The 115,343-nt window shown below is 59.3% G+C and carries 108 protein-coding genes, 1 tRNA gene, 3 pseudogenes, 1 riboswitch and 1 other annotated feature (2 of these 114 only partly in view); of the genes and pseudogenes, 71 read left to right on the top strand and 41 right to left on the bottom strand.

Going from position 1 to position 115,343, the window contains the following annotated elements; genetic code table 11:
* From M516_RS0100865 to M516_RS0100855, 3 genes are all read left to right on the top strand, one after another.
* Positions 1-726, top strand: partial view of a DeoR/GlpR family DNA-binding transcription regulator gene (locus M516_RS0100865; RefSeq protein ID WP_029097427.1) — the 3' portion only. The gene continues 60 nt to the left of window position 1, outside the view; only the last 726 of its 786 coding nucleotides appear in the window; its start codon lies beyond the left edge, outside the window; its stop codon occupies positions 724-726.
* Positions 723-1,766, top strand: a complete 1,044-nt coding sequence (locus tag M516_RS0100860; protein WP_035288551.1) for an oxidoreductase — start codon at positions 723-725, stop codon at positions 1,764-1,766. Before M516_RS0100865 ends, M516_RS0100860 begins: the two co-directional genes overlap by 4 nt.
* A 155-nt stretch (positions 1,767-1,921) precedes the next feature.
* The gene (locus tag M516_RS0100855) at positions 1,922-3,250 is read left to right on the top strand and encodes an AAA family ATPase (RefSeq protein WP_029097425.1); all 1,329 of its coding nucleotides are present in this window, start codon (positions 1,922-1,924) and stop codon (positions 3,248-3,250) included.
* 31 nt (positions 3,251-3,281) lie between these two features.
* Here M516_RS0100855 and M516_RS25370 read toward each other — a convergent pair whose 3' ends face one another.
* Positions 3,282-3,455: a hypothetical protein gene (locus M516_RS25370; RefSeq protein ID WP_162836713.1), complete on the bottom strand. Its 174-nt coding sequence runs from the start codon at positions 3,453-3,455 to the stop codon at positions 3,282-3,284.
* A gap of 111 nt (positions 3,456-3,566) precedes the next feature.
* On the opposite strand from M516_RS25370, the gene cymR reads away from it, so the two are divergent.
* The 6 genes from cymR to M516_RS0100820 all read left to right on the top strand — a co-directional run bounded on the left by cymR (position 3,567) and on the right by M516_RS0100820 (position 8,678).
* Positions 3,567-3,986, top strand: coding sequence for a cysteine metabolism transcriptional regulator CymR (gene cymR, locus M516_RS0100845; RefSeq protein WP_029097424.1), 420 nt, complete (start codon positions 3,567-3,569; stop codon positions 3,984-3,986).
* Positions 3,987-4,019: 33 nt separating this feature from the next.
* The gene (locus M516_RS0100840; RefSeq protein ID WP_029097423.1) at positions 4,020-5,153 is read left to right on the top strand and encodes a cysteine desulfurase family protein; all 1,134 of its coding nucleotides are present in this window, start codon (positions 4,020-4,022) and stop codon (positions 5,151-5,153) included.
* A gap of 242 nt (positions 5,154-5,395) precedes the next feature.
* On the top strand, positions 5,396-7,654 hold the full coding sequence (gene recD2, locus M516_RS0100835) for an SF1B family DNA helicase RecD2 (protein WP_029097422.1): 2,259 nt from the start codon (positions 5,396-5,398) through the stop codon (positions 7,652-7,654).
* 76 nt (positions 7,655-7,730) lie between these two features.
* A complete protein-coding gene (locus M516_RS0100830; RefSeq protein WP_029097421.1) occupies positions 7,731-8,228 on the top strand; it encodes a PRC-barrel domain-containing protein in 498 nt (165 codons plus the stop codon).
* Positions 8,229-8,247: 19 nt separating this feature from the next.
* Positions 8,248-8,454, top strand: a complete 207-nt coding sequence (locus M516_RS0100825; RefSeq protein ID WP_029097420.1) for a hypothetical protein — start codon at positions 8,248-8,250, stop codon at positions 8,452-8,454.
* Between the two features lie 35 nt (positions 8,455-8,489).
* Positions 8,490-8,678 carry a hypothetical protein gene (locus M516_RS0100820; protein WP_029097419.1) on the top strand — a complete coding sequence of 63 codons (189 nt, stop codon included), beginning with the start codon at positions 8,490-8,492 and terminating at the stop codon, positions 8,676-8,678.
* Between the two features lie 78 nt (positions 8,679-8,756).
* Here M516_RS0100820 and M516_RS0100815 read toward each other — a convergent pair whose 3' ends face one another.
* Positions 8,757-9,443, bottom strand: a complete 687-nt coding sequence (locus tag M516_RS0100815) for a TerC family protein (protein WP_029097418.1) — start codon at positions 9,441-9,443, stop codon at positions 8,757-8,759.
* Between the two features lie 374 nt (positions 9,444-9,817).
* Between M516_RS0100815 and M516_RS0100810 the strand changes: the two genes are divergently transcribed.
* From M516_RS0100810 to M516_RS0100790, 5 genes are all read left to right on the top strand, one after another.
* Positions 9,818-10,882: an AI-2E family transporter gene (locus M516_RS0100810; RefSeq protein WP_029097417.1), complete on the top strand. Its 1,065-nt coding sequence runs from the start codon at positions 9,818-9,820 to the stop codon at positions 10,880-10,882.
* Positions 10,883-11,261: 379 nt separating this feature from the next.
* Positions 11,262-13,910, top strand: coding sequence for an alanine--tRNA ligase (gene alaS / locus M516_RS0100805; protein WP_029097416.1), 2,649 nt, complete (start codon positions 11,262-11,264; stop codon positions 13,908-13,910).
* A 136-nt stretch (positions 13,911-14,046) separates the two neighbouring features.
* The gene (locus tag M516_RS0100800) at positions 14,047-14,310 is read left to right on the top strand and encodes an IreB family regulatory phosphoprotein (protein WP_029097415.1); all 264 of its coding nucleotides are present in this window, start codon (positions 14,047-14,049) and stop codon (positions 14,308-14,310) included.
* A 13-nt stretch (positions 14,311-14,323) separates the two neighbouring features.
* Positions 14,324-14,740 carry a Holliday junction resolvase RuvX gene (ruvX, locus tag M516_RS0100795; protein WP_029097414.1) on the top strand — a complete coding sequence of 139 codons (417 nt, stop codon included), beginning with the start codon at positions 14,324-14,326 and terminating at the stop codon, positions 14,738-14,740.
* Positions 14,741-14,745: 5 nt separating this feature from the next.
* Positions 14,746-15,036 carry a DUF1292 domain-containing protein gene (locus M516_RS0100790; protein ID WP_029097413.1) on the top strand — a complete coding sequence of 97 codons (291 nt, stop codon included), beginning with the start codon at positions 14,746-14,748 and terminating at the stop codon, positions 15,034-15,036.
* A 120-nt stretch (positions 15,037-15,156) separates the two neighbouring features.
* Here the strand turns inward: M516_RS0100790 and M516_RS0100785 are convergent, their stop codons facing one another.
* A complete protein-coding gene (locus M516_RS0100785; protein WP_029097412.1) occupies positions 15,157-15,450 on the bottom strand; it encodes a hypothetical protein in 294 nt (97 codons plus the stop codon).
* Positions 15,451-15,822: 372 nt separating this feature from the next.
* Here M516_RS0100785 and mltG point away from each other — a divergent pair, with 372 nt between their 5' ends.
* From mltG to M516_RS0100760, 4 genes are all read left to right on the top strand, one after another.
* Complete coding sequence (gene mltG / locus M516_RS0100775; protein ID WP_029097411.1) at positions 15,823-16,917, top strand: endolytic transglycosylase MltG; 1,095 nt, start codon at positions 15,823-15,825, stop codon at positions 16,915-16,917.
* Positions 16,918-16,989: 72 nt separating this feature from the next.
* Complete coding sequence (locus M516_RS0100770) at positions 16,990-17,658, top strand: O-methyltransferase (RefSeq protein WP_029097410.1); 669 nt, start codon at positions 16,990-16,992, stop codon at positions 17,656-17,658.
* A complete protein-coding gene (gene udk, locus M516_RS0100765; RefSeq protein WP_255433419.1) occupies positions 17,634-18,335 on the top strand; it encodes a uridine kinase in 702 nt (233 codons plus the stop codon). The genes M516_RS0100770 and udk overlap by 25 nt, the downstream gene beginning before the upstream one ends.
* 237 nt (positions 18,336-18,572) lie before the next feature.
* The gene (locus tag M516_RS0100760; protein WP_029097408.1) at positions 18,573-20,399 is read left to right on the top strand and encodes a peptidoglycan D,D-transpeptidase FtsI family protein; all 1,827 of its coding nucleotides are present in this window, start codon (positions 18,573-18,575) and stop codon (positions 20,397-20,399) included.
* On the opposite strand, the gene M516_RS0100755 is transcribed toward M516_RS0100760, so the two are convergent.
* Positions 20,311-20,802: a Mov34/MPN/PAD-1 family protein gene (locus M516_RS0100755; protein ID WP_029097407.1), complete on the bottom strand. Its 492-nt coding sequence runs from the start codon at positions 20,800-20,802 to the stop codon at positions 20,311-20,313. The genes M516_RS0100760 and M516_RS0100755 overlap by 89 nt on opposite strands.
* 178 nt (positions 20,803-20,980) lie before the next feature.
* Here M516_RS0100755 and M516_RS0100750 point away from each other — a divergent pair, with 178 nt between their 5' ends.
* The 9 genes from M516_RS0100750 (at position 20,981) to M516_RS0100710 (ending at position 31,281) form a co-directional block, all read left to right on the top strand.
* Positions 20,981-22,045 (top strand): HD-GYP domain-containing protein, encoded by a 1,065-nt coding sequence (locus M516_RS0100750; RefSeq protein ID WP_029097406.1) that lies wholly within the window; start codon positions 20,981-20,983, stop codon positions 22,043-22,045.
* Positions 22,046-22,294: 249 nt separating this feature from the next.
* Positions 22,295-22,861: a GNAT family N-acetyltransferase gene (locus M516_RS0100745; RefSeq protein WP_029097405.1), complete on the top strand. Its 567-nt coding sequence runs from the start codon at positions 22,295-22,297 to the stop codon at positions 22,859-22,861.
* Between the two features lie 234 nt (positions 22,862-23,095).
* Entirely contained in the window at positions 23,096-23,860 is a 765-nt protein-coding gene (locus tag M516_RS0100740) for a DeoR/GlpR family DNA-binding transcription regulator (RefSeq protein WP_029097404.1), read from the top strand.
* Positions 23,861-24,034: 174 nt separating this feature from the next.
* Entirely contained in the window at positions 24,035-25,708 is a 1,674-nt protein-coding gene (locus M516_RS0100735) for a ribulokinase (RefSeq protein WP_029097403.1), read from the top strand.
* 1 nt (position 25,709) lies between these two features.
* Positions 25,710-26,663, top strand: coding sequence for a ribokinase (rbsK, locus tag M516_RS22470; protein ID WP_044897566.1), 954 nt, complete (start codon positions 25,710-25,712; stop codon positions 26,661-26,663).
* A 14-nt stretch (positions 26,664-26,677) separates the two neighbouring features.
* Entirely contained in the window at positions 26,678-28,207 is a 1,530-nt protein-coding gene (locus M516_RS22465) for a sugar ABC transporter ATP-binding protein (RefSeq protein WP_051188052.1), read from the top strand.
* Positions 28,204-29,187 carry an ABC transporter permease gene (locus tag M516_RS0100720; protein WP_029097402.1) on the top strand — a complete coding sequence of 328 codons (984 nt, stop codon included), beginning with the start codon at positions 28,204-28,206 and terminating at the stop codon, positions 29,185-29,187. The genes M516_RS22465 and M516_RS0100720 overlap by 4 nt, the downstream gene beginning before the upstream one ends.
* 15 nt (positions 29,188-29,202) lie before the next feature.
* Positions 29,203-30,144 carry an ABC transporter permease gene (locus tag M516_RS0100715; RefSeq protein ID WP_029097401.1) on the top strand — a complete coding sequence of 314 codons (942 nt, stop codon included), beginning with the start codon at positions 29,203-29,205 and terminating at the stop codon, positions 30,142-30,144.
* 93 nt (positions 30,145-30,237) lie between these two features.
* Positions 30,238-31,281, top strand: coding sequence for an autoinducer 2 ABC transporter substrate-binding protein (locus M516_RS0100710; protein WP_051188051.1), 1,044 nt, complete (start codon positions 30,238-30,240; stop codon positions 31,279-31,281).
* A 118-nt stretch (positions 31,282-31,399) separates the two neighbouring features.
* Here M516_RS0100710 and M516_RS22460 read toward each other — a convergent pair whose 3' ends face one another.
* Positions 31,400-31,693, bottom strand: a complete 294-nt coding sequence (locus tag M516_RS22460; RefSeq protein WP_081656415.1) for a sigma-70 family RNA polymerase sigma factor — start codon at positions 31,691-31,693, stop codon at positions 31,400-31,402.
* 24 nt (positions 31,694-31,717) lie between these two features.
* The gene (locus tag M516_RS0100700) at positions 31,718-33,265 is read right to left on the bottom strand and encodes a recombinase family protein (RefSeq protein ID WP_029097399.1); all 1,548 of its coding nucleotides are present in this window, start codon (positions 33,263-33,265) and stop codon (positions 31,718-31,720) included.
* 216 nt (positions 33,266-33,481) lie between these two features.
* On the opposite strand from M516_RS0100700, the gene M516_RS25365 reads away from it, so the two are divergent.
* Entirely contained in the window at positions 33,482-33,640 is a 159-nt protein-coding gene (locus M516_RS25365) for a hypothetical protein (RefSeq protein ID WP_162484667.1), read from the top strand.
* A gap of 80 nt (positions 33,641-33,720) precedes the next feature.
* On the opposite strand, the gene M516_RS22455 is transcribed toward M516_RS25365, so the two are convergent.
* Both M516_RS22455 and M516_RS26260 read right to left on the bottom strand, forming a co-directional pair.
* A complete protein-coding gene (locus M516_RS22455; RefSeq protein WP_035288547.1) occupies positions 33,721-34,923 on the bottom strand; it encodes an oxalate decarboxylase family bicupin in 1,203 nt (400 codons plus the stop codon).
* A 369-nt stretch (positions 34,924-35,292) separates the two neighbouring features.
* Positions 35,293-35,376 (bottom strand): putative holin-like toxin, encoded by an 84-nt coding sequence (locus M516_RS26260; protein ID WP_416358675.1) that lies wholly within the window; start codon positions 35,374-35,376, stop codon positions 35,293-35,295.
* Between the two features lie 261 nt (positions 35,377-35,637).
* On the opposite strand from M516_RS26260, the gene M516_RS22450 reads away from it, so the two are divergent.
* Both M516_RS22450 and M516_RS0100675 read left to right on the top strand, forming a co-directional pair.
* The gene (locus tag M516_RS22450) at positions 35,638-36,087 is read left to right on the top strand and encodes an immunoglobulin-like domain-containing protein (RefSeq protein ID WP_152523322.1); all 450 of its coding nucleotides are present in this window, start codon (positions 35,638-35,640) and stop codon (positions 36,085-36,087) included.
* 157 nt (positions 36,088-36,244) lie between these two features.
* Complete coding sequence (locus M516_RS0100675) at positions 36,245-36,814, top strand: hypothetical protein (RefSeq protein WP_029097397.1); 570 nt, start codon at positions 36,245-36,247, stop codon at positions 36,812-36,814.
* Between the two features lie 276 nt (positions 36,815-37,090).
* Here M516_RS0100675 and M516_RS25825 read toward each other — a convergent pair.
* The 11 genes and pseudogenes from M516_RS25825 to M516_RS0100620 all read right to left on the bottom strand — a co-directional run.
* Positions 37,091-37,189 (bottom strand): annotated as a pseudogene (locus tag M516_RS25825) (RNA polymerase subunit sigma-70); the annotation flags it as partial.
* 138 nt (positions 37,190-37,327) lie between these two features.
* Positions 37,328-38,230, bottom strand: a complete 903-nt coding sequence (locus M516_RS0100665) for a metal ABC transporter permease (RefSeq protein ID WP_029097395.1) — start codon at positions 38,228-38,230, stop codon at positions 37,328-37,330.
* Entirely contained in the window at positions 38,227-39,579 is a 1,353-nt protein-coding gene (locus M516_RS0100660) for a metal ABC transporter permease (protein WP_029097394.1), read from the bottom strand. Before M516_RS0100660 ends, M516_RS0100665 begins: the two co-directional genes overlap by 4 nt.
* A complete protein-coding gene (locus tag M516_RS0100655; protein WP_029097393.1) occupies positions 39,576-40,367 on the bottom strand; it encodes a metal ABC transporter ATP-binding protein in 792 nt (263 codons plus the stop codon). The genes M516_RS0100660 and M516_RS0100655 overlap by 4 nt, the downstream gene beginning before the upstream one ends.
* A gap of 23 nt (positions 40,368-40,390) precedes the next feature.
* Positions 40,391-41,290 (bottom strand): metal ABC transporter solute-binding protein, Zn/Mn family, encoded by a 900-nt coding sequence (locus M516_RS0100650; RefSeq protein ID WP_420796311.1) that lies wholly within the window; start codon positions 41,288-41,290, stop codon positions 40,391-40,393.
* Between the two features lie 383 nt (positions 41,291-41,673).
* Positions 41,674-42,651 carry a bile acid:sodium symporter family protein gene (locus M516_RS0100645; RefSeq protein ID WP_029097391.1) on the bottom strand — a complete coding sequence of 326 codons (978 nt, stop codon included), beginning with the start codon at positions 42,649-42,651 and terminating at the stop codon, positions 41,674-41,676.
* Positions 42,652-42,692: 41 nt separating this feature from the next.
* Positions 42,693-43,340: a pyroglutamyl-peptidase I gene (gene pcp / locus M516_RS0100640; RefSeq protein ID WP_029097390.1), complete on the bottom strand. Its 648-nt coding sequence runs from the start codon at positions 43,338-43,340 to the stop codon at positions 42,693-42,695.
* Positions 43,341-43,356: 16 nt separating this feature from the next.
* Positions 43,357-44,130, bottom strand: coding sequence for an IclR family transcriptional regulator (locus tag M516_RS0100635; protein ID WP_029097389.1), 774 nt, complete (start codon positions 44,128-44,130; stop codon positions 43,357-43,359).
* Positions 44,131-44,233: 103 nt separating this feature from the next.
* On the bottom strand, positions 44,234-45,187 hold the full coding sequence (locus M516_RS0100630; RefSeq protein ID WP_029097388.1) for a DUF979 domain-containing protein: 954 nt from the start codon (positions 45,185-45,187) through the stop codon (positions 44,234-44,236).
* Positions 45,188-45,190: 3 nt separating this feature from the next.
* Positions 45,191-45,889 (bottom strand): DUF969 domain-containing protein, encoded by a 699-nt coding sequence (locus M516_RS0100625; protein ID WP_029097387.1) that lies wholly within the window; start codon positions 45,887-45,889, stop codon positions 45,191-45,193.
* Positions 45,890-45,908: 19 nt separating this feature from the next.
* Complete coding sequence (locus M516_RS0100620) at positions 45,909-49,376, bottom strand: M14 family metallopeptidase (RefSeq protein WP_029097386.1); 3,468 nt, start codon at positions 49,374-49,376, stop codon at positions 45,909-45,911.
* 499 nt (positions 49,377-49,875) lie between these two features.
* On the opposite strand from M516_RS0100620, the gene M516_RS0100615 reads away from it, so the two are divergent.
* Entirely contained in the window at positions 49,876-51,375 is a 1,500-nt protein-coding gene (locus M516_RS0100615) for a recombinase family protein (RefSeq protein WP_029097385.1), read from the top strand.
* 8 nt (positions 51,376-51,383) lie between these two features.
* Here M516_RS0100615 and M516_RS22445 read toward each other — a convergent pair.
* The 3 genes and pseudogenes from M516_RS22445 to M516_RS0100600 all read right to left on the bottom strand — a co-directional run.
* Positions 51,384-51,737: pseudogene (locus M516_RS22445) on the bottom strand (sigma-70 family RNA polymerase sigma factor); the annotation flags it as partial.
* 193 nt (positions 51,738-51,930) lie between these two features.
* Positions 51,931-52,113 (bottom strand): hypothetical protein, encoded by a 183-nt coding sequence (locus M516_RS0100605; protein WP_029097384.1) that lies wholly within the window; start codon positions 52,111-52,113, stop codon positions 51,931-51,933.
* A gap of 204 nt (positions 52,114-52,317) precedes the next feature.
* The gene (locus M516_RS0100600) at positions 52,318-52,899 is read right to left on the bottom strand and encodes an LOG family protein (protein ID WP_029097383.1); all 582 of its coding nucleotides are present in this window, start codon (positions 52,897-52,899) and stop codon (positions 52,318-52,320) included.
* Positions 52,900-53,119: 220 nt separating this feature from the next.
* Between M516_RS0100600 and M516_RS24205 the strand changes: the two genes are divergently transcribed.
* Positions 53,120-53,752 carry an NUDIX hydrolase gene (locus M516_RS24205; RefSeq protein ID WP_029097382.1) on the top strand — a complete coding sequence of 211 codons (633 nt, stop codon included), beginning with the start codon at positions 53,120-53,122 and terminating at the stop codon, positions 53,750-53,752.
* Between the two features lie 95 nt (positions 53,753-53,847).
* Here M516_RS24205 and M516_RS0100590 read toward each other — a convergent pair whose 3' ends face one another.
* Entirely contained in the window at positions 53,848-55,338 is a 1,491-nt protein-coding gene (locus M516_RS0100590; protein ID WP_029097381.1) for a potassium/proton antiporter, read from the bottom strand.
* A 301-nt stretch (positions 55,339-55,639) separates the two neighbouring features.
* On the opposite strand from M516_RS0100590, the gene M516_RS22435 reads away from it, so the two are divergent.
* The gene (locus M516_RS22435; protein WP_051188049.1) at positions 55,640-57,262 is read left to right on the top strand and encodes an alkaline phosphatase family protein; all 1,623 of its coding nucleotides are present in this window, start codon (positions 55,640-55,642) and stop codon (positions 57,260-57,262) included.
* A gap of 115 nt (positions 57,263-57,377) precedes the next feature.
* On the opposite strand, the gene M516_RS0100580 is transcribed toward M516_RS22435, so the two are convergent.
* The 5 genes from M516_RS0100580 to M516_RS0100550 form a co-directional block, all read right to left on the bottom strand.
* Positions 57,378-57,815, bottom strand: coding sequence for a GreA/GreB family elongation factor (locus tag M516_RS0100580; protein WP_029097380.1), 438 nt, complete (start codon positions 57,813-57,815; stop codon positions 57,378-57,380).
* 340 nt (positions 57,816-58,155) lie between these two features.
* Positions 58,156-59,406, bottom strand: a complete 1,251-nt coding sequence (locus tag M516_RS0100565) for a stalk domain-containing protein (protein ID WP_029097379.1) — start codon at positions 59,404-59,406, stop codon at positions 58,156-58,158.
* Between the two features lie 164 nt (positions 59,407-59,570).
* Positions 59,571-60,374, bottom strand: coding sequence for a FixH family protein (locus M516_RS0100560; RefSeq protein ID WP_029097378.1), 804 nt, complete (start codon positions 60,372-60,374; stop codon positions 59,571-59,573).
* Positions 60,375-60,616: 242 nt separating this feature from the next.
* Positions 60,617-61,084, bottom strand: coding sequence for a thioredoxin family protein (locus tag M516_RS0100555; RefSeq protein ID WP_029097377.1), 468 nt, complete (start codon positions 61,082-61,084; stop codon positions 60,617-60,619).
* A gap of 3 nt (positions 61,085-61,087) precedes the next feature.
* Positions 61,088-61,516, bottom strand: coding sequence for a disulfide oxidoreductase (locus M516_RS0100550; RefSeq protein ID WP_029097376.1), 429 nt, complete (start codon positions 61,514-61,516; stop codon positions 61,088-61,090).
* A gap of 159 nt (positions 61,517-61,675) precedes the next feature.
* Between M516_RS0100550 and M516_RS0100545 the strand changes: the two genes are divergently transcribed.
* Positions 61,676-62,860, top strand: coding sequence for a NupC/NupG family nucleoside CNT transporter (locus M516_RS0100545; protein WP_029097375.1), 1,185 nt, complete (start codon positions 61,676-61,678; stop codon positions 62,858-62,860).
* 380 nt (positions 62,861-63,240) lie between these two features.
* On the opposite strand, the gene M516_RS0100540 is transcribed toward M516_RS0100545, so the two are convergent.
* Entirely contained in the window at positions 63,241-64,029 is a 789-nt protein-coding gene (locus M516_RS0100540) for a metallophosphoesterase family protein (RefSeq protein WP_029097374.1), read from the bottom strand.
* 86 nt (positions 64,030-64,115) lie between these two features.
* Between M516_RS0100540 and M516_RS0100535 the strand changes: the two genes are divergently transcribed.
* Both M516_RS0100535 and M516_RS0100530 read left to right on the top strand, forming a co-directional pair.
* Positions 64,116-64,844, top strand: coding sequence for an NAD-dependent deacylase (locus M516_RS0100535; RefSeq protein WP_029097373.1), 729 nt, complete (start codon positions 64,116-64,118; stop codon positions 64,842-64,844).
* Between the two features lie 128 nt (positions 64,845-64,972).
* Positions 64,973-65,047, top strand: a tRNA-Thr gene (locus M516_RS0100530).
* 82 nt (positions 65,048-65,129) lie between these two features.
* Here the strand turns inward: M516_RS0100530 and M516_RS0100525 are convergent.
* On the bottom strand, positions 65,130-65,942 hold the full coding sequence (locus M516_RS0100525) for an alpha/beta fold hydrolase (protein WP_029097372.1): 813 nt from the start codon (positions 65,940-65,942) through the stop codon (positions 65,130-65,132).
* A gap of 345 nt (positions 65,943-66,287) precedes the next feature.
* Between M516_RS0100525 and M516_RS0100520 the strand changes: the two genes are divergently transcribed.
* The 4 genes from M516_RS0100520 to M516_RS0100505 all read left to right on the top strand — a co-directional run bounded on the left by M516_RS0100520 (position 66,288) and on the right by M516_RS0100505 (position 71,365).
* Complete coding sequence (locus M516_RS0100520; protein WP_338010423.1) at positions 66,288-67,040, top strand: arginase family protein; 753 nt, start codon at positions 66,288-66,290, stop codon at positions 67,038-67,040.
* Positions 67,041-67,329: 289 nt separating this feature from the next.
* A complete protein-coding gene (locus M516_RS0100515; RefSeq protein WP_029097370.1) occupies positions 67,330-67,812 on the top strand; it encodes a hypothetical protein in 483 nt (160 codons plus the stop codon).
* 307 nt (positions 67,813-68,119) lie between these two features.
* The gene (locus tag M516_RS0100510) at positions 68,120-70,057 is read left to right on the top strand and encodes an ABC-F family ATP-binding cassette domain-containing protein (RefSeq protein WP_029097369.1); all 1,938 of its coding nucleotides are present in this window, start codon (positions 68,120-68,122) and stop codon (positions 70,055-70,057) included.
* A 237-nt stretch (positions 70,058-70,294) separates the two neighbouring features.
* Positions 70,295-71,365: a branched-chain amino acid aminotransferase gene (locus M516_RS0100505; RefSeq protein WP_029097368.1), complete on the top strand. Its 1,071-nt coding sequence runs from the start codon at positions 70,295-70,297 to the stop codon at positions 71,363-71,365.
* Positions 71,366-71,520: 155 nt separating this feature from the next.
* Here M516_RS0100505 and M516_RS0100500 read toward each other — a convergent pair whose 3' ends face one another.
* The 3 genes from M516_RS0100500 to M516_RS0100490 form a co-directional block, all read right to left on the bottom strand.
* Positions 71,521-72,507 (bottom strand): P1 family peptidase, encoded by a 987-nt coding sequence (locus tag M516_RS0100500; RefSeq protein ID WP_029097367.1) that lies wholly within the window; start codon positions 72,505-72,507, stop codon positions 71,521-71,523.
* Between the two features lie 304 nt (positions 72,508-72,811).
* Entirely contained in the window at positions 72,812-73,036 is a 225-nt protein-coding gene (locus tag M516_RS0100495; RefSeq protein WP_029097366.1) for a hypothetical protein, read from the bottom strand.
* A gap of 135 nt (positions 73,037-73,171) precedes the next feature.
* Positions 73,172-73,873 (bottom strand): pirin family protein, encoded by a 702-nt coding sequence (locus tag M516_RS0100490; protein WP_029097365.1) that lies wholly within the window; start codon positions 73,871-73,873, stop codon positions 73,172-73,174.
* 161 nt (positions 73,874-74,034) lie between these two features.
* On the opposite strand from M516_RS0100490, the gene M516_RS0100485 reads away from it, so the two are divergent.
* The 3 genes from M516_RS0100485 (at position 74,035) to M516_RS0100475 (ending at position 77,174) form a co-directional block, all read left to right on the top strand.
* Positions 74,035-74,796: a DUF4931 domain-containing protein gene (locus M516_RS0100485; protein WP_029097364.1), complete on the top strand. Its 762-nt coding sequence runs from the start codon at positions 74,035-74,037 to the stop codon at positions 74,794-74,796.
* A 63-nt stretch (positions 74,797-74,859) separates the two neighbouring features.
* Positions 74,860-75,726, top strand: coding sequence for a GNAT family N-acetyltransferase (locus M516_RS0100480; RefSeq protein ID WP_035288540.1), 867 nt, complete (start codon positions 74,860-74,862; stop codon positions 75,724-75,726).
* Positions 75,727-76,028: 302 nt separating this feature from the next.
* Positions 76,029-77,174, top strand: a complete 1,146-nt coding sequence (locus M516_RS0100475; RefSeq protein ID WP_029097362.1) for a virulence factor — start codon at positions 76,029-76,031, stop codon at positions 77,172-77,174.
* Here M516_RS0100475 and M516_RS0100470 read toward each other — a convergent pair.
* A pseudogene (locus tag M516_RS0100470) lies at positions 77,171-77,872 on the bottom strand (phosphotransferase family protein); the annotation flags it as partial. The gene M516_RS0100475 and the pseudogene M516_RS0100470 sit on opposite strands and share 4 nt — an antisense overlap.
* 329 nt (positions 77,873-78,201) lie before the next feature.
* On the opposite strand from M516_RS0100470, the gene M516_RS0100465 reads away from it, so the two are divergent.
* Positions 78,202-79,494 (top strand): phytoene desaturase family protein, encoded by a 1,293-nt coding sequence (locus tag M516_RS0100465; protein ID WP_029097360.1) that lies wholly within the window; start codon positions 78,202-78,204, stop codon positions 79,492-79,494.
* A 175-nt stretch (positions 79,495-79,669) separates the two neighbouring features.
* Here the strand turns inward: M516_RS0100465 and M516_RS0100460 are convergent, their stop codons facing one another.
* Entirely contained in the window at positions 79,670-80,491 is an 822-nt protein-coding gene (locus tag M516_RS0100460; RefSeq protein ID WP_231558779.1) for a serine hydrolase, read from the bottom strand.
* Positions 80,492-80,594: 103 nt separating this feature from the next.
* Between M516_RS0100460 and M516_RS0100455 the strand changes: the two genes are divergently transcribed.
* From M516_RS0100455 to leuS, 12 genes are all read left to right on the top strand, one after another.
* Positions 80,595-82,229: a peptide ABC transporter substrate-binding protein gene (locus M516_RS0100455; RefSeq protein ID WP_029097358.1), complete on the top strand. Its 1,635-nt coding sequence runs from the start codon at positions 80,595-80,597 to the stop codon at positions 82,227-82,229.
* 16 nt (positions 82,230-82,245) lie between these two features.
* Positions 82,246-82,980, top strand: a complete 735-nt coding sequence (locus M516_RS0100450; RefSeq protein ID WP_029097357.1) for a gamma-glutamyl-gamma-aminobutyrate hydrolase family protein — start codon at positions 82,246-82,248, stop codon at positions 82,978-82,980.
* A gap of 211 nt (positions 82,981-83,191) precedes the next feature.
* Positions 83,192-84,286 carry a DNA polymerase IV gene (locus M516_RS22430; protein WP_051188047.1) on the top strand — a complete coding sequence of 365 codons (1,095 nt, stop codon included), beginning with the start codon at positions 83,192-83,194 and terminating at the stop codon, positions 84,284-84,286.
* Positions 84,287-84,407: 121 nt separating this feature from the next.
* A complete protein-coding gene (locus M516_RS0100440) occupies positions 84,408-84,932 on the top strand; it encodes a YqeG family HAD IIIA-type phosphatase (RefSeq protein ID WP_029097356.1) in 525 nt (174 codons plus the stop codon).
* Positions 84,929-86,047 carry a ribosome biogenesis GTPase YqeH gene (gene yqeH / locus M516_RS0100435; protein WP_029097355.1) on the top strand — a complete coding sequence of 373 codons (1,119 nt, stop codon included), beginning with the start codon at positions 84,929-84,931 and terminating at the stop codon, positions 86,045-86,047. The genes M516_RS0100440 and yqeH overlap by 4 nt, the downstream gene beginning before the upstream one ends.
* A 76-nt stretch (positions 86,048-86,123) precedes the next feature.
* On the top strand, positions 86,124-86,978 hold the full coding sequence (locus tag M516_RS0100430; protein WP_029097354.1) for a shikimate dehydrogenase: 855 nt from the start codon (positions 86,124-86,126) through the stop codon (positions 86,976-86,978).
* A 29-nt stretch (positions 86,979-87,007) separates the two neighbouring features.
* The gene (gene yhbY, locus M516_RS0100425; protein WP_029097353.1) at positions 87,008-87,298 is read left to right on the top strand and encodes a ribosome assembly RNA-binding protein YhbY; all 291 of its coding nucleotides are present in this window, start codon (positions 87,008-87,010) and stop codon (positions 87,296-87,298) included.
* 3 nt (positions 87,299-87,301) lie between these two features.
* Positions 87,302-87,898 carry a nicotinate-nucleotide adenylyltransferase gene (locus M516_RS0100420; RefSeq protein ID WP_029097352.1) on the top strand — a complete coding sequence of 199 codons (597 nt, stop codon included), beginning with the start codon at positions 87,302-87,304 and terminating at the stop codon, positions 87,896-87,898.
* Positions 87,882-88,472 carry a bis(5'-nucleosyl)-tetraphosphatase (symmetrical) YqeK gene (yqeK, locus tag M516_RS0100415; protein WP_081656409.1) on the top strand — a complete coding sequence of 197 codons (591 nt, stop codon included), beginning with the start codon at positions 87,882-87,884 and terminating at the stop codon, positions 88,470-88,472. Before M516_RS0100420 ends, yqeK begins: the two co-directional genes overlap by 17 nt.
* A complete protein-coding gene (gene rsfS, locus M516_RS0100410) occupies positions 88,472-88,828 on the top strand; it encodes a ribosome silencing factor (protein WP_029097350.1) in 357 nt (118 codons plus the stop codon). The genes yqeK and rsfS overlap by 1 nt, the downstream gene beginning before the upstream one ends.
* Before the next feature lie 5 nt (positions 88,829-88,833).
* Entirely contained in the window at positions 88,834-89,577 is a 744-nt protein-coding gene (locus M516_RS0100405) for a class I SAM-dependent DNA methyltransferase (RefSeq protein WP_029097349.1), read from the top strand.
* Positions 89,578-89,623: 46 nt separating this feature from the next.
* Positions 89,624-89,864: a binding site (T-box leader), on the top strand.
* A gap of 66 nt (positions 89,865-89,930) precedes the next feature.
* Positions 89,931-92,348, top strand: coding sequence for a leucine--tRNA ligase (gene leuS, locus M516_RS0100400; protein ID WP_029097348.1), 2,418 nt, complete (start codon positions 89,931-89,933; stop codon positions 92,346-92,348).
* A gap of 137 nt (positions 92,349-92,485) precedes the next feature.
* On the opposite strand, the gene comER is transcribed toward leuS, so the two are convergent.
* The 5 genes from comER to M516_RS0100375 all read right to left on the bottom strand — a co-directional run bounded on the left by comER (position 92,486) and on the right by M516_RS0100375 (position 98,331).
* Entirely contained in the window at positions 92,486-93,319 is an 834-nt protein-coding gene (comER, locus tag M516_RS0100395) for a late competence protein ComER (RefSeq protein WP_029097347.1), read from the bottom strand.
* A gap of 65 nt (positions 93,320-93,384) precedes the next feature.
* Positions 93,385-94,182 (bottom strand): helix-hairpin-helix domain-containing protein, encoded by a 798-nt coding sequence (locus M516_RS0100390; RefSeq protein ID WP_029097346.1) that lies wholly within the window; start codon positions 94,180-94,182, stop codon positions 93,385-93,387.
* Positions 94,183-94,489: 307 nt separating this feature from the next.
* Positions 94,490-95,344: an AraC family transcriptional regulator gene (locus tag M516_RS0100385; RefSeq protein ID WP_029097345.1), complete on the bottom strand. Its 855-nt coding sequence runs from the start codon at positions 95,342-95,344 to the stop codon at positions 94,490-94,492.
* 422 nt (positions 95,345-95,766) lie between these two features.
* A complete protein-coding gene (gene asnB / locus M516_RS0100380) occupies positions 95,767-97,692 on the bottom strand; it encodes an asparagine synthase (glutamine-hydrolyzing) (protein WP_029097344.1) in 1,926 nt (641 codons plus the stop codon).
* Positions 97,693-97,899: 207 nt separating this feature from the next.
* Positions 97,900-98,331 carry a deoxycytidylate deaminase gene (locus M516_RS0100375; protein WP_029097343.1) on the bottom strand — a complete coding sequence of 144 codons (432 nt, stop codon included), beginning with the start codon at positions 98,329-98,331 and terminating at the stop codon, positions 97,900-97,902.
* 129 nt (positions 98,332-98,460) lie between these two features.
* Between M516_RS0100375 and M516_RS0100370 the strand changes: the two genes are divergently transcribed.
* The 4 genes from M516_RS0100370 to holA all read left to right on the top strand — a co-directional run bounded on the left by M516_RS0100370 (position 98,461) and on the right by holA (position 103,713).
* Positions 98,461-100,845 (top strand): DNA internalization-related competence protein ComEC/Rec2, encoded by a 2,385-nt coding sequence (locus M516_RS0100370; RefSeq protein ID WP_029097342.1) that lies wholly within the window; start codon positions 98,461-98,463, stop codon positions 100,843-100,845.
* Positions 100,846-100,897: 52 nt separating this feature from the next.
* A complete protein-coding gene (locus M516_RS0100365; protein WP_029097341.1) occupies positions 100,898-101,443 on the top strand; it encodes an RNA polymerase sigma factor in 546 nt (181 codons plus the stop codon).
* Complete coding sequence (locus M516_RS0100360) at positions 101,443-102,315, top strand: anti-sigma factor (protein WP_029097340.1); 873 nt, start codon at positions 101,443-101,445, stop codon at positions 102,313-102,315. The genes M516_RS0100365 and M516_RS0100360 overlap by 1 nt, the downstream gene beginning before the upstream one ends.
* A 351-nt stretch (positions 102,316-102,666) precedes the next feature.
* Positions 102,667-103,713: a DNA polymerase III subunit delta gene (holA, locus tag M516_RS0100355; RefSeq protein ID WP_029097339.1), complete on the top strand. Its 1,047-nt coding sequence runs from the start codon at positions 102,667-102,669 to the stop codon at positions 103,711-103,713.
* Positions 103,714-103,755: 42 nt separating this feature from the next.
* On the opposite strand, the gene rpsT is transcribed toward holA, so the two are convergent.
* Positions 103,756-104,031 carry a 30S ribosomal protein S20 gene (gene rpsT, locus M516_RS0100350; protein ID WP_029097338.1) on the bottom strand — a complete coding sequence of 92 codons (276 nt, stop codon included), beginning with the start codon at positions 104,029-104,031 and terminating at the stop codon, positions 103,756-103,758.
* A 157-nt stretch (positions 104,032-104,188) separates the two neighbouring features.
* On the opposite strand from rpsT, the gene gpr reads away from it, so the two are divergent.
* The 11 genes from gpr to M516_RS0100295 form a co-directional block, all read left to right on the top strand.
* Positions 104,189-105,295, top strand: a complete 1,107-nt coding sequence (gpr, locus tag M516_RS0100345; RefSeq protein WP_029097337.1) for a GPR endopeptidase — start codon at positions 104,189-104,191, stop codon at positions 105,293-105,295.
* A 188-nt stretch (positions 105,296-105,483) separates the two neighbouring features.
* Positions 105,484-106,665, top strand: coding sequence for a stage II sporulation protein P (gene spoIIP, locus M516_RS0100340; protein WP_029097336.1), 1,182 nt, complete (start codon positions 105,484-105,486; stop codon positions 106,663-106,665).
* 6 nt (positions 106,666-106,671) lie between these two features.
* Entirely contained in the window at positions 106,672-106,980 is a 309-nt protein-coding gene (locus M516_RS0100335) for a DUF3679 domain-containing protein (protein ID WP_029097335.1), read from the top strand.
* A 227-nt stretch (positions 106,981-107,207) separates the two neighbouring features.
* Positions 107,208-108,176: an ABC transporter ATP-binding protein gene (locus M516_RS0100330; RefSeq protein WP_029097334.1), complete on the top strand. Its 969-nt coding sequence runs from the start codon at positions 107,208-107,210 to the stop codon at positions 108,174-108,176.
* Positions 108,177-108,194: 18 nt separating this feature from the next.
* Positions 108,195-109,166, top strand: a complete 972-nt coding sequence (locus tag M516_RS0100325; protein WP_029097333.1) for an ABC transporter ATP-binding protein — start codon at positions 108,195-108,197, stop codon at positions 109,164-109,166.
* Between the two features lie 155 nt (positions 109,167-109,321).
* Complete coding sequence (locus M516_RS0100320) at positions 109,322-110,974, top strand: ABC transporter substrate-binding protein (RefSeq protein ID WP_029097332.1); 1,653 nt, start codon at positions 109,322-109,324, stop codon at positions 110,972-110,974.
* 79 nt (positions 110,975-111,053) lie between these two features.
* Positions 111,054-112,064, top strand: a complete 1,011-nt coding sequence (locus M516_RS0100315; RefSeq protein ID WP_035288531.1) for an ABC transporter permease — start codon at positions 111,054-111,056, stop codon at positions 112,062-112,064.
* A gap of 12 nt (positions 112,065-112,076) precedes the next feature.
* Positions 112,077-112,970, top strand: a complete 894-nt coding sequence (gene nikC / locus M516_RS0100310) for a nickel transporter permease (protein WP_029097330.1) — start codon at positions 112,077-112,079, stop codon at positions 112,968-112,970.
* Between the two features lie 106 nt (positions 112,971-113,076).
* Complete coding sequence (locus tag M516_RS0100305) at positions 113,077-113,424, top strand: hypothetical protein (protein WP_152523321.1); 348 nt, start codon at positions 113,077-113,079, stop codon at positions 113,422-113,424.
* A 27-nt stretch (positions 113,425-113,451) separates the two neighbouring features.
* Complete coding sequence (locus M516_RS0100300; protein WP_029097328.1) at positions 113,452-114,546, top strand: M24 family metallopeptidase; 1,095 nt, start codon at positions 113,452-113,454, stop codon at positions 114,544-114,546.
* Positions 114,547-114,562: 16 nt separating this feature from the next.
* A riboswitch (cobalamin riboswitch) is annotated at positions 114,563-114,766 on the top strand.
* A 238-nt stretch (positions 114,767-115,004) separates the two neighbouring features.
* On the top strand, positions 115,005-115,343 hold the beginning of the coding sequence (locus M516_RS0100295) for an ABC transporter substrate-binding protein (protein WP_029097327.1). 672 nt of this gene lie beyond the right edge of the window; only the first 339 of its 1,011 coding nucleotides appear in the window; its start codon is at positions 115,005-115,007; its stop codon lies off the right edge, out of view.

Raw genomic sequence — 115,343 nt, 5'->3', positions numbered from 1 at the left:
ACCGTGGAGCAGATGTGCGACTGGTTTGGCATTTCCCGCGACTCGGCCCGACGCGATCTGGTCAAATTGGAGGAGCGGGGGGAAATCATTCGCGTTCGCGGCGGAGCAGTGCTGCCCACCTTGACCAAGTATGTGCAAAGCTACGAAGAGCGATTGAACAACCCGGCCGGCAAACGGGAAATAGGCAGGGCGGCTGCGTCGTTGATCCGCAGCGGCGACTATCTGTTGCTGGATACGGCCACGACGGTGCAGTTCGCAGCGGAATGGATGTCAGCCGAACCGCACGTCGTCGTCACCAATTCCATTGACGTGGCCGACATTTTCAGCCGGAAGCGGTCGGCGGAAATCCATCTGCTCGGTGGTCAGCTAAACGTCTGGCATCGCGGCTTGTTCGGACCCAAGACCATCGCCGCGCTGCACGACATGCGCGTGGACAAACTGCTGCTCGGCGCTTGCGGCATCACGCCGGAAGGACTGACCGCCCACACGGTGGACGAAGCCTACGTGAAAATGGCGATGCTGGAGTGCGCCGATCAGGTCATCGTTCTCGCCGATTCCAGCAAGTTCGGCAAGCGGCTGTTTCACAAGGTGTGCGGACTGGATGAAATCGACATCGTCGTCACTGACGCGGAGCCGGCCGAAGAGGTTCGCGCCGCATTGGAGCAGGCGGGCGTGGAGCTGCTGGTCGCTTCCCGATCGACGGAGCAAGGGAGAGGAGAATCGTGAAACAGGTAAACGTCGGATTGATTGGGTATGGATTATCGGGCCAGGTCTTTCATGCGCCGGTGATCCGGTCGGTGCCGGGATTAAAACTGACGAAGGTCGTTTCATCCCGTCCGGAAAAGGTGCGTGCCGACCTGCCCGAGGCAGAGGTGGTCGCCAGCGTGGACGAACTCCTGTCTGACGATCAGATTGAGCTGGTGGTCGTTGCCGCGCCAAACACCTCGCACTTCCCGTACGCCAAGCAGGCGCTTTTGGCAGGCAAACATGTCGTGGTGGAAAAGCCGTTTGTGATCCGCTCTTCGGAAGCGGAAGAACTGATCCGGCTGGCCGAGTCGCGCGGACGCGTGCTCAGCGTCTACCACAACCGCAGATGGGACAACGATTTTTTAACGATAAAACACCTGCTTCAAACCGGCGCATTGGGCGAGGTATTCCTGTATGAAGCGCACTACGACCGTTACCGTCCCGAGGTGACCGACCGCTGGCGGGAGCGGGATTTGCCCGGTTCCGGCATTCTGTACGACCTGGGTTCCCATTTGATTGATCAGGCGCTTCATCTTTTCGGTCTGCCGCAGACGGTGATGGCCGACGTCGGCGCACAGCGCCCCGGAGCCAGGACGACGGACTACTTCCACATCGTGCTCGGGTACGGATCGCTGCGGGTGATTCTGCACGCCGGTTCGCTGGTCAGACAGCCCGGTCCCCGTTTCCAGATCCACGGCGACAAGGGCAGTTTCGTGAAGTACGGATTGGATCCGCAGGAAGACGCGCTGCGGGCGGGCCTGATACCGGGAGGACCGGAGTGGGGCAGGGATCGCGAAGAGACGTACGGACAGCTCACGCTGAGCGTGGGAGAACTGAACGTGAGCGGCAGCGTGGAAACCATTCCGGGCGCGTATCAGACGTACTATCAGCAGATGTACGAAGCGATTGTGTCCGCAACACCCGCGCCCGTTTCGCCTGCGGACGCGATGAACGTGATCCGGGTGATCGAGTGGGCGGAACAGAGCAGCCGGGAACAGCGCGTGATCACGGTGCGGTAGCGGGGAAACGGCGGTATGGAGAAAATGCTTTCGCCGCTGCGGACGGCTGACCGGCCGACTCGTCGGAGGGGCGATTGGTTGCTTGCCAATGCACGTTTGTTTCCAGTATGCTATGATATTGAGACAACCCCATTAAAATGGAAGGGTATGTAGCAATGGATCTCTTTTCGTTCGCATACGAACAGCACGATTCGGGCAAACTGCAGCCACTGGCGGCGCGGATGAGGCCGCGCACCGTGGATGAGGTGCTCGGACAATCACATATTTTGGCGCCGGGCAAGCTGCTCAGGCGGGCGATCGAGGCCGACCAGGTCTCGTCGCTCATCTTTTACGGTCCGCCAGGGGCGGGAAAGACGACATTGGCGAAAATCATCGCCAACACGACCAAATCCTACTTCGCCGAGCTGAACGCGGTGACGGCAGGGGTCGCCGACATCCGCCGCATCGTGGAGGAGGCGAAAGACCGTCTGGTGATGAACGGTCAGCGCACTACGCTGTTTATCGACGAGATTCACCGCTTCAACAAGGCGCAGCAGGACGCACTGCTCCCCTGTGTGGAGGACGGGACGATTATCCTGATCGGGGCGACCACGGAAAATCCGTTTTTTGAAGTGAACGCCGCCCTGCTCTCCCGTTCGCAGATTTTTCCGCTGCATCCGCTGAACGAAGAGGAACTGCGGCAGGTGCTGGAGCGGGCGATTACCGACCGCGAACGGGGACTGGGAGAATTGAACGTCACGGTCACCCCCGACGCCGCCGATCACCTGATCCGGTACGCCGAAGGAGATGCGCGGAGATTGCTGAACGCGCTGGAACTGGCCGTGAAAACGACGCCTCCGGATGAACGCGGCCGGATTTGCGTCACGCTGGAAGTGGCGGTGGAGTCCATCCAGCGGCGCGCTGTTCGCTACGACAAAAGCGGCGACAACCACTACGACACCATTTCCGCGTTTATCAAGTCGATTCGCGGCTCCGATCCGGACGCCGCGCTGTACTGGCTGGCGCGGATGATCGACGCGGGCGAGGATCCCCGGTTTATCGCCCGCCGGTTGGTGATTTCCGCCTCGGAGGACATCGGCAACGCTGATCCGCAGGCGATCACCATCGCCGTTTCCTGCTTCCAGGCGGTGGAGCTGGTCGGCATGCCGGAGGGGCGGATTCCCCTTGCCCAGGCGACCACGTACCTGGCGACGGCGCCCAAAAGCAACGCCGCCTACAACGGGATCAACCAGGCGCTGGCCGCGATCAGGAAGGACGGGCACAAACCGGTGCCGCTCCACCTGCGCGACGCCGCCTACAAGGGAGCGTCCCGGCTCGGTCACGGCGAAGGGTACCTCTATCCGCACGACTATCCCGGCGGATACGTCCCGCAGCGGTATTTGCCGGACGGGACCGACTACTCGTTTTATCAGCCGAAGCCGATCGGCTACGAGCAGGAGATTCGCCGTCGGCAGGCGGAGCGCCAGCAGACGCCCGGACCGTAAACGTTCCCCCGGGTGGCGGGGGAACGAGCGTTCAGGTGCGGACGGTTCCTCCCGGTTTGTTGGGAAGATCGCCGTTTTCGTTCGGCTGTTTGCTCTGCTCGCTGGCTCCGTAGCGCGCCTTGTGGGCGATCGTGCCGGCCGGCTGGTCGTACAGCGTCGCAGAGGGATGGTTTTTGCCGTCTACCGCTTTTTGATTGGTGGCCATGTGCATTCACCCCCTGCAACGTAGTGTGTCCCCAACCGCCCGTCTCATGTAGGTCAACCGTCATGGAGGAGGTGGGCAGGGAGCGAGAGGAAAAAAAGGAGAGTTGGTACAGTGAAAATTTCTACGAAAGGACGTTACGGCCTGACCATCATGATGGAACTGGCCAACCGCTTCGGCGAAGGCCCGATTTCGCTGCGGAGCATTGCCCAGCGGCACGATTTGTCCGAGCATTACCTGGAGCAGTTGATCGCGCCGCTCCGCAATGCCGGACTGGTGAAAAGCATCCGCGGCGCGTACGGCGGGTATGTATTGGCGAAAAAGCCGGATGAAATCTCCGCCGGCGACATCATCCGCGTGCTGGAAGGGCCGATCAGCCCGGTGGAGTTTACCGAGGAGGAAGACCCGGCCAAGCGCTACCTGTGGCTGCGCATCCGCGACAGCATATCCGCCGTCCTCGATTCCACGTCGCTGCAGGATTTGATCAGCTACAAGGACGAAGGACAGACGGACGGTTACATGTTTTACATTTGACGCAACAGCGTACGAAGCAAAGGAGAGCGCGAGATGATCTATCTGGACCACGCCGCCACGACCCCTGTCCATCCGCGCGTGGCGGAAGCGATGCACCCCTATCTGACGAACGTATACGGCAATCCCTCCAGTCTGCACGGCTTTGGCCGGGAGGCGCGCATGGCCCTGGAGCAGGCGCGCGACCGGATCGCTCACATTCTCGGCGCCGAACCGCAGACGCTCGTCTTTACCAGCGGCGGGACGGAGGCGGACAACATGGCGATCATCGGGGGAGCGATGGCCCAGCGGGAGCGGGGGCGGCACGTCATCACGTCCAGCGTCGAGCACCACGCCGTCCTGCATGCCTGCGCACATCTGGAGCAGATGGGTTTTGAGGTGACGTACCTGCCGGTGGACGAGACGGGCATGGTCAGCCTGGAGGAGCTGAAACAGGCGGTCCGGCCGGATACCGTGCTGGTCTCGATCATGTACGGCAACAATGAAGTGGGCACGATCCAGCCGATTGAAGAGATCGGCCGGTTCCTCCGCGAACGGAACATCGTGTTTCACACCGACGCGGTGCAGGCATTCGGCGTGATGCCCCTCAGCGTCAGCGAACTGCCGGTGGACATGCTCTCCGTCTCCGCCCACAAGATCAACGGCCCGAAAGGCGTAGGGGCCCTGTACCTGGGGCGGAAGGTGCCGTTTCTGCCGCATCTGCACGGCGGTAACCAGGAGCGGAAGCGGCGGGCCGGCACGGAAAACCTGGCCGGCGTCGTCGGCTTTGCAGAGGCGGCGGAGATCGCTGCCAGGGAGATGGAGGAGCGCGTCGCCAAGTACCGGCAGATGCGCGAAGCCATGCTTGCCGTCTGGCGGGAGTCGGGCATCGCGTTTCACGTAAACGGCCACCCCGAACGGCATCTGCCGCACATCCTCAACGTCAGCTTTCCCGGCGTCCATACCGAGACCATGCTGATGAACCTGGATCTGGCCGGAATCGCCGCCGCCAGCGGCTCCGCCTGCACCTCGGGTTCGCTGGAGCTGTCCCACGTCCTGCAGGCGATGTGTCTGGACGATCCGGTGATGCGTTCGGCTGTTCGCTTCAGCTTCGGCATCACCAACACGGTGGAAGAGGTGAAGCAGGCGGCGCAGACGGCGGCGGACATCGTCAAACGGGTGGCGCGGTAGCCCCGCAGACGGCCGCAGGAGACCGCGGCCGAGACGACGGGCGTGCGCCGTTCCATTGTCGGAAACGCAACCAAAAACCAGCAAGCGCAAGAGAACGCTGCTGGTTTTTTTCATGCCAACACGGCGTGCAGGACGACCCGTTCGCTGTCGGCGCGGTTGTCAGATCCGGCAAAACGATTTTATAATCGAACAAGAGTTTCGGGGGAATCCCGCGGGATTCTCCCATCCGGGAGGCGTGTGCGGTGTCGCAGCAGACACTTTCCTTGTTTGCCGAACCTTACATACGCGGCTATGTCGCGCAAGAAATTTTTTACAATGAAGAAACATGGTACGGTGTCATCCGTCTAACAGTGGAGGAGACTACAGAACCGGTGAAGGATGCGGAGGTCGTGGTCGTCGGCAACTTCCCCCGGCCGCATCCGGAGGAGCTGTACACGTTTTACGGCGAGTGGAAGACGCATCCGAAGTTTGGGCAGCAGTACGCGGTCAAAAGGTATGAACGGGAGACGCCCAAGACCCGGGCAGGGGTGGAGCGCTATCTGGCCAGTGGGCTGTTTCAAGGCATCGGCAAAACCATGGCCAAACGCATCGTGGAACATCTGGGCACAGAAGCGCTCACGGTCATCGCCGAGCAGCCGGAGCGGCTCGTGGAGGTGCCGGGCATCTCGGAAACGCGCGCGAGGCAGATCTACGAGTCGGTGATGGAACACCGCTCCCTGGAGCGGGCGATGGTGTTTCTCTACGAGTTCGGCATCGGCGTCCAGTTGGCGCTGCGGATTTATCAGACGTACAAGCTGGAGACCATGACCGTGCTGACGGAACAGCCGTATCGGCTGATCGAGGATGTCCAGGGCATCGGGTTCAAACGGGCGGACGACATCGCCCGGGCCACGGGAATTGCCGCTTCCTCGGAGGAGAGGGTCAAGGCGGCAGCCCTGTACGTGCTGCAGGAAGCCTGCTACTCCGAGGGACACGTGTTTCTGCCGGCGGACGAACTGTGCGCCAAAACGCTCCGCCTGCTGGACGAGTGCGGGGGACACCGCTTTCAGCCGGAGGAGATCACGCTCGCCGTGGAATCGCTCTTTGTCGAGAGCAAAGTGGTTTGGGACGAAGACCGGGTCTATCTGCCCTCGCTGTTTTTCGCCGAAATCGGGCTGGCCAAGCGGCTGCGCTACTTTGCCGAGCGGGACGAGTTTGGCGCCTTTCCCGCTTCGGAGTTTTACCGGGCGCTGGGCGTGGTGGAAGAAGAGCTGGGCATCACGTACGCCCAGACGCAGCGGGATGCGATCGAGCAGGCGATCAAATCCGGCTTGATGCTCTTGACCGGCGGGCCCGGCACGGGGAAAACGACGGTGATTCGCGGGATCTGCCGCGTGTTTGCCCAACTGCACGGCATTTCGCTCGACCTGAAAACCTACGACGAAGAAAATCCCTTCCCCATCCTGCTGGTCGCCCCCACCGGCCGGGCGGCCAAACGCATGTCGGAGACGACCGGTCTGCCGGCGATGACCATTCACCGCCTCCTGGGCTGGAAAGGGGAGAGCTTTGAGCACGACGCGGAGCATCCGATCCGGGGCCGGCTGTTGATCGTCGACGAGATGTCGATGGTGGACGTCTGGCTGGCCAATCAACTGTTTCGCGCCGTGCCGGACGAGATGCAGGTGATTCTGGTCGGCGACCCGGATCAGCTTCCGTCGGTCGGTCCCGGCAACGTGCTGCAGGACATGATCCGCTCCGGTCTATTGCCGCGCGTGCAGCTCAGCGAGATTTACCGGCAGGCGCAGGAGTCCTCGATCATCCGGCTGGCTCACGACGTCCGCAAGGGAATGGTTCCGTCCGACCTGTTGGCCACGACCCCCGACCGGCGATTTTTCACAAGTTCGCCACAAGATGTGGCGGAAGCGGTGAAACAAATTTGCGCCGGAGCCGTAAAGAAAGGGTATACGGCCAAAGATGTACAAGTCCTCGCTCCCATGTACAAGGGGAATGCCGGGGTGAACCGGCTGAACGAAGAACTGCAGGAACTGTTCAACCCCAAGACCGAGCAGAAGCGGGAGGTGACGTTCGGCGACACCGTCTTCCGCACCGGGGACAAGGTGCTGCAGTTGGTCAACAACGCCGAGGAACAGGTGTTCAACGGCGACATGGGAGAGATCGTCGCCATTTTTTACCCGAATGAAAACGCAGAGAACACCGAGATGATGGTCGTTTCCTTTGACGGCCGGGAAGTGGTGTACAGGCGTTCGGAGTATCACCAGCTCACACTGGCCTACTGCTGCTCCGTGCACAAGTCGCAGGGCAGCGAGTTTCCCATCGTGGTCATGCCGTTTGTCCGAAGCTACCACCGCATGCTGCGGCGCAAGCTGGTGTATACGGGAATCACCCGCAGCAAGTCGTTTTTGATCATGTGCGGGGAGCCGGATGCGTTTCGCCTCGCGGTGGAAACCGACGAGGAAGGCGTGCGCTACAGCTACCTGGAAGAGCGATTGAAGCAAGGGTGAGCCTTGGAACAAGTTGTTCCGCATGGATCGTCCCGCTCCGCTTGATACTAAAGAAGCGGAAGGGGGATGTCCCGACATGCGCAAGGCATTGGATGTAATCGGCTTGCCGATCGTCTGCCTGGAAACGGGTGAGGAGCTCGGCACGGTCCGTGACATTCTCTGCGACTCCGCCTGGCGTGTAAGGGGAGTCTTGCTGAGCGAACAGGGCTGGTTCCACCCTGGCACCTGCATTCCTTCCGAACGCATCCACGCGGTAGGCGAATCCTGCCTTACCGTGACGGGCAAAGACGCCATCACCTCCCTTGACCGTCTCGCCGACCTGCCGCTTACCGGCATCCTGACGGGAAGGACAAAGCTGAAGGGGAAAACGGTCATCACCGCTTCCGGGGAACTCCTGGGCAGGCTGGAAGATGTTTACTTCTCTGCGGATTGGGAGAAACTTGTAGGGTACGAATTATCGAACGGTTGGCTTGCGGACATCACCGAAGGGCGCAAACGCCTGTCCGCGCCACCTTCCGTCATCGTCGGGGAAGAAAACCTGATCGTGCCGGACTGGGTTCGCAGCCAGGCGTGAAAGGGAGGAAAAGCGTGTGATGCGTGTCATATGCCCGAACTGCGGTTCCAAAGATATCGGCAAGATTGGAACCACGCAGTATTACTGCTGGAACTGCTTCATCGAGATGAGCGTCGACGGCGACCAGATCGCTTCCGTCTACCAGGTGGAAGAGGATGGCTCGCTGCATTCGCTCAACGACCTGTTTATCGAAGACCAGAATGTTTCCGCCCCGTTGAACATGTGAACAGACGGCCCATTACCCGAGGAGGTGTCATCGGCATGTCCGGACGCAATCTGATTGGCGTAATTGCCGCCAGCGGTCTGATCGCGGCGATCGGGTTTATGGTCGCGCCGCGGCGGCGCAGGCGGCGGTTTGGGTTTCGTTTCAACCGTTTGCCCGTTTCGCTGCGCAACGTGATGAACGTGATCAACATGAGCCGCACGCTGCTTCGTGCCGTCGCCCGTTAGCCGGTGTCACATGGCAAGCGGAAAGGTCCATGAAAACAGCCCGAACGGTCCACTGCCGTCCGGGCTCTTTTTTTGCGGCTACGATTGTTCGGCCATACGTTTTTGCTGTTGATTCTTCATGCGGCCGATCAGCAGGACGCCGACGACCACCGCCGTGATGATGATCCATTTCAGGATCGGGTACGCGGCGAAGAAACCGGCCAGCAGTTTCTCGCCCGTGATCATGCTGCCCGCGGTGTAGGCCAATACGGCGGCCCCGATGTAGATGACGGCGGGGAAACGATCCATCAGCTTCAACACCAGGGTGCTGCCCCACACCATGACCGGCACGCTGATCAACAGGCCGACCACGACGAGCAGGAAGCTGCCGTGCGCGGCCCCTGCGACCGCGATCACGTTGTCCAGTCCCATCACGGCGTCCGCGACGATGATCGTCCAGATCGCCGAGGCCAGGCTCGATCCCGCTTTCACCGTCTCATGCCCCTCGTCCTGCACCAACAGCTTCAGGGCGATCCAGATCAGCATTAATCCGCCGACGAGCAGCAGGCCCGGGATTTTCAGCAGCCAGACAACCGCCAGCGTAGCGGCGGCCCGAATCACGATCGCCCCGATCGTTCCCCAGACGATCGCCTTCTTCTGCTGATGGGCCGGCAGGTTGCGCGCGGCCATCCCGATTACGATTGCGTTGTCGCCCGCCAGCACCAGATCAATCACGATGATCGCCAACAGTCCAGACCAAAACGCGGGGGTAAACAACACGTCCATTTGTCTCTCCAACCTCCTTTATTGCGGACATTTCTCGTAAAGGCCGGCGTCCTCCTTCAGACAGACATTCGTTATGTAGTCTGCGTCAAGGGGAGGAAAACAAAACGACCTTTACCTCAACGGGTAAAGGTCATGTGAACAGAAAAAGACCCTTACCCATACACGGCAAAGGTCTTGCTTACAACATTACGTTGCCAACAAAGCCGGGGATTTCTCCCGTAATGACGACTTTGCTGTAACAAGCTACTCCCCTTTGGAGAATATCCGTTTGTACTCCCATCGTACACCGGTGCGGCACGCATGTCAATACCGTACATGTTTTTCCGCGTCTTGCACACGCTAAATCATACGAATCAGAGGGAGGAGGGGGCAGGGTGGAGGAACTTCGCCGCAGCCGCCTGTTTGCCGCGGCCGTCTGGGCGATTGTGCTGCTGGCCATCGGCAATCTGCTCTGGCTGCTGCGCCCTGTAGTCGCCAAAACGTTTCACTTGCTGTCGGAGATCGTGATGCCCTTTCTCGTCGGCCTGCTGATCGCCTACGTGCTGCATCCGATCGTGCAGGCGCTGGAAAACAGACGGGTGCCGCGCATGGTGGCCGTGCTGCTGATCTACGCGGCGTTCATGCTGATCATCTCCATCGGGATCGTCAATGCCATCCCGATCTTCGCCAGCCAGCTCGCGGAGCTGTCCGACGATCTGCCGCGCCTGACGGAGTGGTACCACACGTGGATGCGGGAGTGGGAAGCGCACAAGTACTTTTTGCCGGACAGCATCTCGCTGGGGGTGGACCGGGTGATTGTCCAGTCCCAGGAACGGATGTCCCATTCAATTACGCTTTTGGTCGACAACGCGCGCAACACGCTGGGCAAGCTGCTCGCCTACGCGGTAGTCCCGTTCATCGCCTTTTACCTGCTCAAGGACATGAAAGACCTGCACCGTACAGGCATGTCCATCGTCCCGGCGAAGTACCGCAAGCAGGTGCTGGCCGTCCTGCGCGACGTCAACGAGTCGCTCAGCAATTACATACACGGCCAGATGATCGTGGCGCTGATTGTGGGCGCCTGCGCGTACGTCGGCTACTGGCTGATCGGCATGCCGTATCCGTTCGTGCTGGCCACGTTTGTCAGTCTGACCAACGTCATCCCCTACATCGGACCGATCATCGGCGCCGCTCCCGCCCTGGTCGTAGCCCTGACGATTTCCATGAAAATGACGCTCATGGTGCTGGCCGTCAACGCTGTCATCCAGGTACTGGAGGGAAACATCCTCTCGCCCAACATCGTCGGCCGCTCGCTTCATCTGCACCCGCTCCTGATCATCATGGCCCTGCTGGCCGGAGAGGCGGCGGGGGGCATCATCGGCCTGATCGTCGCCGTTCCGGTGCTGGCCGTCTGCAAAGTGGTGATCAGCCGGATCGCCCTGATGCTGCACGAAAGTTGACAGGCTTCGGCAAACAATTTTATAATACGGATAATGGAAAAGAGCATGGATCGATGAAGGAACGAGTACGCTGCAGCCCTTCTCCAGAGAGGACGCTCCAAAGGCTGGGAGAGCGGCCAGAAGAAGTGCAGCGGAAGGCTACTCCCAAGACCGGGCAAAAACCGGCGGCTTGACACCGTTACCCGTCCGCAAGCGAGCGACAGGCAGACGCATGTGATCAGGCTGCCTGTAAGCAGGGTGGTACCGCGAGACAAGTTCTCGTCCCTGAGGGGATGGGGACTTTTTTTTCGCGCAGGCCCGCCGCTCCGGCCGGGAGGGAGCAGCCCTTTTTCGGATCATGTACGCGTTGTTTCACACTCATCTACGGGAGGATTTTTCCATGAAGAAACTGACTGGCAGCCAAATCCGCCAAATGTACCTCGATTTCTTCAAAAGCAAGGGACACCATGTGGAGCCGAGCGCGCCGCTGATTCCGCACGACGACCCGTCGCTCTTGTGGATCAACTGCGGGATGGCACCGCTGAAAAAGTACTTTGACGGCCGCGTCGTGCCGGACAACCCGCGGATCACCAACTCGCAGAAATCGATTCGCACCAACGACATCGAAAACGTGGGACGCACGGCCCGTCACCACACCTTCTTCGAAATGCTGGGGAACTTCTCCATCGGCGACTACTTCAAGGAAGAGTCGATCACCTGGGCGTGGGAATTCCTCACCAGCCCGGAGTGGATCGGATTTGACCCGGAGCGCCTGTGGGTCACGATTCATCCCGAAGACGACGAGGCGTTCGAGATCTGGCACAAAAAAGTGGGCATTCCCGAAGAGCGGATCGTCCGTCTGGAAGCCAACTTCTGGGACATCGGCGAAGGCCCCTGCGGCCCCAACTCCGAGATTTTCTACGATCGCGGCGAGCGATTCGGCAACGACCCGAACGATCCGGAACTGTACCCGGGCGGCGAAAACGAGCGCTTCCTGGAAGTGTGGAACCTGGTCTTCTCGCAGTTTAACCACAACCCGGACGGCAGCTACACGCCGCTGCCGAAAAAGAACATCGACACCGGCATGGGGCTGGAGCGGATGGCGTCCATTATCCAGGAAGTGGACAACAACTTCGAAACGGACCTGCTGTTCCCGCTGATCGAGGCGACCAGCGCCATCTCCGGCGTCGCCTACAAGCAGGACCCGGACTTGGACGTGGCGCTGAAGGTGATCGCCGACCACGCCCGCACCGTCGTCTTCGCCATCAGCGACGGCGCGCTGCCGTCCAATGAAGGGCGCGGCTACGTGATTCGCCGCCTGCTGCGCCGCGCGGTGCGGATGGGCAAAAAGCTGGGCGTGGAGCAGCCGTTCCTCTACCGCCTGACGGAAACGGTCGGCAAGATGATGGGCGATTTCTACCCGGAAGTGGTGGAGAAGCGCGCCTTCATTGAAAAAGTGATCCGCGCCGAAGAGGAGCGCTTCCACGAAACGCTCAACGACGGCCTCGCCATTCTGGCCGAGATGGTGAAAGCGGCCAAGGCGGAAGGCAAGAGCCAACTGTCCGGCCAGGACGTCTTCAAAATGTACGACACCTACGGGTTCCCGGTGGACCTGACCGAAGACTTTGCCGGCGAACAAGGGCTGACGGTGGACCGCGAAGGGTTCGAGCGGGCGATGGAGGAACAGCGCGAGCGCGCCCGTGCCGCCCGTCAAGACGTGGACAGCATGCAGACGCAGGGCGGCCCGCTTGCCGATTTGACGGTTACGAGCGAGTTTGTTGGGTATACTGAATTGGTAGCGAATGGAAAAGTGGAGGCGATTATCGCCGACAACCGGCTGGCTGACGAGGCGGAAGAAGGCCAGACCGTCCAGGTGGTCTTGAGCCGCACCCCGTTCTACGCGGAAAGCGGCGGTCAAATCAACGACGAGGGCCTGCTCGTCTCCGACTCCGTCAAGGCGCGCGTCACCGACGTGCAAAAAGGGCCGATGGGCCAACACGTCCACACCGTCGTCGTGGAAGCGGGAACGCTGCGCGTCGGCGACGAGGTCCGCGCCGAAGTAAACCGGAACGCCCGTCTCGACATCACCAAAAACCACACGGCCACACACCTGCTGCACCAGGCGCTCAAAGACGTGCTGGGCACGCACGTCAACCAGGCCGGTTCGCTGGTGGCGCCGGATCGCCTGCGGTTTGACTTTACCCATATCAGTGCCGTCACCCCGGAAGAACTGGAGCGGATCGAAGCGATCGTCAACGAAAAAGTGTGGGCCAACCTGAACGTGGACATCTTCCACAAGTCCCTCGACGAAGCGAAGGCGATGGGAGCAATGGCGCTGTTCGGTGAAAAGTACGGCGAGATCGTCCGCGTGGTCAAAGTGGGTGACTACAGCCTGGAGCTGTGCGGCGGCTGCCACGTGTCCAACACGGCGGAAATCGGCCTGTTCAAGATCGTCAGCGAGAGCGGCATCGGGGCGGGCACGCGCCGGATCGAAGCAGTGACGGGACGCGGCGCCTACCAGTACCTCAACCAGCAGTTGAGCACGCTGAAAGAGGTGGCCCACGCGCTGAAGGCCCCGGTCCTGGCGGAAGCGCCGGCCCGTGTCGAAGCGCTCCAGCAGCAGTTGAAAGACGTGCAGCGCGAGAACGAATCGCTGCGCGCCAAACTGGGCAACATCGAAGCGGCTTCGCTGACCGACAAGCTGAAAGAGGTGGAGGGCGTCAAGGTGCTGGCTGCCCGCGTCTCCGCGACCGACATGGATAACCTGCGCGGCATGGTGGACGAGCTGAAAAACAAGCTGGGGTCGGCTGTCATCGTTCTCGGCGCGGTGGACGGCGAGAAGGTCAACCTGGTGGCCGGCGTGACCAAGGACCTGATGGACCAGGGCTTCCACGCGGGCAAACTGATCAAGGAAGTGGCGACCCGCTGCGGCGGAGGCGGCGGAGGCCGTCCCGACATGGCCCAGGCGGGCGGCAAGGACCCGGCCAAGCTGCAGGAAGCGCTGGAGCTGGTCTACGATCTGGTGAAAGGACAGGCGGTGGCGAAGTAACGCCGCCGTCTTTCCTCGCCATGTTTCGCCATCCAAGAAAAGTGCCCGATCGACAAGGAATCGGGCTGCTTGAGGCGAATACACTTGATAGGAAGAGCGAATGCGGAAGAGTCTCAGAGGAATCGAGGTGTTGATCGTGAGTTCGATGGATAATACCATGAAGTTCACGGTGCCCAAGGAAACAAATACGGTGGAAGTGCGGGAAACGCTGACAGAGGTCTACAAGGCCCTGCAGGAAAAAGGGTACAACCCGATCACGCAGATCGTTGGCTACCTGCTTTCCGGTGATCCGGCGTTCATTCCCCGCCACAACAATGCGCGCAGCCTGATCGGCAAAATTGAGCGGGACAGAATCATCGAAGAGCTGGTAACCGTCTACTTGTCGGAAGAACGCAAGTAGGTGCGTGCAGGCGATGGCACGGATTCTGGGATTGGATGTGGGCGAGAAGACCATCGGCGTGGCCGTCAGCGATGAGCTGGGCTGGACCGCCCAAGGGGTGGAGACGATCAGGCGCCAGTCAAAGGAAAAGGATCTCGCCCGCTTGGAAGAATGGATTGCGCATTACCAGGTCGGCGAAATTGTCGTGGGCCTGCCCAAAAATATGAACGGAACCATCGGACCGCGCGGGGAAAGCTGCCAGGCGTTTGCCCGTTTGCTCGAAGACCGGACGGGACTGCCCGTCCGTCTCTGGGACGAACGGCTGACCACCATGGCCGCCGAGCGGATGCTGATCGCAGCCGATGTCAGCCGGCAAAAACGCAAAAACGTGATTGACAAAATGGCGGCCACGTTAATCCTGCAGGGTTACTTGGACGCAAAATCGAGGTGACCGAGATGAGCGAGGAATTGTTTGAGGAGTTTGAAGTCGGGGATGTGATCGCGCTGACGGAAGAAGGCGACGAGAACCCGCGTGATTTCCGCATCATGTACATTTTTGACATCGAAGACCGCACGTATCTGGTGCTGGTTCCCGTCGATCAGGAAGAAGAGGAGGAGTACGAGGTTCACTTCCTGCGCTACGACGGCACCGACATGCTCCAGCCGATTGAGGACGACGCGGAGTGGGAACAGGTGGAGGCGACGTTCGAGACCCTGATTGCCGACCTGGAAAAAGAAGAGCTGTAAGACCAACGAGAGGGCGATGCGGCCCTCTCGTTTTTCTTGGCGTGGATTCACTCTCCGCCTGCGTGCCGCCTGATTACCGGATGGTCGCTGTCCAGACGGTAGAGAAGCGTGCCGCTGCGGTCATAGGCGTACAGCGCCGCCGCCCCGGTTTCTCCAGAGGAAGCCAAACGGGCGGTCCATGAAAAAATGATGGTAGATCCGGTGTTGTTCGTCATAAAACAGGACGGAGTACAGTCCTCCGGTGTCAATGACGGAGACCGCCCGGACCGTATCGGCGGGGATGGACATGCCTCTCAGCGCTTCGCTGACGGCTCCCTCGGGCGTCCACGGGTCAGGATAGCAGGCGGGAAACAACAACGCCAGGGAAGCGGCGATAATCAGCCAGCGGATGAACCGGTTCCGGTGTCCGCGCATCACGGCGTCCCTCCCTTTGCGAGCGGCACCGTAAACGAGAATGACTCGCCATAGCGTTCCTGGTGAATGCGGATGGCTTTGATGTCAGCCGATCGCGTCTCAAAGCGGTATTCCCCCACTCCGCGACGAGCAGCATTCGCTTCATTTCGATCCTCCCTGCACACAATTCCCTTCCTCTATCATTTTCCATTTTATTACACAAATTCCTCCCGAAGTGCCCAAAAACTGCATGGGTCGCGCGCTGGTGACAGCGGGACAGGCCTTGGGTATAATGGAAAAGATGCAGGGACGAGCCCTCTTTGGGGTCCCGGGTGCCGCGTGTCGAAATCAATGGTCGGCAGAGAGGCACCGCGAAAAAAGGAGGACTCTGTCGTGAATCTACTGTCACTGAAACAAGATCGCAGCGCCGAATGGCCGCCGCCGCAGCGGCGCAGGCGGGGCCGCTTTTTTCGGTTGGGGGTCGCGCTGTTCTGTCTGCTGATCGCGGCGGGAGGAGCGGCATTTTACGTCTATCAAGGGCTGCAGCCGCCGAATGGCGAGCACACCGTCAAAAAGGTAAGCATTCCGTCCGGTTCGTCGGTGCGGGAGATCGGCCGTCTGCTGGAAGAGCAGGGGCTGATTCGCAGCGCCGACCTGTTTGCCTACTATGCCATGTACCAGGGGATCGGCTCCCGCCTGCAGGCCGGGACCTACCAGTTCCAGACGGGCGCCACCGTCGATGAGATCCTGCAAACCATGGCGGAGGGCAAGACCGTGGTGGACACCGTGCGCTTCACCGTGCCGGAGGGCTGGAACGTGGAGCAGATCGCCGATCATTTGGCGCAAAAAGGGCTGGCCGACAAAGCGGCCTTTTTGCGGGAAGTCAATCAGGGGAGCTTTCCGGAGTTTCCGTTTGTCGCGGCCATTCCGAAAACGGAAGGGCGAAAATACCGCCTGGAGGGCTACCTGTTTCCCGAGACGTACGAAGTGAAAAAGGGGGCCAGCGCGCACGAGATCATCGCGAAGATGCTCGCCCAGTTCCAAAAGGAATGGCAGCCGGAGTGGACGGAAACGCTGAAACAGCGGGGCATGACGATGGACGAGGCGGTCCGCCTGGCGTCCATCGTGGAGCGGGAGGTCGTGGTGGACAAGGAGCGGCCGATCGTGGCCGGCGTCTACTACAACCGCCTGCGCGAAGGGTGGCTCCTGCAGGCGGACGCCACCGTCCAGTTTGTTCTCGGCAAGCAGCGCGACCGGCTGACGTACAACGATCTGAAGGTAAACAGTCCGTACAACACGTACATGCATCCGGGACTGCCGCCCGGGCCGATCGCCAACCCCGGCAGGGCGTCGCTGGCCGCCGCCGTCCATCCGGCCCAACACGATTATTTCTTTTACGTGACCAAAAAGGACGGTTCGTCCGAGCACTACTTCTCCCGCACGCTGGCGGAGCACGAGGCCAACGATGCGAAAAGCAGAGGGAACTGACGCGGTTTCCTCTGTTTTTTGCCCGCGGGTATGCTATAATGATGCGGTTGCTAGGTAAGGGGGCGTGATGTGATGATAACCAATCCGGCGATTGATGCTTATGTGACGGGGCTGATCCCGCCGCGTTCCCCGCTGCTGGCGCGATTGGAGCGGGAAGCGGCGGAAGAGGGCATTCCCATCGTCCAACTGCCGACAGCGCAGGTGATGCGGACGCTGCTCCAGCTTCACCGGCCGAAGTCGATTCTGGAAGTGGGGACCGCCATCGGCTATTCGACCATCTGGATGGCGGAGGCGGCACCGGAAGCCCGCATCGTCACGATGGACATCGACGAGCAGCGTCTGGAGCGGGCGCGTGCCAACATCGCGGAAGCCGGGTTGTCGGCGCGGATCGAGATCCTCGCCAGAGATGCCACGCTCGGTCTGCCGGACACGTACCGGTTCGACTGTCTGTTTATCGACGCCGCCAAAGGACAGTACCGCACGTTTCTCGATCTCTACCTGCCGCTGCTGCGCGAGGGGGGACTGGTGCTGTCCGACAACGTCCTGTTTCGCGGGCTGGTGGCGGCGCCGGAAGAAGCGGGGAAACGGCAGCGGCCGCTGGTGGACAAGCTGCGGCAGTTCAACGCCTACCTGGCGGAGCATCCCCAACTGGAAACCACGTTTGTTCCGGTGGGCGATGGCCTGGCCGTCAGCCTGAAGCGGACAGCCGATTACACATCAGAGAACGGGCCCCGGCTGTAAGGCCAGGGAGCAGCAAGAGGAAGGAGACATGGAGCATGGGTCACCCCGTATTGATTGGGGTCGCCGGGGGCAGCGGCTCCGGCAAAACTACCGTGGCGCGCGAACTGTTTCGCCAGTTTCAAAACGACAGCGTCGCCATGATTGAGCAGGATTCGTACTACAAGGACCAGAGCCACCTCAGTCTGGAAGAGCGCTCGATGACCAACTACGACCACCCGTTTGCGTTTGACAACGATCTGCTGCTGTTTCACCTGCAGGAGCTGATGCAGCGCCGGCCGATCCAGAAGCCGATTTACGACTTCAAGGTGCACAACCGGAAGCGGGAAACGGTGCTGGTGGAGCCGAAAGACGTGATCATTCTGGAAGGCATGCTGATCCTGGAAGATCCCCGCATCCGCGACATGATGGATATCAAGGTGTTTGTGGACACCGACGCCGACGTGCGGATCGTCCGGCGGATCATGCGTGACATCGAAGAGCGCGGCCGTTCGCTCGAATCGGTGGTCAACCAGTACCTCAACGTCGTAAGGCCGATGCACCTGCAGTTTATCGAGCCGACCAAGCGGTACGCCGACGTGATCATCCCGGAAGGCGGCTACAACCGGGTGGCGCTCGATCTTCTGTCGACCAAGATCCGCAACATCCTGCTGGAGAAACAGCAGCTTTCCAACGCGTAGGGACGTCAGCCGAGCCCGGGACAAGAGGGCCGCTGTCTTGTAGGGCCGATTCCATGCCCCGGGCAGCGCGACCGGCTCGGGGACATCCCCTCACACGTGAATATCCGAAACCACACGCGAGCGCGCCGCCCGAAAGCGGCGCGCTTTTTTTCATGCCTGTGCGCATGTTGGGCCAGATCGGGTTTTCCCGCCGCCCGTTCCGGCAATACTGGAAAAAAAAGGCGGGAGGTATGCGGCATGGACCTGGAACGCCGGGTGAAACGGCGCCACTTTCTCGTGCTGTTGTTCATGACGCTGGTGTGGGCCGGGCTGTTGGTCCGCCTCTGGTGGATTCAACTGTGGGCATCGCACCGCTTCTCCAGGCACGGTGTCGATTTGGTGAAAAATGCGGTTAAGCAGCGGCAGCAGAGCATCGTGCTGCACAGCGGCCGGGGCGACATCCTCGACCGAAACGGCTACCCCTTTACGGGGGAGGAACAGCTCGCCCTGCTCCTGTTCCCCCTGGCGCGGGGCAGCCTGCAGGAAAACGGCGGATGGAGACGGCTGGCGGAGATCGTGCGCGTGCCGGAAACGATGCTCGAAGACGTGATGACCAAAGCGAAAGCCCCGCTCATGCTGAGACAGACGGACGGCAGGCTGGTCCCCCTGAGCGAGCGGCAGGCGGATCAGGTAAACGCGCTGGGGATCCCCGGCGTCGTCGCCCTGAAAGTGACGGAGCGCTACCGCGCGGACGAGGTGGCCAAGCACGTGATCGGCTACATCCACCGCAATCCCGAACTGGTCCGCACGCTGTATCCGGACGAGTGGGCGGAAGGGAAGATGAACGCGGACAGCACGGTAGGGGCGTCCGGCTTGGAGCGCAGCTTCGACCGGTTTTTGCAGGGAGTGGAGCCGTCCGTGCTCTCCTACTACGTGGATGGCGAGGGAAAGCCGCTCAAGGGGCTGGACATCCGCTACACGCGGCAGGAGAACCAGTACTACCCGCTGTCTCTCGTCACCACGCTGGACGCCGACCTGCAGCGGCGCCTGGAGCGGGTGGCGGACAGCGCCGGCCTGCGGGAAGGGGCGATCGTCGTGCTGGACGCGACCCATGCAGACGTCCTGGCGATGGTCAGCCGCCCGCAGTACGACCAGACGAAAGTGGACGTGCAGCAGGGGGCGTGGCGAAACCGCGCCGTCAAGCAAATCACCCCCGGTTCCGTCTTCAAGACGGTCGTGGCCGCGGCCGCCCTGGCGGAGGGGCTGGTTTCCCCCACCGAGCGGTTCGTCTGCCGCGGCGATTACGGCAAATACGGCTTTTCCTGCTGGAAGCGGGACGGTCACGGCGCGCTGACGATGGAGGAGGCGTTTGCCCAGTCCTGCAACATCACCTTTGCCGAAATCGCCAAACGGATCGGCGGGGACAAGCTGGAGGCGTATGCCCGCCGTCTGGGCTTGTCCTCTCCGGTGGGATACGTCACGCCGCACCTGTTCAAATTGGACGGCTTCCGGCAGGTGGACGGCGAGGAGCAGGGACGGGTGTTCGCCGAGCAGGTTTCCCGCCAGGATGAAGGCGTCTTGATCCAGACGGCGATCGGCCAGCGGGACGTTCGCGTCACGCCAATGCAGGCCGCCAATCTGATGGTGACCATCCTGCGCGGGGGGCAGCCCGGCCAGGTGCGGTTGGTGAGCGAGATCGCGTATCGAAACGGCCAGACGTTTTTCCGTTTTCCGGAACACCGGCTGCCGGAGTCGGGGATCGACTATGTGACGGCCAAAAAAATGAGGCGCCTGCTGCGCCTCGTCGTAACCGAAGGAACCGGCCGGATGCTGCTGCAGGCGCCGTGGCCGGTCGCGGGCAAAAGCGGCACCGCGCAGACGGGGGCCGGCGACGGCAGCAACCACCTCTGGTTTGTCGGCTACACGCCGGTCGACACCCCCCGGTACGCCATTGCCGTCGTGGCGGCACACCAGCCGGCCGGGGAGACAACCCGGGCTATGGAGATTTTCCGCCGCGCTGTCGAAGCGATTGCCGAGTGGCCAGGTCAATCTTCCCCACTTCGCGCAGGGAGTTCTCCAGAATAAAGGCGCGAGCCTGCACCTTGTCTTGTCTGTTGAGACCGACAATCAGCATGATCGGCGAAGAGGACATGTAGAGGGACTGACTCGCCTTCGCCCAAATCGTGCGGCGGTCTCCCTTGCTGGGCGACAGCCTTTTGATCGTGTGGCTGTGCCAATCCCCGATGTACTGCCAGCGCTGCCGTCGGCTCAATTTGCGCACCAGCCTGCGCAGGTGGTCGTCGTCAAACAGGATGGCGTTGGGATGGCGAACGGCATTGGGACCGGGACCGCTGGCGTAGGTAACCAGCCACTCTTCATCATTCAACGAGTATCCCATCAATACCCCTCCCGTCTCCAGGGAGGGGTTTTTTCTGACGGATTGTTCGATCTGCTTCCACGCCTTGGGCGTGATATACAACGAGGTCATGGCCTTGTCTACCTCCTTGACTCAACCTCCACAGGGCTGCCTTTTATCCTATGCAGCGGCGCGCCAAAGTGATCCGTGACGTTTGTCGTGCGACAATTGTCGAAAAAAGGTTGTCAGCAAAAGTATTTCTTTTCTATAATTTTAGAAAAAATATGAATAGAAGGAAAGGTTTGATGCTATGCCAATGGCTTTTGTAAATCCCGCGCTGGTCGGCAAGGTGCTGGCCGAGGATCTCTACTCGGAAGCCGGTGTGCTGCTTCTGCCCCGGCGCACCGTGCTGACAGCCGCCCACGTCAACGCGCTGCGCAACCAGCGCATCACGCGCGTCAGCATCGCAGACGACCTGTCGGAGGGGAATGGCGAAAAGATTTCCGCCCAACTGCTGGACAAGGGAGGGGACCGGGAGAGCGCGTTCTGCTACCTGGATGCGATGGAACAGACGAGGCGGCTGTTTGAGCGCGTGGACCTTGGACAGGTGCCGAGCCTGCACGAGTTCTGCCAAGCGTTTCACGCGCTGGCGGAGCGGACGGAGGAGCGGCTCGGGCTGTTCCGGTCCCTGTACGTGCTGGAAGGGGCGGACAGCTACACGTATCGCCACTCGCTCAACGTGGGGATTCTCTGCACGCTAATCGCCCGCTTGCTGAAATGGGACGAGGAGCGCGTATGGTTGATGGGAGCGGCCGGATTTCTGCATGATATCGGCAAAACGCGCGTGCCCCGGGAGATCCTGCTCAAACCCGATAGGCTGACGGACGAGGAGTTTGCGGAAATGAAGCGGCACACCGTGTACGGGTACGAGATTCTGCAGCAGATGGAGGGCGGCCATGAGACGCTCGCCATTTGTGCCCTGCTGCACCACGAGCGGCTGGACGGCTCCGGCTATCCGGAAGGGCGGAAGGATGAGCAGATTCCGCTGGAGTGTCAGGTGGTGGCGGTTGCCGACATGTTTGACGCGATCTGCTCCGATCGCGTCTACAAGCAGCGGACGTCGCCGTTTGAAGCGGCCCGCGTGCTGTGGAAGGCGGCGTGCGACGGGCTGCTCAACATCGAAATCGTCTCCCTGTTCGTCCATTACATCGCCCAGCTTTACGTGGGAGCCAAGGCGCGTCTCAACAGCGGCGAGGAGGTGGAAGTGATCCTGATTCACCGGGATGAGCCGATGCGTCCGCTGATACGCCGGCACGGCCAGTTTGTCGACCTTCGCTGCCACCGCCAGTTAAGCATCGAAAAAATGCTCGGATAGCCGCCGCTCGCCGGCCGTGATGCGCCTTTGCCAGCGGCGGACGAGCCGAATCCCGGTGAAAGGCATCGATCGCCGCTCGGGACCTCTTCCCGGCGGCGGACGTTCCCATGCGGATGCCACATGTCACGGTTTTGTGGCAAAAAGGCCGGAGAACCTCGACACCCCCGTCCCGCTGTGCCAAAATAGAACAGATCGCACTAGGGACGGGGAGGGAACAGGCGAACCAGCATGATACGCAAACGAACCAGCATGATACGCAAAGCGACACCGGCAGACGCGGCATGCGTCGCGCCGCTGATTTACGAAGCGATTGGCAGCATTGCCCATACGCTGACCGGCGCTGTGGAAGCGGACGAGGCCATTCGCGTCATCGAGGCGTTTTTTCGGATGGAGAGAAACCGGCTCAGCTACGAGAATGCGGTCGTGGCCGAAGTGGGGGGAGAACCCGTCGGACTGGCGCTGTTCTACCACGGCAGCCGGACCGAAGAGCTGGACCGTCCGTTTGTTCAGCGGTTGGCCCGCTTGACGGGCATCGCTCCGGTCATTGTAAAGGAAGCCCGGTCCGATGAGTTTTACCTGGACACGCTGGCGGTCCGCGCCGACCAGCGCGGCAAAGGCATCGGCAGACGGCTGCTGGCCCGTTTTGAAGCAGAGGCTCGCGCGCGCGGACACGAGCGGATTGCGCTGCTCGTGGACCAGGAAAACCCCCAGGCGCGCAAGCTGTACGAATCGATCGGCTATCGGCCGGACGGCACGCTTCTGGTAAGCGGCCACCTGTACGACCATATGGTCAAGCAAATATCCGTGCTGATCTGACGACACCTCCCGTATGCCCGCGGCATCCGTTGCCATGCCCCGGCCAGGCGGGAGGTGTTTGTTCTCGTAAAAAACAAAAGCATTCGTGTCCGTTGTGGCAAGCGGAAGAAACGAATGGATGTTGATATGCCAAAATAGTGGGAGTAAAATAACAAAAGAAAGCAATAAAAATCGATTGATTTTTGTTGTAAATCAAACGGTTGACAAGTGAAACAAAAGGAGGAACTGCGTGTCATGTTGGCTTCAAAAAGGCAGCAGGAGATTCTCGAACTGCTGGAACAGAAGGGACACGTCTACGTCTCCAACTTGAGCAGGCAGTTTCAGGTGACGAAAGAGACGATACGCCGCGATCTGGAGGCGATGGAAAAACAGGGATTGATTCACCGCACGCACGGCGGCGCGGTGTTGAACCGGAAGGAAAAAGAAGCGTCGCCGCTCATCCAGCGCGAAGTCGCCCATCTGGAAGCGAAGCGGGAGATCGCCAAGGAAGCGGCCAAAGGCATCCAGGACGGGGACATCATCGCCCTCGACTCCAGCGACGTCTCCTTTCAGTTGGCCCGGCTCCTGGGCGAGCGGGAGATCACCGTGATCACCAATTCCATCGCCGTCACCCTGGAGTTTCTCCGTCAGGACAAGGTAAAGGTCATCACCGTCGGCGGCTATCTGAACAAGGACTGCACCTCGTTTTTCGGCACGATGACGGAAAAGTCCATCGAAGGCTACCACGTGGACAAGTTCTTCTTCTCCTGCCACGGGGTTCATCTGGAACACGGCATTTACGAGAACAACGAGATGGAAGCACAGGTCAAACAGAAGTTCATCTCCATCTCCGACCGCTTGATCCTGCTGGCCGACCACACGAAGTTCGGGCAGAAGTCGCTGACCAACCTGCTCTCCCTGGACAAGGTGGACCAGATCATCACGGATCACGGGCTGCCGCTCAACCAGTTGTCCGCTTTCAAAGCAGAGGGTTTGAATATACAACTCGCCCAGTCGTAACAGGTGGGTTCTTTTCTGTTTTCCAACCAAACATTTCAAATGGAAAAGAGAAACAATCCCGCAAAAACATGTGGGATTGTTTCTCTTTTGTTGGTTTCGGAATATTGAAAAAGCAGAAAAATGCGGATAATATGTGGGACAAACAAAGCATCAATCGATTCAGGAGGAGCCGAGATGCACGACAAGCTGGTGTTTGGAGTTGATTTTGGAACGGAATCGGCTCGCGCCGTTCTAGTGGATGCAGCAAACGGAGAAGTGAAAGCGATTGCAACCAAACCGTACGCCCACGGCGTGATCGTGGAGACGCTGCCGGGCACGTCGGTTCGGCTGAACAGCGAATGGGCGCTGCAGGATCCTCAGGATTACCTGGATGCGCTGGTGGATACGATCCGCGCCTGCATGAACGAGGCCGGGGCCAGACCGGATCAGGTGATCGGCATCGGGGTGGACTTTACCGCCTGCACGATTCTGCCGATCCGCGCCGACGGGGAACCGCTCTGCGCCGATCCCGCCTTTCGCGGCAACCCGCACAGTTGGGTGAAGCTGTGGAAGCACCACGCCGCGGAACCGGAAGCGAACGAGATCACCGAGCTGGCGCGGGCGCGAGGAGAAGCGTTTCTCCGCTATTACGGCGGCTCCCTCTCGTCCGAGTGGCTTCTGCCCAAAGTGCTGCAGATCCTGCGCGAAGCCCCTGAGGTCTACCATGCGGCTGACCGCTTCGTGGAGGCGGGCGACTGGATCGTCCTGCAGTTGACGGGCGAATTGAAGCGCAACTCCTGCGCGGCGGGGTACAAGGAAACCTGGAACAAACGGAACGGCTACCCGTCGTCCGATTTTTTGAAAGCCCTTCATCCGGACATGGAGCATTTTGTCCGCGACAAGATCGCCACCCCGATATACCCGGTCGGCACGTACGCCGGCCGTCTGACGGAAGAGATGGCCCGCCGGCTGGGCCTGACGGAACAGGTGGCCGTCGCCGTCGCCACGATCGACGCCCATGCGAGCGTGCCCGGGGCGGGGATCGTCGAACCCGGCCAGATGCTGATGGTGATGGGCACGTCCATCTGCCACATGGTGATGGCGGAAGAGGAGCTGTTTATCCCGGGAGTAAACGGCGTGGTGGAAGACGGGATTCTCCCCGGACTGTACGGATACGAAGCGGGGCAGGCGGCCGGGGGCGATACGCTGGCCTGGTTCGTCCGCAGCGGCGTGCCGGCCGCTTATCACCAGGAAGCGGAACAGCGGGGCATGTCCCTGTACGCCCTGCTGGAAGAGAAAGCGAGGGCGATCAAGCCGGGAGAGAGCGGTCTCATCGCGCTGGATTGGCTGAACGGCAACCGCTCCGTGCTCAACGACGCCTCCCTGTCCGGCCTGATCGTCGGCATCCGGCTGGAGACGAAGCCGGAAGAGATCTACCTCGCCCTGATGGAAAGCCTGGCGTTTGGCACGCGCACCATCATCGAAGCGTTTGAAGACGGCGGCCTCCCCATCCGCAAGCTGTACGCCTGCGGCGGCTTGTCCGTCAACAACCGCCTGCTGATGCAGATTTTCGCCAACGTGACGGGCAAACAGGTGGAAGCGGTTTCGAGTCCCAATGCTTCCGCGCTGGGCGCCGCCATGTTCGGCGCGGTTGCTGCAGGGGCAAAAGCCGGCGGATACGATTCGATCATGGAAGCGGCCAGCCGGATGAAAGACGGCCACTCCGTCGTCTACCGGCCGGATGAACAGGCGCGTCAGACGTACGACCGGCTCTACCGGCTGTACAAGGAGCTTCACGACACCTTCGGACGGGGCTCCCTGATGAAGGAATTGAAAGCGGTAAAAAAATGGACGGAAATGAGCGTATGACATGAAAATTTGCGTGGTTGGCAGTTTGAACACGGATATGGTGATCAGGACCAAGACGTATCCCCGCCGGGGAGAGACGCTGTTTGGCGAGACAATGGACATCCTCCCGGGCGGCAAGGGAGGCAACGCCGCGACCGCGATCGCCCGGCTGGGCAAAGAGGTGCTGCTGGTCGGATCGGTCGGGCAGGACCCGTTCGGGGATCGGCTGCTGGCAGAGCTCAGGGCCAACGGCGTCGACGTGTCGGGGGTGAAGCGGAGCGCGGCCGCCAAGACCGGAACGGCGATGATCACGATTGACGCCTACGCGGAAAATACCATGCTGGTGGTGCGCGGGGCCAATGCGGACCTGGCTCCGGAGGACGTCGACAAGGTGCTGCCCGAGCTCCAGTCCTGCCGCATCCTGCTGACGCAGATGGAAACGGGCGAGCGGGCGGTCGTCTACGCGATGCAGAAGGCCAAGGAGAACGGCAGTCTGGTGATTCTGGACCCGGCGCCGGCGGAAGGCATCACGATGCGGGCGCTGCAGTACGCCGACATCGTCATTCCGAACGAGCAGGAGACGAAGTACATGACCGGCATCGAGATCGAGGGCCCCGACGACGCCCGGCAAGCGGCCCTGTACTTCCAGTCGCTCGGCGTCTCCCAGTCGATCATCAAGATGGGGCAGCGGGGCTGCCTGGTCTTCACCCCGGAACGCTCGGAGTTTATTGAAGCGATTCCGGTTCAGGCGGTGGATACGGTCGTGGGCGACACGTTTTCCGGCGCGTTGGCCTGTGCGCTGGCCGACGGGAAAAACCTGTTTCAGGCGGCCCGGTTTGCAAGCGTTGTCAGCGCGCTGAAGGCAACCCGTTTCGGCGCCCAGGTGGGCATCCCCACACTGGCGGAGGTGCGGTCCTTCATCGCCGAACGCGGGCTGCGCGATTATCTGGACGGGACAGCCGCGGCACATGAATGACGGAGGTGTGGACGATGCAGCCGTATTTGTTGGAAATGAAACACATCAGCAAGACGTTTCCGGGGGTGAAGGCGCTCGACGACGTGCAGTTGGCGGTGCGTGCGGGCGAAGTGCACGCCTTGATTGGAGAGAACGGGGCGGGCAAATCGACGCTGATCAAAATCCTGGCGGGCGTGTATCACCCCGACCCCGGAAGCCGCTTCTTCTTTGACGGCAAAGAGGTGGAGATCAAAAAGCCGCTGGACGCGACCCTGCAGGGCATCTCCATCATTTATCAGGATTTGAGCCTTTTTCCCAACCTGAGCGTGGCGGAAAACATCTGTATGGGCCGCGATGCCGGAAAAGGACCGTTTCGCCTGGTCAAGCGGAAAGAAAAGAGGGAGCTGGCCGCCCGCATCCTGAACGAATGGGGGTTCGGCATCGATCCCGACGCCCGCCTGGACACGCTCAGCATCGCCAAGCAGCAGCTCGTCGCCATTGCCAGAGCGATCGCCTTCGAGGCCAAGCTGATCATCATGGACGAGCCCACCTCGTCGCTCTCGTCCGGCGAAGTGGAGCTGCTGTACAAGGTGATCGACGACTTGAAGCGAAAGGGAATCGCCATCCTGTTCGTCAGCCACAAGATGGAGGAGCTGTTCAAGGTGTCGGACCGGTTCACCGTGCTCCGGGACGGGAAGTACGTCGGCACGTATGACAGGGATGAGCTGAACGAAGAAAGGCTGATCGCACTGATGGTCGGACGAAAAGTGGAGGCGGTGTCGAGGCAGGAGACGCAGCCGGGCGAGCCAGTGTTGGAAGTCGTCTCGCTGTCCAAGCGGGGCCATTTCAAGGACGTCTCGTTTACCCTGCGAAAAGGGGAAGTGGTCGGCATCACCGGGCTGGTCGGCTCGGGCAGGACGGAGCTGGCGCACGCGCTGTTCGGCCTGCAAAAGCCGGACGCGGGCGAGATCAGGCTGAACGGAAAAGCGGTGAGCATTTCGTCCACGCAGGAGGCCGTGAAATACGGCATCGCCTACGTGCCGGAGAGCAGGCAGCGGGAAGGGCTGATCCTGCAGCAGTCGATCGTCCGCAACGTCTCCCTGCCGATCCTCAAGCAGTTGAAAAACCGCCTGGGGTGGATCGACGGAAAACAGGAGGCGAAACTGGCCGAGGGATACATCCGGTCGCTGGACATCCGCCCCGCCATCCCGGAGATGGCCACCGGCAACATGTCCGGCGGGAACCAGCAAAAAGTGGTCATTGCCAAATGGCTGTCGACAAACCCGCGCATCCTGATCGTCGATGAACCGACCAACGGGATCGACATCGGGGCGAAGACGGAAATTCACAGGCTGATCCGCTCCCTGGCCGCCGACGGGCTGGCGGTGATCGTCATCTCGTCCGATTTGCCGGAAGTGCTGGCCGTCAGCGACCGCGTGCTGGTCATGCGAAAAGGGACGATCAGCGGGGAACTGTCCATCAAGGAAGCGACCCAGGAGAAAATCATGAACCTGGCATTGATCGGATCACCTAAGGCGAAAGGAAATGAGGCGGTCGGTTTATGAGCAAAATCCTGAAATCAAGCGAGCTTGGAATCGGAGTCATCCTGCTGCTGCTGTCCACGGCGCTGGCCGTCACCAGTCCCGTCTTTTTGACGGGGGACAACATCCTCGACATCTTGAAGGGCAACGCCGTGCTGGGCATCCTCGCGATCGGGATGACACTGGTGATCATCACCGGCGGGATTGACGTCTCCGTCGCCGCGGTGACGGCCGCCATCACCGTCATCATCGGAAAACTGGCCGTCTCGCTGCACGACAGCGGATGGAGCCTGGTCGCCATTTTTCTCGCCGCGCCCCTCGTGGGAGCGCTGCTCGGCCTGATCAACGGGCTGCTCGTCGCCAAAACAAAGATACCGCCGATCGTGGCCACGCTGGGCACCAAAAGCATCTTGGCCGGGGCCACGCTGTACGTCACAAACGGGGCGTACATGAACAGCAGCGATCTGCCGGAAGCGTTTCTTCGCTTCGCCCAATGGAAACCCCTCGGGGTATCGGTTCTCATCCTCATCTTTTTTGCGGTCGCGCTGTTTACCTGGTTTCTGCTGAACCACACCGTCATCGGCCGCTCGGTCGTGGCGATGGGCGGGAATCCGGTTTCCGCGATGCGGGCGGGGATTCACCTGCAGTCCGTGCAGTTGTTTGTATACGCATACATGGGCTGCCTCGCGGGCATTGCCGCAATCGTGCAGACCGCGTACACCAAAGGGGTGGACCCGAACGGGTTCAACGGCTTCGAGCTGACCGTAATCGCCGCCGTCGTCCTGGGCGGGGCCAACATCATGGGCGGCTACGGTTCCATCCCGGGGACGATCCTGGGTGTGCTGCTGCTCGGCGTGATGCAGAACGGCCTGATCCTCGCCCATGTCGATACCTTCTGGCAGGATATCGTGACCGGCGCGATTATTTTGATCGCCGTCACCTATGACGTGATCAAGCGGAAGCGCGAGGAAGCCAACCGGGCGAAAATCGAGATCGAGGCGTAGGAGCGGGGTGAGGACATGAATTTTCTCTCGAAAGAATGGATTCTCGGCTACGTGTTTGCGGGACTGTTTCTCTTGATGACGCTGTTTGTCCCGGGGTTTTTTGAAGCGTACAACCTGATCAACATGCTGTTTCAGCTCCCCGAACTGGGAATTTTGTCGCTGGGGATGATGGTCGTGCTGCTGACGGCCGGGATCGATTTGTCGATCACCTTCCTGGCGGCGCTGGCCGGCGTGATCGTGGCCACGCTGCTGACCAACGGGTATTCCGTGCCGGTGTCGATCCTGGCGGGCGTCGCCACCGCGCTGGCCGGCGGTCTTCTCAACGGGTTTTTCATCGCCGTCGTCGGCGTTTCCCCCATCCTGGTCACGCTGGGCACGATGACCCTGTTTGAGGGGATTGTCCTGCTGCTGACAAAGGGCAACAGCATTTCCGGCTTTCCGGAGAGCTATTCGCTGATCGGCAACGGCCTCTTGGGAGCCGTTCCGATTCCGATCCTGATCTTTGCGGCGATTGCCGTGATCCTGTCCATCCTGCTGAACAAGACGGCGTGGGGCCGCAGCGTCTACATGTTCGGCAACAACCCGACGGCGACGCTGTTTTCCGGGATCAACACGACCCGGGTCGTCCTGTGGGTCTACCTGTTTGCCGCGTTGATGGCGGCGGTGGCGGCCATCATCATGACCAGCCGCTACAATTCGGCCAAGGTGGACATCGGCAGCTCGTACCTGCTGCAAAGCATCGCCGTCGCCGTCCTGGGCGGCACCAGCATCTCCGGCGGGTACGGCAAAGTGATCGGAGTCGTGCTGGCCGTGGGGATTTTCCAGATCATCTCCAACGGGCTGAATCTGCTGGGCGTCTCCAGCATGGTCATCGACATGCTGATGGGCACCATCCTGATTGGCGTCCTGCTGATCAACTATGTCTCGGCGAAGCGCAAGCAAAGCCAGACCGCGTGAAGGGAGGGATGCTGGCGAACCGACGATGTCACCCGCTTCTTTCCGCTTTTGTCCAAGACCAATGTCTGATCAACTGACACAGGGGGAGTTTCGATGAAAAAGATGAACAAAATGCTGTCTGTTTCCGTCTCCGTTTTGCTGGCACTGGGCCTGATGACGGGCTGTGCCGTACAGAAAAACACGGCCGCCCCGGCTGATGGTGCGGCAGGGGGCAAAAGCGACGGCAAGCTGACGATCGCCGTCGTTCCCAAACTGGTCGGCATCCCGTACTTCAACGCGTCCGAAAAAGGGGCGAAGCAGGCTGCCGACAAACTGGGCGTCGAGCTGATCTACACCGGCCCGACCCAACCGGACGCCGCGCAGCAGGTGAAGGTGATCGAGGACCTGATCTCCAAAAAGGTGGACGTAATCGCCGTCGCGCCGAACGATGCGGCCGCGCTGACGCCGGTGCTGAAAAAGGCGAAGGATCAAGGCATCAAGGTGATGGACTGGGACACGCCGGCCGACCCCTCGGTGGTTGAGCTGTCCGTCCACCAAATCGACGACGAAGTGTACGGACGTCACATGGTTGACCTGCTCGTCCAGGCGATGGGCACCGACAGCGGAAAAGTGGCCATCGTGACGGGCGGCCTGTCGGCGCAAAACCTGAACACCTGGATCGACTGGTCGAAGAAGCAGATTGCCGAGAAGTACCCCAACCTGCAGATCATCGGAGACAAGATCGGCACGGACGAGAAACAGCAGGTGGCCTACCAGAAGACGCTGGACCTGCTGAAGGCCAACCCCGACCTGAACGGCATCCTGGCCTACTCCACGGTGGCGCCGCTCGGTGCGGCCCAGGCGATCCAGGAAAAAGGCCTGCAGGACAAGGTGTCGCTCGTGGGCGTGGCGCTGCCGAAGGACTCCAAGCCGTTCCTGGAAGACGGATCGCTCGATACGGCGACGCTGTGGGACCCGGTGAAGCTGGGTTACTTGACCGTCACCCTGGCCAAAGACCTGGCGGAAGGCAAGAAGCCGACCGACGGCCAAGAGGTGGAGAACGTCGGCAAGATCGAAGTGAAGGCAGACGGCAAAACCGTCATCATGGGACCGCCGAGCGACTTCACCAAGGAAAACGCCGGCAACTACGATTTTTAATCAAAACCGAACCGCCGCATCGGCACACGACACGCCAAAAGGCTGCCTGAACACAGGCAGCCTTTTTCATTCGGCAAAACCCGATCGGAAGCAACGCTCAGTCCCACTCCGCGTCCTGTTATCTCCCCTGCGCCTGCTTCGTTCGGTAAAACTCGTTGAACAGCTTCATCAGGGCCCGCTTCTCGATCCGCGACACGTACGAGCGGGAGATGCCCAGCTCGCGGGCGATTTCCCGCTGGGTCTTCTCTTTGTCCTGATCCAGACCGAACCGGCCGATGATCACTTCTTTTTCCCGCTCGTCGAGGATGTGAATGTGCTGGTAGATCTTGTTGGACTCCAGCTTGAGCTGCACCGTGTCCACCACTTCGTCAATCTCCGTGCCCAGCACGTCGATCAGGGTGATTTCATTCACCTTTCCGGTTTATCCGTGGAGGGTTTATTGGGGGATTTTCGGGTAAAGCGTCAAGGTAAAATGGTCGCCGCGCTGCCATTTTTCCTTGCGGTACACGGCTTTTTCCAGGACGGACTTCAGCAGGTTGTTTTTTTTGGCGGGATCGTCAGTCCGATCATACAGGTCGAGGACTGATTCAACCTTGGGGATGACTTCCTTTTGCGCCTGCTCACGCATGAGCTCGGCGGCGATGTCGTCTTCGGCCTGTTTGATGGCGGCTTGCAGATGCTCCATTCGTTCTGCCAGTGCTGTAAACCGTTCCAGATACGTCTCCTCGTCGTAGATCCGGCGTTCCAGCAGGTCGTGAAGGCGGTCCTTTTGCCCCTCCAGTTCCTTGCGCTCCCGTTCCAACGAGCGGAGTGCTGCCCGCTTCGCTTCGATCAGGCGTTCGTTTCGCTCCGGCCGCTTCCGTTTGCCCCACTCGGCCTTGTACGCAGCCAGCCATGCTTTGAGGCCTCTCAGCAGATGCTTCTCCACGTAGGCGAAACGGCTGCTCCTGTTTTGACACAGGTGATTGCCGCACTTGAGATGGGGAAGCTGATTCGTGTAGGGGCGCATCACCATGGACGAACCGCACCGTTCACACTTGATCAGGCCGGCGAGCGGGTTGGTGATTCCGCGTTGCAGTTGGTAGGGGACGTGGTAGCTGCGGCCGAGAAGGTCCTGTGCTTTTTGAAACGTCTCCATCGTTACCAGCGGTTCATGCTTGCCCGGGACGTCGATCCATTCGTGCCGCGGGCGCGTTCGGGTATCTTTTCGCTTCCCCGGCTCAGCTGATTTTTTCTCTTCTTTCTTCTTCCACTGGACCCGGCCGGCATACACCGCATTCTTCAGGATCGCCAAAACGGAGGCGGAGGTCCAGTCCTTTCCGGTGTAGGAGCGGTATCCGCGCCGGTTTAACTCGTTGGCGATCTTGCTGCTGCCCATGCGCCTTCCGGGATCCTGGTGGGTGTACCAGTGAAAGATCATCTGCACGATCGGGGCCTGTTCAGGATGGGGGACAAGAGTCCGCTCCTGATCGGTCTTGTGAATCAGGTACCCATAGGGAGGGCGGGTGGCGATGTAGTTCCCCTCTTCGACAGAAGCGATGCGGCCGCGCTGCAGCCGGCGGTTGATCAGCTTCAACTCCCGCCGTGCCATGAACGATTCAAACTCCATGTATTCCTCGTCCCATTCGTCGTTGGGGTCGTAGATCTTCCGCGGCGTGATGATTTTTGTCCCGGACACGCGGAAAGCTCTCTCGATCAACCCCTGGTCAACCTTGTCCCCGCGACCAAGACGGTCGATGTCCATCACCAGGACGGCGTCGTATGTCCCTGCTTCCACCTCTTTCAGGAGTTCCAACATCTGCGGTCGATGGATCAGCGACTCCCCGGAAACCACTTCTTCCCGGATGGTAATGACCTGGAGCTCCTGCTGTTTGGCCAGCTTCAGCAGGGCTTTTTTGTGTTTGGCCAGCGTTTCGCCTTCCCCGCGCGCTTCCGCTTCCAGGTCCGCGCGGGATTTGCGGAGATACATGCAGACACGTTCCATACAGGGGACCTCTCGTCAAAATGAAGACTTATGTCACGCACGTGAAAAAACCATGCCGGTTTGTGCCGCCATACCCTATGCCCGTTTTCGCGAAACATGCCGATCGTCAAAAGCATCCTGCAGCCCGAATGGCCGCAAGACGGAAAGGGAGAGGATGATTTCCATGCCCGTCCCCGCCCCTTCATCGCATACCATTCCTGTAGGGAGGCGATGCCAGTGGAGCGCAAGTACGACGCCACTTACACGTTTGGGAACACCACGGTTCACGTCGTAGCACCTCCACCCATGACGGAAGAAGCGGTAGACCGGGTCCTCGACGAGTTGCACGCCGCCGGATGGGCGATCCTCGACGAGCTTGAGGAGAAGGCCGGGTAACCCCCGGCGGATCAGACAAGCCTGAAAAGAGATGCCCCGGTGTACTGCATCGGCATCCCCCAGTCGAGGCAGGCGGATTCTCACTCGCAATCGCCAAGGGAGTCGGCAGGATTCGGGTATTTGACGACCGGCCATTTCTCCTTGCGCAGTGCGTTCATCAGCTCGGGCCCCACGTGAAGGTTCTCCTGCACGAGCTCTCGAGGCGTCAGCGCCATCCACTGGTTCAGCGACACGTCGGCGAAGCGGTCACTCTTGAACATCTCCAGAAACCATAGGCTTTTGTCACCGGTGTTCTGGATGTAGTGACCAAAGGCAAACGGTACGTACCCCACGTCGCCCGCCCGGTAATTGAACGTGCGGGCCGTGCCGTTCGCCGCAAAGACCGTCATGCGTCCCATGCCGGCGAGGTAATATTGCCATTCATCATTGTTCGGGTGCCAGTGCATCTCCCTCATCCCGCCCGGTTTGATTTCGACCAGGGCGGCCGCGACGGTGGTCGAAATGGGGAAGTTGGTGGAATCGACGATGCGCACCGTTCCGCCCGGCGTTCGAATCGGCTCCTGCGCAAGCAGCCGGTGCGTGAAGCTTTTCGGCACGGTACCGTAAGGATCGGGCACTTTCTGGCTTTCCAATGGGCCGGGTACGTCTGCCTGGAAAATGTACACCTGTTCCGTTGGGATGTGGGCAAAGGCGTGTTCCGATACACCGAAATTGGCGGCCAATACGTCCTTCGGTGTGTGTGCGAACCAATCGGATATGGAGAAGGTGTCCAGGTCGGAGAAGCTGCCGTCGTCGAAAACGAGCAGAAATTCGCAGCCTTCCTCCAGCCCCTGAATCGAGTACGGAATCCCCGGGGGAAAGTACCACAGATCGCCGACGCCGACATCGGCGATAAAGTTCCGCCCGTCCTGGTCGACCGCGGTGATGCGTGCCCGGCCCGAAATCATGAAGGACCACTCCGCCTGCTTGTGCCAGTGCAGCTCACGCACACCGCCCTGCGTCAGCCGCATGTTCACCCCCGCAAGCGTGGTGGCGATCGGCAGCTCTCGTACCGTCACTTCCCGCGACCAGCCGCCGTGGTTTAACTGCATGTGGGTGTCGGAGAACGAGAACTTCAAATTGGGAATCAAGCCCGCATCGGTAATGGGCGGAACCAGCATGTCTGGGTTCTCCAAATCTCGCATGATGTCCCGCGGACCCGTATCGGTCGCACCGGCGCCGTCTGCCCTTATCGGTTGCGGCACATTTCCGTATGCAGGATGACTCCGAGGACGGTTTTCCATCGAACATGCTCCTCTCCATCAGATGATGACAGGGGGAATGCTGATCTTTCATTTTCGTAATGTATGTCGCAGCTAGGGGGTGTATGTCAGATGTACGGTAACTAACACCTCGAAAGACGCTCTCCGCATGACGAGCGTCTATCATTTTCGCTCCAAACCTATTTTTATCGGTTATGATCTGGACCAGGTTGTGGTATGATAGAAGACAGAGAAAAGTGTTCGTGATCGCTCCACGAATAGGGGAATATACTAAGAAAGACCGCAGGTGTTGCAGCACCTACGGCCTTGCACAATAGACGTTCCCCACAAGGGGGCGGCTCATAACGCTGGTTGCGAAATAGACCGCCGAGCTACCGACTCAAGGGCGGTCTATTTCCTTTTGTGAAATGACAGCATGGCGATGATGAACATGCCAAACGCAACCATCAACGAAAGTGCTTCGTACACGGTCATGCCCTCACCCCCTTTCGACAGGGGATGAGCCGACCACCCGTGCGGAGCCGATTCTATTGTGTATGGAAGATTATAACATGGGTACATCCGGATCGGGTGTGTTTTTTTCATGCAGGCGGGTGAGGAACCTTTCAGGGAACGGCCATGGGGAGGAACACGGGGAGATACGGCACGGTTCCATACCTTGCGAAATTGAAACGTGACGCCCCTGTGATCGTCTTCTAATTGAGGGGGGAAGCTGGCGTGATAAGGAATTCTTTCTTGATTGTTGTTCTGGCTGTCGTGTTTCTTGGTGCTTGTTCCCATGATGAAACGAAACCCGTAACCACCCCATCCATTCATGGAGAATTGCCAAGTGCAATGACCTCCAATGAGGGTACTGTGGAAATGAAAACGGAAAAACCAAGCTACTCATCTTCGGAGGAGGAAATTACCCTGGTGGTTCATAATCCGGGACCCGCTTCCTTGTCTTTTGGCGCTGCTTATACCGTTGAGAAACGCGAACAAGACAAGTGGTACGAGGTTCCCTTTAAAGAGGATATCGCCTTTGCGGAGATGGGTCTGGTGTTAAAGCCGGGGGATACCTATCAGCAAAAAATCAATGTGAAGGCGTTTGCGTATACGTTTACCAAAGGCGAATATCGGGTGATAAAACGTTTCTACGCACATGAAAAGGAAATAACCCTGGCTGCCCATTTTACGATGGAGTAACGCCGATTTAGGAAAAAGCGGATGGGAAAGACCTCATTTCTTTGCGGATGAGGTCTTTCGTTACATATCGTATTTGTATTTTTTTAAAAACAGGGCAGGAATTGGCAGCGCAAAGCAAAACTAGGAAGGAAGTATTTCCAACGGGGAGGAGAGCCGCATGACAAAGCGAATCATCATTGGCCTCATTTCGATTGCTGCCGTTTCCTGGATCATTTTCTCTGACGTTGAATGGGGAAAGTACGACAGTTTTGAAGAGGTACTCGAAAAAGGCATCCCTTACAAAGTGAAAAACGTAATTCACACGCAAAACGTAGACGGCGTTACCGTCGTCATGTATACGACTGAACCTGATCGTGAGAGGTTTCCTTTTGCAGATTTCGACGCACTGGCAGTTGCTTTCCTGAAAGGCAACGATGAGGATGGATGGGAAAATATCGGTCCAAACGGATGGGAACATTACGAAAATGACAATATGACAGTGTATACGAAAGGCGTTCACTCTTATGATCGACAAGAGAATGTACGGCATGAGTTTTACGTCGTTTTTGGCGAAATCAATAATTCGGAGATCACAAAAATTGAAACAAAGACCAAACAAGAAGAAACATTTGAACCAGCCACCATCATCATGAACGAAGGGAAACGTTACTATTTTCAGGTTGGACCGGAAGACAACGTTCGAGGGTTATCGAAAGATGGGAAGGTCATAGACCGACAAGGTGGGTAAATCATAAAGAAAAAACGCTGACCGACTGGAAGATCGAGCGGTGGCCGTCAGGTTTTTGTTAAACAGGCACCGGTGTGTTTGACCTGCTGCAAAGTGACGGGTACCGCGGCAGGGGCGGATTGTGGCATCCCCATGCAGGGAAAATGGCTGGCATGCCGTCTGCGCGGTTTCTTGGCCAACATGGAGGTTCCAGAGATGTCGCCTGGCTGGAGGAAAATGTCACAAAACAAACAAATCCCTTCTCGCATGAGAGGGGCTTTCAAACGGATAAAGCGCAAGGGTGATTTCGTTCCCTTCCTTGTCGGTTCCGATGGGGTCGTGCAGCGACACGTCCTTTTTTGTTTTTTTCAAGCTGCGCAGATGCATCAGAATTTCGATTCTACAGTCAAAGGTATGGCGTGATGCCTGGCACGAGCAAAGGAGCGTTTGTCACGCTCCTTTTTCTGATCCCTGATGGTTTGGGGGAAACCAGGCGAACGCAGCGCCAGATGCCGCTCCGTTCGGATCCCACCTTTAATGAGAGGCGGGTTTTGTTTGTCGGTTTTGGACGCGTACCCGTCGCTGCGCGATCGCTTTCGCAACCACACCATGACGCGGTGAGAAGAGAAAGGCCAGCAGGAACAATACGCCGGATACGGCGGTCATGGCCCCGGCAATCGAACTGTCCAGCCAGGACGCGAGCATATAACCGAATACCGAGCAAAGCACGCCGATACCCATGCTGATGAACAGCATCACGTGCAGGCGGTCGGTCAGCAGATAAGCGGTAGCGCCGGGAACGACGAGCATGGCGACAACCAGAATCGCTCCGACGCTTTCAAAGGAAGCAACCGTCGTGAGCGAGACCAGCGTCATCAAGAGATAGTGGAACAGCAGGACAGGAATGCCTACGGCGGCTGCCATGGCGGGGTCAAAGCTGCACAGTTTGAACTGTTTGAAAAAGAGACCGACGACCAGGAGGCTGATCAGAAACACGCCACCCACCGCCCAGACGGCGCGCGGTCCCATGTCCATGCCGCCCCACTCCCACGTGTCCCAGGGAACGTAAGCAATTTCGCCGTACAAGACGCAGTCGAGGTCCAGGTCTACCTGCTGGGCGTACAGCGAGACCAGCACAACTCCCACGGAGAAAAGGGCGGTGAATGTGACCCCGATGGCCGCGTCCGATTTCACTCCGCTTTGGTGCAGAAGTTGAACGAAAAAGACGGTCAGCAGGCCGACCACGGCAGCGCCGATCAGCATCGGCAGCGTTTCCCGGCTGCCGCTGAACAGAAAGGCGATCACAATCCCCGGCAAAATGGCATGGCTGATCGCATCGCCCAGCATCGCCATGCGCCGCAGGATGAGAAAGCAGCCGAGGAACCCGCAGGAGGCGGCCACAAGCGCCCCTGTCAACATGATCCATAAGCTGTTCATACCGACAGACCTCCTCGGTTGGTGGGGTGAAGCTGACTCGCGGCGGGCACGTGCTGGTTCAGCTTGGGCGTCAAATTGTACGCATGGAGCTGCTCCAACATCTGTGCAAGCGTCTCATCAGACAACTGCGACGCCAGTTCTTCCCGGTTTACATCAATGTGCTGGGAAGCATACCTGTCCTCGTTCATGTGGTACACGTCCCACAGCCGTTGATTGAGCACCAGTCCATGGGCTTTTTTCAGTCCTTCCGGGGTAAACGTCCAACGCCGATGTCCGGATGCCTCATCTACGGCCCGTACATATCCCTGCCGGCGCAGCCCGCGCAAAGCTTTTCGGACCGCAGCAGTGCTTTTTCCGCTTTTCTCGGCCAACTCGTGCTCTTCGATGCCGAAGGTCAGGCTGCCCGCTTGGAGGTGATGTGGTTCCTCCATCCGTTCGTACAGGGCCTGCATCACGTCTTCGTGAAGCACTTTGCTGCGCAGGCGCAGGAAGCGGATCAGCCGGACAAGTACCCCACGGCGGGGAGAAACGAGCAACGAAATGACAAAGAAGCAGGTAGCAGCCAACACGATGGTAGGGCCGGTAGGCAAATTTTCCAATTGGGTGCTGAGCAGCGTGCCCAACGCGCCGCTGAAGGCGCCGAACAGTCCGGACAGCACTGCCATGACACTCAGTTTATCCGTCCAGTAGCGGGCCGTGACGGCAGGAGCGATCAACATGGCGGCGACCAGCACCACGCCGACGGCCTGCAAACCGATGACCACGGTCATCAACAGCATCAGCATCAACAGCGCGTCCAGGAAGCCCATGGGAAACCCGAGACCACGTCCGAACCCCGCGTCAAACGAGAGCAGGGTAAATTCCTTGAACAAGAGAATCGTCAGCAGGATCAAGGCGCCTGACACGATCATCATAGTCGTGACATCGCTGGAAACGAGGGAAGCGGCCTGGCCGAACAGAAATTTGTCCAGTCCGCTTTGATTGCCGCTCGCGCTGTGCTGGATGTAGGTGAGCAGCACGATCCCGATCCCGAAAAAGACGGAGAGCGTCAGCGCGAGCGCGGTATCTTCCTTGATCCGCGAATGGCGGGAGATGGACGTGATGCAGTAAGTGGCCAACAGTCCGGCCGCACCCGCGCCGATGAGAAACAGCCCGATCGATTTGGAGCCGGTGAGAAGGTAGACCAGACACACCCCCGGCAGTGCGGCGTGAGCCAGGGCGTCGCCCATCAGCGAACGACCGCGCAAAAAGGCGAAGCAGCCAAGCACGCCGCTGCTGATTCCCAGCAGGATGCACCCGGCCAGCACCCACTGCGTATTGGGGTCTTGCAGAGCGAGCCACAGGTTCATCGTTCGTCCTCCTCGTCGTTGACCGACTGAGAGGAAACGAGCAGTTGGCCGCCCAGCACGTGAAGCCGTCCGCCGTACGTTTTTTGCAGGTTTTCCGCCGTAAACGTCTCGGCGGTGGGGCCCGCGGCAATCACCCGGCGGTTCAGCAGAATCACCCAGTCAAAGTATTCTTCCACCGTCTGAAGGTCGTGATGGACGACGAGAACGGTTTTTTTCTGCTGTTTCAATTCATTCAGCAGATGGATGATCGCCTTTTCCGTAGCGGCGTCCACACCGGCAAACGGTTCATCCATAAAGTAGAGCTGCGCTTCCTGGGCCAGCGCACGAGCGAGGAATACGCGCTGCTGCTGACCGCCGGACAACTGGCTAATCTGCCGCGAAGCGTAGTCGGCCATGCCAACTTTGCGCAGACATTCCAAGGCAAATGCCCGGTCTTCCCTGCCGGGGCGGCGGAACCAACCAAGCCGACCGTACCGGCCCATCAGGACGACATCCAGCGCATCGGCGGGAAAGTCCCAATCGACCGATTCCCGCTGCGGCACGTAGCCGACCAGCTTCCGCTGCTGCTTGTACGTCTTGCCGTAGATCTCGACCTGGCCGGACGCAATCGGCACCAACCCCTGTACCGCCTTGATGAAGGTGGATTTTCCCGCACCGTTGGGGCCGATGATGCCAATCAGCTTTCCTTCCGGCACCTCCACGGAAACATTGCGCAGCACCGGTTTCTTCTGGTAGGCGACAGTCAAATCCCGGACAGTCAAAGACGCTGTGGTAATGGTAGGCGCCATCGTCGTTCTCCTCCTTTCGCGGATTATTTTAAGGCGTTCACGATCGTGTCCACATTGTGTTTCACCATGCCGATGTAGCTGCCTTCGGGCGTGCCGGGCTCACCCATCGCATCCGAGAACAGCTCCCCGCCGATCGTGACCGTGTGGTTTTTCGCCGCCGCTCCTTGCACAACCGCTTCAATGGAGCGCTTCGGCACCGACGACTCGACAAATACTGCTTTGATCTTGCGGGAAACCAGCGTGTCGACGAGCGTTTGCACGTCTTTCAGCCCGTATTCCGCCGCCGTGCTGATTCCCTGCAGGCCCATCACTTCCACGTCGTAGGCGCGGCCGAAGTATTGAAACGCGTCATGGGCCGTCACCAGAACACGACGTTCTTTGGGAATGGAGGCGAGCTCCGTACGGGCGTAGTCGTCAAGCTGTTTCAGCTCCGCCAGGTACTTTTCGGCGTTGGCCGCGTACACCTCTTTATGGGCTTGGTCAAAAGCAGACAAATCATCCCGGACCTGTTCCACTGCTTTCATCCACAGCGACACGTCAAACCAGACGTGCGGGTCGGGGTTTTCCGGTGCCGCCGGGTCGGCCAGCAGCTGCTCCTTGCTCAATCCGGCCGTGACGGCTTTCACCGGCTTTTTCTTGCTCATTTTTTCAAAGATTTCCACCATTTTTCCTTCCAGGTGCAGACCGGAGTAGAAGATCAGGTCGGCGTCTTCAATCCGTTTGATATCCCCCTCGGACGCTTTGTACAGGTGAGGGTCGACTCCAGCGCTCATCAACTGCGTCACTTCCACGTGGTCGCCTCCGACCTGTTTGACGATATCGGCAACCATCCCGGTAGTGGCCGTCACCTTCCATTTGCCATCGGGCGCTTCCGCCGTCTGGGCAGCACCGCAGCCGGCGAGCAGCACGGCAAGCGACAGCATGCCTGCAAACAGCCCGTTTCTTATGCGGAAAACATATGCATCTGCCATTGTTTGTCCTCCTCAATTTTTTTCTCTTTAGTCACAATTGTTTCCTTGAGGCAAATTCTACACAAAAAAATGACAATGAGCAACACTATTTTACGAGAGAAAAAAAGTTTCCTTAGGGAAAAATATTGGATGCTTCTGATGGGGGAGGCAGCACGACTGAATGATCACGTAGAGGATAAGTGATCGCACGAGGCCTGTCAGCCCTTTCACAATGAAAGGAATCCAGATGTGCAATGAGTGGGAGGAGGGGGGGTGTCGTCCCCAGTGCCGAACGGGCTGGCGTTCGGCGGCAGCGGGGACGGCGCACTCGTCTGTGCCGGTGGGGGGTGCGGCAGTTACGGATTGGGGATACCTGCCTGCTGAGCGGCCCCCGACGTTCGTTCGTTCTTGTCTCTCATGCGGCTGAAAATCGTGGCGAGAATCGAGCCCGATATATTGTGCCACACGCTGAAAATCGCACTGGGTACAGCGGCCAATGGCGAGAAATTCGCCGTTGCGATCGCCACGCCCAATCCGGAATTCTGCATCCCGACTTCCATGGCCACCGCCTTTTGTTTTGCCAAATCCATTCCGAACAGACGGGCGAGGTAAAAGCCCAGCAAAAAGCCCAGCACATTATGCAGGATCACAACAGCAAAAATCAGCGGGCCGGTGGAGGCCAGCTTGGCCTGACTGCCTGCCACGACACCTGCTACGATCATGACGATCGCGATGGTGGAGACGAGCGGCAGCGCCTTTGCACTCGCTTCCGCCTGTTTGCCAAAGAACTTCTTGATGACAAACCCGAGAGCCAGCGGAATGATCACCACTTGAATAATGGACGCAAACAATGACCACATGTTGATGTCAACCCACTTGCTGGCAAGCAGCAGGATAAGCAGAGGAGTCACAATGGGTGCGAGAATCGTTGAAACCGATGCGATCGCCACAGCGAGGGCAACATCCCCTCTTGCCAGAAACACCATGACATTCGATGCCGTTCCACTCGGACAGCATCCCACCAGGATGACGCCAACAGCCACTTCCGGCGGCAGGTCCAATCCCCATGCCAAGAGGAAGGCCAATCCCGGCATGATGACGTAGTGACACACCACGCCGATCGCCACATCCTTTGGCCGACGAAATACTTCTGCAAAATCGGCTGCGGACAATGTAAGTCCCATCCCGAACATGACGATTCCCAACAAGGGAACGACATAGCCTCCAATCCACTTGAAATGGCCGGGGAACAGATAGGCAATCACCGAAACGAGAATGACCCATACGGTAAACGTTTTTCCTGCAAACGAACTGATTTTTTCGATAAGCATCATCGGCTTTGAAACAGTGCCAGACATCGACATGGAAATCCTCCTTAACTGATTTGTCCGCCCATTGTCACGATATCTTCTTCGAGTGCGACTGCGACATCAATTGCGATCCTCAGCCCTTTCACAATGGTTTCCAACGCCATGCTGGGCTGCCCCGGCTGGCGGGCAGCCTGTTCCGGAAGATAGGGGATATGAATGAATCCGCCCCGAATGGCGGCTTTTGATTCGGCGATGTAATGCATCAATCCGTAGAAAACATGATTGCACACGAACGTTCCGGCTGTATGGGATACGGCGGCCGGTACTCCCTGCCGATTCAGTTCTTGTACGATTGCCTTGATCGGCAGGGTAGACCAGTATCCAACAGGCCCGCCGGGTACAACCGGCGTATCAATCGGTTGGTTTCCTTCGTTATCGGGGATGCGCGCATCATTCACATTGATCGCCACCCGTTCGACGGTCATTTGGGGTCGTCCGCCTGCCTGCCCGACGCAAATGACAAGATCGGGCTTGACCTGTTCGATCGCAGCGTACAAGCAGTCAAGCGCCTTGCCGAATACGGTAGGCATTTCCCTGACCTCGACTGCATACGTTTCGGTTTTCAGATGGGCCAGGCATTTGACCGCTTCCAACGCCGGATTGACGGATTCTCCGCCAAACGGATCAAATCCCGTTACGAGAACGTTCTTCATCGTATCTCCTCCGTTCTTATCTCCACTGAGTCCCTTTCTCTCGCCAGCCAAGCTCGAATGAAATCCGTTTGACAGCCTCCTGCAACACATGGATTAACTCTGGTAACCGCTCGACGCCGAATCGAACATCCGGACCGGCAATGCTTAATCCGGCGCAGATGCGGCCGTGATGATCAAAGATTGGCGCAGCCACCGAAGCGGTGTTTTCCTCCAGTTCCGAATAGCTGACGGTATAGCCGTTTTTCCGCGCTTCGGCGAGTACTTCCCTGAGCCGCTGCTTGTCCGTGATGGTTCCGGATGCATATGGAACCAGCGTGATCGCGTTTATATACTGTTCGCGTTCCTGTTCGTCCAGATAGGCGAGGATGATTCGGGAACAGGCTCCCGCGTAGAGGGGGGATCTCCTGCCAATTTTCGTGTAAAGCCGGACCGGATGCAGCGTGTCCAATTTTTCAATATACATCGCCTGGTCCCCGTCTCGAATGATCAGATTGACGGCCTCGTCCACCTGATCCCGCAAGGTTTTCATCACCGGTAACGCGATTTGGCGGATATCCAATCGCTCGGCCACCAACTGGCCGAACTGCAGGAATGTCAGGCCCAGTGAATAGCTGCCGTCTGCGTTTTTCTGCAGGAGCCCCATCTCTTCCAGTGACCCTGCCATGCGATGAATGGACGTTTTGGGCATGCCCGACAGCTCTACCATGTCGTTGAGGCTTAGTTTTGCGTGCTGGAGAAAAAGATTCAGCACTTCCATCGATTTGACAATCGTCTTGTTCTTGTTTTGTATCATGAGCCCCCTTGATCCTCCCCAGCCAATCAAAATGGATGAAGCACAACGGGCTGCCGCCGGCTTTGTACATCGGCGGCAGTCCTCGTCTGCATGCGTCCGCTCACAGGGAGAGGACATACATCAGGACGATGTTAAACGCTAGGATAATCAACGCAGTGGGAACCTGCACACGAATGACGTGGTTTTTATCTTTCAAGTCAAGCAGGGCGGCAGGCACAATGTTGAAGTTGGCTGCCATCGGAGTCATCAGGGTGCCGCAGTAACCGGCAAACATCCCGATGGCCGCCAGATGGTTGGCATCCACACCAAATTGCTTGATCAACAGCGGGACAGCGATTCCCGCCGTCATCACCGGGAAAGCGGCAAACGCATTTCCCATCACCATCGTAAACAAAGCCATACCGATACAGTAAGCAAAGACGACCCAGAACAGGGAATGGGTAGGAATGATTTTTCCCACCAAATCAGAAACAACAGTGCCAACCCCGGCGCTGGTAAAGATCGTCCCCAACGTTGCCAGCATCTGCGGCAGGAGGGAGGCCCAGCCGATGGCTTCCAACAACCTTCGCGATTCCTTTACAGCGACAACAGGTGCAGATTTGGTCATCCACAGACCTGCAAGCAGTGCGATCAGCGTTGCCACGCCAAGTGACACGAGGGTGATGTTCTTTTGGTCAAAGATAAACAGGTCACCGATTTTTACGCCTTTGAACCCTGTCGTGCCAATCACGGTGATGACCGGGATCAATAAAGCAGGAATGAACAGAAGATTCTTCAACCGGTTGCGATTTTGCATTTTCTCTTCTGGAGTTGCTTCCCCGTAGCTGCCGGGTTTCAAACCGCCTGCTCCCACGATGGCAACCATCACCAGCACGAGCAGTCCCATGTAAAACGGCGGGATCACACTGCCGAGCAGCAGGGAAATCCCGTAGAGGAAATAAAACAGTCCGGATGTGAGGCGCCGCGGATTTTTCCGGTCAGCGAAGGTAAACAAACTGCCCAACACGACGATTATTCCCAAAAAGATATAGACGGCTTCGATGGACAGCAGCATCAATTATTCCTCCTTTCCGATCGCCGCATGGCTGCTGGCGGAACCAAGACGCTTCTGAAGAGAACGATCCAGCAGATACAGACGAATACAGTGGACGATCAAGGCGGCAACAGCGGTCGGAATCGCCCACAACGCCATGTGCAGCGGATCGGAAGGAATGTTGTTTTGGTCAAAGAAGCCTTTCATCAACAAGATTGCCCCGATGGCGATAAAAACGTCTTCACCGAAAAATACCCCGATGTTGTCAGCAGCGGCGGCATGGGCACGGATTTCATCGCGAACGTTGTCCGGCAATTTGCCGTATTTTGCTTCTGCAGCCCCTTCTGCCATGGGAGCGACAAGCGGACGAACCATCTGCGCGTGTCCGCCGATGGAGGTTAATCCGACGGCTGCGGCTACTTCCCGAATGACAAAATAAGCGGTAAGAATCCGGCCGGTCGTTGCCGCCTTGATTTTGGCCACAACGCTTTCCGCCTGTTCGCGCAGCCCATGACGTTCCAACAGGCCGATGACCGGCAGCGTGGCGATGAAAACGGCCATATACCGATTGGTCGTGAACGCTTTCCCGAATTGTTCGATGATTTCATACAGCGATTGATGGGCAAGCAGTCCGGTCACCAGCCCCGCGCTGGTGACAACCAAGAGCGGATTTACGCGAATGATAAAACCGACGATGACGATAACAAGTCCAAGCAAGACCATTCCCTGTTTCTCCCCTCAATCATTTTGTTGTGGAAAGCGGTCGTTTCCGCTCCAGTCCGATGCGAACAGTGCCATTCGTGAAAGATTGGCGCACAAGCTCAACGTGGATCTGTCTTTGCGCCAGCCAGTCAAGGATGGCTTGATGAACAACATGGTGGGCGTATTGGCAAGCAGCCAGCTCCTTGCCGTACACCGTTTCGTCGTTTACTTCCGTCATCAAATCTGCGGTCACCCATTGCGGAAACCGCTCGATCAAATCGTACGACTGTTTGTCCCGTTTTGCATGACGGGTATAGGCGATGCTTCCATGGGACAATTCCACCGGAAAGTGTTTCTCATCAAACTGAGTCCCCCAGCGGATATACGTACGGAGCCACTCCCGATTGTCGTTTGCCACCGTTTCGTCTTCATCCAGTCTTTTTGTCAGGAACGAGCGCAGGGAATGATACGCTTCCCGCTGTTCCGCCGTTGCATCCGTAAGCTCTCGCCAAATGGTATACATCCGGGCGCTGGGAATCCAGTAGGAAACCGGGAAGCGGGGCGGGCTGTGATAGCCGCTGAACGGTTGAATCCATTCATGCGAAGGGACCCCGTGGTCGTCAAGGACAATATCCGGCTTCCATCGGTTCCACACTTTGGGATACACCCGACTTTCGCCAAAGGGCACATCCGGTTGAAAACGATATTTGGCAAACTCCAATCCGCATGCGTTGTAACGGGCCGCATGGTGTTTCCAGCAAGGGTGTTCGGCTGTCATCTGGGCGTGCAGCGCTGCGCCGTCCACGTTTTCCAACGGAACAATCACAACATTCAGATGATCCAGAACGGATGGGTCGGCCATCACCTGCTCAATCAGATGCAGCGCAGCATTTGTGCTGGACACCTCGTTGGCATGGTGCCGTTCATTGATGAACAGCGTCGGCTTGTACAGTGTTTGCTTGAGAGAACTGCAAATGCTCGCCTTATCGTTCGATGACGCATACAATTCCACCAGCCAGATCCACTGGCCAAGAAAGGAAAAATCGATCGGTGTCACCCGACCGGGGATCTTCTCCTTCCGCTTTTCCAGCCAATCTTGAACATCTTCGTTGACGAAAACATCGTCCGTCACCGATTTTTCAGCAGCATGGGTTGCGGGAGGAGCCAACCCGTTCTCCCCGGCAGAATGTGCTGCCGCGGAAAGCCATGTGCCGCAGGATTCTGCCAGTGCGGGATCGGCCAGGCCGTCAAATGCAAACGTCGTTTGTCCGTTGTGCTGCGTAAGAGAGACAATTCTCGCCTGCCGCCATTGATCGGCCGGACTTGGCTTCAATACGGTCTCTTCCCCGTGTTGGAACACAATCCGTACATGATGGTCGTTAGGCAGGGCGTATAAAGCGATGCGCGCATGCGGCTTTCCGCCGGGTTCGTGGTGCATGAACGGCACGATACCTCCAGGTGCGTCCCAGCCCGGATCACCCGTTTGCTTCCCATGCTCATGCAGGGCATGCAGGGTGTAGAAATACAAATCTTCATGCAGCGCCTCCAAGGCGGAACTTACCTCTTCCAGGTGCGGCACCTTGTTGTCTGCGGCATCCATCCAGACGTGACACTCAATCCGCAAGAATTTGGGCACCCCCTGCACGGGTCCGACCTGTGCGACCACTGCGGGAAGGACGGATTGCTGATACCATTTCCAAAAGCGATACGGATTCGTTTCAAAGGATTGGCTGGCCAATGCCTGGGCTTGTCCGCTCGGATAAATGCGGCAGCCGGCAAACGGGATCATGACATGGCCTCGCTCGGGTTGATCAGGCATGTACGGCAGACTTTTTCCCCAGCCTTCCCAGGACCAATCCGCCAGGACTTTGCCCTGCTTGTTTTTGGCCGCTATACGGAACATGGGGGCCGACTGCTCTTCCAGCAGTTCCAGCGTGATCCGTTCCGGCGGCACATCCAGTGCTTTCGCCAAAATCGCGTCGAAGGGGTACAGCTCTTGTAAATAGCGGTGCACCAGATCAAGATGTTTGACATCGGGCCGAAACGCGCGCGCCTGCAAGACGATGGAATCGAGATCGGCAACCTGCCTGATTCGCGGCAGGACTTCCTGCATCGCCCAGTGTAGACCGGATTTGTTGGCGTCACGGTAGACATATGAGGCGGAGATCCCCCATTGTTTCCGGATCGCGGTTGTCAGTTGTTCCGCCCAACGGAGAAAGCTTGGCTCACTGGTTGTCGTCGTCACCTCGATCGCGATTTCGTCGGCCAACTGTCCAGCTTCCTGCAGCCGTGTCAGTGTGGTGAAAAGATACTCTTCCATGTCTTGCAATTCACCACGGTCTTCCCAATCGGCGGTCCAAACGGGCGCGGCGTGCTCAACCAGAATGGAACGGCTGCTCATGTTTGGAGCAAGATATTGTCTCCACAATTCAACCGGATTCGCCAGGTGTTCGGGTAGGACAAGCTGTGCGATCTCCCCGCGTCTCTGTTCCATAAACGCTTTCATGCCCAACTGTGCCCGCAGCTGAATATCCTGACTGGCACTTTGCAGGGAAGCAAAGCGGTGCCTCCAGGTATCCTCTGTCGGCAGATCGAGCGGAGCAAACCATTCTGTTAACAAGTCGCGAACAAATGCGATGATTCTTCGCTTGCTGCTGTGAATCGCCAGGCCGCCCTTTCCGACAGGAGAAAGTCCCACGAAAGCCTCGCAATCATCTGAATCATCAGCCGTTAGGGAAATCTCAAACCGATTGGCAGGTTTGCTTTCGCCAAGACAAGCGGTCACCGGGAAGCAGACATACCCTGCCGACAATGCAAGTCTCGCAGCCAATTCAACCGCGGCTGCCGTTGGTTCGAGGTCAGAATCGCGTACATGAAAATAAAGATCAAGGGTCGGATGCAGCTCATCTTCGTTTTGCCGATAAAGCCCTTCGACGGAAAAAAGGTTGTGCAGGGAATACCGTTGTGGTGCATCCCGACCATCCAAGGACGTGCCGGAAAAGGAAATCTCCCGAGGGACCAGAATCATCGGTTCATGTTCAGGGAATCCGTTTGCGAAACAGTCAGATGCAAGAGCTCGTGCCGCATGCAGTGTCATCTCGGGAGAACTGCCCGTAACGACAAGAACCGGGCCCTGTTCCCGCTGAAGCAGATAAAGCAGCCCCGATTCCTGTGTCAGTTCCTTCCGTGCAGATTGTATGGGCAGCGCGTGCTCGCCCAAAACGCGAAACAACCACGCTTCGTCATATCCCATCACCAGATGGAAGGGGGCGGCACCGTTGTCCGATTTCGCTTCCAATTGATCAAAAATAAAGAGATGATCAAAGATCGGAACGGGCAGCTCAGCCATATGAAGGCCAATTCGCGCGGCCAGTTCAACCATTGCGGCAGATTCCCAGCACGTCCGCCGCGACGGTACTGTGATCCGCGAACGCAGGCCCGCCGGGGCGCTCCTTCCCTCATGCGAGTAGAAAAGTCCATCGGTTGTCCAGAAATGTTGCGCAGTCATCAGGATCTCCTCGCAATACGTCGTTCCGTATTTCGGAACATTCATTTCGAAATTGTTACTCTTATGATAGTATTCAGTAAAAGAGAAAATCAATATTTATTTTTTGAAAATTTGTCCTTTTTTATAAATCATTCAACTGTTCCACTTTCAACACTTCCCTCGCTGCAGCGGGGGATTAGGCGTACTTCCGTGGGGTGGTAACGGAACAAAACCTTGAAAAAACTGAAGACATAACAGAAAGCTCCCAATCCTAAGCGATTCAGCCATTTTTTGTATTTCGCTTGGTTGGTCACTTTCGCCACTTGAGCGTCAAATTGCTCACCTGATCCATGTTCCGATCCATCCGAGAATCCGCTACTTTTGACAAGCCGTAGACGCATACCTTCTGACAGGGAGGGATGCGCGGTGCATGTAAAGCTCATACCTGGAGATTCTGCTCACAGTATCCGTTCCGCCTGTTATCAGTACTTGTTAGGAAAATACAGGAGGGAGAAGCTGAATGGTCGGGATATACGCCAGGGTGAGTACGGAAGAACAAGCGAGAAGCGGATTCAGCCTCGACGACCAAATCAGGGAGTGCCGGAAGAAGGCGGGGACCCGTGAGGTGGTCGAATACGTCGATGACGTATCCGGTGAGTTTCTGGATCGGCCTGCCCTCACCAAGCTGCGGCAAGACGTAAAAGAGGGCCTCATTACAAAAGTCATCTGTCTGGACCCGGATCGTCTTTCACGCAAGCTGATGAACCAGTTGATCATCACGGACGAGTTTGACAAACGCGGGGTAGAGCTGGTGTTCGTGAATGGGGAGTACGCCAAAACACCGGAAGGGCAGCTGTTTTACAGCATGCGCGGCGCCATCGCGGAGTTCGAAAAAGCCAAGATCAATGAGCGGATGAGCCGGGGGCGGAAGGAAAAGGCACGACAAGGACGAGTGCTGCGGGATTTTAAAATATACGGGTATGGCTATGACCCCACCACCGAGCAAATGGTGGTGAAAGAGGACGAGGCCGTGGTGATCCGGCTCATCTTCGATCTTTTCACACAGCCCAATGACCTGGTGCAGGGCATCAATGGAATTGCCAAGTATTTGACGGACAAGAGGGTGCCAACGAAACGCGGAGCGGATGTGTGGCACCGGCAAGTGGTTCGTCAGATCCTGATGAATGAAGCGTACATCGGGAAGTTTTATCAGAATCGCTGGAATACAGAGGGGATGCTTGGAAACAGGTTTCGTTCGCTCGAGGAGAGGGTCCGCATGAGACAGCGGCCAAAAGAAGAGTGGATTTTACTTCCGTGCCCCGCGATCGTCGATGAATCCACATTTGTGCATGCGCAAAAATTGTTGAAGGAATCCCGGAGAAGATGGGCCGGCAGACGCCTTCATCCCTATTTGTTAAGCGGGTTGGTTCGCTGCGGGGACTGCGGAAACACGATGACCGGTCGAAAGACAAAGCATTGGGGGAGGGATGTCTACGAGTACACAGACATCAAAAACACGGCAGGAGCCAAACACCACGGATGCGGGCGGCGAGTGAAGTGCGAGGACCTGGACAGGGAAATTTGGGAGACGGTCCGATCCTGGCTGGATCATCCGGAGGAAATGGCTGCAGCCGTTGAGGAGAGCGACGAAACCTCTTTCGAGCAAGCTGAAATCAACCGGCTGACAAAAGAGTTGGAAAAAACCAGAGTCGGCCGCAAGCGATTGCTGAAGCTGTTTGCTTCAGGCGAAGAGGACCTGGGGGAAGAGGAGATTCGCCAGGAACTGCGTGAATTGAAGGACAAAGAGGACCGATTGGTGCAGCAGCTCGCGGAATGGCAGGATCGGGTCAAACGCATGGAAGAGGGTGGGGACAACCGGAATGTCCTGCGGGAAGCGGCCTACTACTACTTGTCCAAGGCGCCTGATGAGCTTACGTTCGAGGATAAACGGGAACTGATTCGCCATGTCGTTCGCGAGGTCAAGGTCTTTCAGGATCACATCGACGTCTACACGTTCTGATGCATCCCGATTGACAGTAGAAGTTCGTTTTCAATGCAGCGGGCGGCATACGTCGCCAGTTTGGTCCCTTTCTCCACCTGGTAGCTCTCGATGGCTTTGATCAGACCGATCGTGCCGATGGAAATCAGGTCTTCGCTGTCTTCGCCAGTGTTTTCAAACTTTTTGACAATGTGGGCCACGAGCCGCAGGTTGTGCTCGATCAGCTTGTTGCGCGCGTACGGGTCCCCTTCTGCCATCAGCCTCAGGTATTTTTCCTCTTCCGTATCGGGCAGCGGCTGGGGAAACGCGTTGTTCTTGACGTAGGCCACAAACAGCATGAGTTCCTTGAACAACAGGGAAAGCGCCGCAAAGATGCTGGACACGCCTGCCACCTCCACGTCTGGAATGCTTACACCTATCCATATGTGGGCGGCTGCCCATGCGTGCCTGTACGGGAAAAAGGACGGCGCAGATGGAACCGTCGGAAAACCGTGAACCACCGGGGATGTGATCGCAAGCAAGCAGGACAAAACGGCGCCCCGGGACACGACGCCGGGGCTGGATTTGTGTACGCGATCACTCGGCGTCGGTAATGCGCAGATAGGAAATGTTTCGCACGTTGATCACGATGTCATCGTATTGAAGCCATCCATCGCTGAGGTTGGCAACCATCTGGACGATCTCTTCCGGTTCCGTCGTCCGGATGGACACCGAATCGCCTCCGGAAAAATGAAACGTGATGTTCTTTACTGCCGTCATCGGTACCATCTCCTTTTCACATCTTGCCACAGAGGCAGGGTGTTCCTCGACGGAGAGGGACTTCGGTTCAGGAGCCGTGAGTCCCCTTCCCTACACCCCATGTATCGGCAAAATCAGTGTTTTCTGAAAGAGCATGTTGGAGAGGATTCGGCTTTCTATGTTCCCGTCGCGTTCGGCAGGATGGTGGAGACGGTTGGCCGGTTGCTATCCGTCCTTTTGCCCCCACTTGTTCGCCAGCTCCGGCCGTTGATAGGCGGTCAGTTTGTCCAGCAGGCGGGCGGGGTCGCTGTCGCTGACGAGCAGGTCGGCGTGGGAGGCGGGCATGAACCCGGCGCTCACGGCTTTCTCAATCATCTGCAGGAGCGGTGTGTAATACCCGTTGACGTTGAGAATGCCCACCGGTTTTTGGTGGATGCCCAACTGGCACCAACTGACGGCTTCAAACAGTTCTTCCCACGTGCCGTAGCCGCCGGGGAGGGCGATAAAGGCGTCCGACAGCTCCGCCATTTTCGCTTTCCGCTCGTGCATGTCGGCCACTTCGTAGAATTGGCTCAATCCCGTGTGGGCCATTTCGCCGCGAAATAATCCGCGCGGCATCACCCCGATCGCTTTGCCTCCCGATTCCAGCACGGCGTTGGCGGTGCAGCCCATCAGCCCCATGTTGGAGCCGCCGTAGACCAACCCCAGTCCCCGGCGGGCAATCTCATGGCCCAATTTTCGGGCCGCCTCGGCGTACACCGCATCGACGCCCGGATTGGAGCCGGCGTAGACACATACATTGTTCATGGTTTCTCCCTCCTGACGCTGTGGTTGACTTTCTATTATATACTGGTGATTATGGAAAAGAAAGGGAGAGTGCCAGGACCATTGATTGAGGTTCAGCAGCGGGGTTCCCGGTTTTACGGCAGGCGCGGCTGGACGGGGTACGGACCGAGGCACTCCACGAAGGAGACGTTACAAAAGGAACGGATGGCTTGTTTCGAAAATCAAAAAGGGAGAGGTTCGTATGGGCGATATATTCCGTTACGTACCCAACCACGCGGAGATTGGAGTTGGGCTTGCGCTAAAGGATGAACAGGGCGACTATGTATTCGTGTTGGCTGGAACGCGACACAAGTTCACTTCCAATGAACTCTTTTACGCTGGCATTGGGGGACATCTGGAACAAGGGGAAGATTTGCCATCTTGCGGAAAAAGAGAAGCGATGGAAGAAATCGGAGCGGAGGTACACATACAATGTTCACCTGCAAATCCAGTGTACATATCCAGGGACAAGGAAATTCGGACCATTACCATGGCAGACGAATGCAAACCACTGGCTATTTATGAAATGATTCATCCGAGCGGCAGTCCCCGGGAAGGGGAAATCTATTACATTGTCATCTATCTGGCAAAATTGATATCTTCACCCGGAGACCTCAAAACAGATGAAGTTTCCGGGGTGATTACCATGAAGAAAGAGCAGGTAAAGAAAGGAATTTTCAGAAGAGCAACCCTGCAAACGCTGATGGACGAAGGGGCTCGCCTGATTGCACGCAGTCCTCACATTCAGCCTGATGTCATTGTATATCCGATCGGGACTGCTGAGGCATTGTCTTACTACCTGAACCACATCGAAAAGCATCACCCTTACTCGTAGCAGAAGCCGGTGCTGCCAGCGGATTGAAGGGGCGCTTTTGACGTGGTCGAGGCAAGACAGCGGTGGCGGTATCGCTGAAAACCAAAGTAGTCCCCTTACGCCGAGGGGGGACTGCTTTTTCGCGGGACGGACGGCTGCTTCCGGCTTTTCAGCAAGGCCGCCTTTACCTGTTCCCGCTTCGGTTTTTCGCACAAGACGTACAGGATGTCTCCCGCCTGCAGCCTCGTCGAGCCGTGCGGCGTGATCAGCCTGTCATCGCGGATGACCGCGGTGATCAGCGTGTTGTCGGGGAGCGACAGCGACTGGATCTCCCGTCCCGCCGCCGCCGTATCCGCCTTGAGTTCGATTTCCATCATCTCCGAATTGGTTTTGCCGATGGAGACCAGCTCCAGGCTGTGGGGAACCACCGTCTTTTGACCGGTGGAAAGCCCCCAGCGGTTTGCCAGCGGGGAAATGGTGCCGCCTTGAATCAAGGCGGACGTCAGGACGACGAAAAACACCACGTTGAAAAAGAGCTGCCCCTTGTCCAGTCCGGCCAGCAGCGGGTAGGTGGCCAGGACGATGGGAACGGCCCCCCGCAGTCCGGCCCAGGCAATGAACATCTTTTCCCGGAAGCTGAAGCGGGTGAACCAGGTGCTGACAAAGACGCCGACCGGCCGGGCGACGAACATGAGCAGCGCGGACAGCACCAGCCCCTGCCACGTCACGTCCAGCAGTTGATCGGGGAAGACCAGGAGCCCCAGCAGGATGAACATCAGGATCTGCATCATCCAGGCAAAGCCTTCGTTGAAGCGGAAGATGGAGTGGCGGTAGGTCAGGTCGGAGTTGCCGACCACCAGTGCCATCACGTACACCGCCAAAAGGCCGCTTCCGTGCAGGAGCGCTGTGCTGCCGTAGGTGAAGATGGCCAGCGCGAGGGAGAGCACCGGGTACAGGCCCGAGGAGTCCAGATTGATCTGGTTGATGACCCAGACGGACGCTTTCCCCAGCAGCATCCCCATCACCAGGCCGAAGCCCATCTCCCACAGCAGGGAAAAGACCAGTGAGAAGAAGCTGGCGTCATCGGGCATCGCAATGAGCTGGATCAGCGAGACGGTCAGAAACATGGCCATCGGGTCATTGGTCCCCGACTCCGCCTCCAGGAGGGAAGAGATCCGCTCTTTGATGTTTTTGCTGCCGAGCACGGCGAAAACGGCTGCCGCGTCGGTGGAGCCGACGATCGCTCCGAACAGCATGCCCTCCAGCCAGGAAACCTGCAGGATGAGCGCGGCGAAAGCGCCGATCACCAGTGTGGTGAGAAAGACGCCGATCGTAGCCAGGGAGAGGGAGGGAACGATGACGGGCCGCACTTTGCTCCATTTTGTCTGCATGCCGCCCTCGAACAAGATGACAATCAGGGCCAGGATACCGAACAATTGGGTGAGGGCGGCGTTGTCAAAATAAATGAACCGGTTGAGGAACATGCCGACGGCGATAAAGAACACCAGGGCGGGCAGGCCGATCCGGGAGGAAAACTTGGTGGTAAGGACACCGACGACCAACAGGATGGCGATCAACAGGCTAAAGTGGTCGGTGGAAATGGACATGCACTCACCTACTTTCACATGAATCGGCAGGACCGATGCCAGCCATTCGTTTTATCTCCGTGCTGCCGAACGTTTCACAGGGCAATATGTAATTATATCGCAATTTTTTGTCAATTGAAAATGTCGGTGTGTCCGCAATGGGCGCTTGAGATGGCCGCCGGGGGATTGGCCGGCGTGCACGGCGTGGGACGATGTTTCATGCGCGGCCGGATGGCGGGCCTTGAGAGGATAAACCTTTGGGTGTGCGGGAAATGTAACCATATCGACAAGACTACTTCTCGTACGGTACGGAGGATCGATTGTGTTGCGAAAAACATGTGCCGCGCTGATTGTCTCTGCCCTGCTGTCTCTCGCCATCGTCTCCTGCGGCGGTCCGAATGCGGATGAGACGCCCCCGTCCGGGACAGCCCGTCTCCAAACGACTGCCGACAGGCACAAGGTCATCGTCCTGCTGGTCGATTCCCTGCTGTCCCCGTCGATCGACCGGCTGCTCGCCGCCAACAAGCTGCCGGCGCTCCGGTTTCTCATCGAGAACGGCGTGTACAAGCGGGATGTCATCAGCTCCTTTCCCACCATGTCGGTCACCATCGACAGCTCGCTGTTGACCGGAACCTATGCCGACGGGCACGGAATTCCCGGGCTGCTCTGGTATCACGCCGCGGAGAAACGGATCGTCAACTACGGCGACGGCTCGCGTGCCGTTTGGCAGAACGGCCCCCGGCAGCTTTTGACGGACAGCTTGTACAACCTGAATCAGCAGCATCTTTCCAAGCGGGTCGAGACGCTGCATGAAGCGCTGGATCAGGCGGGATTCACCTCCGCCTCCATCAACGGTCTGATCTACCGGGGCAGCGTCCCGCACGAACTGGTCCTGCCGGCCAATCTGGCCAACCTCGTCCTGAAGACGCAGAAGGTTTCCGTCATGGGGCCGCATCTGCTCGGCTTCGGGACGCTGTCCAGCGTGACGAATCAGCCGCTGCCGGAGGGACCGCTGCAGTCGTTCGGCTTCAACGACGCCTACACCGCTCAGAGCCTCGTCAGCCTGGCGGGAGGGGGACGGCTTCCGGATGTGACGGTTGCCTATTTTCCCGACATGGACGGACGGCTGCACAAAAACGGCCCCGGCGATACGTCCGGCGTGGAAAACATGGACCGGCAGCTGCAGATCATCCTCAACGCGTTCGGCGATTGGCGGCGGGCGCTGGAGCACCATGTGTTTGTCGTCATGGGCGACAGCGGAGTGGCATCGACGGCGGCGGACAGGACGGCTGCGGTCATCGAGCTGGACAAGATGATGGCCGCTGCCGGGTACCGCGTCCTGCCGATGGGAAGGCAGGCGGGCGCCGACGACGATGTCGCGATCGCCGTCAACGGCCGGATGTGTTACGTGTACGCCTTGTCGCCGCGGGCGCCGCTGTCCGGACTGGCCGGAGCGCTGGGCAACGAGCCGCGGATCGATCTGATCGCCTGGAAAGAAGGGGAGTGGGTTCAGGTCCAGAGAGGAGGCAGCGGCAGCCGTCTTCGCTTCCGACTCGGCGGGACGTACCGGGACCCGTACGGGCGCACATGGGACGTGGAGGGGGACTGGGCGGTGCTGGGCCTGGCCCGCGATGCCGTCACCGGGCGCATCCATTCACGGGAATATCCCGATGGACTGACCCGGCTGCATGGCGCGCTGCATTCGCATCCCGGCGATTACCTGGTGGTGACGGCCGTTCCCGGCGCCGAATTTCACGCCAACGGGTCGCCCAACCATCCGGGCGGGGGCAACCACGGGGGACTGCACCGCGTGGATTCCCTGTTCCCCTTCATCGCGGCGGGGAAAGGGAGACTGCCCGCGCCGCCCGCCCGCATCGTGGACGTGAAAGCATACCTTCTGTCGCTCGTGCAGGCGAGCCGCGTGCGGATCGGAGCAGGCAGATGACGCGGGCGATGTGCACGGGGGGATGAGGAGCGGCCATCCTTTGCCGATGGCCGCCGTTCGGGAGGTGTATGTGCACAGCAATCCGCGGCAGACGGGATTGCCGTTGTTTTCCACGTTACCAGTCGACGAAGCGGATGGCGCGGACGATCACCTCTGCCGTGCCCATGGGCATTTCCAGGCGCAGCGTGTCGTCTACGGCATGCATCAACAACTGTCGACCGAGGGGCGAAAGGAACGAGATGCGTCCCGCATCCGGATCGGTCTGTTCCGGGAAGCAGATCGTCAACTGCTCCTCGTACCCATCCTCAACATAGTGCAGCGTTACTTGCGATCCGATCACCACCCTGGGCAGATCGGAAGTCGTGTTCCCGGCTGTCTCATGAAGCAGGGATTCCACTGTGGATACGTACTGATCCAGCCACTGACTGGCTTTTTGGCGCTCGGCCTGTTTTCCGGCAAAATGCAAATCCAGGAACGGAATGCGCTGTTCGTCAAAATAGACAAGCTGCTCCACCAGTCGGCGGTGCAGGGGCGTAAGGGTACTACGGTTCACCGTAATCATCTCCTATTCGTATTGGTATGGACCACCGGTCAGCAAAGGTGGTGAGTCGCCAGGGCGTTCGCCTCATTTTCATATACAATCTCCTCCGAATAAAAGAATGTGGCCCCCTGCTCCAACCGCATGGGACCTTGCTTCCATTTTACCTGAATCCTGGAAAATTACAACATGGTTTCCAGCGGGAGTGCAGCGTCCGCCTGTTTGCTGCAAGCGGCCGCAGACGAAAAACAGCCCTTCGGTGCGTTGTTCCTGCACCATAGGGCTGTTTTTGGGGAAGGCATAAACACCGGTCAGGAAGTTTTCGGCATGGTCCGCTGCGGAAACACGTAAATGGCTACTGCGTGACGGGCTGCCCCTGCTTCCATTCGATCGTCCGTTCGATCTGTGCCCGCTCCGGCTCGGTGAGAAGGCCCAGCCGCCAGAGGGCAATGCCTTTCAGGCCGTAGCGTTTGGCCAGCCCGATCTTGCCGTTGACCGTCTGCTCGTTTTCGCTGGCGAGCGAGATACCGAGCAGCAGTTTTTCCTTGGGCACCTGGGCCATCGCCAGCTTGACCGCCTCGTCCACCTTGGCGATCGGCTCGGGCTGCTTTTCGTCCCCATAAGCGTACGCCATCAGGATCAGCTCGTTGGCCAACTGCCCCAACGCGGCGAAATCGTACCCTTTATACGCCCCGTTCGGCGGATGCAGTACCAGCGAGAGCGACAGGCCCGACTCGTGCAGATGGTGGGCGAGCAGCCGGACAAAATCGGTGTACTGCTGCCGGGCGGCTGCGATGTCGCCATCCAGGCCAAGGCCTTCAAAATCAAGCGCGACGCCGGCAAATCCCCGCTCGTTGGCGAGCGAGACGATTTGCTGTACCGCCTGCTGCCGCAGAGCCGGATCGGACAGCAGCCGGGTCAGTTCGCCCGTTCCGTCTGTGGCGAAGACCATCAGATAGGGGGCGGTGCCCTGCTGTTTGGCGTCCTCCACGATCACCTCCGGGGTGATGGCGCCCGCCGGTTTGGGCCAGTAAAAGTCATTCCCCGTCAGCGTCAACTGCCCGCTGCCGTCGATCCGCGCCCATCCGAAGGCGACGGCGTCAAACGACGGAATGAGCTGCCGCTGGGAAAACGACGAGATGGCGTAAAAGGCCAGGCTGTACATCCGTTCGCGCGGAGACGTGACGGAGACGGTGCGCGTCGTCCCGTCCCAGCTCACCGCGGCGCCAAACTGCGTGCTGAAAAACGACAGCGGGATCAGCGTGTGGCCGTCTTGTTCAAACGGCGCGACCGGCAGCCGGACAGGGGCGCCGTTGACGGTCACGGTCGGATTGTGGAGCTGCATCCGCACGGTTGTGCCGCCTTTGGCCGCCGTGATCGTCCGTGTCGTCCCGTCCCACTGCACGCTGATGCCGAGCGATTCGGCAATCGCCCGAAACGGCACCATCGTGTACCCGTTCACGATCCGCGGTTCCGCAGGGAATGCCAGCGGGTACCCGTCCAGCACCACGGACGTTTTGGGGGCAGCCGCAGCCGGATGGACAAGCCCTGCCGTCAGGCACAGACTGAGGACGAGCAGCAGTCCGAATGTTCTGTTCACTTTCATCAGGATCCTCTCCCCTGTTCGTTTTCTCTTTCACCCATGGCGCGCCATGCGATCGACCAGGACATTCACCGCCTGCAGCCGCCGCAGACGATCGCGGCGCGGATTTCTTCGTTTGGCTTCAACGTACAGGAAAACCCTTGCACATGCAAGGGTTTTCGCCGCGATTATCGGACGTGGAGGGTATACTCCTTGTGGTCGTGGATCGTTTCGTCTTTTTCCACGTGGACGTTGACGGTGTAGTCACCGGAAGCGGGCAGGGTGACGGATGCGCCGTATACGCCCGGCTGCGTTTCCGCCGCGTCGACAAACTGGTGGCGTTCTTCGCCGGCGCGCCAGTATTCAAAACGCACCGCGGCCTTGGCAAGCGGCTGGTTGTCTTTCGTCAGGCGGACGGTCAGAGCGGCCGCTTCGTTGGCTGTGAGCGTGTCGGCCGGCTGGAAGTGATAGTCGACGCCGCTGGTGTGCCGGTGATTCGCGCCGTGTTCGCCGCCGTGCTCGTGATCGGCGGCCTGCCCGCTGTTGTGACCGTCGGGGGCACCTGCGGCATGTTCGGCCGGTTGGGACGCGGGTTCGCCGCCACCGGCTGCCCTGACCGTAAACGGATGCTTCTGCATGTTGTGGAAGTCGCGCGCGGTCACGTGGTACATCACGTAATAGGAGCCGGGTTCGGCAAATGTTTTTTGCGCCGTGTAGACGCCGTCTTTCTCCAGCGCCGCGGGAATCATTTCGTGCTGTTCCTGCCCGTCTTTCCACAGTTCAAACTCCACGCTTCTGGCGTCGTTGACGGGAGCGCCGTCCTGTGTCACCGTGACGGCAAAGGTGATCGCTTCTCCGGCGACCGGTTCCTTCGGCGCGAGGGCCAGCGCCACTTCCACCGGACTGGCGGACGGCGCGGCTTCTTCCTGGCTGCCGCAGCCGGCGGCCATCAGGGCCAGCGCCACGGCCAATGCTGCTATGTATTGCTTCATGCTGAATGTCCCCTCTTTCTTTCCTGTTCCCGACGCGCAGGCAGTCGCCGTCGGGATGATCGCCTCTCCCCAAAGGCGGGCTCGATTGCGGACGTCCCGCCTCCTTCACCATTATAGGCAAAAGCAGGGAAAAGCCTTATGGCTCGAACGGGCTATTTCCGGACGGATGGACGGAGTGTTCACACAACCGCCACCTTTATGGCCAACGGCACAGGAAAACCTCCCGCAGGGGGAGGCTCATGTCATTTCGTTTGCTCCAGGAACCAGGCTTTCAACTGCTCGGCGGTTTGTTCGCCGACGAGGCGGGAGACTTCCTTGCCGTCCTTGTAGTGGACCAGGGTCGGGGTAAACTCGATGCCGTACGCGTCCCAACTGGCGCTGAACTCCAGCAAGTTGTGCTTTTTCACGTCCACCTTCAGCTCTTTCGCCACCGGCACCAGGATGGGAGTGGTAGCCCGGCAGTGCTCGCAGGTGGGGCTGTAAAAGTAGACGAACAGTTCCTCTTTCCCGTCCAGCTTTGCTTTCAGTTGATCAGGGAGAATCTGGTTGTCGTAGAGCGGATCATTCAGTTGTTCGATCGTGGCCGGATGCAGGTTGGCCTTGCCAAAGGGATTGCCTTCCGCCGCTTTTTGGTTCGCGATGTCGGAGTAGACGATCGCGGCGATCAACAGGGCGGCCACAATGACCGAAAGGACGATGACCTTTTTCATGACTTAGCTCTCCTTTTCGTATCTGCGGATGAAGACTTGCAGCACAGCAATCATGATGAAGGCGACCAGGGCGAGAAAAGGTATGGTGATGAAGCCCAGCCAGTTGATATAATCCGTGTTGCAGGGAATGATGCCGCAAGCGGTACCCAGATCGTTCAGCGCGGGTACTTTCTGAATCAGGTAGTGGTACAGGGAGATGCATCCGCCGATGACAGACAGAATCAAGGCGTATGACGACATGCGGTAATCTTTTTTGGCGGCGGCGACTCCCAACAGAATGACCAGCGGGTACATGAAAATCCGCTGGAACCAGCACAGTTCGCAGGGAATGTATTTCATCACCTCCGAAAAAAACAGGCTTCCAGCCGTGGCGATGAGCGATACCACCCATGAACCGAACAGCGCGTATTCCTTGATTTGTTCTCGTCGCATATCAACACCTCGTCCTCATCTTACCACACATTACGAATGGGAAGTAACTTATTCAAAGTAATATTTGTGAAAGTCATTGGATTCCGTCGAGTAATGGTTTGGAAAGACAATGACGCATACTACGGAAAACCGGACGAATTGATAAGGTTGGAGGTTTACATGTCGATTGCTTTTTTTGTCAGTGGTCTCGTTCTCGTCTTTCTCTTGGGCACGCTTGCCAGCTACAACCGCAGGGGCATCCGGCTTAGGCCGATCGCCATCATGCTGGCGGTGCAGCTTGTGCTGGCGTTTGTGCTGTTGAATACAGAGGTGGGAGTGGCGCTGATCGGCGCCGTGTCCCGCGCGTTTGGCAAGCTGATGGAGCTGGGGGTCACCGGGGTCGATTTCGTCTTTGGCGGACTGGAAAACCAGGGGGTCTCCAACTTCTTTCTCGATGTGCTTCTGCCGATCATCTTTATTTCCGTGCTGATCGGCATGCTCAACTACTTCCGCCTGCTGCCCGTCATCATCCGCGGCGTCGGACTGGCCCTGAGCGCGGTAAACGGGATGGGCAAGCTGGAAAACTACATCGCCGTTTCGTCGGCCATCCTCGGTCAATCGGAAGTGTTTCTGACGACGAAAAAACAGTTGGGCGCGGTCTCCAAACAGCGGCTGTACACGCTCTGCACCTCGGCCATGAGCGCCGTCAGCATCGCCATCGTCGGAGCGTACATGACCATGCTGGAGCCCAGGTACGTGGTGACGGCGATCGTGCTGAACATGTTTTCCGCCCTGATCGTCGCCAATCTGATCAATCCCTATACGGTCAGCAGGGAAGAGGACCTGCTGGAGGTGGAGGAGATTGGCCGGAAGCTGACCTTTTTCCAGATGATCAGCGAGAGCATTCTGGACGGACTGAAGGTGGCGATCCTCGTCGCCGCGATGCTGATCGGGTTTATCTCGCTGATGAATCTGATCGACTATCTGTTTTCGTACGTGTTCGGGCTGTCGTTTCAGTCCGTGCTCGGCTACCTGTTCGCCCCCGTCGCCTTTTTGATGGGCATTCCCTGGGCGGAGGCAGTGCAGGCCGGCGGGATCATGGCGACAAAGCTCGTGACCAACGAATTCGTGGCGATGCTGTCGTTCAAGGAACAGGCGGCGCAGTTCTCTCCCAAAACCGCGGGCATCGTCTCCGTCTTTCTCGTCAGCTTCGCCAATTTTGGATCGATCGGCATCATCACCGGCGCAGTCAAGGCGCTGCACGAAAAGCGGGGCGACGAGGTGGCCTCGTTTGGCTTGAAGCTGCTGTACGGCTCCACGCTGGCGTCCATCCTGTCGGCGACGGTGGTCGGTCTGTTTTTGTAGAAAAAAAAGCGCCTGCCTACAGTTGCCGGAGGCGGGCGCGGATGGCTCCTCACAGTTGTTTCCCTGTGTGGTGGACGAGCCGGATGAGGATGAGGGTGAGCAAGGGTTGTAAAGCGTGGCGATTACGGTTTGTCAGGCTGATGTGATCCGTTCACACCGCCTTCGCTCTCTGTTGAAAAGAAAGCCCGGCCGAACATGCGCAGCATGGCGGACGAGGCTCTATGCTTGTCGCAGAAAGTCCGCTGCCGCGGGCGAATCGTCATTTCACAACTGCAGCATACCATAGACACGCACGGAAAGCCGCCGACTTTGTTTCGGCGGCTTTCTCTGCTGCAGGAAGCAGGGACCGCTCTGTCCGTGCCACCGCCGCTGATCCTGCGCTACCGAAGATGAATGCGCGGCGTGGGATATATCTCTCGCACCGGTACGTACACGTAGCGAAGCGACGGCCACTCCACCAGCAAAAGACCGCCCTGCCAGGAGGCCGCGCCGCCGTCGATGCCGATCAGGCTGCCGCGCTGCCATACCCCGCTCCCGGTATAGCCGGGGAGGATGGAGACAGGCGTGTGGCCAAACACGACCACCGTCTCTCCCCTGTAGGACTCGTAAAACGGCTGGCGGATCCAGAGGAGGTCTTCGGGCCGCTGCTGGGCGAGCGGAACGCCGGGACGGATGCCGGCGTGGACGAAGAGGGCAGCCGGGGTCCCGGATGCCGGATCGGCAGGCATTTCCGCGTACAGCGGCAGGGAGGCGAGCGACGGCAGCAGGTAGGGATAGCGGGAGAGAATGTAGCTGCGTGCCGTTTCCTGAACGGCCGGAGCAGGAAGGCCGCCCATGAAGGCGCGCCGCAGGGGCTGGTGGCCGAGATAGGAGCGGACGGTGGCGTCACCGCCGTTGAACCGCAGGTAGAGGTTGGCGTCTCCCTTCCCCTCCAGCCAATCCTGCAGCATCTGCTCGTGGTTGCCCTTCAAGAGAACGATCCGGTCCGGATAGGTTTGTCTCAGTTTCAGCAGGTACCGGAGCGCTTCCCTCGACTGCGGTCCGCGGTCCACCACGTCCCCCAGGACGTACAGGCGGTCGCCGCGCTGCGGAGAAAAGGCGGCGCGATTCAACGCTGCCCGCAGCACCCGATAGTGACCGTGAATATCCGACACCAAATAAATGGCCATGCCGACGCCTCCTCGTATACAAACGCAACTCTCTTCCTATACAATATGTGTAGGGGACGTTTGCGTGAAAACGGGAGGGATCGCGGATGAACAAGCTGGTGGAATGGCTGCGGGAGGCCAGACATGCCGTCGTGTTTACGGGAGCGGGCATGTCGACGGAAAGCGGGCTGCCCGACTTTCGTTCGGCGCTGACGGGAATCTGGCGGGGAAAGGACCCGACCCAACTGGCCAGCACCCACGCGCTGCGGCACAATCGGGAGGGGTTTGCCGCCTTTTACCGGATGCGCATCGAAGGGCTCCTGGCCTGCCGTCCGCACGCGGGGCACGCCATTCTGGCCGAATGGGAACGGCGCGGGCGGATTCGCGGAATCATCACCCAAAACGTGGACGGCTTCCATCAGCAGGCGGGCAGCCGGAACGTGGTCGAACTGCACGGCACCCTGGGCACGCTGCGCTGTCTGGCGTGCGAGCGGACGTACCCGGCGGCGCGTTACCTGCAGCCGGACGGGACGGTTTGCGATTGCGGCGGTTTTCTTCGTCCGGCGGTCGTGCTGTTCGGAGAGGCGCTGCCGGAAGCGGCGCTGGCGAAGGCTTCGGAGTGGACGGAACAGGCCGACCTGTTTCTCGTGCTGGGATCGTCGCTCGTGGTCAGCCCCGCCAACTGGTTTCCGCAGCAGGCAAAAGCGGCCGGGGCCAGGCTGGTGATCGTCAACAGAGAGCCGACACCTTTGGACGATCTGGCCGACCTGGTGATCGACGACGCATCGATCGGCACCGTGTTGAAAATGGTGGAAGAGAAGCTGTCGGGACACTGACAGAAAAAAATGGAGGATTTTTTTCATTTTCCTCTTGATTTTTTGTAGAATGTTTACTAGAATAAAACCTGTGAGCGCGATCGACAAATAAACCGGTCGGTCGAGCGTGAATCACAAAAGAAAACAATGCTGGTGTAGCACAGTGGTAGTGCAGCTGATTCGTAATCAGCAGGTCGGGGGTTCGAGTCCCTTCACCAGCACCATACACAGGCAGGGGAGGATTCCCCTGCTTTTTTCCTGTCTGCCGAAAGGTCAACCGTCCCGAGAGAACGTCCCGCTCCCCGCTTATTCCTCGATAAATCGCGCCAATTCCTTGTTGAACTTGTCACGCTCTTCCCAAACCAATCCGTGGCCGCTGTTTTCAAACGGCACAAGCCTGGCGTGTCGGATCCCCTCTTTTTGGGCGACAGCCAATGGAAACGGGCAGACCTTGTCATGAATCCCGTGAAGAATCAACGTGGGAACGCGTATCTTGCCGAGATCGGCAAACAGGCTTTCGTCCCTGAGGGAGGCGGCAACCGCCGCGGTGGACCAACCTGCTGCCTGCAGCCCCAACTGGAAGAACCAATCCGAAAAGGGCCCCGTCACATGCTGGAAGAAAAACATGTCGCCAAATCCCCGAAGCATGTTCGGCCGGTCACGATACGTGTCCTGTATGAGTTTCGTCACATCTTCCCTGGGTAATCCATAGGGAAAATCGGGCCGTCTCGTGAAGCTGGGAGCAGCGGCGGCGAACAAAGCCAGTTTGGCTGCCCCGTATCCGTTGTGGCGAGCCATGTAGCGAATGGCGATCGCTCCCCCCACGGAGTGACCCCCGAGGGTAAACTGCTGCAATTGCAGTGCGTCCACCACGCCTCGGACGTCGTCTGCCAGCCGATCGTAGCTGTAGCCTCTCCACGGCTTGTCGGAAAGGCCGAATCCCCTGAGGTCCATCCCGATGCAGCGATACCCGCTTTGGGGAAGGTGATCAAACTGATATTCAAACAGCTTATGGTTTGCGGGCCAACCGTGTATGAACAAGATGGCCTTCCTGCCCGCCGGGTTGACATCTTCCACATAGATCTTCACGTCCGGCTCTACTCTCACGTAGTATCCCACGCCGAATCCTCCCTGTCGAAAAAGTCTTTTTCGAAAACAAGGTACGCACCCGGTCCGGCATGGGTGAATGACCCATTCGCATGCAGATGAAAAAAAAGAGATTCTTTCCTGTCTTTCCATCAACCGCCTAAGGACATCTGTATCAATCGTGCATATAATGAACGTATTCACGTACTACTCCTCCGATCACTTTCATGGTGGTCGGAGCTTTTTTTTTACGTGCACCCCCCGCTTTTACCTCCCCGGCGTCCGTGTTGTATAATAAAACCATCAACAAAGTTCATATCCGACACCTCATGAAAGGAACACCTGAGCACGATCTCGTTTTCGCAAGGAAAGGATTTGATGATCATGGGACTCCTTCATCATGACGTGACGTTGCTGAACTTTGACAACGCATATCCCTGGCAGCACAAGCTGTCCGACGCTGCCGACGAATGGATCGACCTTGCGGACATTGCGGAAGCCAACCTGTTTTGCGCAGAGAGGGCGCTGACAGAAATCGGCCGCAGGCTGTCCGCCCGGACCGGTCGCGGCATCACGTTTATCGGAAACGGAAATTATCACTATGTCACCTATCTTCTGCTCAGCGAAATCAACCGGCCGTTCAGCCTCGTCCTGTTCGACAACCACACCGATGCGAAGCTCTCGGACGGCATGTCCGGGCTGTTGTCGTGCGGATCGTGGGTGGCCGAGGCGGCAGCCCGCCTTCCGCATCTGCAGCACGTGCTGATCGTCGGCGTTTCTGCGGAGCGAAATCTCTGCCTGCCGGATGCGCAGGGGAAAATCGTCCTGCGGCCAAACGCAGGCGAACCGCAGGAACTGCTTTCCCTGATCCCGACCGAAGACGTGTACATCAGTATCGACAAGGACGTGCTGAATCGCGCCTTCGCCGTAACCAACTGGGATCATGGAAACATGCATCTGCGGGAACTGCTCGCGGCACTGCAGGCGCTCGTCCGCACGAAAAACGTCCTCGGCATCGACGTCTGCGGCGAACTGCCGGTGCCGCCAGCCGACGTCTGGCGTCACGCCGATCAGCTCCGGCTCAACGAACAGGCCAACCTGGCCATCCTGCAATCAGTAATGTGCGCGTAGTCCGTTAGGCCGAGAAACGGCGGGCGGGGGACAGCCGGAGTTCCGCTCCGCACCCCCGGACGATTCCGCGCAGCCGGCTTCCCTCCACACCATTCCGCACCATTCCGCATGTGTCTGCGTCCCGATTCCCATAGGACTTTTGTCTTGCCGGGCCCTGCGCAGACACGCGTTCAACCGCCTGGAATCCTACTCGCTTTTCAATCCGCGCCGCTCTTTCAGGACTGCAGGTACTCCTCGCCATCCAGGAAATGGTTTATGATGGTTACAAACGAAAACAGAGGAGGAGAATATGTCTGCAGCGTTTCATGAACGGAAGGCGTTACAGATGACCCTGCAGTCATTGCTGGAACTGCGGGTATCCTTGAGACGCGAGTACGTTGATCGTGACAAAGAATTGGGGCACGAGATCAAGCAGCTTTTGCACCGAATCCGTGAGCTGGACGAGCAGTATGGCGTTCCTGTCGATACCGCAGGGCGGGAAGAGGACCCTGTGAGCTGGCAGGCGCTTCCAAAAGATGTGTTGGACAAGCAGGTGGGGAAGCCCAGAAAGGCGTATCAGCACCACGATTATCCGGGCATCGCCAGGGAGGTTGAAGCGATTCTGGAGGAAGCGGCGGCGCCGCTGACGCTGGCAGAGCTGTACGACGAACTGCAACAGAAGAAGGGCGTCGATTGGCCAAGTCCATACATAATTATTCAAAAGGCATTGAAGCATACTGATCGCGTTCGGGTTTCGAAGGAAGGCAGAAAACTGCTGTTTTCCCTGCAGTAATCCCTGGAACGCTCAGGGACGGCGGTCTGTTCCGCGTCGAATGGCCTTCGCTTGGCGGAACCGTCTGCGCGGGATCGGCCGCCCCCTTTGACGAAAGAAGCCGTGTTTTGCTACGATGAAACGGCGAGGATTTCCCCTTTCGTGACATGTTGTAGAGCCAATGAGCTGTCAGCAATCGATCGCAGGTACGGATCCTGTCACAAGCCCCATCGGGAAAAAACGGGTGCCAGGGGAGAAGTCCCCTGGTTTTTTGCTATCTTCATGAAAACGGGTTGAACCATATTTCCAACAAGTTTGGGTGACGACAATGCACATCTTATCGGTCGAACATCTCTCCAAGAGCTACGGGGAGAAAGTCCTGTTTGACGACATCTCCTTTCATATCGCCGAACAGCAGCGGATCGGGCTGATCGGCGTCAACGGTACGGGCAAATCCACGCTGTTGAAAATCCTGGCCGGACAGGAGACGGCAGACAGCGGCAGCATCGTTCACGCCAACCGCTTTCGCGTGGAGTATTTGCCGCAGCATCCGGTTTTCGCGGAAAACTCCACCGTTCTGGAACAGGTGTTTTACGGCGACTCGCCGCTCATCCAACTGCTGCGCGAGTACGAGCAGGCCGTGGCTGACCTGCAGACCGACCCGCATGACGAGAGGAAACAGGCGCGGATGTTTTCGCTGCAGAGCAGGATGGACGCGGCCGATGCCTGGGAGGCCAATACCCAGGCCAAAACGATCTTGACGCAGTTGGGCATCCACGATTTTTCCCAACAGGTGCACGAGCTGTCCGGCGGGCAGCGCAAACGGGTGGCACTGGCCCGCGCCCTGATTCAACCGGCAGACCTGCTCATCCTGGATGAGCCGACCAACCACCTGGACAACGAAACGGTGGAGTGGCTGGAAGAGTACCTCTCCCGCTACAAAGGGGCGCTCTTGTTCGTCACGCACGACCGCTATTTTCTCGACCGCGTCACCACCCGCATTTTCGAGCTGGACCGCGGCAAGCTGTACAGCTATGAGGGCAGCTACGCCGTCTTTTTGGAAAAGAAGGCGGAACGGGAAGAGCGCGAAGCGGCCGCGGAAAGCAAACGGCAGAACCTGCTGAGGCGGGAGCTGGCCTGGCTGCGCCGGGGCGCAAAAGCGCGGACGACCAAACAGAAGGCCCGCGTCCAACGGGTGGAGGAACTGCGCGACCGAAAAGTGGACGGACCGGCGGAAACGATCGAGATGTCGCTGCGGGCCAGCCGATTGGGCAAAACCGTCATGGAGATCCAGCACATCAGCAAAGGGTACGGGGATCGCAAGCTGATTGACGATTTCAGCTACATCGTCCTGCCCGGGGACCGCGTCGGCATCATCGGCCCCAACGGCAGCGGCAAATCGACCCTGCTGAACATGCTCGCGGGCCGAATCCAGCCGGACACGGGAACCATCGAGGTGGGGCAGACGGTCAAACTTGCCTACTACACGCAGGAGAGCGTGGAGATGGAAGAAAGCCTGCGGGTGATCGAATACGTCAAGGAAGCGGCCGAAGTGATTCACACCAGCGACGGCCAGACGATCACCGCGTCCCAGATGCTGGAGCGATTTTTGTTTCCGCCTCACCTGCAGTGGACGCCCATCTCCCGGCTGTCGGGCGGGGAAAAACGGCGTCTCTACCTGCTGCGCACGCTGATGGGCGAACCCAACGTCCTTTTCCTGGACGAGCCGACGAACGATCTGGACATTCAGACGCTGAGCATCCTGGAAGACTATTTGGAACACTTCCCCGGCACGGTGATTACGGTGTCCCACGACCGTTACTTCCTGGATCGGACTGTTGACCACCTGTTTGCCTTTGAAGGGGACGGGAAGATTCGCCACTTCATGGGCAATTACTCGGAGTACCTGGACACAAGACGCCAGGAACAGGAAGCGGAAGCCCTGTCCAAGCGGCACGCGGACAAGGCGCAGTCCGTACCGGCGTCCGACTCCCGCGACCGAAGCGGAGCGGCTAGGGGAACCAACCGTCCTCGCAGGCTTTCCTACAAGGAGCAGAAAGAGTGGGAGGAGATCGAGTCCCGGATCGCGGCGCTGGAGGAGCGGAGCGCGGCGTTGAAACAAGCGATTGCCGAAGCGGGCAGCGATTACGCCAAGGTGGAAAAGCTGTTTGCGGAAGAACAGCAGGTGTCGGCGGAGCTGGAGGCGGCGATTGATCGCTGGGCGGAGCTGTCCGCGCTGATCGAGGAGATTGAGCGCAGCAAGTAGTCTGCCGCTCAGGCGCAGGTTTCGTTCTTTTTGCAGGAGACCTCCCGGCTTCTTTGGCTCAAGGGAGGTCTCCTTTTTTGCGAAAACGACAGTACGGCTGCGATTCGCGTATCGAACGCAGCCGCATCTGCATGACCGCCATATTAATGTTCTGAATAGTTTTTCATTTTTAGGGCGGTTGTGCTATAGTTACGAGTAATAACGATTCGTATCGAAGAAAAGGGAGATGCATGGAAGATGTCGTACCCGATCACCGTCACGCAAACCGACCGCAAAAAAGAGAAGCCCGACAGCGGCAGTCTGGGGTTTGGCCGGTATTTTACCGACCATATGTTTGTCATGGACTACTCTGCGGAAAAAGGATGGCACGATCCGAGAATCGTTCCGTACGCGCCGCTTGCGCTCGACCCGGCGGCCATGGTGCTTCACTACGGGCAGGCCGTATTCGAAGGCTTGAAAGCGTATCGGACCAGGGACAATCGTATCCTGCTGTTCCGGCCCGAAAAAAACGCGCAGCGGTTGAACCTGTCCGGTGCCAGACTCAGCATGCCGCCCATTGACGAAGAGGTGTTCCTGGAGGCTTTGCGAACCCTGATCAGCCTGGAAAAAGACTGGGTGCCGCAGGAACGGGGAACGTCGCTCTACATACGTCCGCTCATGTTCGCCACAGAGCCCTGTTTGGGGGTCCGGGCATCCGAGTCGTACAAACTGGTGATCGTCCTTTCACCCGTCGGCGCCTACTATGCAGGGGGGATGAAGCCGGTCAAGATCCATGTGGAGAGCCGCTACGTCCGCGCCGTCAGGGGAGGGACCGGCTTTGCCAAGGTATCCGGCAATTACGCGGCCAGCCTGAAGGCACAGGAAGAAGCGAATGCAAAAGGCTATGAACAGGTGCTGTGGCTGGATGCCATCGAGAACAAATACATTGAGGAAGTAGGCAGCATGAACGTGTTTTTCAAAATCAAAGGGGAAGTGTGGACGCCTGCCCTGAACGGGAGCATCCTGGGCGGAATTACGAGGGACTCCGTCATCCATCTTCTGCGCGATTGGGGCATTCCCGTTCGTGAAGAGAAGCTGTCGATGGAGGAGCTGTACGACGCGTACACCAAGGGCGAACTGGAGGAAGCGTTCGGCACGGGGACGGCGGCGGTCGTTTCCCCGATCGGAGAGCTGCGCTGGAATGATCACAGCCTGGTCATCAATCAGGAACGGATCGGAGAACTGACCGCGAAGCTCTATGACACCTTGACCGGCATCCAGTACGGAGAAATTGCCGACCCGTACGGCTGGACGGTGGAGGTCGAGTGAGTACGGGAACCCGCTCGTGAACGAAAAACGCGCGGGGTCGGAGGAAGCCCCTGTTCGGAACCCATAAAGAAGCCCTCCGGCGGCGGTTCGTCCAGCCGGAGGGCGTTGGCCGTACGGCCCGACAGGATTGCCAAGCGGCGCGGGCTGCACCGGCGTCAGGCCTGGGGGCGCAGATCGCGATAGGCCGGGATTCCCCCCGCATTCTCGGCGGCGAGGATCGCGTTGACGACCGCTTCGGCGAGCACTTCCGCCGACAGCGTGCCCACCAGATCGACGGAGGCGTCCACTCCGCCGGTGGCGGCCGCGAAGATGGTGTCGCCGTCGTGCATCGTGTGGATGGGGAAAATCGTCCGGGCCAGGCCGTCGTGAGCCATCTGCGCCACCTTGTTGGCCTGGGCCTTTGTGAAATTGGCGTTGCTCGCCACGACGGCAATCGTCGTGTTCGTTCCGGGCCGGACGGGTGAAGAGCCCTGTTCGATCATCAGGGAGAGGATGTCGCGAATCTGTCCGTGCTCGTCCCGCACTCCGGCCAATACCCTGCCGGTCTTCAGATCGCGCACTTCGCCGACGGCGTTGACGGCGACGATCGCCCCTACGACCAATCCGTTCGGCAGGCGGCGGGAGGCGGAGCCGAGGCCGCCTTTCATCGCGTGGCGCATGCCGGCCAGCTTCCCGACCGTCGCGCCGGTTCCCGCCCCGACGTTGCCCTGCTTCACCGGATGGGTGCTCGCCTGCCGGGCCGCTCTGTACCCCATCTGCTGATCGGGCCGCACCTTGGCGCTGCCGACGGACAGGTCAAACAGCACGGCGGCGGGCACGATGGGAACGACGCCCACGCCGACGTCAAACCCGATGCCCCGCTCTTCCAGCCAGCGCATCACGCCGCTTGCCGCATCCAATCCGTACGCGCTGCCCCCCGACAGGCAGATGGCGTGCACCTGTTCGACGAGGTGGGTCGGGTGGAGCAGATCGGTTTCTCGCGTGCCGGGGGCAGAGCCGCGCACATCGACGCCGCAGACGGCCCCGTTTTCCATGACCAACACCGTACAGCCCGTCAGCGCCGCCTCGTCCTGCGCCTGTCCCACCTTGACGCCCGGTACGTCCACGATGCTTCCGTATTCCTCGTTCCGCTTCTGCGTCACGTTCTCACCGTCTTTCCTCTTGGTTTTCGCTGACCGAACCGGCGGCTCTCCGGCGTCAGCAGGTAACCGGGAACCGCGCCGCCCATTCCGGCTGGGCCGTCCTGTGCGGGAATGGGCGGCGGGACACGTTTTGTCCGTTCTGTTCGCATTTGTCTTCCCAGACCTATCATTCCCGCCTGTTTCCGTTGGCTTGTAAGGATGTCTCCGCCATACTGCCTGAAAATTCCGTCTGATGTGATTCCATCATATACGATTGCCATCTCCCGATCAATGGCTTGGCGGGGGCGCAAGACGGGCGCAGGATTTACGGAAAATCGGGATACCGCAGCCCGTCCCGGACAAACTGCGTTCGTACCCAGGCGTAGAGGCGGAGCGGGATGGAAGGAAAGACAATGGCCAGTTCGCCATCTTCCAGCACAGGCAGGTCCACGGGTGACTGGATCCGGTAGGGGATCCCCTTGGCGTTCAGCAGCGTCTTGTACCGCTGGGCGTCGCGCCAGCTTACCGGGTAGTAAAACGATTTTTCCATCTGACATCAACACACCTTTCCGGGGATTGCTGGTAACCATACTATGCCGAAGCCGTGAGATAAAAAAAGGCCGCCGTCCGAGGAGCGGAGGCGGCGGTGTGAGAAAAGGCGGTTGACGGATCGAAGCGGCCGTGCTTACGGCAGGTCGATCAGCATGAAGAACGCGCCCGACGGACTGGTCAGCGACAGCTTCGGCGTGTCGGTGATGCGGGCTGCGTCCCGCTTGGCCAGTGCCGTCTCGCCGTTGACGGCCAGATCGCCTTCGATCACAAACAGGTAGATGCGGCGGCCCTCTTCCTGTTCAAACGTGAGGGCGGCACCCGGCTCGAGACGGGACAGGTACAGCGTCAGGTCCTGATGGATGCGGGCAATCTGCTCCCCGCCCTCCCGGGAGACCACCGGCAGCAGCCGATTGACCATCTGTTCGGGATCGTACGCCGTTTGCTCGTAGGAGGGAGCCAAGCCGTATTTGGCCGGTTCAAACCAGAGCTGCAAAAAGTTCACTTCTTGCGTCGCCGACGGGTTCATTTCCGAGTGAATGATGCCCGTGCCGGCGCTCATCCGCTGCACGTCGCCGGGCCGGATCACCTCCTGGCGTCCCGTGCTGTCCTTGTGCTCCAGCTCGCCTTTCAGGACGATGGAGACGATTTCCATTTCGCGGTGCGGATGTGGGCCAAAACCGGTCAACGGCTGCACGACGTCATCGTTGAACACGCGCAGCGGGCCGAATCCCATGTTGGCCGGGTCGTAGTATTCGGCAAAGGAGAAGCTGAAGCTGCTCTTCAGCCATCCGTGGTCGGTCGTATAGCGGGACTGCGCCTTGTAGACGGATATCATCAACATACCTCCTGTCGCGGAATGCCGTCTCGTCTCGGATGCCGCGAAAGATTGAGCGTTCCCCCGCGGGGGAGAATGGCTACCAAACATACTACCCCTTACACTTACAATTGTAAAGTTGGTATAGTTACGTTCGCAGCTTGTGGAGGGAGGAAACGCGGATGCCGCACACGCATTTGCAATTTGACATACACATCGGCCGGCAAAAGCCGGAGAACGTCACCAACCGGGAAGCGGCCTGTCCGTTCTGCAGCCCGGACGAACTGGAGGGCGTGCTGGAGCGGCGCGGGCCAATGATTTGGCTGCGCAACAAATACCCCGTGCTGAAGGACGCCTTCCAGACCGTGCTGATCGAGACCGACGACTGCGACGCCGAACTGTCCGTCTATCCCCGGGAGCATCTGCATGCCCTGTTTTCGTTTGGGGTGGAAAAATGGCGGGAGATGGAACGGAGCGGCTCGTTTCGCTCCGTCCTGTTTTTCAAAAATCACGGCCCGTACTCGGGAGGAAGCATGCGCCATCCGCACATGCAGATTGTCGGGTTGGAGACCTACGATTACCTGCAGCATGTAAAACCGAGCGATTTTGAAGGCATCGTCATCGATCGGGAGGCGGGGGTGGAGTGCAATCTGTCCACGCTGCCAAGGGCCGGTTTCTTCGAGTGCAACGTGGTCCTCTCCGACATGGACCGTCTGCCGCGCATGGCCGATTACGTGCAGATTCTGGCGCACTGGATCCTGAACCGCTTCAATCGCCGCTGCCAGAGCTACAACCTGTTTTTCTACCGCTGGGAAGAGCGCATCGTCGTCAAGGTGGTGCCCCGTTTTGTCACCTCGCCGCTCTATGTCGGCTATGCCATCCCCCAGGTGCCCAACAATCTGGAAGAGGTGGTGCGTGAGATTCAGCGCATCTATTTTTTGTGAGAGTGCGTCTTTATCATGAGGGCGTCCCTGGCGCAAAAGAGACGCAGCAAAGGAGGAGACGGAGTGGCACCCTATACGATAATAGCCAAGGCGGCGCTGACCCCGGAGGATTTGTCCGACATCAGGGAGTTGGCCGCCCTTTGCAATCAGCATGACGGGATCGATTTGAAACTGAATGAGGACATGCTGGAACATCGGCCGGGAAACTGCACGGACGATTTTCTCTGCTACGCGGACGGCCGCCTGATCGGCTATTTGGGGCTGTATTGCTTTCATGCCGGGGAAGCGGAGGTGAGCGGCATGGTCCATCCGGCCTACCGCCGCCAAGGCGTTTTCCGGCAGCTTCAGGAGCGGGCGGAGGAGGAATGCAGGGATCGCGGGATCCCTCAGCTGCTGTTTATCGTGCAGCGGGAATCGCAGTCCGGCAAGGCATTCATGGAGGCGATCGGGGCGTCCTACCGGTTCTCCGAGTACTGGATGGAGCTGGGCGATGTTCCGCAGCAGACGTCCGTTCCTTCCGTGGAAGTGAAGCCGGCCGGGAGGGAGGATCGGGATACGCTCGTCCGCCTAAACGTCCTCGGCTTTCACATGGACGAAGAACACGCGCGGGAGATGACGGCGAAGATCGAACTTGCTTCCGATCGGGAGACGTATCTGGTGATGCGTGGCGGGGAAGCTGTCGGCAAAATCAGCGTGGTCAAGCAGGCGGAGCAGGCCGTGGTGTTTGGCTTTTGCATCCATCCCGACCACCGGGGACGCGGTTACGGCCGCCAGGCGCTGGCGCGGACCATCCGTACGCTGCGTGATCAGGGGTACGGGCGGGTGGCGCTGGAAGTGGCCTGCGAGAACACCCGGGCCCTCATCCTGTACGAATCGTGCGGCTTTGCGGTCAAGTCGGCCAACGACTACTATCAGCTTCCGATCACCTAGAGAATGGGCTGCATACGACGGGCAATGAATGATGGAGAACATCCGGACGGATCGTTCTCCTTTTGTTTGGGCCGCCAAGCGAATGGAATGACGCAAAGTTGCGTACGATACGGGAAGATTTCTGCGTAGATGCGAGGGGACAGGGGAAAAGGCCGCCCGGGCTGTCGGCAGTCCCGCAGAGGGCGCGTGGAGCGGCACGCCGCGGCAGGCCGAGTGCAGTTGCGCGGGCCGCTGACATGGAAAGCCCGGGACAGACGTGCTACGATAAAAGGGAGTGATTGTGGCTGGAGGAGTGATTCCCTATGAAACTGTTGTCCATCGAGCCGACGCCCAGTCCCAACGTGATGAAGCTGAACGTGGACGAGCGTTTGCCGGACGGTGTACAGCGCGTCTATACAAAAGAAACGACAGCGTCCCTCCCGGACCTGATCCGCAAACTGCTGGCGATCGAGGGTGTGACGTCCATTTTCCACACGGCCGATTTTTTCGCCTTGGAGCGAAAGTCGAACGCCGACTGGCAGCGGATTCTGACGCAGGCCAGGGAAGCGTTTGGCTCAGGCGGAGAGGCCGCGCTGCCGGCCCTGACGGAAGAGGCGAGCGAAGCCGGCTGGGGGGAAGCGCAGGTGTACATTCAGATGTTCCGCGGCATTCCCATGCAGGTGAAGGTGACGATGGGGACGGAGCAGATTCGCGCCGCGTTGCCGGAGCGGTTCGGCAAGGCAGCCGTCCAGGCGGGGTCCGCTTCGCCCAACCTGATCATGGAGCGCAAGTGGGTGGAACACGGCGTCCGCTACGGCGATCTGCGCGAGATCGGCGAGGTGGTGGCGCAGGAGATCGACGCCGCGTATCCGCAGGAGCGGGTGGACGAGCTGGTGAAGCTGGCGATGCAGCAGGAGCCGGGCGAGGCGCCGCCGCAGCCGGAACAGCGGGAGAAGAAAGTCGTCACCCTGGAGATGCTGGACGATCCCGACTGGCAAAAGCGGTATGCCGCCCTGGATCGGCTGGAGCCGACCGAAGCGGATTTGCCGGTGCTGGTGAAGGCGCTGCGCGATCCCAAAGCCTCCATCCGCCGGCTGGCGGTGGTCTATCTGGGCATGGTCGGCGGGGACGCGGTGCTGCCCTATCTGTTTGAAGCGCTGCGGGACGAATCCGTCTCCGTCCGGCGCACAGCGGGGGACACCCTGTCCGACCTGGGGGACCCGCGCGCCATCGGACCGATGGCGGAAGCGCTGAAAGACCCCAACAAGCTGGTTCGCTGGCGGGCGGCCCGCTTCCTCTACGAAGTGGGCGACGAGTCTGCGCTGGAGGCGCTGCGTGCGGCCCAGGACGAACCGGAATTCGAGGTGCGCCTGCAAATCAAAATGGCGCTGGAGCGGATCGAAAGCGGAGAAGCGGCCAGCGGCACCGTCTGGCAGCAGATGACGCGGCGAAACGAGCAGGGCTCCTAATCGGCGGCCCCCCAACGAAGCAGGGTGCGGACACGCAGGAGAAGCTGCTGCTTTTCCGCCTCCGGCACATGCTCGGCCAGTCGGGCAGCCGCGACGGGCAGCTCCCAGGCAGTGACCTGCTCGACAGTCCCGTCCGCGAGGCGCAGGTACTCGTGCAGGTAGAAGCGGCAAAAGCGGCGGCGGACGATCTGCAGCAGGGACTGCAGCGGACGGGGCAGCTCCCCGGGAAGCGAACCCGTGCGCAGCATCAGCACCGTGCGCGCCACGTCGGCCAGCGGGTCGCCGCAGTGGGCCGTCAGCCAGTCGAGGATAACGGGGCCGTCGGGAGTCAGCAGAATGTTGTCGGGATGCAGATCCCCGTGGCAGGTGACCGCGCCGTCCGGCAGTTGCGATAGCCGCGCAAGCACCGCCGCTTTTTGCCTGTCGGTGAGCAGCGGGGCGCTTCTGATCTGATGCTCCAGCACCGCTTTTTGCGGGGGGAGACCGGTTCCGCCGTGTGTGTGCACGTCCCGGTGCAGGACCGCAAGCTGCCTGGCGTGCCGGCGCAGCCGCCACGGAGAGCGGAGAATGTGGGTGAGCAGGGGGATGCCGGTGACGTAATCGTAGACAATCGCCGGCCGTCCCTGCCACTCTTCCCTGGCGCGGGCGGCCGGTGCGGGCAGCACCAGCCGGGTGACGTGCTGCGCCGCCAGCCATTCCGCCTCCGCAAGCTGTACCGGATCCCCGGCCGAAACAGCTTTACCGCCAAACGGTTGTCCCGGAAAAAGATCTCCGCGGTATGTCCTTCACCGATTTTCGGCCCGATGTTCACGTGCGTTCCTCCTGTCCAAACGAATCTCTTCGATTATATCACCCGGCGGCGGAAGAAATGGCGCGTTTTGTAAAAAACTGGTGAGAAAAGGCAATAAATGGTATATCGAGTATAACAATAGACACAGTTCATTGATAGTTGACTTCCACCTTGTCTATCCCTTATTCTATGGAGGATTAGGAATCAACTTCGAGAGTGCGTAAGGGAGATTGTTGTATGACCACCAATCACTATGACGTCGTCATTGTCGGCGGCGGACTGGCCGGTTTGTCCGCTGCTGCCTATCTTTCGTCCAAGGGCAAGAAAGTGGCGCTCTTGGAACGGGGTTCCTTGGGCGGACGAGCTGTCACGCTGAAGCTCAAGGGCTTCAATTTCAACTTCGGCGCCCACGCCATTTACGGCCGCGACACGTCCATTTTGAAAACGTTTGAAAAAGAGTTGGGCCTCCACATCGACTGGCAGGACTTCAACCCCAACAAAGCCAAATACGACCTGGGAGACGACCTGACCGCCGTTCCGGCCAACGTGCAGGGGCTGTTCCGCACCAAGCTGTTGAAAGGGCTGGACAAGGTCCTCTTTACCTTTGAAATCCTGAAAACGATGCTGAAGATGGAGACGGGCCATCCGCACCTGTCGATCCAAAAGTGGATGGAGAAGAAAAACGTCAGCGAGGACGTGCGGGAAATGATGCTGACGCTGGCGTCTTCCAACTTCTTTACCCGGGAGCCGGAAAAAATCCCGTCCGACGTGTTCTTTACCTACTATCGCCGCCTGTTTACGACCAACAAACCGGTGGCCTACATCGGCGGCGGCTGGCAGGCGCTGATCAACGAGTTTGTCCGCGTAATCGAGGCCCACAACGGTACGATTCTCACCAAGACCAGAGTGGAGGCGTTCCGCTGGGAAAACGACCGCGTGATCGCCGCCGTCACCCCGGATGCGGAGTATACCGCCGACGAGTTCGTCTGCTGCATTCCGCCCAAGGAAATGGTCAAGGTGTTCAAGGATACCAAGCTGGAGCACGCCATCGAACAGTACGCGTCGTACGAGCCGACGGTCGTGGTGGTGTACGACGTCGGCTTGAAACAGCGGATCGACGTGCCCTACACCTATGTGTACGACAAGCAGAACAACATTTTCATCACCGACATCTCGTACTACGACACCACCTGCGTGCCGGAGGGAGGCCAACTGCTGCAGGCGACAGCCTACCTGCGCCAATCGGAAGTGGGCAGCAAGGAAGCGGTCGAACAGCGCAAGCAGGAGATTGAACAACTGTACGACAAGCACTTCCCGGGCTGGCGCGAAGAGCTGGTCGTCCCGCGCGTTTCGACGCGCGCCGTGGTGCAGGAGATCAAGTGGACGATGAACCAGAAGCCGATGCCGATCTTCCTGCCGGACTACCGCAACCTCTTCTTTGCCGGCGACTGGTGCGAAGGGCAGGGACAGCTTTCCGAGCTCTCCTTCTCCAGCGCGTACGAGGCAAGCAAGCTGATTCTCGAAAAGTAAGCACGCCACACAAAATCAGGGCGTCCTTCCCGGTTGGGGGAGGACGCCCGTTTTTGTCTGCGCGGCACCAGCCTGTGCGGTTGGGTGGTTCGAGTATCCTGAGAGCAAACACAAGGCAAAGGCACGTCCGCAAGAGAGCGATTCGTGCCGGGCTGCCGCTGACCACGGGTTTTGGTCAGGAGCGGCCCGCGTACAGGTCGTACACCATCCGTCCGATCCGTCCCATCATCTCGCCGGCCGCTTTGGCGTCCACGTCCCTGGACAGGGTACAGATGGTAACGGCGTGCCCGCCCACATACAAGATGCCGGCGTCATGCGTGATGTTGGTCACCGTTCCGGTCTTGTTCGCCAGCTCCCACTTGGGCAGCATGCCGATGACATCGCCTTCCGGATCGGGCAGGCGGCACGGGATCCGGTCGCGGTGCTGCTGCCGCTTGAGAATGTTGATCATGTGCAGGCAGCTGTTGTACGAGATCGCTTTTCCCGTCGCCAGACAGCGGAAATGGCTGCCCATGTCTGCGGCGGTCACTTCGTTGTAGCCCTCCGGCTCCGCCGGGACAATCATCAGCTTGTTGTAAAACGAACTGTTGACCATCTCCGTACGGCTCATGGCGGCGCGGATGGCGTCCGTGCCGACCAGGTCGATCAGCATGTTGGTCGCCGTGTTGTCGCTCTGAATGATCATCAGCGTCACGGCGTCGTAGACGGTCAGTTCGGTGCCCGGCGTCAAGTGCTGCAGCACGCCGTCTCCGCCCACCTGATCCTCCCGCCGCAGCCGGAGCTTGTCTGACAGGGCCAGTCTGCCGGCGTACGCTTCGGCAAACACCGCCGTCATGATCGGCACCTTGATCAGGCTGGCGGCGTAGAAGCGCTGATGTTCGGCAAAGCCGAGCCGTTCCCCGGTCCGCACATCCTCCAGGTAAATGCCCCATTGGCCGCCGGTTTCTTCCATTAATTTTCCAATTGAAGGTCCGAGGGCAGACAGCACCGCAGCCATCTCCTTTCGCGTTTTACATTGGTATAGACAAAATTTTCATAAGATAATATTATTTAATCATGCTTGGAACAATCAAGAAAAAAAGTTACACGAGGGGGATTTTATGAAAGCACTTCAGAGACTGTCTCTTTGCGCTGTTCTTCTGTCCAGCCTCGCTTTTGCCGGCTGTGGAGGGAATGGCCCGCAAGACGCGGCCAAACCCGCGGATACGCCAGCCGCGCAGGGGCAGCAGGCAGCCGCGCAGGAACTGCGCGTCAACCTGAATACGGGTGACCCCAGCACGATTGACCCGGGACTGGCGGAAGACATTCCGTCCATGTCAGTGGCCCGCGCGGCGTTTGACGGTCTGCTGCGCCTCGACGCAAACGGCCAGCTCAAGGAAGCAGTCGCCGAGAAGTACGAAGTGTCTCCGGACGGACTGACCTACACGTTCCATCTGCGCGACAGCAAGTGGTCCAACGGCGATCCGGTCACGGCTCACGACTTTGAATACGCCTGGAAACGGGTGCTCAACCCGGAGACGGCATCGGGCTACGCATACCAGCTCTACTATCTGAAAAACGGGCAGGCTTACAATGCGGGCAAGGCCAAGGCGGAAGACGTGGGGGTAAAGGCAACGGACGACAAGACGCTGGTCGTCACGCTGGAAAACCCGGCGCCGTTCTTCCCGCAGTTGGTCGCCTCCGTCACCTACTTCCCCGTCAACAAGAAAGTGGTGGAAGCCAACAAAAACTGGGCGGGCAGCCCCGACACGTACGTGGGGAACGGTCCGTTCGTACTGAAAAAGTGGGAGCACAAGTCGGTCATCGAACTGGAGAAAAACGAGTCCTACTGGGACAAGGATGCCGTCAAGCTGTCCAAGCTGACGATCAACATGATCGAAGACGCCAACACCGAGCTGTCCATGTTCGAGAAAGGCGATCTGGATTGGGCGGGCTCGCCGCTGGGCGACTTGCCGCTTGACGCGCTGGATGCGCTGAAGGACTCGGGCAAAATGCAAACCCAGGCGACCGCCGGTACGTACTGGTACGTTTTCAATACGACCCAGCCTCCGTTCTCCAACAAGAAGATCCGCCAAGCCTTCGCGTACGCGGTTAACCGCAAGGAAATCTCCGAGAATGTCGTGCCGTACAAGAGCACGCCGGCGCTCGGCATCCTGCCGCCGACGATGGCGTTCAATCCGGACGGCTACTTCAAGGACGGCGACGTGGAGACCGCGAAAAAGCTGCTCGCGGAAGGGATGAAGGAACTGGGCATCTCCAAACTGCCGGAGATCACGCTGTCGTACAACACGACGGAAGTGAACCAGCGCATCGCGACCGTCATTCAAGACCAGTGGAGAAAGGCGTTCGGCATCGAAGTCAAACTGGTCAACAAGGAAAACAAGGTTCACCGCGAGCAGATGAAGGCGGGCAACTTCCAAATCGGCCGGGCAAGCTGGATCGGCGACTTCAACGACCCGATCAACTTCTTCGAGGTCTTCAAGGGCGGGCTGAACACGTCCAAGTGGGAAAACAAGGAATTCCTCGCCCTGCTGGACCAGTCGGCAAAAGAAGCAGACCCGGCGAAGCGCAACGAAATCCTGAAAAAGGCGGACGCCATCGTCATGGACGAAATGCCGGCGATGCCGATTTACTACTTCACCTACGCGTGGGTGAAGCAGGACACGGTAAAAGACGTCGTGGTCGACCCGCTCGGCTTCATCGACTTCAAATACGCATCCAACGAAAAGAAATAACAAGGAGTGACCGCTCGTGCGTCCGATCATTGGCGTAGCGTGTACCAAAATGTACTTTCCCAACAACAACCTCGACCAGTTCTTCTACGTGGGTTCCGGCTATGTGGACGGGGTGGCCCGCACAGGCGGGATTCCGTTCATCCTGCCGCTGATGACGGTCCCGGACGCGCCGTTCCGCGCGATGGTGGAATCGCTGGACGGCCTGATCCTCACCGGCGGAGACGATCCCGCCCCCCATCTGTACGGCGAAGAGCCGCTGCAGGGGCTGGGGGAAGTGGAGTACGAACGGGACCTGGCGGAGCTGGCGGTGATCAAACTGGCTCTGGAGCTGAAGAAGCCGATTCTCGGCATCTGCCGCGGCATGCAGATCCTGAACGTGGCGTGCGGCGGCACATTGATCCAGGACATCCCGAGCCAGGTGCCGGGTGCCTTTCAACACGCGCAAAAAGGTTCGCGCCAATACGGAGCACACAAGGTCACGCTTCAGCCGGGGTTTGTGGCGGAAGCATTGGGCAAGACGGAAATCCTCGTCAATACGTCGCATCATCAGGCGGTGAAAGACGTGGCCCCCGGTTTCAAGGTGACAGGGGTGGCCGCTGACGGGGTGATTGAGGCGATTGAAAGCCTCGACGGGCTGCACGTGGGCGTGCAGTGGCATCCGGAGCGCATGTGGGCGCACGACGACACGATGCTGAAGCTGGCGGAAGCGTTCGTCAACAAGGCGCGTCAGGTGAAGGCGCTGGCCCGGTAAGGCGTCAGCCGCTGCAGGCATTGCGGAAGATAGAAAAACAAAAACGCAAACCGCTCTTCCCCCGGGAAGGGCGGTTTTTTCGTCAAAGCGGCGGGGGAAAGGCGGCTCGCACAGCGCAGGCATCCGTCCGCGGCAGGCGGCTGTATCTTGCATCCGGCTGGAAAAAGGACGATAATAGCGGTATGAGAATGTATGTTTGGTGGTATCTCCCGTGAAGAAGATCCTGCATCTGGACATTGACGCGTTTTTTGCCAGTGTGGAACAGTTGGATCACCCGGAACTGCGCGGCCGGCCGGTGATCGTCGGCGGCACGGGAAACCGCGGCGTGGTGTCCACCTGCAGCTATGAAGCGCGAAAATACGGGGTGCGGTCCGCGATGCCGATGGCGCTGGCCCGCAAAAAATGTCCGCACGGCGTGTTTCTGCCGGTTCGCTACGAGCGCTACGCGGAAAAATCGGCGGAGATCCGCGAGGTGTTTGCCGCCTATACGGATCGCTATCAAACCGTGGGACTGGATGAGGCGTACCTGGACGTCTCCGGCTACGACAACGCCGTTCCCGTCGCCCGGGAGATCAAGCGGCGGATTCAGAGTGAAACCGGGTTGACCTGCAGCGTCGGCCTCTCCTACAACATGTCCCTCGCCAAGATCGCCAGCGATTTGAAAAAGCCGGACGCCTTTGTCGTCATCCGGCCGGATCAGGCGCTGGAGGTGCTGCGGCCGCTGCCCGTCGGGACGCTGCACGGAGTGGGCAAAAAATCGCAGGAGCTGCTGGCGAAAAAGGGCATTCACACCGTGGAAGACTTTTGGCGGCTTTCCCTGGACGAAGTGGTGCAGTTGTTCGGCAAGTTCGGGCAGGCGCTGTACTACCGGGCCCGGGGCGTGGACGACCGGGAAATCGTGACGGAGCGGGCTCCCAAATCGCTGAGCCGCGAGACGACGCTGCCGTTTGACCTGCACGACCGCGAGGCGGTCGCTCCCGTGGCCGCTGCCCTGCTGGCGGAGGCGGAGCAGGATGTGAGGTGGGAGGGAGTCGTCCCGCAAACCCTGACGCTGAAAATCAAATACGCCGACTTCACCCTCAGGACCAAACAGCGCAAGGCCGCCCCCGGCGCAAACTGGGCCGAACTGCTGGAAGAGCTGCTGGACGCGTTCGACTACTCCCCGGGGGTGCGCCTCGTCGGCGTCGGTTTCTCCAACTTTGCGCCGCCGGCGGAACAGCGGTACGAGCAGTTGACGCTGTTTTCATGGAAGAGCATGGAGGAAGCGGTGGAAGTAGAAACGGGAAATCACCGTCTTGGGCGGTGACGCCGCGCTGCCTCGCAGATTGTTTTCGGACGCGGATTGAAACTTTTGCAAGCCGGTGGCGGAGTGTGGTATAGTAGGTGCCGAAATCGCGGTTCTCGTCAGGCCGTGTTGGAGGTGCCCCGTGTTTCTGGAGAAGCTGATGCCGGACCAGTTTGTGGAGTCCATCCATCATATTGACATAGATCAACTGCGGAAAAGACACATACGCGCGGTCATTACCGACCTGGACAACACCCTGGTGGAGTGGGACAGGCCGCACGCCACCCCCGAGGTGGAAGCCTGGCTGAAACGGCTGAATGAGGCAGGCATCCAGGTGACGGTCGTGTCCAACAACAATCAGGACAGGGTGGACCGCTTCTGCGCCCCGTTGGGGGTCCGGTTCATCTGCGCGGCGCGCAAGCCGTCCCGCCGCGCCTTTTTGCAGGCGGTCCGGGACATGAACGTGACGATCGCGGAGACGGTTGTGATTGGCGACCAGTTGTTTACCGACGTGCTGGGAGGCAACCGGCTCGGGTTTCATACCATCCTCGTCGTCCCCGTTGCCGAGACGGACGGGTTTTGGACGCGGATCAACCGCCGGATGGAACGGGTGGCGTTATACTGGATGCGCAGGAAAGGAATGATTACGTGGAAGACAAAATCGTGAACGAACAAACGCCGGGGACGTGCGCAGGCTGCGGCGTGGCCATTCAGACGGAGGACCCGAAACGGCCGGGGTACGCGCCGGCGTCGGCCCTCGCCCGGGAAACCGTCATCTGCCAGCGCTGTTTCCGGATCAAGCACTACAATGAAGTGGCGCCGGTCAGCATGGAGGACGACGACTTCTTGCGGATTCTGCACGGCATCGGCGCGACCGACAGCCTTGTGGTGATGGTGGTCGACATCTTCGACTTCCAGGGGTCGTGGCTGAGGGGCCTGCCCCGTTTTGTCGGCAAGAACCCCATTTTGCTGGTCGGCAACAAGGTGGATCTGCTGCCCAAAAACATCAACCTGAACCGCGTCCGCAACTGGATGCAGCACGAGGCGAAAGAGCGCGGACTGCGCCCGGCGGACGTCATCCTGGTCAGCGCGCAAAAAGGTGTCAACATCGACGAGCTCCTGGCGCGGATCGGCGAGTTGCGGCGCGGGCGGGACGTCTACATCGTCGGGGTCACCAACGTCGGCAAGTCGACCTTGATCAACCGCATTCTGCACGACTACGGTTCGGCCGACTTGGAAATCACCACGTCACCGTTCCCCGGCACGACGCTGGACAAGATCGAAATTCCGCTGGAAGACGGCCGCTCCATCTACGACACGCCCGGGATCATCAACCGCGACCAGATCGGCCACATGGTGTCGCCGCAGGACCTGCGCAGGATTACGCCCACGGCGCGGATCAACCCCAAGGTCTACCAGTTGAACGACAGACAGACGCTGTTTTTGGGAGGACTGGCCCGCATCGATTTTGTCCGCGGCCAGCACCAGCCGTTCGTCGTCTACGTGGCCAACAACCTGTACATTCACCGCACCAAGCTGGAGAATGCCGACGAGGTCATGGCCAAGCACCACGGGGAACTGCTTGCTCCGCCCACGGGAGCGGAGGCGGCCCAGGCGCTGCCCCCCTTTGTCAAGCATACGTTCAAGATCCCGCCTGCGGGCGCGACGGACATCGTCATTTCCGGATTGGGCTGGGTCAGCCTGCGGGGCAAGCACGAGGCGCACGTCGTCGTGCACGCGCCCAAGGGCGTCAGCGTCGGGATGAGAAAAGGCCTGATTTGAAGCGGCGGCGGTTTTTCGCCTGCCGCCTGCCCTGTCATATGCTACAGAAAGAGCAGCAGAGGGGAAGGAGATCCGCATGATCACGAGCAAAACACAGTTGGTTGGCCTGTTGGGCCATCCGGTTTCGCATTCGCAATCGCCGCTGATGCACAACGCCGCCTTTTCCGAAAAGGGGCTGAATTTTGCCTACGCCGCTTTTGATGTGGAACCGGAGCGCTTGGAGGAAGCGGTGGCCGGCATTCGCGCGCTGGGGATCAAAGGGGTCAACGTGACCATTCCCCACAAGGTGGCGATCATGCCGATGCTGGACGAGATCGATCCCCTGGCCCAGCGGATCGGCGCGGTGAACACTGTCGTCAACCGGGACGGCCGCCTGATCGGCTACAACACCGACGGCACGGGCTACGTCCGTTCCCTGGTGGAGGAGACGGGGATTGACTTGCGCGAGCAGGTTGTCACCATGATGGGGGCCGGGGGAGCGGCCCGCGCCGTCGCCTTCACCCTGGCCGAACAGGGCGTTCGCGAGATCCGGATCATCAACCGCTCGCGGGAACGAGCGGCGCTCCTGGCGGAACACGTGGGAACGATCGTGCCCACCTCGGTGATCGATCCGGCGGACGGAAAAGCGGCGATTGCCGACGCCACGCTGCTGATCAACACCACGTCGATCGGCATGCACCCGCAGGTGGACGAGATGCCGGTGCAGGCGGAATGGCTGCACCCCGGTCTGATCGTCAGCGATCTGATTTACAACCCGCTGGAGACCCGTCTGCTGAAAGAGGCGCGCGCGTGCGGTGCACGCGTCCATTCCGGCGTGGGCATGTTCGTCAACCAGGGAGCGCTCGCGTTTGAACTGTGGACGGGGCAGGCGGCGCCCGCCGAGACGATGCGGGACATTGTTTTGCAGCAGCTTACGAAGACTAGTTCATGACGATAGACGTCAGAGAAGGAGGCATGCCGATGCTCACCGGCAAGCAGAAGCGTTTTTTGCGGGCGCAGGCCCATCATCTCACCCCGATTTTTCAGGTGGGAAAAGGCGGCGTCAACGACAACATGATTACGCAGATCAAAGAGGCGCTGGAAGCGCGGGAACTGATCAAGGTGTCCATCCTGCAGAACAATCTGGATGACAAACACGAGGTGGCGGAAGCCCTGGCGGCGGGAGCGGAGGCCGAACTGGTGCAGCTCATCGGCCATACCGTCGTGCTTTACAAGGAGTCCCGGGAAAACAAGACGATCGAGCTGCCGTAAGCCATGGAACAGCGGGAAAAGCAGATCGGCATCATGGGCGGCACGTTTGACCCGATTCACTGCGGCCATCTCCTCGCCGCGGAGCAGGCCCGGGAACAGATGGGGCTGGACGAAGTCTGGTTCATGCCGGCCCGGATACCGCCGCACAAGACGAGATCGGGCATCACGCCGGCGGAACACCGGCTGCGCATGGTGGAACTGGCTGTCGCGGACCATCCGGCATTTCGCGTGACCGACGTGGAACTGCGGCGGGAGGGGCCGTCCTACACCTACGACACGATGCGCCAATTGGTGTCCGCGTATCCGGACTGCCGCTTTTCGTTTATCATCGGGGCCGACATGGTGGAGCTCCTGCCCAAGTGGTACCGTTTTGCCGAGCTGATCCGGCTGGTCCGGTTTATCGGGCTGGCGCGGCCGGGGACACGGCTGGACCGTCGGGCGCACGAAGCGTACGTCAGCTTCGTGGAGATGCCGGCCTGGGACATCTCGTCCTCGCTGATCCGGAAAAAAGCGGCCGCGGGCAGGAGCATCCGCTACCTGGTCCCGCCGGCCGTAGAGCGTTATATAAAGGAGCACGGGTTATATGAACGGAGCGATTGATCGGGAGGCGCTGCTCGCGAAGGTGCGCGCCCAAATGCATGACAAGCGGTACCGCCACACCCTGGGAGTGGCGGAGTCGGCGAGACGGCTGGCGGAGCGCTTCGGCGCCGATCCGGACAAGGCGGAGCTGGCCGGCTACCTGCACGACTACTGCAAGTGCTGGCCGGTGGAGCAAATGCGCGACATTCTCGTCCGCCACGACATGCCGCGCGAGCTTCTGGAGGGGGAAAAAGAGCTGTGGCACGCGTTTGCCGGTGCCATCGTCATCCAGACGGAGCTCGGCGTGACCGATCCGGAGATTCTGCAGGCCGTCCGCTACCACACGACCGGCCGTCCGGGGATGAGCCTGTTAGAAAAGGTGGTCTGTGTGGCAGACTATATAGAACCGAACCGGGATTTCCCCGGGGTGGAGATGATTCGCGCCCTGGCCGAGCAGGATCTGGACGAGGCGCTGGCGTGCGCGCTCGGGGGCACGATCCAGCATTTGATCGACAGGCGGAAAACGGTGTATCCGTTGACGCTCTTGGCATACAACGATCTCGTATCCCGCAGGGATGCACAAGGAGGAGTTTGATGGTTAAAACGGTGGAAGACCTGGCACGCCTGGTGGTAAAAGCTGCGGAAGAGAAAAAGGCGGAAAACCTGATCGTTCTGGACATCAGCAAACAGTCCGTGATCGCCGACTATTTCGTGATCTGCCACGGCAACAACGAGCGCCAGGTTCAGGCGATTGTCAACGAGATTCGCGATCAGGCGCACAAACACGGCTACAACGTCCGCGGCATCGAGGGGGCGGACGAGGGACGCTGGGTGCTGGTTGACCTGGAAGACGTGGTCATTCACGTGTTCCACCGCGAAGAACGGGAGTTTTACAATCTGGAGCGGCTCTGGGGAGACGCGCCGGCGGTCTCCTTTGGAGAGCAGGGCTGACGGCGATGGCGTACGCGCATTTGGCGGCCGTCTACGATAGGCTGATGGCCGATTCGCCCTACGATCAATGGCTGGATTGGCTGGAGCGGGTCTGGGAAAAGCGGGGAAAACCCCGGCAGGTGATCGACCTTGGCTGTGGAACAGGCAGCATCGCCATTCCGCTCGCCAAGCGCGGTTACCGGGTGACGGGGGTGGACCTCTCGGCGGAAATGCTGGCGGTGGCCTACGATAAAATGAAGCGGGAGCAGGTTCAGGTCACCTGGGTGGAGCAGGACATGCGGGAGCTGGATCTGCCCGCGGCCGACGCCGTCATTTCCCTGTGCGACTCGCTCAGCTATCTGACGGAAGAGGAAGACGTCAAGCGGACGTTTGCCCGTGTCTATCAGCATCTGAATCCCGGCGGCACGTTCTTGTTCGACGTTCACAGCCCCTACAAGATGCTCCACGTGTTTGGCAATCAGACGTTTACGCTGGTCGAAGACGAAGTTTCGTACATTTGGCAATGTTTCTGCGACCCGATTCGGCTGGAGGTGGAGCACCAGCTCACCTTTTTCCTGCGCCAGCCGGACGGGCTGTACCAGCGGGTGGAGGAGGAGCACTGGCAGCGGGCGTACCAGCCGGTTCAGATGATGCGCTGGCTGGCGGACGCGGGGTTTGACGAGGTGGAGATCACGGCCGATTTCACCGGCCTTCCGCCGCACGAAACCAGCGAACGGCTGTTTTTCGCCGCCCGTCGACCCGAGCGTTGACACGGTTGGTACGGATTGTCTATAATCGGAATACAACCGCAAACGTGAGAATGCGTTGAAGAGGAGTAGTACGAAAGGCAACCACGGCATCAGAGAGTTGACGGCAGGTGCGAGTCAACCCGTGACTTTCCGAACTCGCCTCGAAGCACTCCGCCCGAAGGCCGGCTGGTTCCGCCGGCTGCGTAAGGAGGAGCGTCTCGTCCGCGATAGGGACATCAAGCGGGTGAACGATTCGTTCGCCAATCAGGGTGGTACCGCGGGAGCGTCTGAATCCTCTCGTCCCTTTCGGCCGTGCGCCGGGGGCGGGAGGTTTTCTTATTATCGTTATCTTTTCACGATGGGAGTGCGTCACAATGGTTTACAATCATCACGAGATCGAAAAAAAGTGGCAGGAATACTGGGAGAAGAACAAAACGTTTAAAACCCTGGAAGACAAGAGCAAGAAGAAGTTTTACGCGCTCGACATGTTTCCGTATCCGTCCGGCGCGGGGCTGCACGTCGGCCATCCGGAGGGCTATACGGCTACCGACATCCTGGCCCGGATGAAGCGGATGCAGGGCTACAACGTGCTCCATCCGATGGGGTGGGACGCCTTTGGCCTGCCGGCCGAACAGTACGCGCTCGACACCGGAAACGATCCGGCGGAGTTTACGCAGCGCAACATCGACAACTTCCGCCGGCAGATCAAATCCCTGGGCTTTTCCTACGACTGGGATCGCGAGGTAAACACGACCGACCCCAACTACTACAAATGGACCCAGTGGATCTTTACGAAGCTCTACGAACACGGGCTGGCCTACATCGATGAAGTGCCGGTAAACTGGTGCCCCGCGTTGGGAACCGTGCTGGCCAACGAGGAAGTCATTGACGGGAAGAGCGAGCGCGGCGGCCACCCGGTGGAGCGCCGCCCGATGAAGCAGTGGGTGCTGAAGATCACGGCCTACGCCGACCGCCTGCTGGAAGACCTGGAAGAGCTGGATTGGCCGGAGAGCATCAAGGAGATGCAGCGCAACTGGATCGGCCGCTCGGAAGGGGCGGAAGTCGTCTTCGGGATCGAGGGTCACGACGCGACCGTCACCGTCTTTACCACCCGCCCGGATACGCTGTTCGGCGCCACCTATGTGGTGCTCGCGCCGGAACACAAGCTGGTGAAAACCATCACGACGCCGGAACAGCAGCAGGCGGTGGAGGCGTACCTGGAGCAGACCAAACGGAAGAGCGATCTGGAGCGCACCGACCTGGCCAAGGAAAAAACCGGGGTGTTTACCGGCGCGTACGCGATCAATCCGGTAAACGGGGAGCGGCTGCCGATCTGGATCGCCGACTACGTGCTGATCAGCTACGGCACGGGCTCCATCATGGCGGTGCCGGCGCACGATGAGCGCGACTACGAGTTTGCCCAAAAGTACGGCCTGCCGATCAAGGAAGTGATCGTCGGCGGAGACGTGACCAAAGCGGCCTACACCGGCGACGGCGAGCACGTCAATTCCGGCTTCCTGAACGGGCTGAACAAGGAGCAGGCGATCAACAAGATGATCGAATGGCTGGAGGAAAACGGCAAGGGAGCGCGCAAAGTGTCCTACCGCCTGCGCGATTGGCTGTTCAGCCGTCAGCGCTACTGGGGTGAGCCGATTCCGATCATCCACCTGGAAGACGGAACGATGAAAGTGGTGCCGGAAGAGGAGCTCCCGGTCGTCCTGCCGAAGACGAAGGAAATCAAGCCGTCCGGCACGGGCGAATCGCCGCTCGCCAACATCACGGAATGGGTCAACGTCGTCGACAAGGAAACGGGGCTGAAGGGACGCCGCGAGACCAACACGATGCCGCAATGGGCGGGAAGCTGCTGGTACTACCTGCGCTATATCGATCCGCACAACGACCAGCAGTTGGCCGACCCGGAAAAACTGAAGGAATGGCTGCCCGTTGACATCTACATCGGCGGGGCGGAACACGCCGTGCTCCACCTGCTCTACGCCCGCTTCTGGCACAAGTTCCTGTACGACATCGGCGTCGTGCCGACGAAAGAACCGTTCCAGAAGCTGTTCAACCAGGGCATGATCCTCGGCGAGAACAACGAAAAGATGAGCAAGTCCAAAGGAAACGTGGTCAATCCGGACGAGATCGTGCAGAGCCACGGCGCCGACACGCTCCGCCTGTACGAAATGTTCATGGGGCCGCTGGACGCCTCCATCGCCTGGTCCACCAAAGGGCTTGACGGGGCGCGACGTTTCCTCGACCGCGTATGGCGCCTGTTCGTCGACGACAACGGCCGCTTGAACGAAAAAATCAAGGAGAACTGCGAATCGGCCGCACTGGAGCGCGTGTACCATCAAACCGTGAAAAAGGTGACCGAAGACTACGAGGCGCTCCGCTTCAACACGGGCATTTCGCAGTTGATGATCTTCGTCAACGAAGCCTACCGGGCGGAAGTGCTGCCGAAGAAATACATGGAAGGGTTCGTCAAGCTGCTGTCGCCCATCTGCCCGCACATCGGTGAAGAGCTGTGGGAAAAACTGGGCCACACCGATACGATTGCGTACGAGCCGTGGCCGGAGTACGATGAATCCAAGCTGGTGGAAGACGAAGTGGAAATCGTGCTGCAGATCAACGGCAAAAACAGGGAAAAGCTGCGCATCCCTGCCGACGCGACCAAAGAGCAGATGGAAGAACTGGCCGTCAGCAACGAGACGATCAAGGAACTGACCAGCGGCAAAACGATCGTGAAAGTGATCGCCGTCCCCGGCAAACTGGTCAACATCGTGGTCAAGTAACAGGTACGCATCCATTCCCGCACGCTTCACAGCGGAAGCACGGAAGACAAATAGGCAGCACGGAAGATACAGGAGGCAAACGCATCTACCAGAAGAGGCGCGTTCCGGCAGGGAACGCGCCTTTTTGGTTTGGTGCGTCAGTCAGGCGGCGCCTCAAGATGGCGGGCCATGTGCTCGCGATCTTCGGCAAATTTGGCGTGCGTCCGTTCAAACACCTGCTGGAACAGGCCGGGAACGGCTTCGCGCAGGGGGATCAGCCCTTCGCCAGTGATGCCGCCCGGCACGCACACCCGCTCCTGCAGGGCAGACAGCGTAAACATCTCCTGTTTCAGCAGGTCTGCCATTCCGATGAGCATCTGGGACGTCAGATAAGAGGCGGCTTCGGCGGAGATGCCGGTTTTCTCGACGGCGGCCTCGATCATCTGGCTCAGGATATAGCTGAGAAAGGCCGGGCCGCAGCTGCTGATGTCGGACGCGATGCGCAAAAACGGCTCCGCCACTTCCACCGGATGGCTGATCTGGGAGAAGAGGGTCAGAATTCGTTCCCGCGTGTCACTGTCGATTCTCGACCCGAATTCGAAGAGGCTGACGCCGCTGCAGGCGGCATTCGTAATGCTGGGCACCACTCTGGCTACGGCGCAGGGGACGAGCGTTTCCAACTGCTTCAGACTGACGGGGCTGGTGATCGTAAGCAGGGTGTGTTCCGGTGTGAGCGCCGGAAGCGTCTGTGCCAAGGCTTGCCTGTATTCGAACGGTTTGACGCACAGCAGCAGCATTCGGGCATCGCGGGCCACGTCGGCGTTGCTGGCCGCCACGGTCAGACCGGGGTGACGTTCGGCCAACCATTCCGCTTTGGCGGGGGTGCGATTGCTCGCGATGATCTGGCCGGGAGACAGGGCTTTGGCCGCGAGCAGGGCTTCGATCAGGATGCTGCCCATGCTGCCCGTGCCGATAAACCCGATCCTGTCCATGTCCATTCCTCCCTCGCTGGTTCTCTCCCCATTGTATGTGCACAGGAGACGGAACATGACCATCACTAGCGGACACGGACGAGGTCTTTTAGCCGTTGGTACAGCTTGTCGCCGATGCCGCTGATCCGTTTCAGCTCCTCCGGCGAACGGAACGCCCCGTTTTCCGTCCGGTAGGCCAGGATCGCCTTGGCCCGCGCTTCGCCGATTCCGGGCAGCGTCATCAATTCCTCCAGACCGGCGGTGTTCAGATTGACGGGTTGTGCGCCGCCGGCCTTCCCGCTGCCGGAAACGCCGGTGGAGCTTCCCGCAGCCAGGCTGCCGCCCGGACTGCCCGCTCCCACGCTTCCGGCGCCTGCCCCCGCGATTGCGGAAAGAGCCGCCGTCTGGCCGCAGGGAGAGGCAGGGCTGCCTTTGGCCGGCACCACGACGGCGCTGCCGTCCGTTAGCGGCTCGGCCAGATTGATCCGCTCCACGTCCGCATCCGGCGCGGCTCCCCCCGCCCGGGCAATGGCGTCGGCTACTCGCGCTCCGGCCTCAAACCGGTACAGGCCGGGCTGCTTTACCTTTCCTTTGACGTCCACGAACAGGGGCGGAGCTCCGGTATCGGGCGGCCGCCCAAGCTCTACCGCATCCTGCTGAAGGGAACGTTCGTCGACAGCCGCGTCTGGTTCGCCGGAAGGACGCGTTTCCCCGGCAGAGGGAGACGGCTTGTCCTCCGCTGCGGCGGCCACTTCTCGCAGCGGCAGTTCCGCTGTACTCCCGGCCTGCTGTTCTCCGTACAGCCAAACACTAATTCCCGCAAACAGGATCACTGCAGCGGCGATTGCGATGCGTCGGTATCGTTCCCACCATTCGTACAACATGAAAAAACCCCCCTTGCGTCTCGTCCGGCCATGCCGCGAGGGCTTCAACGGCTCTCTACCCGGATGCTACAAAAAGACAGCGGGGATGTGCAAATGATTCGGAAAGGGTGGAGCAATCATAAGTTGTAGCCTGCGCTTCCATCAATAAAAAACATGGCAGGGAGAACAAAAATAACGTTCTAGACTGCCACGTTTTATTGAACGATCGCTACCCGATAGCGGAATGATCTGACCTCTCATTCATGGGACGGTTCTCCGCTCCATCTGTAGCGGCAAGGGCCTCACGCACCACGGCTTTTCATAAGGTTCATACTTTTCTGACGACCGGAACCCATAACTCATTTTTATTCTCTTCGATAGGCAAATAGCATTCAATTGCGGGCAAGTCAGCAAGATCATAGGTTGATACGGGAAGCCACTCCGTATATAGACGTTTCCAGATGTCTTGAATACCATCCGGGGATCCAGGTGCTTCAAATACCGCCCAAGCAGCTTCCGGAACGTTCATTCTTATCATACCTTCCGGAGGAACTTGATCAGACACGATAGCTAATAGGTAGTCGAATTCTTCATTTTTCCCCCATTCTCCATTCGCACAAACCCCTAAAATACCTCGTAACTTGTGGGTAGCATTACGAATCTCCCACAGTTTCTCGAAGACGCCCTTCTCTCTTGCACCAGTCCATATTCCAGGCACTAGGCGAAAAGCATTTTCTGTGTTGACACGTTCCTTTACACCAACAATTGTAAATCCACTGAGTTCTTCAATTCTGTAGTTCATTTCCGCAACTCCTTTGATTGAGAATTGAAAGGTCATTCGTGGATAGGCTTTCAGTTTGGTTCCTACGTTACGTGCAGCAGTCGGCGTAGTGCCGTGTAGATTTTGAAACGCACGGGCAAAAGCCTCGGGTGAATCGTAGCCATACTTGAGCGCAACATCAATTACTTTTATATTGCTGCTTTGAAGTTCAAAAGCCGCTAACGTGAGACGCCGTCGTCGAATATATTCAGACAAAGAAACATCAGTCATAAAAGAGAACATGCGTTGAAAATGGTAGGCGGAGCAACACGCGACTTTGGCTACTTCAGCGTAAGCAATATCTTCGGTAAGATGATCTTCGATATAGCGAATTGCCTCATTCATTCTGGAGACCCAATCCATCCTCATGACCATCCTTTCGCCATTCAATATAAAGCAATCGAAATAACAAGGTCTTGCATTTCGTGCACAATATTGCAAGATAACAACGAATAGACGTACTTGTGCCATGTTCTTTCCAGCAGTTATAAAACCGAATCAAATGGAAAACGAAGACATATATCATATTCGTAACACAGTACCAAGCCTCCTTTTACGAGGGTTTTTCATACGTCTGGCTTGTGTTAGCAATGGAAGTTCATGATGATTTGTTTTCAGCAGCTGCTCCAAGATACTTTTTGAAAAATAAAAAACTTGCATCTAGGCAAGTTCATCAAATAAAGATATAGCCGTCTTCACGTTGCAAACAGGGGGAAAACGGGCTCATTGAAAAAGGCCCCGCCCGGAGTCGTTCCGGGCGAAGCCGTTGGGTTCGGGTACCGCTATTATCCGATGTGCTCCAGCGATTCCTTTTTGCGGCGGATTTCCACGCTGGGGCTGACATACGGCCCGAAGCTGTATTTCTGCTCGATAAAGATCTGATGCCACAGCATGAAGATCAAAATCGTCCAGATCTTGCGGCTGTAGTCGGCGTTGCCTTCGCGATGCTCATCCAGCATGTACAGGACGTACGCCTTGTTGATCAGATCGTCCACCTTGGATTCGAAGATGATCTCCTTTGCCCACTTGTAAAAGTGGTTTTTCAGCCAGTGGCGCGTCGGCACGGGGAAGCCCAGCTTTTTGCGCGTCTTGATTTCCGGCGGGAGAAAATCTTTCATCGCTTCCCGCAGCACGTGCTTGGTGGTGCCGTTGGCGATCTTGTACTTGGTCGGGATGGTGGCGGCAAATTCAAACACCTTGACGTCGATGAACGGAACGCGCAGTTCCAGCGAGTTGGCCATCGTCATCTTGTCCGCTTTCATCAGGATGTTGCCGCGCAGCCAGGTGTGAATGTCCAGGTACTGCATTTTGGTGACGTCGTCGTACTCGCTGGCCCGCTTGTAGATGTCTTCCGTAATCGTCCACGGGGAGCGGTACTCCTCGGAGCGGCGAATGTCTGCCATGACGACCCGTTCCTTCATCTCTTCGCTGAAGATCAGGGCGTTGCCGAAGAAGCGTTCTTCCACCGTCTTCGAACCGCGGATCAGGAAGTTTTTGCCCTTGACCTGATCCGGCAGCTTTTCCGCCAGGTAGCGGATGGAATGGCGCATCCAGCCGGGCATCCGGGAGAACATCCGCAGCGAGTGCGGTTCGCGGTAGATGTTGTAGCCGCCGAAAAATTCGTCGGCCCCTTCCCCGGAGAGCACCACGGTGACGTGTTCGCTGGCCATCTGCGCGACGAAATAGAGCAGGATGGCGGACGGGTCGGCCACCGGTTCGTCCTGGTGCCAGACGAGTCGGGGCAGTTCGTCCATGTAGCGCTGCGCGTTGACGACCAGCTCGTGGTGTTCGGTGCCGAGGTATTCGGCGGTACGGCGGGCGTAGTCCAGCTCGCTGTAGCCAGGGATGTCGGAGCCGACGGAAAACGTCTTCACCGGCTCAAACGTGCGCAGCATGGCGACGATGCTGCTGGAGTCGACGCCGCTGGACAGAAACGCGCCGCGCGGCACCTCGCTGACCCGGTGCTTGTCGACGGATTCGAGCAGGATGCTGCGCGTGCCTTCCACAAAGTAGGAGAACGGCTTGCTTTCGTCCGGTTTGAACTCGACGTCCCAGTAGCGCTGCAGCCGAATCCGGTCGTTCTCGATGACGAAGGAGTGGGCGGGCGGGATGCGGTAGATGCCCCGATACATCGTCTCCGGATCGGGGACGTATTGGAACGTCAGGTAATGATAAAACGCGGTGTGGTTGACTTCCCGGCTGACTCCGGGCAGTTCCAGCAGGCTCTTGATCTCGCTGCCCACGGCGATCGCGTCGTCCGTCTCCACGTAGTAGAGCGGCTTGATGCCGAAGTGGTCGCGGGCGCCAAAGAGCAGCTTGTTGCGGGAATCCCAGATGGTGAAGCCAAACATGCCGCGCAGGTGTTTCGGTGCGTCCATTCCCACCTCTTCGTACAGGTGCAGAATGGTTTCGATATCGGAATCGGTATGGAAAACGTGTCCGCACCCCTTCAACCAGTGCTGCAGTTCCTTGTAGTTGTAGATTTCGCCGTTGCCGATAATCCAGATGTCACGCGTCTCGTTGAACAGCGGCTGGTGGCCGCCTTCCACGTCAATGATGCTCAAACGACGAAAGCCCAGGGCGATGTTGTCTTCCAGGTGAAAGCCGTCATCGTCTGGACCGCGGTGCAGGATGACACGCGTCATGGCGCCGATCGTCTCTTGGTCGACGGGCGCTTGCCGCTTGTTGTAGACTGATACGATTCCACACATATGAAATGACTCTTCCTCTCACTGATTGCTCTAGCTAACTCTATCACGGATTGACGGTCAACGCAATCGCTCCGAATGCCCAAGCTGTCTCCGCAGCAAAGAGAGGTCCCCTCGGGCACCTCATCGAAAACGGGCGTGTCGTGCACGCCGCCGGGTCTTTCGGACGGGGGGAGCAGAGCGGAAAGTGCCCCGCTTCGCTCACAGGAGTCAGTCCCGCCGCGACGGTTCCGGCGGCATGTGAACGACTTCCAGATCCTTGAGAAAGTACTGGTTCCATTTGTTCGGATAGGCGTTGCGGTAGACGATCCGCCTGATGCCCACCTGGGCGAGAATTTTGGAGCAGTTTTCGCACGGTTCATGCGTCACGTAGGCGGTGGCTCCCTTGAGGCTGTCCCGATCCGCGTGCAGGCAGGCGTTTGTCTCGGCGTGGATCGTCCGGTGGCAGCGGTTGTCGTCCCCCAGAAGACAGCCTGCGTCTTCGCAGTGATCGTGTCCGTGGATGGAGCCGTTGTAGCCAGTGGCGACAATGTGCTTGTCCTTCACGATGACACAGCCGACGTGCAGCCTGTTGCACGTAGAACGGGCAGACACCTGCTCGGCGATGTCCAGGAAGTATTCATCCCAACTTTTCCTCGTCATGACTGCCCTCCCTCTGATCGGACCATGCGGGTGTGGTTTCCGCTGGCACGCATTTTTTGCACCGTTTTTTTGTCCCTTCCCCCTTGTGTACACTCGATGTCTCAGGCACATGACACGGGGGTGACGTTCGTGACCGTTTTTACCGCGAGCCTCGCGGCAGTCTGCGGGCTGCTGGCGGGGGCCTACCTGCAGGCCGCCTGGCTGGCCCTTTTGGCCGCCGCCGCGTCGGCAGTCTGCCCGCTCCTGCCCCGCCCGCACCGCAAACGGATTCTTTGCCATGCGCTCATCTGTATTCTAGCAGGTCTTTACTTTCAAGGGTACGACTATCTCCACCGTTCGACGCTGCTGCCGATGGCGGAGGACGGCGAGACGATCGTAGTCGCCGGCGTCATTGACTCGCCGGTGAAGCGCGACGGCGATACGGCCCGGCTTTTTCTGTCCGTCGAAACGTGGGGAAAAAACGGGCGGCAGATGTCCGGGACGGCGGCAGCGGAGCGGATCGCCCTGCGGGTCCGTTTGTCCCGTGAGCCGGAAGCGCGTGAGGCGGAGCGGTGGATGCAGGGCAGCCGCCTGTCGGCCACGGTCCGGCTGTCGCTGCCGTCTCCGGCCCGCAACCCCCATGCGTTCGACTACGCCCGCTATCTGCGGTGGCAGGGCGTGCGGGTCACGGCGGAAGCGGAGTACGGCGACATCCGGGTGGAGCCTGCCGAGTCCGGCGTGATGATGCTGTTTCGCCGATGGCAGACGGAAGCCGCCGACCGCATCGCCCTGCTGTTTCCCGACCAGGAAGCGGCCGGTTACATGCAATCGCTGCTGCTGGGCATCACGGACGGAGTGTCGCCGGAAACGGAAGCGATGTACGACAACCTCGGCCTGAGTCACGTGCTGGCCATTTCCGGGCTGCACGTGACGCTGGTCAGCGGGATGTTCGTGTGGAGCGTAGAGAGGGCGGGGATGCCGCGCCGGCCGGCCCTGGCGCTGACGATGGTGCTGCTTGTCGGCTATGTCCTGATCGTGGGGGCCGGCGCCTCCGCGGTGCGCGCCGGAATCATGGGGGCGATCGGCCTGCTCTGCCAGGCGGGAGCCCGACAGGTGGAGGGAAGGGACGTGTGGGGCTGGGCGCTGCTGTTGATGCTGGGATACAATCCGTACTACCTGTGGCACCTGGGGTTCCAGCTCTCGTTCGGCGTGACGCTGGGGCTGATCGTCCTCGTGCCCGTCGGCCGCCGGTTTTTCACGCGCGGTCCCGAGTGGCTGCGCACGTCGCTGGCCGTCACCTTTGCCGCGCAGGCCGTCTCGTTCCCGTTTCTCATCTACCATTTTCACCAGTTTTCGCCGCTCTCCTGGCTGGTCAACCTGCTGGCAGTGCCGCTGCTCTCGATGGTGGTGCTGCCCGCAGGCTACCTCGCGCTATTGCTCGGTCTGATTCACCCGGCGCTGGCCGTACTGCCCGTCCGGCTTGCTTCCGCCCTGCTGCGGTGGCTGCACGGGCCGCTGTTTTGGCTGGAGGAGCTGGCGGTGCCGTTTTCCCATTGGCCGCATCCCCAGTGGTGGTGGATCGCGGTGTACGCGCTTTTTCTCGCGGCGCTGCCCGTTCTGTGGCGGCGGGGCTACCATCGTCCGAGAGACCGCTGGCTGTACGCCGCCCTTTTTCTGTTTCTGCTCGCGGCCGCCAGACAGCCGTTCGCCGGCGGGGACGAAGTGCGGATCACGTTTCTCGACGTCGGTCAAGGAGATTCTATCGTTGTCGAAGTTGGTAAAAAGAAGGTATACTTAATAGATGCGGGTGGAACACCCCGGTACCCTGCCAGGGAATCCTGGCGGGAGCGACGCGATCCGTTTGAAGTGGGGAAAGACGTCGTGCTGCCTTTTTTGCGAGCGCGCGGGATTGAACGGATCGACCATGTGGTGATGACGCACGGGGATCACGACCACATCGGAGGGATGGCAGCGCTGGTGCCGCGCTTTGCCTTTGGCTCGGTGCTCGTCAACGGCACACCTCCCCGTGAAGAGGAAGCAGCGATTCTCGAACGTTTCCGCGCAAGACGCGTACCTGTCCTGACCGGCAGGCCGGGACAGACATGGACGGACGTCCCCGGCGTGGAGTGGACCTGGCTTCACCCGGACGGAGATTCGGCACATACGGGTAACGACGCTTCTGTCGTGCTGCGTCTCACCGCTTACGGCACGACTGTTTTGTTTACCGGCGATATTGAACGGGCAGGGGAAGAGCAGCTGCTTTCCCGCAGCCTGCCGTCACCCGTCGACGTGCTGAAAGTGGCGCATCACGGCAGCAGCACATCCAGCTCTCCCGCTTTGCTGGCTGCAGCAAAACCACAGGCCGCCGTCATTTCGGCTGGCCGCAACAACCGCTACGGGCATCCCTCGCCCGTCGTGGTCAAGCGTTTGATGGACACGGGGGCAAATGTTTACCGAACAGATCTGCAAGGGGCCGTCACCCTGGTCATCCGCAAGGGATCGGTGCACTGGCAGACGCAAACCACCGATATATAAAAGCTTGCAACCTTTTTCAGCAGCGCCCCGTCTGTAGGAGGGAGAGGAGATTATGCGAGAAGCAGAGCTGATCAGGATGGCGCAAGCCGGGGATCACGACGCGCTTGTCGAGCTGCTCCGATCGATTGAGGCCTCTGTTTACCGCAGCGCCTATTATATCCTAGGAAATGAACAGGACGCTCTCGATGCTTCCCAGGAAGCGTTGATCCGGATTTATCGAAAGCTGGACACGTACCAGGAAAAGGCAAAGTTTGCCACTTGGGTGCAGCGGATCGTCAGCAACGTTTGCATGGATAAATTTCGCGCCAAGAAGGAAACGGTCTCGATTGACGAGCATGAGCTCATCATCCCTGATCGAAACAACGTAGAAGACGAAATCCTTCTCACCAGTTTGTCGAGCGATATTCAGCAGGCGATCGGAAAACTGCCCAAACAGTACCGCATGGTGGTGGTGCTCCGCTATCTCGAGGATTTGTCCTACCAGGAGATCGCCGAGACATTGGATCTGCCGCTGAATACGGTCAAGTCGTATTTGTTTCGGGCCAGACAACAACTGCAGGAGTTGTTGCACGACTATCAGAAAGGGGGGATCGGTTGATGATGGACGAAGAAATCTGGGAGTGGATGCAGCGGGATATGGACGGGGATCTCTCACCGGAAGAGCGGGAGAAGCTACTCGCCATGCTCCGGAACGATCCCGACCTGCAGCTCAAGTACGACCGCTTGAAAAGGGTGTCTGAGCAGTTGGAACAACTTCCCCCTGTCACACCACCCTACAGCCTTGTGGACGCGATCCTGCCGCAGTTGGAGTCAGGCTCGGTCCGGCCGGCAGCTGAATCAGGCCCGAAGCGGGAACCGCTGCCCAAGCTGGAGGTGAAGCAGGCGGCTTCTGCTGCCGAGAAACCGGCGAAGTGGCGGCGGGCGTACGTCTGGATGGCCCGTATCGGCAGCGGCGCAGTTGCCGCCTGTCTGCTCGTTTTTCTGCTCTTCATGGGCAGCGGCGACAAGCAGCCGGAAGCGGACGGGTACCAGCAAGGTTCGCCTGGTGAAGAAGCGCCTGCGGTGGCCCCTGCCGTGGTTGGCCCGCCAGTGCCCCCACCGAGCACTCATTCATCATCCGTAACACCGGGGGAACAGCCGGAGAAACCGGCGCAGACGGTGAAACCGAAGGCTACAGAGAAAAAAGATCAAAAGCCCAAGGCGGAACCGAAATCGCAACCAGCAAAGCCAGCCGCCCAACCGAAAAAGACGGTGGAACCCAAACCGCCCGTAAGGCCGGTCATCGAGCCTCCGGAAGAAAAGCCGGTTTTTCCGATTGGCCTGGAAGAAAAGCAGGACGATAAGGAAAAAAAGTCCGACAGGAAGGAAAAAAAAGAGCATGACGGCGGCGACGACCGCGATGATCGGAACAGCCGGGATGACGACGATCATTCCGGCAGCGACAAAGGGAAATCGCGCGACAGGGACTGACGCCCCCTCTGCGCGTGCAGCGTTCGTGTCCGCTCGTGACAAACGTGTCTTTTCCCAATGGACCGGCACCGGCAGCGAGGGTGTTGCGTATATTGCAGTATCCAGCACCCCCTGCTTACCGTTTCAGGAGGAGGCATCCCGGGACTTCTCCCAAAACGTTTACATAGAGGTGCCCATACGAAAAACCGCAGCCTGTACGGCTGCGGTTTTTCGTTTCACCCTACAGGAGAACACCCCCGCCGGGAAGGAGCGGACCGGTCCGCCGCGTCTGTGACGGAGACGTCCCCGGGTGCCCGTTGCGCGCGCAACTGTGCTATAATAGCCCAGGAATACGAAGGAGGAGGAGAAGCCATGCCGCTGCTTTCGGCCATCCGGGAGATCAGACAGAAGCAGTTTGCGCCGGTTTACGTCCTGTACGGCCCGGAGTCTTTTCTCGCCGAAGAGTTTCTCGCGGCGGCCCGCCGGGCGATGATCGATCCGGCCTTCGCCGATTTGAACCTGAGCGTGTACGACTGCACGGAAACACCGCTCGCCGAAATCGTCCAGGATGCGGAGACGCTGCCGTTTTTGGGGGATCATCGCCTGGTGATCGCCCGGCAGGCGTACTTTCTGACCGGCAGCAAGCCGGCGACGAAGGTGGAGAGCGATCCCGACGTGCTGCTTGCCTATCTGGAGCAGCCGCCGACCTACACCTCGCTGGTGCTGCATACGGAGGCGGACAAGCTGGACGAGCGGAAAAAACTGGTCAAGGTCCTGCAGCAGAAGGCCAAGGTGATTCCGTTTCAGCCGCTGCGGGACGCCGATCTGTACGCCTGGGTGGAGCGTCAGGCGGAAAAGTACCAGGCGGTCATTCAGCGGCCGCAGGCGGTGAAGCTGGTGGAGCGCGCAGGCGGCGACCTGCGCCTGCTGGACAAGGAGCTGGAAAAGATGGCGCTGTTCGTGGGGGGAAGCGGAGCGGTCATCACGGACGAGGTGATCGAAACGCTGGCCTCGCGCACGCTGGAACAGGACGTGTTCGCCCTGATCGAGCATGCGGCCGCAGGAAGGCTGGACAAAGGCTTGCGGATGCTGTACGACTGCCTGAAAACGGGCGAAGAGCCGATTCGCCTCGTGGCGCTGCTGGCAAGGCAGTTCCGGCTGCTTTTGCACGTGCGGCAGTGGGCGCCGCGCGGGTATTCGCAGCAGCAGTTGGCCGGCATGCTGAAAGTGCACCCGTACGCGGTGAAAAAAGCGATGGAGCAGGCGCGCCACTTTTCCGAAGCAGCGCTGAGAAGGCTCCTGGCCATATTGGCCGAGGAAGACTACCGGATGAAGTCCGGACAGGTGGACAAGCGGCTGGCCCTGGAGCTGTTCATGACGCGCGTCTACGAGGAACGGACCAAAGCAAAAAACCCGTGAACCAGGTGTTCGCGGGTTTTTTCTCTGATGTACCGTTTACTCTTACGCCACAGGAGCGTTCAGAGCGTTGAACTTTTTCATCAAGCGGGACTTTTGACGGTTTGCTGCGTTTTTATGAATGAGACCTTTCGTAGCGGCCTTGTCCAGCTTTTTCACAGCCACCAGAAGAGTGGATTTCGCCAGTTCGACATCGGAAGCAGCGACCGCTTTCTCAAAGTTCTTCATCGCAGTACGCAGGTCGGACTTTTGAGAAGCGCGTTGTGCGCGGCGCTTTTCGATTTGTTTGGTGCGCTTGATCGCGGATTTAATGTTTGGCATGTGTGTCACCTCCTTAGACGACCATAGGCATGCAGGAAATACAACAAAACTTATTCTAGCACGCAGACCTGCCATTTGCAAGAAAGGATTCGGAATAAAAAACGGGGTTTCAAGCAACCTAACAGCAGGAACAAATTGGAGAAGGGAGCATATACAGATGGAGCACAACATCGATTTGTCCGGGTATGCCATCCGGACCGACCTGGCCCTCGAAGCGCATGAACTGGCTCAGCAGCGGCAGCCGCAGGGCGGCCCGATTCCCGGCGTCCGGATCGAGACGGACGATTCGGAAGCGGGGATCAAGGTAACGCGCCTGGCCGTGGAGAGCGAGGAAGCGGGCCAGCAGATCGGCAAGCTGCCCGGCCACTACATCACCATCGAGGTGCCGAAGCTGCGCGACAACGACACGGCCGTCGAAGAACGGGTAGCCCAGCGGTTCGCCCGGGAGTTTGCCCGGTTTCTCCGCGAACTGGGCATCACGGAAGAGAAGAAGGCGCTCGTCGTCGGCCTCGGCAACTGGAATGTGACGCCGGACGCGCTGGGACCGATGGTGGTGGAAAACCTGCTCGTCACCCGCCATCTGTTTACGCTCGCTCCCGAGTCGGTGGAAGACGGGTACCGCGAAGTGAGCGCCCTCTCGCCGGGGGTGCTGGGGATCACCGGCATCGAGACGAGCGAGATCATCTACGGCGTGGTGGAAAAGAGCAGGCCCGACTTTGTCATCTGCATCGACGCGCTGGCCTCCCGCGCGCTGCACCGCGTCAACACCACGATCCAGATCTCCGACACGGGGATTCACCCCGGCTCCGGCGTCGGCAACAAGCGGAAGGCGATCGACGAGAAGACGCTGGGCATCCCGGTGATCGCGATCGGCGTACCGACGGTCGTGTTTGCCTCCACGATTGTCAACGACGCCATCACCTATCTGCTCGGCCACTTTGGACAGTCGATGCAGGAAAGCAACCGGCCTGCCAGCAAGCTGGCGATGAGCAGCCTGCCGGAGCGGAAAGAACCGTATACGGAAGAAGATCTGCCCGACATGGAGGCGCGCAAGACGTTTCTGGGCCTGGTGGGCTCGCTGCCCGAGGAGGAAAAGCGGCAGCTCATTCACGAGGTGCTGCGGCCGCTGGGACAAGACCTGGTGGTGACGCCCAAGGAAGTGGACGACTTCATCGAAGGGGTGGCCAACGTGCTCGCCACCGGGTTGAACCAGTCGCTGCACCGTGCCGTCAACGGGCAGAACAGCGCTGCCTACACGCACTGACGGACCGCCGTCTTGGCCGTCTTTTGGAGAGCGCTCCCCTGTGACGGCGCGGACGGAAAAACTAGCGGTGAGAGAAAAGGTAGAAAAGGGTTCTATCGTCTCTATGACGCTCATAGGCTAAAGCATAGACAAGCGTTCGGCGATTGTACAGTCCGCTGTCAATGCAAACAGCATGAGGAGGGAGACAGATGGCAACCCTGATTCAGCGCCAATTTGTCGCGCTTTCCATTATTACGGCCTTCCTGTTCATCGTCACCGGCGTGATGGCGATGCACGGCAACCGCGTCATGATCGCCTCGTCCGCCGTGCAGCAGGCGGCGGCCCGCGTGTCCAGCCTGGCCATGCTCAAGTGGATGGGACAGGAGATTCCCGCCCTGACCGAGACGGTGCAGGCGTCGACAGAACGGGGCGCCAACAGCGTATCCGGCTTTTTGTTCCAGGTGGCCACCGGCATCCAGCCGGGTGACCTGCGCAGCCTGCTGGGAAGGGAACTGCCCGGCATGCTGACGGCGGACGACGCCCGCTTCGTCGTCGCCGGCAAAGACTCCACGCTGGCCGACCTGTACGTGGAATATCCCGCCTATCCGCATCAGGTGATCGATGCGGCGCCGTCCGGCGACAGCGGCGAGACGGCAGCGGACGATGCGCAGCCGAAGCCGGAGGAGAACAAGGCGGCACCGCTGCCCAACCCGACCACCGGCGGAAAGAAAATCGTCTACGTCTACAACACCCACAACCGCGAGTCCTGGTACAGCGAAACCAAGCCCGTGGGGACATCGGTCGACCACCCCCAGCGCAACATCTCGCTGGTCGGCGAGCGGCTGGCGGAAGCGCTGAACGAGAAAGGCATCGGCACGGAGTTCAATGCGGAAGACATCTACCAGAAGCTGCTGGACAAAAAATTGGACTACGCCCTCTCCTACGCCGAATCGCTGCGGGCGGTCAAGGCGGCGACGGAACGGAACCGGGAGCTGCACTACTTCTTTGACCTGCACCGCGACACCGCGCCGCGCAGCAAAACCACCGCCACCATCAACGGCAAGACCTACGCCCGCGTCCTGCTGGTCATCGGCAAGCGAAACAAAAACTACGAGAAAAACGAGCAGTTTGCCACCGAACTGCACCACCTGATGGAAAAGATGTATCCGGGCCTGTCCCGCGGCGTCATGGAAAAAGGGGCGAAAACCGACCACGGCGAGTATAACCAGTCCATCTCACCGGGAAGCCTTTTAATGGAAATCGGCGGAACGAGCAACACGCTGCAGGAGTCGCTGAACACGGCGGAAGCGCTGGCGGACGTGTTCGCCGAGTACTACTGGCAGGCGGAAAAGGTGGGCAAACCGCTCACCGGCGAGCCCGCCAAGAGGTGAGGACGCATGAACGTGACGGTGAAGCTGGCGGGGATGGTGGTCATCCTGCTCGTCGGCGTGGCGCTGGGGCTGCAGACGGCCGAGCGCGGCATCCACAAGGTGAGCGGAACGCCGGAGCAGCAGCCGCAGACCTTTTACATCAAAAAACTGGACAAGGGCCAGATGGAGATCGCAGTGATGGGCACACAGGTGCAGGCGGCCGCGCCGCACGAGATGGTCAACTACGTCAGCAGCGCGGGCCAATCGCTGGGGCGGCTGGTGAAAGACGGGGCGAAGTCGGCCGTCGAGTGGATGGCCGGGATGTTTGCCCCATAAGCGGTCGTTTACGGACAAATAAATGAAGGCGAACAGTCAGGTTTCAAACAGGCCCGCTGCACATGCGGGTCTTTCTTGTTGGTTCAAACGGATAAAAGATTTTGTTTGTTTAGTCAAGTTGTAATTATATGAATTTAATACGTTGCCAAAAAATTGGATTAATGGCATAATTGATCACAGCTAGTCGTCTTGTCCTATGGAATATATCGGTAAGAGAGGTGCACGGCGTGTCACAGCCTTTGCTTGAGATCGAAAACCTGCAGACGCACTTTTTCACGGACCGCGGACAAATCCCCGCCGTCGACGGCGTTTCCATCAGGGTGAACAAAGGGGAAGTGGTCGGCATCGTCGGCGAATCCGGGTGCGGGAAAAGTGTGACCTCGCTTTCCGTGATGAGACTGGTGCCAAACCCTCCCGGCAAGATAGTCGGCGGCTCCATCCGGTTCAAGGGGGAAGAGCTGGTCGCGGCCAGCGAAAAGCGCATGAGGGAGCTGCGCGGCAACGAGATCGCGATGATCTTTCAGGAGCCGATGACATCGCTCAATCCCGTCTACACGATCGGCGACCAGATTGGCGAAGTGATCCGTTTACATACCGGCGCGACGAAAAAAGAGGCCAGGCAGCGCTCGATCGACATGCTGAAAAAAGTGGGCATTCCGCGTGCGGAAGCGATCGTTGACGAATATCCGCACCAACTGTCCGGCGGCATGCGGCAACGGGTCATGATCGCCATGGCGATGGCCTGCAATCCCGAGCTGTTGATTGCGGACGAACCGACGACAGCGCTGGACGTGACGATTCAGGCGCAGATCCTCGATCTGATGCGGCAGCTCAACCGCGAGTCGGAAACGGCGATCATGTTGATCACGCACGACCTCGGGGTGGTTGCGGAGATGTGCCACCGCGTCGTCGTGATGTACGCGGGCAACGTGGTGGAAGAAGGCGACGTCCGCTCCATCCTGAAAGAGCCGAAACATCCGTACACGATCGGTTTGCTCCATTCCCTGCCCAAGCTGGAGGGGGCACGGAAGCGGCTGTACTCCATTCCGGGCAACGTGCCGATTCCCGGATCGCTCACCGTGGGCTGCCGATTTGCCCCGCGCTGCGAGCACGCGACCGACAGGTGCAGGACGGAGATGCCGGAGCTGAGACCGGCGGGACCCAATCGACGCACCCGCTGCTGGCTGTACGATTAACCCGAAAGGAGCATGCAGGTGGCTGAAGATCTGCTGATTGTCAAGAACCTGAAAAAATACTACCCCATCACAGGCGGCGTTTTCGGGAAAGAGATTGGCGTAGTCAAGGCAGTGGACGACGTGTCGTTCACGGTCAAGCGGGGGGAGACGCTCGGCTTGGTGGGCGAAAGCGGCTGCGGCAAGTCGACGACCGGACGTTCCCTGCTGCGGCTGATCGAACCGACCGCCGGCGAAGTGACGTTCGACGGCGTCAACATCACCGCGCTCACAGCGGACGAGATGCGCAGGATGCGCCGCCACATGCAGATTGTCTTTCAGGATCCGTTCGCCTCGCTCAATCCGCGGCACAATATTGAGAAGATTTTGGAAGAACCGCTTGTGGTGCACGGCATCGGTACGCCCGCCGAACGGAAAAAGCGGGTGAGGGAGATGCTGGAAGTGGTCGGCTTGAGCAGCTACCACGCGCAGCGCTATCCGCACCAGTTCAGCGGCGGCCAGCGGCAGCGGATCGGCATCGCCCGGGCCCTGATGCTCAACCCCAAGCTGATCGTGGCGGACGAACCGGTGTCCGCGCTGGACGTTTCCATCCAGTCGCAGGTGCTCAACCTGATGCAGGACCTGCAGCGGGAGCTGGGGCTCACCTACTTGTTCATCGCCCACGATCTGAGCGTCGTCCGCCACATCAGCGACCGCGTCGGCGTGATGTACCTCGGGCGTCTGGTGGAACTGGCGGACAGCGAAACGCTGTACGCCCATCCGCTTCACCCGTACACCCGCGCGCTGCTGTCGGCGGTGCCGTCGCCCGATCCGGATGCCGCGCGGGAACGGATCATCCTGCAGGGGGACGTGCCCAGCCCGGCCAATCCGCCCGGCGGATGCACGTTCCACACCCGCTGTCCCCATGTGACCGAGGAATGCCGCAGCGTGCGTCCCGCGTTTCAGGACGTTGGCGGCGGCCATTTCATCGCCTGCCATCTGTACAAGGCCTGAGTCACGGAGGGGACCGGGCAGGAGCGGAAGACCGCCACACGGGCGGGGGAAACGCCGCCTGTTCCCAGGCAAAGGGGGGATGCGGAGAACGGTGACGTCCAAACCAACCAATCAACGGCATGTCAAAAAAACGGAGGAAAAGGGGGCATTCATCCATGAAGAAGAACGTGCTTACCGCTGCGATGGCCAGCCTGTTGGCGCTCTCCATGGCGCTGGCAGGATGCAGCGGCTCGCAAACGGCCCAGCAGCCGGCTGACCAGTCGGGACAAAACCAGCCGGGGCAGACGGCGACGGAACCGGCCAACAGCGGTCCCAAGCAGTTGATCATCGGCCGCGGCGCCGACACGAAAAGCCTCGATCCCATCCGGGAGACCGACGGCGAAACCTTCAAGGTGACGGAAAACATTTACGAAACGCTGGTCAACTATGAAGATACCAGCACCAAGGTCATTCCGGGATTGGCGGAGAGCTGGGAAATCTCGCCGGACGGCCTGATCTACACCTTCAAGCTCCGCCAGGGCGTGAAGTTCCACGACGGTACCGATTTCAACGCCGAGGCGGTCAAGTTCAACTTTGACCGCTGGATGGACAAGAACAACAAGTACCACGACAGCGAGGGCTATCCGTACTACAACGACATGTTCGGCGGCTACAAGGGCGACAAGGACCACGTGATCAAGGAGGTCAAGGTGGTCGATCCGTACACCGTGCAGTTTGTGCTGAACCGGACGCTGGCGCCGTTCCTGGCCAACCTGGGCATGTCGCCGTTTGCGATCGCGTCTCCGAAAGCGATCGAAGGCGGAAAGCTGGGCGAGCAGCCGGTTGGTACGGGGCCGTTCAAGTTCGTGGAGTGGAAGCGGAACGACACCATCACGCTGGAGAAAAACCCCGACTACTGGAACAAGGGACTGCCCAAACTGGACAAGGTCGTCTTTAAAGTCATTCCGGAAAACACGGCGCGCCTGACCGCGCTTACCTCCGGCGAAATCGACCTGATGGACGGCCTCAATCCGGACGATGCGGAGAGCGTGAAGGAGAACCAGGACCTGCAGTTGATCCTGCGCCCGTCGATGAACGTCGGCTACCTCGCGTTCAACACGGAGAAGAAGCCGTTTGACAATCCGAAGGTGCGTCAAGCCATCGGCCACGCCATCAACAAGCCGGAACTGGTCAAAGCGTTCTACAGCGGCCTGGGTGAACCGGCTACCAACCCGATGCCGCCGAGCCTCTGGGGCTACAACGACCAGATCAAGGACCGCGACTACAACCTGGACAAGGCCAAGCAACTGCTGGCGGAGGCGGGTTATCCCAACGGCTTCAAGGTTCAGTTCTGGGCGATGCCGGTGCCGCGTCCGTACATTCCGGACGGCAAGAAGATGGCCGAGGCGATTCAGCAGGACCTGAAAAAGATCGGCATCGAGACGGAAATCGTCACGATGGAGTGGGCCACCTATCTGGAAAAAACGAGGAAAGGCGAGTACGACATGTGCCTGCTCGGGTGGACCGGCGACAACGGCGACCCGGACAACTTCCTGTACACACTGCTTGACAAAAACACGATCAACGGCAACAACATTCCTCGCTACGTCAACGAGGAAGTCCACCAACTGCTGCTGAAAGCGCAGTCCTCGCCCGATCAGGCGGAGCGGGAAAAACTGTACATGCAGGCACAGGAGATTATCTTCAACGACGCGCCGCTGATTCCGATCGCGCACTCCACTCCGCCGCTCGCCGCGAAAAAGAGCGTCACGGGCTATCAGCCTCATCCCAAAGGCAGCGAAAGCGTAGAAAAGGTAGACATCCAATAAGGCAGACGGCAACAAAGGGTAAGAGGAACCCTTCTTCTTACCCTTCTCTCATGTGCAAAACGCGAAGGAAAGCGAGGAGATGGCCTTGCTGTCATACACCATTCGACGATTGTTGATGCTGATTCCCGTGCTGTTTGGCATGTCGCTGATTGTATTTGCCATTATTCACGCCATCCCCGGCGATCCGGCGCTGACCATTTTGGGGGAAAAGGCAAGTCCCAAAGCTCTGGAGGAGCTGCGGCAGCAGCTCGGGCTGAACAACCCCTGGTACGTGCAGTACTTCCACTACCTGTGGGACATTCTCAGAGGAGACCTGGGCGACTCGCTGCACACCAAGGCCCCCATTGCCAAGGAAATGGGGCCGTACCTGGCCGCCACGGTCGAATTGACGCTGGTCAGCATGATATTTGCCGTCTTCATCGGCGTAAATGCCGGAATCATTTCGGCCTGGAAGCAAAACTCGTGGTTTGACTACATCTGCATGCTGATCGCGTTGATCGGCGTATCCATGCCCGTATTCTGGCTGGGATTGATGGAGCAGTGGGTGTTTGCCCAGGAGTTGAAGTGGCTGCCTTCCATTGGACGCGACAATCCGCGTGATCCCGTAACGGCGATTACGCATTTCTATATCATCGACGCGATGCTGGCCGGACGTTGGGATCATCTCCGCGACGTCATCCAGCACCTGATTCTGCCAAGCATCGCGTTGGGGACCATCCCGATGGCGATCATCGCCCGCATCACCCGTTCCAGCATGCTGGAAGTCATGCGCGCCGACTACATCCGGACGGCGCGTGCCAAGGGGCTGGGGCAGTTTTTCGTGGTGTACAAGCACGCCTTGAAAAATGCGATGATTCCCGTCCTGACCATCGTCGGGCTGCAGACGGGGCTGCTGATCGGAGGGGCCGTCCTGACCGAGACGATTTTCGGCTGGCCCGGCGTAGGCCGCTACATTTTTACGGCGATTGGAAACCGCGATTATCCCGTCATTCAATCGAGCATTCTCGTGATCGCCACCATTTTTGTCCTGATCAACCTGTTGGTCGACCTCCTCTACGCCTACGTCGATCCGCGCATCAAATACCGCTAAGGAGGACGTCTTATGGCAGAAACCCATGTGGAAACGGTACGCGTGCAGCAACCCGACGAGCCGGTCTCGTCTCCTTGGCGCGACGCTTGGCGGACGCTCCGCAAAAACAGGATGGCCATCGCCGGCTTCGTCATCATTTTCGTGTTTGTGCTGCTGGCCCTGCTGGCTCCGTACATTACCCCCTACGCATACGACAAGGGAGAGCTGATCGACAAGAACAAGCCGCCGTCGGCCGAGCACTGGTTTGGGACCGACTACAACGGGCGGGACGTGTTTACCCGGGTGATCTACGGGGCGCAAATCTCCCTGCGCGTCGGGCTGTTCTCCGTTATCGGGTCGGTGATCGCCGGCACGTTTCTCGGTCTGCTCGCCGGCTATTACGGCCGGTGGGTGGACATGATCATCTCCCGGCTGTTTGACATCATGCTGGCCTTCCCCAGCATCCTGCTCGCCATCGCGATTGTGGCGATGCTCGGCCCATCGCTGGAAAACGCCCTTTTGGCGATCGCCATCGTCAACATTCCCACCTACGGAAGGCTGGTCCGTTCGCGGGTGTTAAGCCTGAAAGAGGAAGAGTTCGTCATGGCGGCGAAGGCGATCGGTTCGAAAAACTCGCGGATTATTCTGCAGCACATACTGCCCAACAGCCTGGCGCCGATCATCGTCACCGGCACGCTGGGCATCGCCACGGCGATTCTCGAAGCGGCGGCCCTGGGGTTCCTCGGACTGGGTGCGCAGCCGCCGCAGCCGGAGTGGGGACTGATGCTGTCCGACTCCCGCCAGTACATTCAAAAAGCGCCGTGGACCGTCATCTTCCCCGGCTTGTCCATCATGCTGACGGTGCTCGGCTTCAACCTGATCGGCGACGGTCTGCGCGACGCGCTGGACCCGCGGATGAAACACTGAAAAAGCCAACCCGTCCGGCTGTCGAGGTGCTCGGCAGCCTTTTTGCATGGGCGACAGCCTTTTTCGGCTTCATCCGCCCGGTCCATGTAAAGACCCAACCGGGCGGATGCCTCTGCGCTCATTTCGCGTCGACAGTCTCGCGTCCAACCGATTGGACAAACGCCCGGCACCGTTCGTTACACGCATCGGCGCCCCGGGTGACGACCTGATGCGTGACGCCGGGAATCAGGACCAGCCGGGCATGGGGCAGGCGCTCGGCAAGCAGTCGGCCGTACGCGTGCATCCGCTTGTCCTGCTGGCCGTAGACGAGCAGCGCCGGCACGCGGATTTCCGGCAGCCGTTCGGTGCAGCGGTAGCGATGGCCCGCCGCGTACAGCCGGTACAGGGTACGGGCGTCGGTTTTTTTTGCCCGTCCGCTTCTTTTTTTCCCGGGGACATGGTATCCTCGCAGTAGAAACCAAGAGAAAGCAGGGTGAGCGAGTTGTACCAGGAGCGCATGCAGCAGTTGCGCGCGTATATGGAAAAGGAAGAGCTGGACGCGGTGTTGATCACCTCGCCCAAACACGTTTACTATCTGACCGGCTTTTTTACGGAACCCCACGAACGGTTCATGGGCCTCATCATCCCGGCGCAGGGCGAACCGTCGCTGATCGTCCCGGCGCTGGATCGCGAAGCGGCGGCCGAAGCGGCGTCCGGCGTCAAGCAGATTCTGACGCATACCGATACGGACAATCCGTACGACGTGTTAAAACAGGCGCTGCCCGCCGGGTTGACGCGGCTGGGCATCGAAAAGAGCCACATGACCGTGGAGCGCTTCGAAGCGATGAGCGCGGTCGTGGCGGCAGCGCGGTACGCCGATGTGGAAGAGCCGCTCCGCGAAATGCGGCTGATCAAGTCGGCGGAGGAAGTAGCCCGCATCAAGCACGCCGTACGGCTGGTGGAAGAGGCGCTGCGCGAGAGCCTGAAAAAAGTGAAACCGGGCGTCACCGAGATGGAGATCGTCGCCGAACTGGAGTACCAGATGAAGCGGCTGGGGGCGGACGGGCCGTCGTTTGACACGATGGTGCTGGCCGGGGAAAAATCGGCGCTGCCGCACGGAACTCCGGGCAGCCGGCAGGTGCGCGAGGGAGAACTGCTGTTGTTTGACCTAGGCGTGGCGGCTGACGGCTACGTGTCCGACATCACCCGCACCTTTGCGGTCGGCGAGATCAGTCCGCAGCTTCGGGAGATCTACGAGACGGTGCTCGCGGCCAACGAAGCAGCCATCGCCGAGGTGCGCCCCGGCGTCACGCTGGCTCACCTCGACCAGACGGCTCGCCGCGTGATTGAGGAGAAAGGGTACGGCCCGTATTTCATGCACCGTCTGGGCCACGGGTTGGGCATGGACGTCCACGAGTATCCGTCGGTTCACGGGCAAAACCAGGCGGTGCTTCGTCCCGGCATGGTCTTCACGATCGAACCGGGGATTTACCTCCCCGGCGTGGGCGGCGTGCGGATCGAGGACGACGTGCTGGTGACGGAAAACGGCTGCGAGGTATTGACGCAGTTCCCGAAACAGCTGACCGTCATCGGGTAAGGCTCAGACGAAAAAACGGAATAGCGCGTTTCACGGTGCCGTCCGGGTGCAGGTGCGCCCGGGCGCTTAAAAGGGAAGTTCGGTGAAAGTCCGACGCGGTCCCGCCACTGTGACGGGGAGCGCCCTGCGACAGCCACTGTCTCGCTAGATTCGGGGAGATGGGAAGGTGCAGGGGGCGATGAACCCAAGCCAGGAGACCTGCCGTGAAGCGATCACGCTCAACCCACGAGGATGGGGATGTGTGGAAAGCAGGGAACGGAAAGAAAAGGCGCCCCGCGTCTGTTCTTTTGTCGTGTCCGCATGCAGCCAGGCATCTCTCGTCCAACACGGGGGATGCTTTTTTGTTGCCGCGGAACACGTGGGAAAAAGGTTTACAACGAGCGGGAGAGACCGTATCATGGAGGTTTTGTATAAAACGAAATGATTACGATTATCAAATATGCAGAGGAGGACGTGTCATGAAAAATTTTCGTTTCAATTCCCGCTTTTGGCTGGTCAAAACAGTGCTGCTTGCCCTTCTCCTGTCGGCGTGCGGCAGTTCCCACCCGGACGACCGTCAACAGCAACCGGCCGCAGAGCCTGCAGCAGCGGAAGCGGCGCAGCCGATTACCGTTCAAAACGGCGATCGCGTGCTGACCTTTGAACAGCCGCCTAAACGGGCCGTCACGCTGAATCAGCACACGACGGAAATCATGCTGGCCTTGGGTCTGGCGGACAGGATGGCGGGAACGGCCTATCTGGACGACCGCATTTTGCCGGAATACCAGGAAGCGTATGAAAAAATCCCCGTGCTGTCC

Origin of the sequence: Brevibacillus thermoruber 423, from assembly GCF_000454065.1 — a bacterium.
Classification (GTDB): domain Bacteria; phylum Bacillota; class Bacilli; order Brevibacillales; family Brevibacillaceae; genus Brevibacillus; species Brevibacillus thermoruber.
This window is presented reverse-complemented; position numbering and strand designations above follow the sequence as displayed.

Coding starts and splice junctions, on each gene's coding strand:
- M516_RS0100645 (WP_029097391.1), bottom strand. CDS start 42,651: ATGATGCTTATCGAAAAAATCAGTTCGTTTGCAGGAAAAACGTTTACC.
- M516_RS0100615 (WP_029097385.1), top strand. CDS start 49,876: ATGGTCGGGATATACGCCAGGGTGAGTACGGAAGAACAAGCGAGAAGC.
- M516_RS0100710 (WP_051188051.1), top strand. CDS start 30,238: ATGAAAAAGATGAACAAAATGCTGTCTGTTTCCGTCTCCGTTTTGCTG.
- M516_RS0100675 (WP_029097397.1), top strand. CDS start 36,245: ATGACAAAGCGAATCATCATTGGCCTCATTTCGATTGCTGCCGTTTCC.
- M516_RS0100715 (WP_029097401.1), top strand. CDS start 29,203: ATGAATTTTCTCTCGAAAGAATGGATTCTCGGCTACGTGTTTGCGGGA.
- M516_RS0100420 (WP_029097352.1), top strand. CDS start 87,302: ATGGAACAGCGGGAAAAGCAGATCGGCATCATGGGCGGCACGTTTGAC.
- M516_RS0100830 (WP_029097421.1), top strand. CDS start 7,731: ATGCGCAAGGCATTGGATGTAATCGGCTTGCCGATCGTCTGCCTGGAA.
- spoIIP (WP_029097336.1), top strand. CDS start 105,484: ATGGCAACCCTGATTCAGCGCCAATTTGTCGCGCTTTCCATTATTACG.
- yhbY (WP_029097353.1), top strand. CDS start 87,008: ATGCTCACCGGCAAGCAGAAGCGTTTTTTGCGGGCGCAGGCCCATCAT.
- comER (WP_029097347.1), bottom strand. CDS start 93,319: ATGGACAGGATCGGGTTTATCGGCACGGGCAGCATGGGCAGCATCCTG.
- M516_RS26260 (WP_416358675.1), bottom strand. CDS start 35,376: ATGACCGTGTACGAAGCACTTTCGTTGATGGTTGCGTTTGGCATGTTC.
- M516_RS0100390 (WP_029097346.1), bottom strand. CDS start 94,182: ATGTTGTACGAATGGTGGGAACGATACCGACGCATCGCAATCGCCGCT.
- gpr (WP_029097337.1), top strand. CDS start 104,189: ATGGAGCACAACATCGATTTGTCCGGGTATGCCATCCGGACCGACCTG.
- M516_RS0100745 (WP_029097405.1), top strand. CDS start 22,295: ATGATACGCAAAGCGACACCGGCAGACGCGGCATGCGTCGCGCCGCTG.
- yqeK (WP_081656409.1), top strand. CDS start 87,882: ATGAACGGAGCGATTGATCGGGAGGCGCTGCTCGCGAAGGTGCGCGCC.
- M516_RS0100660 (WP_029097394.1), bottom strand. CDS start 39,579: ATGAACCTGTGGCTCGCTCTGCAAGACCCCAATACGCAGTGGGTGCTG.
- M516_RS0100520 (WP_338010423.1), top strand. CDS start 66,288: ATGATCATGGGACTCCTTCATCATGACGTGACGTTGCTGAACTTTGAC.
- M516_RS0100740 (WP_029097404.1), top strand. CDS start 23,096: ATGTTGGCTTCAAAAAGGCAGCAGGAGATTCTCGAACTGCTGGAACAG.
- M516_RS0100630 (WP_029097388.1), bottom strand. CDS start 45,187: ATGCTGCTGTCCATCGAAGCCGTCTATATCTTTTTGGGAATAATCGTC.
- leuS (WP_029097348.1), top strand. CDS start 89,931: ATGGTTTACAATCATCACGAGATCGAAAAAAAGTGGCAGGAATACTGG.
- M516_RS0100785 (WP_029097412.1), bottom strand. CDS start 15,450: ATGCGCGGACACCGGAACCGGTTCATCCGCTGGCTGATTATCGCCGCT.
- M516_RS0100770 (WP_029097410.1), top strand. CDS start 16,990: ATGATAACCAATCCGGCGATTGATGCTTATGTGACGGGGCTGATCCCG.
- M516_RS0100625 (WP_029097387.1), bottom strand. CDS start 45,889: ATGGTCTTGCTTGGACTTGTTATCGTCATCGTCGGTTTTATCATTCGC.
- M516_RS22465 (WP_051188052.1), top strand. CDS start 26,678: ATGCAGCCGTATTTGTTGGAAATGAAACACATCAGCAAGACGTTTCCG.
- M516_RS0100790 (WP_029097413.1), top strand. CDS start 14,746: ATGAGCGAGGAATTGTTTGAGGAGTTTGAAGTCGGGGATGTGATCGCG.
- M516_RS0100385 (WP_029097345.1), bottom strand. CDS start 95,344: ATGGATTGGGTCTCCAGAATGAATGAGGCAATTCGCTATATCGAAGAT.
- M516_RS0100430 (WP_029097354.1), top strand. CDS start 86,124: ATGATCACGAGCAAAACACAGTTGGTTGGCCTGTTGGGCCATCCGGTT.
- M516_RS0100560 (WP_029097378.1), bottom strand. CDS start 60,374: ATGAAGCAATACATAGCAGCATTGGCCGTGGCGCTGGCCCTGATGGCC.
- M516_RS0100540 (WP_029097374.1), bottom strand. CDS start 64,029: ATGGCCATTTATTTGGTGTCGGATATTCACGGTCACTATCGGGTGCTG.
- M516_RS0100490 (WP_029097365.1), bottom strand. CDS start 73,873: ATGATATCCGTCTACAAGGCGCAGTCCCGCTATACGACCGACCACGGA.
- M516_RS0100545 (WP_029097375.1), top strand. CDS start 61,676: ATGTCGATTGCTTTTTTTGTCAGTGGTCTCGTTCTCGTCTTTCTCTTG.
- M516_RS25370 (WP_162836713.1), bottom strand. CDS start 3,455: ATGGCCACCAATCAAAAAGCGGTAGACGGCAAAAACCATCCCTCTGCG.
- M516_RS0100485 (WP_029097364.1), top strand. CDS start 74,035: ATGCCGCACACGCATTTGCAATTTGACATACACATCGGCCGGCAAAAG.
- rsfS (WP_029097350.1), top strand. CDS start 88,472: ATGGTTAAAACGGTGGAAGACCTGGCACGCCTGGTGGTAAAAGCTGCG.
- M516_RS0100815 (WP_029097418.1), bottom strand. CDS start 9,443: ATGGACGTGTTGTTTACCCCCGCGTTTTGGTCTGGACTGTTGGCGATC.
- M516_RS22455 (WP_035288547.1), bottom strand. CDS start 34,923: ATGGAAAACCGTCCTCGGAGTCATCCTGCATACGGAAATGTGCCGCAA.
- M516_RS0100650 (WP_420796311.1), bottom strand. CDS start 41,290: ATGCTGTCGCTTGCCGTGCTGCTCGCCGGCTGCGGTGCTGCCCAGACG.
- nikC (WP_029097330.1), top strand. CDS start 112,077: ATGGCAGAAACCCATGTGGAAACGGTACGCGTGCAGCAACCCGACGAG.
- M516_RS0100665 (WP_029097395.1), bottom strand. CDS start 38,230: ATGAACAGCTTATGGATCATGTTGACAGGGGCGCTTGTGGCCGCCTCC.
- M516_RS0100840 (WP_029097423.1), top strand. CDS start 4,020: ATGATCTATCTGGACCACGCCGCCACGACCCCTGTCCATCCGCGCGTG.
- M516_RS0100495 (WP_029097366.1), bottom strand. CDS start 73,036: ATGGAAAAATCGTTTTACTACCCGGTAAGCTGGCGCGACGCCCAGCGG.
- M516_RS0100750 (WP_029097406.1), top strand. CDS start 20,981: ATGCCAATGGCTTTTGTAAATCCCGCGCTGGTCGGCAAGGTGCTGGCC.
- M516_RS0100600 (WP_029097383.1), bottom strand. CDS start 52,899: ATGAACAATGTATGTGTCTACGCCGGCTCCAATCCGGGCGTCGATGCG.
- M516_RS0100515 (WP_029097370.1), top strand. CDS start 67,330: ATGTCTGCAGCGTTTCATGAACGGAAGGCGTTACAGATGACCCTGCAG.
- M516_RS0100475 (WP_029097362.1), top strand. CDS start 76,029: ATGAAACTGTTGTCCATCGAGCCGACGCCCAGTCCCAACGTGATGAAG.
- M516_RS0100505 (WP_029097368.1), top strand. CDS start 70,295: ATGTCGTACCCGATCACCGTCACGCAAACCGACCGCAAAAAAGAGAAG.
- M516_RS0100755 (WP_029097407.1), bottom strand. CDS start 20,802: ATGACCTCGTTGTATATCACGCCCAAGGCGTGGAAGCAGATCGAACAA.
- M516_RS0100360 (WP_029097340.1), top strand. CDS start 101,443: ATGATGGACGAAGAAATCTGGGAGTGGATGCAGCGGGATATGGACGGG.
- M516_RS0100315 (WP_035288531.1), top strand. CDS start 111,054: ATGGCCTTGCTGTCATACACCATTCGACGATTGTTGATGCTGATTCCC.
- pcp (WP_029097390.1), bottom strand. CDS start 43,340: ATGAAGAACGTTCTCGTAACGGGATTTGATCCGTTTGGCGGAGAATCC.
- M516_RS0100590 (WP_029097381.1), bottom strand. CDS start 55,338: ATGTCCATTTCCACCGACCACTTTAGCCTGTTGATCGCCATCCTGTTG.
- holA (WP_029097339.1), top strand. CDS start 102,667: ATGCCGCTGCTTTCGGCCATCCGGGAGATCAGACAGAAGCAGTTTGCG.
- M516_RS0100825 (WP_029097420.1), top strand. CDS start 8,248: ATGCGTGTCATATGCCCGAACTGCGGTTCCAAAGATATCGGCAAGATT.
- M516_RS0100855 (WP_029097425.1), top strand. CDS start 1,922: ATGGATCTCTTTTCGTTCGCATACGAACAGCACGATTCGGGCAAACTG.
- M516_RS0100735 (WP_029097403.1), top strand. CDS start 24,035: ATGCACGACAAGCTGGTGTTTGGAGTTGATTTTGGAACGGAATCGGCT.
- asnB (WP_029097344.1), bottom strand. CDS start 97,692: ATGTGTGGAATCGTATCAGTCTACAACAAGCGGCAAGCGCCCGTCGAC.
- M516_RS0100320 (WP_029097332.1), top strand. CDS start 109,322: ATGAAGAAGAACGTGCTTACCGCTGCGATGGCCAGCCTGTTGGCGCTC.
- M516_RS0100620 (WP_029097386.1), bottom strand. CDS start 49,376: ATGACTGCGCAACATTTCTGGACAACCGATGGACTTTTCTACTCGCAT.
- M516_RS0100555 (WP_029097377.1), bottom strand. CDS start 61,084: ATGAAAAAGGTCATCGTCCTTTCGGTCATTGTGGCCGCCCTGTTGATC.
- M516_RS0100535 (WP_029097373.1), top strand. CDS start 64,116: ATGAACAAGCTGGTGGAATGGCTGCGGGAGGCCAGACATGCCGTCGTG.
- M516_RS0100565 (WP_029097379.1), bottom strand. CDS start 59,406: ATGAAAGTGAACAGAACATTCGGACTGCTGCTCGTCCTCAGTCTGTGC.
- ruvX (WP_029097414.1), top strand. CDS start 14,324: ATGGCACGGATTCTGGGATTGGATGTGGGCGAGAAGACCATCGGCGTG.
- M516_RS0100510 (WP_029097369.1), top strand. CDS start 68,120: ATGCACATCTTATCGGTCGAACATCTCTCCAAGAGCTACGGGGAGAAA.
- rbsK (WP_044897566.1), top strand. CDS start 25,710: ATGAAAATTTGCGTGGTTGGCAGTTTGAACACGGATATGGTGATCAGG.
- M516_RS0100455 (WP_029097358.1), top strand. CDS start 80,595: ATGAAAGCACTTCAGAGACTGTCTCTTTGCGCTGTTCTTCTGTCCAGC.
- M516_RS0100375 (WP_029097343.1), bottom strand. CDS start 98,331: ATGACGAGGAAAAGTTGGGATGAATACTTCCTGGACATCGCCGAGCAG.
- M516_RS0100820 (WP_029097419.1), top strand. CDS start 8,490: ATGTCCGGACGCAATCTGATTGGCGTAATTGCCGCCAGCGGTCTGATC.
- M516_RS0100365 (WP_029097341.1), top strand. CDS start 100,898: ATGCGAGAAGCAGAGCTGATCAGGATGGCGCAAGCCGGGGATCACGAC.
- M516_RS0100460 (WP_231558779.1), bottom strand. CDS start 80,491: ATGGCTGCGGTGCTGTCTGCCCTCGGACCTTCAATTGGAAAATTAATG.
- M516_RS0100720 (WP_029097402.1), top strand. CDS start 28,204: ATGAGCAAAATCCTGAAATCAAGCGAGCTTGGAATCGGAGTCATCCTG.
- M516_RS0100760 (WP_029097408.1), top strand. CDS start 18,573: ATGGACCTGGAACGCCGGGTGAAACGGCGCCACTTTCTCGTGCTGTTG.
- M516_RS0100605 (WP_029097384.1), bottom strand. CDS start 52,113: ATGACGGCAGTAAAGAACATCACGTTTCATTTTTCCGGAGGCGATTCG.
- M516_RS0100335 (WP_029097335.1), top strand. CDS start 106,672: ATGAACGTGACGGTGAAGCTGGCGGGGATGGTGGTCATCCTGCTCGTC.
- M516_RS0100700 (WP_029097399.1), bottom strand. CDS start 33,265: ATGGAACGTGTCTGCATGTATCTCCGCAAATCCCGCGCGGACCTGGAA.
- M516_RS0100655 (WP_029097393.1), bottom strand. CDS start 40,367: ATGGCGCCTACCATTACCACAGCGTCTTTGACTGTCCGGGATTTGACT.
- M516_RS24205 (WP_029097382.1), top strand. CDS start 53,120: ATGGGCGATATATTCCGTTACGTACCCAACCACGCGGAGATTGGAGTT.
- M516_RS0100405 (WP_029097349.1), top strand. CDS start 88,834: ATGGCGTACGCGCATTTGGCGGCCGTCTACGATAGGCTGATGGCCGAT.
- rpsT (WP_029097338.1), bottom strand. CDS start 104,031: ATGCCAAACATTAAATCCGCGATCAAGCGCACCAAACAAATCGAAAAG.
- M516_RS0100465 (WP_029097360.1), top strand. CDS start 78,202: ATGACCACCAATCACTATGACGTCGTCATTGTCGGCGGCGGACTGGCC.
- M516_RS0100305 (WP_152523321.1), top strand. CDS start 113,077: ATGCCTCTGCGCTCATTTCGCGTCGACAGTCTCGCGTCCAACCGATTG.
- alaS (WP_029097416.1), top strand. CDS start 11,262: ATGAAGAAACTGACTGGCAGCCAAATCCGCCAAATGTACCTCGATTTC.
- M516_RS0100550 (WP_029097376.1), bottom strand. CDS start 61,516: ATGCGACGAGAACAAATCAAGGAATACGCGCTGTTCGGTTCATGGGTG.